Below are 115343 nucleotides of genomic sequence, written 5' to 3' on the forward strand. Positions count from 1 at the left end.
ATGGGTTTGAGCGAAGGAAAGCAGGGCGTGAGGAGTATGAATGGATAGCAGGTAAAAGCTCCTGAAAAATATTCGTGTACATACTATATATGAAGGTATGTTTTCAAAGGTGGGCAAAAAAAACATTCCGTAAGAATCCTAAGTATGAGACTCCTACGGAATGGGTATAAAACGAAGTTATATTTTCTAGTTCAGAACGTATGATGTTCCGTCTCTTCCGTCTTTTAATTCGATTCCTTCTGCAAGCAGTTTGTCTCTGATCTGATCTGAAAGGTCGAAATTCTTGGATTTTCTTGCCTGATTTCTCAATTCGATCAAAACTTTTAAAGTTTGGTCAAGCTTTTCATTATTATTTTCTTCTACAGTCTGTAATCCCAGAACGTCAAAGATAAACGCATTCAAGGTTGATTTCAAATCTTCAAGATCTTCTGTTGAGATTGTTTCTTTCTCATCGTTTAAAGCGAAGATATATTTCACGGCCTCAAATAGGTGTGCAATCAGGATTGGAGAATTGAAATCATCTGTTAAAGCTTCATATGCTTTATCTTTCCATTCTTTCAGAATGAAACCGGATTGTCTGGTATCATCAGGAGTGATTGAGTTCAACACTTTTACGGCTTCCATCAATCTGATGAATCCTTTTTCACTGGCCATCATGGCATCGTTTGAAATATCCAGAACACTTCTGTAATGTGCCTGCAGGAAGCAGAAACGTACAATTGAAGGATGGAAAGGTTTTTCAAAGAAGTCATTATCACCAGTAACCAGCTGCATTGGAAGGATATAATTTCCTGTAGATTTGCTCATACGCTGAGAATTCATCGTCAACATATTGGCGTGCATCCAGTAATTTACCGGTGCTGCATCATTGCAAGCTTTCCCTTGTGCAATTTCACATTCGTGGTGAGGGAATTTAAGATCCATTCCTCCTCCATGAATATCAAATGTTTCCCCTAAATACTTCGTACTCATTGCAGTACATTCAAGATGCCATCCCGGGAATCCTTCTCCCCAAGGAGAATTCCATCTCATGATGTGAGCTGGAGAAGCTTTTTTCCACAATGCAAAATCCTGTGGATTTTTCTTTTCGCCCTGTCCGTCAAGGTCTCTGGTATTAGCGAAAAGTTCTTCTATGTTACGTTTTGAAAGTTCGCCATAATTCAATCCTCTTTTATTGTATTCTAATACATCGAAGTAAACTGAACCGTTGCTTTCGTAAGCAAAGCCTCTTTCAATAAGTTTTTGAGTTAATTCGATCTGCTCTACGATATGTCCTGTAGCTGTAGGTTCGATATTGGGTGGCAAAAGATTGAACATCTCCAATACTTTGTGGAAATCTACTGTATATTTCTGTACAATTTCCATAGGCTCCAGTTTTTCAAGTCTGGTTTGCTTTACAAATCTGTCATTATCAACATTCCCATCATCGGTAAGGTGACCTGCGTCTGTAATATTTCTTACATATCTCACTTTATACCCTAAATGCGTTAGAGTACGGTAGATAAAATCGAAGGAAAGGAAAGTTCTTACGTTTCCTAAATGCACATTGCTGTAGACTGTAGGTCCGCAGACATACATGCCGACATTTCCGTCTAAAATAGGTTTGAATATTTCTTTTTCCGCTGTAAGGGAGTTATATATTTTTAATTGCATTTATTTTTAAGTTAAAAGATTTAATAGTTTTAAAGATTCAAAAATTAGTTAAAAAATAATTCTGTCACAACAAATAATTGTTGTGATAAAAATCTTATTTGAAACTTTTTTAAATTTTATCATATTAAATCGCTTTTAAATGATGCTGTAAATGATCTACATAATCATTGATAATAAACTCCAATGTAAAAACCTGAGGTTCCGTTTTGGTTGTATCGCAGGTTCTCTGTAATGCTTCATCAGGGATATTTTCCACTACATGAACAATCTGATAGTTCAAAGACTTCCACAGATCAATAAGTTCCGAAGTAGGAACAATCTGATAGTTCTGAGCTTTTACCCAGATATTCTGATCATATACGATATTTTCGTTCTCTTTATACTGAATGACAACAAATCTACGAATATTTGTAAAAGCGCTGTCACAAAGATGTCCTATAATTTCTTTTTTAGACCATTTTTCCGGAGAGCTTCTGTATGACCATTCTTCTTCAGGGATATTTTGAAATCTCTGAAGCTCGGCATCAATAATATTTTTAAGGATTTGGTAATTCATTGTTTAGTAATCCAGTTTTGCGTGGCTTCCTACGTAATGCAGGAATTCCTGTCTTGTAATAGGGTTTGTTCTGAAAATACCACTTAATTCTGCAGTAATGGTAGAACTTGCTGTATCTTTTATTCCTCTGCAGTTTACACAAAGGTGTTTTGCATCAATAATGCAGGCTACGTCTTTTGTTCCCAAAGCTTCTTTCAAAGCATCCACAATCTGCATTGTAAGTCTTTCCTGAACCTGTGGTCTTTTCGCGTAGTAATCTACAACCCTGTTAATTTTTGAAAGACCTATTACTTCCCCGTTAGAAATATAAGCAATATGGGCTCTTCCTATTATGGGTAAGAAGTGGTGTTCGCAGAAAGAATATACCGTAATATCTTTTTCCACCAACATCTGGCGGTATTTGTATTTATTGGAGAAAGTGGAAATTCCTGGTTTATTTTCAGGAAGAAGTCCTCCGAAAATCTCGTTCACATACATCTTGGCAACACGTTTGGGAGAATCTTTCAGAGAATCATCTGTCATGTCCATTCCCAATGTTTCCATAATTTCACCAAAAAGCTCAGTAATTTTTTCTATTTTTTCCTGTGGCGATTTATCAAAAGCATCTTTCCTTATAGGTGTATGTTCTTTTCCAGTGAAAATATCATCGTCGTTATCAGTAAAATCAACCATTTTTATTTAATTTGCAGCAAAAATACGGATAATATCTATTTCTCTATTTCAAATAAGATAAAAAACATTATCTTTTATAGCCATTTCTGATTAAAAAGCCTATGATTATTGTCGAAGAAGTACAAAACCAACTCCATAAAAGGGAATTTCTTGAATTTCCGACACAGCTTTATCAACGCGACAAAAATTACATCCGCCCTTTAGATAAGCATATTGAAGAGATTTTTGATCCTGAAAAGAATAAATTTTTTAAAAACGGAGAGTGTAAAAGATTTCTGTTTAAAAAAAATGATAAAACGGTTGGTAAAGTAGCTGTTTTTATCAACGATTGTTATGAACAAAAACAACCTACCGGAGGAATTGGTTTTTTCGATTGTATTAATGATCAGGAAACTGCCAATTTTATTTTTGACCATTGTAAAAACTGGCTTCAGGAAAAAGGAATGGAGGCAATGGACGGTCCTATCAATTTTGGGGAAAGGGACAAATTCTGGGGACTTCTAATTGAAGGTTTTATTGAGCCTTTATTTGGAATGAATTATAACTTTCCTTATTACAAAGATCTTTTTGAAAATTATGGGTTTCAGATTTATTTTGAACAGCTTTGTTTTACCAGACCTATCTTTGCGGAAGTTTCAAGGATCTTTAAAATTGCCCACGAAAAGAACAGAAGAAATCCTGCAATTTCTGCGCAACCCATGAAAAAGAACAATCTGGCCAAGTTTGCAAAGGATTTTACTGAGGTTTACAATAAAGCATGGGCTTGCCATGGGGAAGGAAAACATCTGGAAGAAGCCAAAGTTCTGAAAATGTTCAATACGATGAAACCTATCATCAATGAGCATATCTCCTGGTTTGTATACGAAAATGAACAACCGATTGCCATGTGGATCAATATTCCGGACCTCAACCAGTGGTTTAAATATTTGAATGGAAAATTTGGAGCTTTTGAAAAACTCAAGTTCTTGTTTTTAAAACGATTTAAGAAGAATGAGAAAATGATAGGGCTTGTTTTCGGTGTGGTTCCAGAATGGCAGAAGAAAGGAATTGATGGATATATGATCTGGGAAGGAACCCAGCATTTGAGAAAGCACACAGATTTTAAGATTACAGAACTACAGTGGATTGGTGATTTTAATCCTAAAATGATCAAGATTGCAGAAACGCTGGATACTGCAGTAACTCGAAAACTGGCTACTTACCGATATTTGTTTGATCGAGATAAAGAGTTTGAAAGACATCCCATCCTATAAAATAAACCCCTGCCTTTTAAAGCAGGGGTTCCTTCATTTTTGGTACTTTTATTAGAATAGCTCACCCGCTATTTTTTTTATGTTGTCACTCTTCCCCATTGAGTAAAAATGCAGAACAGGGACTCCAAAATCCAGCAGTTCTTTGCATTGAGCAATTGCCCATTCTACTCCGATCTGCTTCACAGCTTCATTATTCTTTGCATTTTCCACTTCATTGATCAGTTCTTCGGGAAGATCTATTTTGAATACCTGTGGCAGTATTTTCAAATGTTTCTTTGTAGCAATGGGTTTAATCCCTGGAATGATAGGAACTGTAATTCCCATTTCTCTTGCTTTCTGAACGAATTCTATGTACTTTTTATTGTCATAAAACATTTGAGTAACGATATAATCTGCTCCAGCATCTACTTTTTGTTTCAGCCACTTCAGATCATAATTCATGGAAGGAGCTTCCATATGTTTTTCCGGATATCCAGCAACACCAATGCAGAACTTATTAAGCTCATCACAAACCTGTTCCTCATTGTGAAGGTATCTTCCTCTTCCCAGATTATTGATCTGATCTACAAGATCCATAGCACTTGCATGTCCTCCCTGAGTAGGCTCAAAATACTGATGACCTTTCATAGCATCTCCTCTTAGCGCCATTACATTATCGATCCCGAGGTACATACAGTCTACCAGCAGATATTCTGTTTCTTCTTTGGTGAAACCACCGCAAAGAAGGTGTGGAACAGTATCTACATTGTATTTATGTTGAATAGCAGCACAAATTCCTAAAGTTCCCGGACGCATTCTTGTAATACGACGTTCCATCAATCCATTTCCTTTATCCAGATAGATGTATTCTTCTCTGGATGTTGTAACATCAATGAAAGGCGGTTTGAATTCCATCAACGGATCTATATTCGTATACAGGTCTTCAATCCCGATTCCTTTCTGTGGCGGAACAACTTCTAAGGAGAATAAAGTTTTTCCATTTGCATTTTTAATGTGTTCTGTTATCTTCATATCAATTTTAATCTGCTAAATTTGGTGACAACCATTTTCTCGCTTCCTGGATGCTACAACCTCTTCTTGCTGCATAATCTTTAAGCTGGTCTTCTGTAATTTTTCCTAATCCGAAATATTTGGCATGCGGGCTTCCGAAATAATATCCGGAAACAGATGCTGTTGGGAACATGGCAAGGCTTTCTGTAAGGAAAACGCCAGTATTTTCTTCTACTTTTAAAAGATCCCAGATTGTTTTCTTTTCCAAATGGTCAGGGCAAGCTGGATAACCTGGTGCCGGACGGACTCCTTTGTATTTTTCAGCAATAAGTTCTTCATTGCTTAAACTTTCCTGATTGGCGTAGCCCCAATATTCTGTTCTGACTTTTTTGTGTAAGAATTCGGCATAGGCTTCTGCAAAACGGTCTGCCAAAGCTTTCACCATGATGGAATTGTAGTCATCATTAGCCTTTTCATACTCGCTAGATAGTTCATCGGTACCAAATCCTGTTGTTACACAGAAAGCACCCACATAATCGGTCTTTCCTGAGCTTTGAGGAGCGATGAAATCACTTAGAGCTAAATAGTCTTTTCCTTTTGATCTCTGCGCCTGCTGTCTTAAGGTTAAAAACTTCGCCTGTTCTTTATTATTTTCATCAAAAATTAAGATATCATCAGATTCATTGGAATTGGCTTTAAAGATTCCGAAGATGGCTTTTGCTGTCAACAGTTTCTCATCCAGAATTCTCTTTAGAATAACCTGAGCATCTTTGAATAATTCTTTAGCCTGAGCCCCTACCACCTCATCTTCTAAGATATTCGGATATTTCCCGTGAAGATCCCAGCTTCTGAAAAATGGTGACCAGTCGATGAAAGGAAGAAGTTCATTCAGATCCTGATTTTCGATTACTTTTATTCCTATCGTATTCGGAGTGAAGATCTCTTCGTTTTCCCAATCGATTTTAAAATGATTTTCTCTTGCCTCTTCAATAGATACATAATCTTTATCTACCTGTCTGTTCAGAAACTTCTCTCTGAAATCGGAATAGTCATTCTTTAAATCCGAAACATATTCTTTATTTCTGTCACCCAATAATGAACTTACGACGTTTACAGCTCGTGAGGCATCGTTCACGTGAACTACAGCATTTTTATATTTTAAATCGATTTTCACTGCCGTATGTGCTTTTGAAGTTGTAGCACCTCCAATGAGCAGTGGGAAATCAAGATTTTGTCTTTCTAATTCTGAAGCGATATATACCATTTCATCCAAGCTTGGTGTAATCAATCCGCTTAATCCTATAACATCTACTTTTTCAGCAATAGCGGTCTGGATAATCTTTTCAGCCGGAACCATTACTCCAAGGTCAACAATTTCATAATTGTTACAGCCCAAAACGACACTCACAATATTTTTACCAATATCATGAACATCTCCTTTTACTGTCGCCATTAAGATTTTCCCATTAGCAGGTCTTGCCCCGTCTTTTTCTGCTTCAATGAAAGGCTGTAGATAAGCCACCGCTTTTTTCATTACCCTTGCAGACTTTACTACCTGCGGAAGGAACATTTTCCCACTTCCAAATAAATCTCCCACAACTCCCATCCCTGTCATCAGGTTAATTTCGATGACATGAAGTGGTCTTGCCGCTGATTGTCTTGCTTCTTCTACATCTTCTTCAATAAAGCGGTCAATACCTTTTACCAATGCATAGGTAATTCTTTCCTGTAATGGATTGTTTCTCCACTCTAAGTCTTCGGTCTTTTCTTTTTTTACCGATTTGTGTTTTTCTGAATAATCAAGAAGTCTTTCTGTAGCATCTTCTCTTTTATCAAGTATTACGTCTTCTACCAGCCCCAGAAGTTCTTTATTGATTTCATCATAAACCTCCAGCATTGCAGGGTTTACAATACCAATATTCATTCCTGCCTGAATGGCGTGGTAAAGAAAAACAGAGTGCATTGCTTCTCTCACGGTATCATTTCCGCGGAAAGAGAATGAAACATTGCTCACTCCTCCACTCACGGATGCATACGGAAGATTTTGTCTTACCCAGCGCGTTGCTTCAATAAAGTCGATGGCATTTCTTCTGTGTTCATCCATTCCTGTTGCCACCGGAAAGATATTTAAGTCGAAAATGATATCTTCTGCCGGAAAGCCAAGCTGGTTAACTAAAATATCATAAGAACGTTTTGAAATTTCAATTCTTCGGTCAAAACTATCAGCCTGCCCTACCTCATCAAATGCCATTACAATAACTGCGGCTCCGTATCTTTTAATGGCTTTAGCATGTTTAATAAATTCGTCCTCACCTTCTTTCAAACTGATAGAATTCACTACACATTTTCCCTGAGCCACCTGAAGACCTGCTTCCAGGATTTCCCATTTGGAAGAATCTACCATGATTGGGATTCTTGCAATATCCGGTTCGGAGGCAATTAAGTTCAGGAATTTGATCATGGATGCTTTTCCATCAATCAATCCATCATCAAAGTTAACATCCAGAATCTGGGCACCTCCTTCTACCTGATGGCGGGCAATATCCAATGCTTCAGAGAACTTTTCCTCTTTGATCAGTCTTAAAAATTTTTTGGAACCGGCAACATTAGTCCTTTCACCAACATTGATGAAATTACTCTCCGGGGTTATGATAAGAGGCTCAAGGCCTGATAATCTTAAATACTTCATCGATTTTATTCTTCTAAAATATAGTAGGCATTATTTGCATTCTGCCTCAATAAATCTCTATGCTTGCTTAAAGCAGTCAACAGTGGAAATCTTTTATAGGCAAGATGATATTCTCTGGCAAATTTTTCAATCTCCTCTGTGATCTCATTGTAATACATATAACTGTAATTTGGAAATAGGTGATGGGCCACATGAAAATTGAAATTTCCCAGCATATTTCTTACCAACCAGTTATTTTCTTTTAAATCGTTCGTCACTTCAAACTGGTGACGAAGCCAGCTGAATGGAAGACCATTCTCTTTATTTAATTTTGGAAAAGCATTATCAGGAAGCGGATGTAAAGGCAGTAAAACAAACAATGCAAAAATGCTTGCTGAAATCACCTGTAAAAACCACGCTCCCAAAGCCAACCCTATTGATACTTTAAAGAACACAACAGGGATCGCAATCTGATAAAAAAAGTAGAACAGTTTATAACTTATCATTTTTACTTTTTCTTTAACAGGTATTTGTCCCTGAGTTTTTAAAATCACCCTTTCATTATCAAAGAAATCCCTAAAGTCTCTTATAAACATCCAGTTGAACAAATACAACGGATATACTAAAAAGAAAAACTTATCCTGATATTTCTGTACTCCTCTTGCCTTCACCCACGGTACGATTAAAAGCAGTCCGCTCTGTTCGATATCCGTGTCCCATCCATCCACATTCGGATAGGCATGATGGCTTGCGATATGTCTTTTCTTCCAGATATAGGAGTTGGCTCCTATAAAATCAAAAATGTGCAGAACTAAGCTATTCAGCCTTTTACTTTTATAGATGTTGTTGTGGGCAGCTTCATGGATTAGGTTTAAATAAATTAAAACCAAAGAAATCCCCATTAAAACATAACTCAGAATATAGACCCACTGCTTTTCGGCATTAAAAAGAGCCCCAAAATATAATCCCACGTAGACCAGTGGCAGAATAACCGCTTTGATCTGAATATAGATATCCCTGTTTTCAGGAATGGCTTCTACCCTTTGGTTCACTTTCTTTCTCAGCTCGTTAAATAACCTGATGTCCTCTGAATCTTTTAAGTAAATCGGCTTTTCCATTATATTAAGCTTTGTGGTTTATCTAAAGTTAATACTTATAATTCAGCCTTCATTCTTGATTTTAATTAAAAAAATCTATCAAATCAGACAAATTCTCTCAATTTTCTGGGTGGATATTTTTCCACCAAATCTGCAATCGCCTTTATATGCTCAGGAGTTGTTCCACAACATCCTCCGATAATATTGATCAATCCTTTTTCAACATATTCTTTGATCTGCCTTGCCATATCTTCAGGAGTTTCATCATATTTTCCAAAAGCATTCGGTAAGCCGGCATTCGGATATGCTGAAACAAAGAATTCTGAATTGTGAGCCAATGTTTCAAGATAAGGAGTCAGCTGATCTGCTCCCAATGCACAGTTGAAACCTACACTCAATAAATTCAGGTGGGAAACGGAAATCAGAAAAGCTTCCGCAGTCTGTCCGCTCAAAGTTCTTCCCGAAGCATCAGTAATAGTTCCTGATACCATGATTGGAATTTTGATTCCTCTTTCATCCTGCAGTTCATCAATGGCAAACAAAGCGGCTTTTGCATTCAGTGTATCAAAGATGGTTTCTACCAAAAGGATATCTGAACCTCCATCCAGCAAAGCTTCACATTGCTGTTTGTAAGCTACTCTCAATTCTTCAAAAGTAATGGCTCTGTATCCGGGATCATTCACATCAGGACTTAAACTCGCCGTTCTGTTTGTTGGCCCAATAGATCCTGCTACAAATCTTGGTTTATTTGGATTTTTTGCAGTGTATTCATCACAGGCTTTTCTTGCAATCTTCGCAGATTCATAGTTCAGGTCATATACCAAGTCTTCCATATGATAATCTGCCATCGCAATGGTAGTTCCTGAAAAGGTATTGGTTTCTATGATATCAGCACCTGCTTCCAGGTATTTCTTGTGAACTTCTTCAATGGCCTGAGGCTGCGTCAGGGAAAGAAGGTCATTATTTCCTTTTACCGGATGTTCCCAGTCTTTGAAACGCTCTCCACGGTAATCTTCTTCTTCAAACTTGTATCTCTGAAGCATCGTTCCCATAGCACCGTCAAGAATTAAAATTCTTTCGGATAGAGCTTTATATAATTGTTCTGAATTATTCATTTTGATATGTTTTGGCTAAAGCCGTTGGATATTTTGGTCTTCTGAACGGGCTTTAGCCGTTCTTATTGAATTAATCTAGAGCCTGTTTAAGATCTGCAATAATATCTTCCACATTTTCCAAACCTACTGAGCAGCGAACCAATCCTGCAGTAATCCCAACTTCATTTCTTTCTTCATCTGACAGTTTGGAGTGTGTAGTGGATGCCGGGTGAGTAACGATCGTTCTTGTATCACCCAGGTTAGCAGAAAGCGAACACATTTGTATCTTATCTAAAAAGTTTCTTCCTCCTTCTATTCCTCCTTTGATTTCAAATGCTACGATATTTCCTCCAAGCTTCATCTGCTTTTTGGCTACTTCATAACTCGGATGGGATTTAAGGAATGGATATTTTACTAAGTCTACGTTCGGATGGTTTTCTAAAAATTCGGCTACCTTCAATGCATTCTCACAATGCTTTTCTACACGAATTGCTAATGTTTCAAGGCTTTTTGATAATACCCATGCATTAAAAGGAGACAATGCAGGACCTGTATTTCTTGCGAAAAGATAAATTTCTCTGATCAGGTCTTCTTTTCCTACTGCTATTCCCCCTAAAACTCTTCCCTGTCCGTCAATCAATTTCGTTGCTGAGTGTACAACAATATCTGCACCATATTTGATGGGCTGCTGAAGATAAGGTGTTGCAAAACAATTATCTACAATGAAAATAAGATTATGTTTTTTTGCAATCTGTCCGAAAAACTCCAGATCCAGAATTTCAATAGCCGGATTGGTAGGCGTTTCAAGATATAAGATCTTTGTATTGGGCTTAATGTATTGTTCTACATTTTCTGCATCTCCCGCTTTAAAATAAGAGGTTTCAATATTCCATTTCGGGAAGTATTTGGTAAATAGTGTATGTGTGGATCCGAAAACTGACTGGCAGCTTACGATATGATCTCCGGCATTCAACAAAGCTGCAAATGTAGAATAGATGGCTGCCATCCCTGTTGCAAAAGCATATCCGGCTTCTGCACCTTCCATCTTTGCAATTTTGTCAGTAAACTCTGTCACATTGGGATTAGAGAAACGGCTATATAAATTTTTAGGTTTTTCTTCTGCAAAACTAGCTCTCATATCTTCTGCATCCTGAAATATAAAGCTGGAGGTAAGATACAATGGGGTGGAATGCTCGTCAAACTGACTTCTTTCAGTCTGGGTTCTTATTGCTGATGTTTCAAAATTTTCCATATAGTTTTAATTGGTCAATTTCACAGTGTAACCATCAGATTCTTCGCTATGCTCAGAATGACAATTGTCGTTAGGGTTACACTGCCAAATTGGTAGATTGTTACATTAAATATTATTTAGTTTCACTTACTCTTAAAATATCTCCGAATACACCTCTGGCTGTTACCTGTGCGCCTGCTCCGGCTCCCATGATAACGATAGGATTTTCACCATAGCTTTCTGTGTAAATCTCAAAGATTGAATCTGAACCTTTTAATTGTCCTAATGCTGAAGTTGCCGGAACTGAAATCAATTTCACATCCAATTCTCCTTTGTCCTGCTGTAGGTCACCGTGCAGATCACCCACATATCTCAATACATGCCCAGGTTCCTGATTTTCTTTAATTTTCTGATATTCTTCGTTAAGCTCCTCAAGTCTTGAAAGGAATTCTGATTTTGAAACCTCAAGTAAGCTTTCAGGAACCAGATTTTGAATCTTGATATCTCCGAATTCGTTGATTAGGTCTAATTCTCTGGCCAAAATCAATAATTTTCTTGCAACATCATTTCCGGATAGGTCTTCTCTTGGATCTGGTTCTGTATATCCTTTCTCCAAAGCTTCGTTGATGATGGTTGAAAATTTATCGTCCCTCAAAGAAAAATTGTTGAACACATAGCTTAATGTTCCAGAGAATACTCCTTTAATTCTTGTAATATTTTCTCCTGAAAGGTGTAATAATTTGATGGTATCAATTAATGGCAAACCCGCTCCTACATTGGTTTCGTACAGATAACGTCTGTTGTTTTTGCTCAACGTATATCTTAGTTTTCTGTACTCTTCAATTGGAAGGGTATTAAAAATCTTGTTTGAAGAAACCAGATCGAATCCGTTTTCTGCCAAAGCATGGTAATTCTTCACAAAATCCTTACTTGCCGTGTTATCCACAACGATAAGGTTTTCCAACTGGTTTTCGTTAGAGAAATTAATAAGTTCCTGAACACTTGAAGGATGCTCTGCTGTCAAAACCTCATCACTCCAATTCGCATCAAATCCTTTTTTGTTGAAGGCTATTTTCTTTGAATTGGCTACTGCTACGACTTTAAGGTCTATTTTTTTACGTCTTTTAATCTCTTCAGAAGATTCCAGTACCTGTTGTATCAAGGTCTTTCCTACATTTCCGTGTCCGATGATCGCCAGATGAACGGTCTTTGGCTTCTTGAAAATTTCAGATTCTATAATATTTTTTGTTTTTTCATCCTGCGAAGAAGTTACTACGATGTTTACTCTGTTTTCTCCTGCTACCTGATTCAGCAATAATGGGAAAACATTATTTCTAGCCAGTTCAGCAAAAACTTTATTGAAATCTTCTGCTACAAAACCAATCACAGAAACATTATTGATACTGTAGATCTGGGAAACTTTTCCAGATTTTCTTTCTGCTTCAAATTCATCGATAAGACAAGCGACTGCTTTTTCAGCATCATTTTCCTGAACCAGAATAGAAATTCCGTTTTCTATCGCCTGTTGAGAGATTACCCCCACACTGATACGCGCTAAAGTAAGCGCTTTAAAAATTCGTCCGTCAATCCCGATTTCTCCCAGGAAATCTTCTCCTTCAAATTTGACGATTGATCTGTTCTTCAAAAATTTTATTTCGTTAGCATTTTTCATTACTTCTGTAAAATATTTTTAATGATATTATTTAATTGTTGATATTCCATTAGGAAGGCATCATGCCCGTGTATAGATTGGATCTCGTGATAAGAAACATTCTTATTTTTCTCTTTTAAGTTTTCAAAACACATTCGGATTTCAGAAGCTGGAAAGAATAAGTCTGTATCTACGGAGATCATGTGCATTCGTGCTTCTATTTTCTCCAGTGCTGACTCATCAGCATTAATTTTCATCAGGAGATGATTCATCAGTTTGTATGCTTTTAAACTAAACCTTTCGTTTAATGCATTACCATGATAAACTAACCAGTCTTCTGATTCCAGGCGTTGTTTGTCCTGATTATATTGGTTTTGAAATCTATCGTTGAGTGATTGTGGAGTTCTATAACACAGCATCGCATGAATTCTCGCTTTCTGTAATGGTTCATCTTTATCATTCAATAAAAATTTTTGAACCAGACACTGAGCATGAAGCCAGTCGCGTGTTCTGTAATCACAGGCTATGGGGATAAATATTTCTGCAAGATCCGGCTGCTTGGCAAGCATTTCCCATGCAATTCCCCCTCCAAGAGAGCCTCCAATAATGGCATATATATTTTTGATATGTAAAGCTTCAAGTCCCTTCAGAAATATCATTGCGATATCTGAAGGCGTGAAGTCGTCATAATCTTCAATTAAAAAATCGTCATAACCGTTTCCGGGTATATTGAAACACAGAACTGTATATTGATCGGTATCAACAATCTGATTTTCTCCCACCAATTGTTTCCACCAGCCTTTTTCTCCGGATACCTCTGAGTTTCCGGTAAGTGCATGATTGATTAAAATGATGGGTGCTGTAAACAGATCCTTCCCAAAAAGCTGATAGCTTAACGGGATATTGTATTCCTTGTGGGAATTGGTTTGATACGAAAGATTAATATAGTTTAGTTCTGTTTTCAATTCTATTATATTTTTATACAAATACAATTGAAAATGCCACAGGAAATGGCTGAAAAGAACTTCAGTAAGTTATCTGTCCAAAATACTTTGGTAGAACGTAGCACCTTCTTTGCTTGCGCAAAGGGTTGCTAAGGTTTCATAGGGTCTAATCCCTCAACCTTTCTTGATAACATTTTCAATATTTAAATGAACGAATGGTGCAAAGGTAGTGCTTTTCTTTTAATTTCAAAAAAAAATTATTTTAATATTTAAAAAAGCCATTAAATACAAGTGTTTCAAGGCCATATTAATAATTATTCAGATGAAAAAAATTGGAATTATTTTTCAAAAAAACTAACTTCGTATGGAAAAATGATGAGATATGACCGCTGAAAAAGAAAGATTACAAGATACCAAATGGAAAAACTGGGGCCCTTATGTAAGCAACCGGCAGTGGGGAAATGTACGTGAAGATTACAGTACAAACGGGAATGCCTGGGATTTTACCAATCATAATAACGCTGAAAGTTATACTTACCGCTGGGGCGAAGAAGGCATCGCTGGAATTTCTGATGTAAAACAGTTATTCTGCTTTGCTTTTTCATTTTGGAACAGGAAAGATAAAATGGTAAAAGAACGGTTCTTTGGATTGAGCAACCCTCAGGGAAATCATGGTGAAGACATTAAAGAAATCTTTTATTATCTGGATAATACACCTACTCACAGCTATATGAAAATGGTGTATAAATATCCGATCAACGAGTTTCCTTATGATGAACTTCTTGCTGAAAATGGAAGACGCAGTAAAAAGGAACCGGAATATGAGATTTTCGATACCGGAATTTTTGACAATGATGAATATTTTGATATTTTCATTGAATACTGTAAAGCTGATCACAACGATATTCTGGCCAGAGTAACGGTCTGCAACCGAAGTCAGCATGATGCACCCATTATAGTAGCGCCTACTGCCTGGTTCAGAAACAACTGGAAATGGGGTTACAATACCTATAAGGGAGAAATGCATGCTTCTCATGACGGAAGTATCAACATTGGGCATGACAGCATTTCGATCAAAAAATTCTATTCCCGAAATTCAAAAGCACAAAGTGTATTTTGTGACAATGAAACCAACACATCCCGACTTTACGGAACTCCTAAAACGGAGAGCACGTATTTCAAAGATGGTATTAATCATTTTATTATTGATCAGAGAGATACTGTAAATCCTGAAAAAAAGGGAACAAAAGCTTCTTTTCTGATTGATGAAGTTGTAGGAGCGGGAGAATCTAAAGTTTTTGAATTCAGATTATGTCCTGATGAGACGGATGAACCTTTTGAAAATTTTGATACTATTTTCAGTACACGACAAGCGGAAGCGGAAGAGTTTTATAACGATATTCAGAATGATACGGTAAATGAAGATGAGAGAAATGTTCAGCGACAGGCTTTTGCGGGACTTCTCTGGAATAAACAATTTTACCACTACAATATCGGAAAATGGCTGAAAGGTGATCCCAATTTTGAAGCTCCGAGAAATTTCAATGAGTATGTAAGAAATACGGAATGGAATCATCTTCACAATAAGGATATTATTTCTATGCCTGATAAATGGGAGTATCCATGGTATGCTACCTGGGATCTGGCATTTCACTGTGTCCCTTTTTCTATTATCGATGCAGAGTTTGCCAAAGGACAGCTTTTATTGCTTACGAAAGAATGGTATATGCATCCCAACGGGCAACTTCCTGCCTATGAATGGAATATGAGTGATGTGAATCCGCCTGTACATGCATGGTCTTGCTTCCGTGTTTTTAAAATTGATGAAAAAAATAATGGAAAACCGGATTTATTATTTTTAGAAAAAGTATTTCAAAAGCTGCTGCTGAATTTTACATGGTGGGTGAACAGAAAGGATAAAAACGGTAAAAATATTTTCGGAGGAGGCTTCCTGGGTCTCGATAACATCGGAGCTTTTGACCGGAATATGGTTTTAAAGGACGGTCAGCATCTTGAACAGGCAGATGGAACAAGCTGGATGGCCATGTATGCGTTGAATATGATGCGTATCGCCATGGAACTTGCCCAATATTATCAGGTGTATGAAGATATGGCGATCAAATTTTTTGAACATTATCTTTATATCGCCGAGGCTATGGAAAACCTGGGTGAGGGAACGAAAGGATTATGGAACGAGGAAGACGGTTTCTTCTATGATGTATTGCAGCTTGGAAACGGAGATAGTGTTTCTTTAAGATTAAGAAGCATTGTAGGTTTGATTCCTATGTTTGCTGTGGAGATCGTAGACCATCGTTTACTGGAAAAGATGCCGAATTTCAGAAGCAGAATGGAATGGATCTTAAAAAATAAGCCGGAACTGACCAAACTTGTCTCTCACTGGGATGAGGAAGGACACGGAAGAAAACACCTTATGAGTATTCTCCGCAAAAACAGACTGACAAAAGTTTTATCCAGAATGCTTGATGAAAATGAGTTTCTAAGTTCTTACGGAATCCGGGCAATGTCTAAAGTATATGAGGAAAATCCCTTTGTATTCTCCGTACATGGTAATGAAAATATGGTCTATTATACGCCTGCAGAAAGTGACAGCCGGATGTTTGGCGGAAACAGTAACTGGCGAGGACCGATCTGGTTTCCTATCAACTTCCTGATTGTGGAAAGCCTGCAGCGTTTTCATTATTATTATGGAAATAGTCTGAAAGTAGAACTTCCAACGGGAAGCGGCGATAAAAGAAACCTTGATGAAGTAGCTCAAAATATCAGCAAAAGACTTTGTTCTCTATTTTTAAAGGATGAACATGGGCAGCGGGCTTTCAATGGAGGTAATCCAAAATTTAATTATGATGAGCATTTCAGAGATTATATTACGTTCTTTGAATATTTCCATGGAGATAATGGCCGTGGTGTAGGCGCTTCCCATCAGACAGGATGGACTGCCACTGTGGCGAAACTAATAAAACCAAGACTTACCTTTTAATGAGTAATAGGTAATGAATAATACAAAAGCCGGATGAATCATCCGGCTTTTTCTATTTTTAAAATAAGAGATTAAATTTTTTCTCCGTTCACATAGACTTCGTATCCAATTTCTACATTCGGTTCTAAGGTCTTTGATACAGAGCAGTATTTTTCAAAAGAAAGTTCTGCTGCTTTCTGTGCTTTTTTAGGATCAATTTCTCCTTCTAAAAGGAACTTAACGTTAATTGATTTAAAAGGTTTTGCATCATCTACCTGTACTCTTTCTCCTTCAACCTCTGCCTGAAAGCCTGTAATGTTCTGACGCTGCTTCTTTAAAATAGAAACCACATCAATTCCGCTGCAACCAGCGACTGCCATCAGTACACTTTCCATTGGAGACACTCCTTTTGCTCCCGGCTGGGAAGTATTATCCAAAAGAATAGAATTTCCCTGAGCGTTTGTACATTCAAATAAAAAATCGTCGTTTATTCTGTTAAGTGTAATTTTCATTGCTTATTTGCTTATTGCTTCTGCAAAGTTATAAAATTCCTCTCGCTTTTATCTCCAGATATTTATTGATAACATCAATATTCAAATTTTCCGGAAGCGTATATACGGTATAGATTCCATATTTGCGGAGTTCCTGAATGATCAGTTTCTTTTCAAATTCAAATTTTTCAGCAATGATCTCATCATATATTTCCTGCATATTTTCAGGATTTTTGTTGATCAGCGTCTGCAGCTCTGAATTTTTAAAAAATACAACGACCAGCAAATGATTTTTAGCAATACCACGAAGATATTTCAGCTGTCGGTTGAGTCCGTCCAGTGTTTCAAAGTTCGTGAAAAGCAGAATTAAACTTCTTTGATTGATGGAATATTTCACATCCTGATACAAACGGTTGAAGTCACTTTCGAAGAAATCTGTTTTAATATTATAAAGTGCTTCAGATATTTTTTTCAGCTGGCCGGATTTGTTATCGGCAGCAATTTTATTTTCAGCTTTTTTAGAAAAAGTCATCATACCGGCCCTGTCTCCTTTTCTCAAAATAATATGAGACAGCGCCATTGTTGCATTGATCGAGTAATCCAGCAGACTTAATCCGTTGAAAGGCATTTTCATGGTTCTCCCTTTATCAATCAGCATAAAGATACGTTGTGACTTTTCATCCTGAAACTGGTTGACCATCAAACGGTTTGTCTTCGATGTCGCTTTCCAGTTGATCGTTCTGATATCATCTCCAGGTACATATTCTTTGATCTGCTCAAACTCCATGGTGTGTCCCAGCTTTCTTACTCTTTTGATTCCTCCTAATAAAAATTCACTCTGAATCGCCATCAGTTCATATTTTCTGAGATGGATAAAGGACGGATAAGAAGGCAGCATAGCATCTTTCTGGAAAGTGAACCTCTTTGAGATCAATCCCAGTGGTGAAGAGGCATAAATATTAAGTCCTCCGAAATGATACTCACCTCTTTCTTTAGGCTCTAATGAATATTGGAAGAATGTATTTGCTCCTGAAGCAATCTGTTTTTCAATCAGAAAATCTCTTTTCTGAAACTGGAACGGAATTTCATCAATAATCTTAGTGATGATGCTAAAGCTGTAATTATTCTTGATATCAATTTTCACAAAATTCTCATCTCCATTGGACAATTTTTCCGGTAAAATTCGCTGAACCTGTAACGCATTCTTTTGGTTAAAAATCAACAGAAAATCTACCATTGCAGTCAGAAAACAGATCAACAGTGCAATATGGGCTACCCACATCAGCACCGGAAAGAAAAATGCCAGAACATACAGAATCCCCACTCCGATGAGCGCAAAAAAGAAACGTGTATTGATGTATAAGTTTTTCATTATTTAGGTTGCAGGTTGCAGACTCTAGGTTTTAGTTTATGTGGGCGTTTATTAGTTTTTTCACAATCATTACTATTGCAGTGAATTAATTAATCCGTTTAACATTTTGGATATTTCTATAATTTCTTGATTTAATTTCGAATAATCATCTTCATTTAAAAAATTAAGATTTTTGGAAATTATTAATTGAGTTTCTACTTCTGCACAACTGCCTCTTGATATTTTTAAAAACTGCAGATAATCAGGTTTGCTTCTTCTCGAATTTCCCTCGGCAATATTGGATGGTATAGAAACAGCAGCTCTTATTATTTGTGATATTAATCCGTAGATTTCGGTTTTGGGAAAAGTTTCAGTAATCCTATATATTTCAGTAACAAAATCAATAGACTTTTGCCAAACTATAAGTTCTTTAAAATTTGCCATTTGTAATATTTTGTACTTTAATTAAATTAGAGCTCTTCATCAGCTACTACCTGCCACCTATTAACTACTACCTATCTTGGAATCTCTATTCCTTCTAAAATCTGACGGATAATTTCATCTGCGGTAAGACCTTCCATTTCTCTTTCGGGAGATACAATGACTCTGTGTCTTAAAACAGCATAACTTGCTTCTTTAATATCTTCCGGAGTTACAAAGTCTCTTCCTCTTAGAGCCGCAAATGCCTTTGAAGCTGTAAGAAGCGCCAATGAAGCTCTTGGTGAAGCGCCCAGATATAAGAATTGGTTTTCTCTTGTATTGATGATAATTTTAGCAATATATTCCATCAACTGGGCTTCCACAATGATTTCTTTTACCAGATGCTGGTAGCTTTTCAGCTGCTGTGCAGTGATCACACGGTTGATCCCTTCTGTTTTATCTTCTTTTTTACTTTCGTGCTGATTTTTAATAATCGCGATTTCCTGCTCAAGATTAGGATATCCTACATTGATTTTGAATAAGAAACGGTCCAGCTGAGCCTCCGGAAGCCTGTACGTGCCTTCATGTTCTATGGGGTTTTGTGTAGCAATAACAAGGAAGGGTTCTTCCAAAACATAACGCGTCCCATCCATGGTAATCTGTCTTTCTTCCATGACTTCAAATAATGCAGACTGTGTCTTTGCGGGTGATCTGTTGATCTCATCAATCAGGATGAAGTTGGAGAAAATAGGTCCTTTTTTAAATTCAAATTCTGAATTTTTCACATTGAATATGGATGTTCCCAAAATATCGGAAGGCATCAGATCTGGTGTAAACTGAATTCTGCTGAACCCTACGTCAATTGTCTTGGCCAGCAATTTTGCAGTAATTGTTTTGGCTACTCCGGGAACTCCTTCAATCAGGACGTGCCCGTTTGAAAGTAATGCAGCCAAAAGATGTTCAATCATTTTCTCCTGCCCTACAATTACTTTTCCGATCTCAGATTTTACTTTCTCTAAGCTTGCCCGAAGCTCAATCATATCTATTCTCGACTGAAACTGCTCTTCCTGTTTATTAAGATTTATAGAGCTTTGGTTTTCTATATTTGGGTTATCAAAGTTTTCCATAATAAATTTTAATTTATCAATCTAACAATGGGTGGCTATCTAATAATCATATCTCTTCCTGGGAAAAGTCGTTATCAGCATTGGTAACCTGTTACATTGTTGTATTATTATATTGTTGTATTATTTAAATATTTCATCAAGAAGCTTATTAATCCTCGTAAGATCTTCCTTCATTACACTGGCATAAGGATCCTGAGCTTTTTTGACAAGCGTTATTGCTTCATTGATCATCTCCATGGTTTTCCCGGTTTTCAGCTGTAATTTTTTTGCAAATTCTTCATCTAAATTCTGGGTGTCTATCAAAAGATCCATTCTCACTTTGTTAAGAAAATACTGGGCTTTCTTTGCCATCATATCATGAAAATCACCTTCCTGAAGATACAGATTTCCAATACTTTTCACAAAATCCAGGGAAGTATTCCTTAGTGGCTCTGTTACCGGTACTATTCTCTGTTTTCTTTTGGCATTAAAGAAAATAAAAAGGACAAGTCCACCCAAAAACACCCACCACGCATACTTTAAAGCCGGATTTGATAATATAAATCTCATGAAGAAGCGTGATGTTGAACTTTTGTTTGATACAAACCAAAGAGTTTCTCTATCCGGAAGATATGAAAATACATCCTGTGCATATTTTACGTTCCCAGGTTTCAGAAGATAATAATTGGTCAGAAAAAGAGGTTCAGTATGAGCATAGATATATCCTTTCCCAAACTTCACCTTGATAAAGTTGGCCTGATCGGTATTCTTTTTTTCCACCGTTTTCCCAAGGACTTCAACTTTAGGTTTAATAAATGAAAATCCTCTTCCTGACGGAAATTTATCTAATTTAATAAAATCATTCTGATATTTTTTATCGGTAAGCTTCAGCACATTTTCCTCTTCAAAAGAAATTTCGGAATCATAATATCCAATACTGTCTGAAATTTCTTTCGGCATTTGGACCACCATCAAAAATGCATCTGAACCATTAGAAACCTCAGTCAGGATTTTATTCCAGGACTCCTTGTCAAGATTATTTTCAATAACGACAATATTGTGAGGGTTCTTTTTATGCTGGCTATAATATTCATAGGGAACCTGCTCAATCTTCTTCAGATTATTTTTAAAAAGATTTTTAGCTTCATTATTAAAAACAAACAAACCGAACGGAGACTTTTCATTGATATCAAAATTCTTACGCCAGTCTGTAGTTTCTTTTTTGTTAACTTCAAGCAATGCCAGAATAATCATCACAATGATGAAAATTACAGCATATGTTTTGAAAGTTTTATTCATGGTTACTATTGTTATGGTTTAAATGCCTGATACTGATTTTTAAATTTCTGATAGTTCTGTTCTTCAATACTGAACTCTCCATACCAGACATAATCAAAAATATAAGACAGATTAGAGAATTCACTTTTCAGATGAGGAGCTTTCAGCTCTGTGGCATAATCTTTATTCGTCTTTTCCGGATTCCAGTTGATCAGTTTTTTATCGCTCAGTTTTTTAAGAATAAACAGGAACTGATAACGAACTGCCGAACGGTAATCTCCCGCATGTTCAAATTTTGCAATACTTTCAGGAAAATTGATTTCATGGATATTCTCATGAAGTTCCTGCACGTTGAGATCCAGCTTTTTATTCTTTTTGCCAAAAAGAAAGTTTCCGTCTTTTCCCATGACATATTTAATGATAAAATACAACAGAAAACCGACAAGAATAATCGCAAACAGACGGATAAGAATTGTTGTAAATTCTCCTGACTTACTCAATGTTGTTTCCCCAAAAAGGCTCTGTATAATCTGATTGAGTTTCCGCATCAGCTTTTGAAAGAAAGATTCTCTTGGTTTTGATACGGAATAGTCAAATTCGTTTCCTTTATATCTTGAGGGAATATTTTCTTTGAATGTTTTAGGATAAACCTCGTTCTCCGATACCGGATTTTTCATCAACACAGAATCTGCACGCAGCATATTTTTGTAATGTCCGGTTGTATACAGAGAATCTCCCAGATATTCATCAGCAGAATTATCATCCTGAGCCTGAACCAGCCCAAGGGAGAGAAAAAGCAGTATGAAAAGGAATAGTTTATTCATTGATTCCGATAGTGTCTATTTCTGCAAGTTCTACTTTCTGGTGAAGATCTGTTCTGCTGTCATAATACATCAATCCGGCATTCACATACATCAGGTTTGACAGAAAAAATGAAATCAGCATTGAAATTCCATAGAATACAAAAAACAGAATTCCTATAGTTCCGGTAAAAGGGTTTTGCTCAAAATTTCCGCTCGGTGTAGACGTAAGAAGCGATCCATAAAAAAATATCATCGGAATAAATGTGAATATAGATGTTATCATATAAATAATAATAAACATCACAAATGCCGATCCCCAATATTTCCAGTACGGAGATTTTTCACTCCCGTTCGGATATGAAAACTGTGAACGTAAAGCATAACTCAAACTTCCCCAGAAACCTCTTTCCGAATTAAAATAATCATACATCAGAAAGGTAGTAAAATTAAATATCGTTGGATAAAGAAGCAGTATCAGGAACAATCCAATAACAATAAAGATAAGGATATAAGAAAATCCTACCACAAATAAAATCGCTGGTGTGACGATAAAGATCATTCCAAGACACAGCTTAGCAATTCTACCTGCATTTCTTTTAAAATCATTCAGAATTTCATCAGCCTTTATCTTTTCTGCCCCTTCTGCAATTCTTTTTAAATAAAAAACAGGGTACAGGTAATTGACAATCATCAAAATCATGAAAAGTAGGAAAGTCAATAATCCTACTGTAATTAGCATTCCGGCATTATCCGAAAAGTACTGCTCAAAATAATACGTTTCTCCGCCAAGATTAGATCCGAATATCTGAGAAAAAAGTTCTTTATATCCGAAAATCAAAACAGTAACCATCAGGATCAATAGCAGTCCATTGATTAGAATATAGTTTTTAAAATAATTCTTCCCATATAATTTGAAGAAATTAAAACTATCGCTGATAAAGGTTCCAAAATCTCTTTTTTTATAAAATTGTATCATTGATCAGTTTATTAGTTTTTTTGTAGACAACAGACGGATATACAAAATAGTAAAATCCTATAATTGCCAGTGAGCCAAAAATAATGACCAGGTTCATAAACAAAGGCATCTTCAAAGCGTGTCTTGTAACATAACCTTCTATAATCCCTGCACAAACAGTGAAAGGTATTGTACTTAGAAATATTTTAAATGAATCTTTAAATCCTTTTTTAAAAGAATTAAATCTTGAAAACGTTCTCGGAAATAAAATAGAAGCTCCCAGGATCAGTCCGCACATCGCTTCCACCACCATCGCAAAAATCTCAAAAACTCCGTGAAGCCATATTCCTCTCGCACTATCTTTCAGTGCTCCGTAATCATAGAAAAAATATTGGAAAGCCCCCAGCATCACACTGTTGGAAAGCAATGCGAATAATGTTCCCACTCCTCCGGCAATTCCGTAAATATACAATTTCGCTCCTACCTGAATATTATTAAAAATAATCCCAATTGTACTTCCCCATGTGCTGCCACTCTGATAAACTCCTACAGCATTATTATTTTTAATATTTTCCATTGTTTCATTCACATAGCCCTCACCCAGAATAATATTAACAAAGTCTTTATCATAAATGGCAGAAAGTACTCCTATTGAAGTAAACAAAATGAAAAAGAGAAAAGCATACATCAGATATCTCCTGTACTGATACATCAGCAATGGAACTTCAGTTTTGAAAAAATAAACCAGCCTGTTCTCCTCTACCCTTTTTGTTTTATAGATCTTTTGAAAAATCTGGGCAGACAGATGGTTCAGGTAAACTGTGGTGTTACTTTTGGGATAATAAGTCTGGGCAAAAGAAAGATCATTGATCAGGTTAATATACAACGAAGACAGGTCATCAGGATTTTTTTTAATTTTCCCTTGAATAACCTGTTCTATTCCCAACCATTTTTCTTTATTTTGTTTAATGAAATAAACTTCTCTCATAATTGTTAAGGCTAAAATAATAAAAAATATGTCTCAAATTGCGATAAATACCTCACAAAATGTAAATATTAATTTTAATATTGCAGGCGTAGGAGAAAGGATGCTTGCCTTCATTATTGATCTTCTGATCAGGATAGCCTATGTGGTGATTATCCTGTATTTGTTCTTCAATATTTTCGACTTGGGATATTTATTAGATGGCCTCGATGAATGGTCTATAAGAGCTGTATATCTTATCCTTACTTTTCCTATTTATATTTATCCGCTTGTTTTGGAAAGCTTGATGGAAGGCCAGACACCCGGTAAAAAACTGATGAAAATCAAAGTGGTAAAGATTGACGGTTACCAGGCCAGTTTTGCGGACTATATGATCCGCTGGGTTTTCAGAATTGTTGATGTATCATTTGCCGGGGTGGTAGGACTTATCTCTATGATTATTTCTAAAAATAACCAGCGTTTAGGTGACATTGCTTCAGGAACTGCGGTCATTTCTTTAAAAAACAACATCAACATTTCTCACACCATTCTGGAGAATATCCACGAAGATTATATTCCTTCTTTTCCTCAGGTTATTGCGTTGAGTGATAATGACATGAGAATCATCAAAGACAATTACACCAAAGCGTTGAAAGTAGACGACCGCCAGATCATCAGTAAGCTGTCTGAGAAAATTAAAAGTATTCTGAAACTGGAAATTGATGCCACTAAAATGACAGAAAGACAGTTTATCAATGTTGTTATTAAAGATTACAACTACTATACGGGAAAAGACAATTAGTAATATCAATGGTCAATTTTGCTTCGCAAGTGAATTGACAGTATCGTAAATTGATCATTCCCGATTGCTTATTGCTTATTGCTTATTGCTTATTGCTTATTGCTTATTGCTTATTGCTTATTGCTTATGCAAAGGTCGGTGCAATTTTTGTATGTTTAATATTAAAGTGTAGAATCATGAAATTTGAAAACAATAAATCCGGAAACGGTGGAGTTCTTACCCTAAATAACGAAATAAAAGAAGTAGGCAGGCTTACCTATACCATTTTCCCTGAAGATCATAAATTCATTATCTCTTTTGTATTGGTACATCCCGAATTTGAAGGAAGAGGATTGGGGAAATTTTTAGTGGAAGAAGCCATTAAATTTGCAAGAGAAAACAATTGGAAAGTATATCCGCACTGTTCCTATGCAAGATCTGTGATGATGAGAATGAGTGATGTGGAGGATATATTTTTAAAGAATTAAAACTTCATTCAATAGAATATCTTCAATATCATCCGGGTAATCTACTTTGAGATGATGATCAGAAGCAACCCATTCCATAATTTCCTGAAGATTTAAAACCTTAGAATTGGGTATTCCCATTTTGTCAAGAGCGCATGCATTACATTCCTGTTCATATTGATTATGGATAGGAATCACGAATAATTTTTTATCCATAAACAGTGCTTCTGCAGGAGATTCAAAACCTGCATTGCATAAAATCCCGTCACAACCTTCAAAGTATTTCAGATACTGGCTTTCATCAATAGGAAATACTTCCACATTTTTTACTTTGACCTGTACTTTACTGTATTTTGAGAACACTTTCCATTCAACAGGAATTTTTCTTAAAACCTTGATGATATTTTCATCAGCAAAACTCGGAAGATACACAAGGTAATATCCCTGTTTGTAAGGATTAAGATTTCTGATTTTCTTTCTGATCACTGGCTTTTTGATCTGGGGATGGTAATTTTCAAAATGGAATCCTATTTTCCTTTCACTGGGAACATAGTATTTTAAAATCATTTCTCCCAAAAAGTCTTTATTCTTTGGTTTGGGGGTTTCCGCAAAACTCATGGAAGCCTGGTGGCTAAGTTCTATCATCGGAAGCTTCTTCAGTTTGGCCGCCCATCCCGTCAGAGGTTCATAATCATTAATGATTAAGTCATATTGTGAGAGCTCCAATTCTCTGATTGTTTTGGCCGCTTCTAGGAATTTATTTTCAGTAAACGTTTTTCGGTAGGATAAACCGCCTGTTTTGTTATAAAGAAGGGAAATACCCCTGTATTGGAAATTGATGTCAAAATCAGCCTTTAATTGCGATTGATGCCCACTGATCAATGTATCAACGGATGCATATTTTTTGAGAAGAGGAATAATTTCCTGTGCTCTGGCCATGTGACCGTTTCCAGTACCCTGGAATGCGTACAAAATTTTCATTTAGGAAAAGTTGGTTACGATTTTTAAAAGAGCAGAATTATCCATTTCCGGAATTTCTTCCACTTCATCATCTTTCAGCAAATGTTTATGCTCATCATAATAAAAAATTGTCCATTCTTTATTATTATATTCTAAGGCTGAGAGATTTTCAATCCAATCTCCCGAATTCAGATAAGTACAAGATCCTTTTTTATTGACTACCTCACGAATCTGTGGCTGGTGGATATGTCCGCAAACTACATAATCATAATTATTGTCAATAGCCAGCTCTGAAGCCGTAAGTTCAAAATCCCCGATGTATTTTACTGCTTTTTTCACATTGTTTTTGATTTTTTTTGAAAATGAGTATTTCTCTTTACCCATTTTTTCTAAGAACCAATTTACAACATTATTGATAACAATTAGGAGATCATACCCTTTTCCGCCTAGTTTGGCGATCCATTTTGAGTGCTGAACGGATGCATCGAAAACATCACCGTGAAATATCCAGGTTTTTTTCTGATCAATATTCAGGCAGATTTTATTACAGACTTTAAGTTTTCCCAATTCAAAATCGGTGAACTTTCGGAACATTTCGTCATGATTGCCTGTGATGTAATAGACATCTGTGTTCTTGGTGGCCAATGAAAGAATCTTTCTGATTACTTTCAAATGAGGTTTAGGGAAGTAAGACTTTTTAAACTGCCAGATATCAATAATATCACCGTTCAAAACTAAAGTTTTGGGTTGGATAGAATTGAGATATCTCAACAATTCTTTAGCCTTACATCCATAAGTTCCCAGATGAACATCCGATATAACAACTAATTCAACGTTTCTTTTCATAGTTTTGTACAAAGAAACTAATTGAAAGTTAACTGTATATGAATGCTATATTATTTTTTATAAAGAGTCCATCAGCTCTTCTGTGATTTCCATATTGTGGTAAACGTTCTGAACATCATCATCCTCTTCGAAACGTTCAAGCATTTTCATATTAGCTTTGAACTGTTCAGCATTTACTTCTTTTGTATTATTTGGAATTCTTTGAAGTTCTGCACTTTTTGCTTCAATTCCAAGATCATCCAATTTGTGAGATAAAGAACCGAAATCTTCAAAAGCTGTTGTAATCATTACTTCATCTTCATCTTTTTCTACATCTTCCGCTCCACCATCAATCATTTCCATTTCGAAATCATCCCAATCCATTTTGATCTGAGTCAAATCAAGGGTGAAAATTCCTTTTCTATCAAAGATAAATGCCAATTCACCATTCTTACCAAGGTTACCGTCAAACTTATTGAAAACAGCTCTTACGTTCGCTACAGTTCTTGTTGTGTTGTTTGTAGTACATTCTACAAAAAAAGCAACACCACCCTGTCCGTAACCTTCATAAGTGATTTCTTCATAGTTCTCTGCATCAGCACCACTTGCTTTTTTGATGGCACGTTCTACGTTATCCTTAGGCATGTTTGCCCCTTTTGCATTCTGGATACATCTTCTCAGCGCCGGATTGGCTTCCGGATCTGTTCCACCCGCTTTTACAGCCAGTGCAATGTCTTTACCTATTTTGGAGAATGTTTTGGCCATTTTATCCCATCTGGCCATTTTAGAAGCTTTTCTATATTCAAATGCTCTTCCCATTTTAATTTTTAAATTTCCAACAAAATTACTCAAAAGTCAACAAAAAAAAAATACCTCCAAAAAAATTGGAGGTATTCATTATTTAGAAAAATTAATTATTTTTTCTTTTTAGCTGGAGCTTTCTTAGCCGGAGCTTTTTTAGCACCTTTCTTAACAGCTTTTTTAGCTGGTTTAACTACAGTTAAGTCATTTTTCTTGTAAGTTTCCCACTCAGCACCTGAGATCGCTCTTACGATAACTTTTCTGTCTTTTAATCTTTCAGCATCAGATGCAGTTGCAGGAACAGTAGCTTCCTGAGAACCGATACCAATAGATTTCAATGTCGCAGGGTTTACACCTCTAGCTTCTAAAGCACCTACTACAGAAGCAGCTCTTTCTTTAGAAAGTTTCAAGTTGTAAGCAGCAGCACCTTTAGCATCTGTCATACCTACTACTACGAAGTTCTCAGCATCAGCTTCTTTAATGATCTTAGCAGCGCTATCTAATTTTTCGTTAGACTGAGGTCTGATTGTAGCTTTGTTGAAATCAAATAAGATATCTTTTAATTGTTCAGTTACTACTACAGCTGTTGGTTTCTTAGGAGCTGGACATCCGTTGTATTCAGGAAGACCTGGAACAGTAGGACAAGCATCATCTTTATCTAAGATACCGTCACCGTCTGTATCTGGCCAAGGACAACCGTTGTTTTCAGCAGGACCTGCTACTGTAGGACAAGCGTCATCTTTGTCGATTACACCATCACCGTCAGTATCTGGCCAAGGGCATCCGTTGTTTTCAACTGGACCAGCCACTTCTGGACATTGATCGTCTTTATCTGGAACTCCATCACCGTCAGTATCAGGACATCCTTGGAATTCTGGTAAACCTGGAGTATCTGGACAAAGGTCATCTTTATCTAGGATACCATCCTTATCTCTATCTCTGTTTCCAAATCTGAATAAGATAGAAGCAGAAGCTTGCCAGAAGTTAGCAACTGTAGAGTTGTCACCTGGAGTTGATACATAATCCCCCTGAACACCAAGACCAAAGTTTTTAGTTACCCAGAAGTTAGCACCAGCACCTGTAGCCACAGTAAAGTGGTTAGCTTTACCGTTTTCGTTACCATCCTTACCATTAACAACAGCTTCGATTGGATTACCGTTAGCGTCAACAGATGTTCTAGGGAAAGTAAGAGCTGTATAGTCATGTCTTAAGTAGTTAGCACCAACTCTTAAATATGGATCAAACCAAGATTCTTCGTTCCATAAAAGACCTGCAGCGTGAGCCTGGAAACCAAGACCTGTCATTAGGAAAAATTCTTTCCCCATGTTGAATCTTTTGTTTTCAACATTCCCAACAGAAGTCTGCCAGTCAATTACTAAACCTTTACCAACATTTCTAGCAACTGTTAACTTAGATAATGGAGGTGTAATAGAAAAGTTGTTCACATTGAACATACTCTTCGTCAAATTGTTAGCAGAGAACGTATTACTGAAGTTACCTCTTGCTGCTACATGGTTTTCAGCATGAGCACCAACTCCGATTAACCACGGATTGTTGGTAGTCTGTGCGAAAACAGTAGAGGCAACAGTAAGCGCCAATGCTGAAATTCCTAATTTTAGATTTTTCATAGAATTAAATGATTAAATAATTGATAATGCAAAATAAATATAATTTTTCTTTATATACAAAGTTTTTCAAATGATTTTTAACTTTTCTTTAATATTCTGTCCAGGTTCCGTTTATTTTCTCTATCTTTTATCGCCTCTCTTTTATCGAAAAGCTTTTTACCTCTACCCAGCGCTATCAGCACCTTTGCTTTACCTCGATCAGTGATATATAATTTTAAAGGTATTATGGTGTTCCCAGCATCCTTTAACTTTTTTTCAAGTTTTTGTAATTCTTTTTTGTGCAAGAGCAATTTCCGTTCCCTTTTTGTTTTATGATTGTAAAAAGTGCCCAATTTATACTCATCAATCATCATGTTAATGATGTATAATTCCCCATCAATAAACTGACAGAACGATTCTGTGATAGATGCTTTGGATGAACGTAAAGATTTTATTTCGGTACCCGTCAAAACCATTCCTGCTTCATATTCTTCAAGAATTTCATATTCAAAGCGGGCTCTTCTATTTAATATACTAACTGTTTTCTCAATCTTCATCATTTTAAAATTTCGTTATTGAAATATATAAAAAATACCATACAATTAAAAACTTGACTATTATATTATTACAAAATACCCAAATTCTTTTTGTATTTTTGCGCCAAATTTACAAAACTATATGTTAACAGTATCTAACTTATCTTTACAATTCGGGAAAAGAGTTCTTTTTGACGAGGTAAATATTATGTTTACCAAAGGAAACTGCTACGGAATCATCGGAGCAAACGGTGCGGGAAAGTCTACATTCCTTAAAATATTAACAGGAAAGCAAGATCCTACAACAGGACATGTATCTCTGGAACCAGGGAAAAGAATGTCAGTTTTGGAGCAGGATCACTTTGCTTTTGATCAGTATACTGTTCTTGAAGCAGTTTTAAGAGGTAATAAGAAATTATTTGAGATAAAAGAGGAAATGGATGCGTTATACGCAAAAGAAGATTTCTCTGACGAAGACGGAATTAAAGCTGGTGAACTAGGTGTAATCTATGATGAAATGGGAGGTTGGACTGCAGAATCAGATGCACAGACCATGCTTTCAAACGTTGGAGTCAAAGATGATATGCACTGGCAGATGATGAGCGAACTTGAGAATAAAGACAAGGTAAAGGTTCTTTTGGCTCAGGCGCTTTTCGGAAATCCGGATGTATTGATTCTGGATGAACCAACCAACGACCTTGACATTGATACCATCTCATGGTTGGAAGATTTCCTTGCAGATTATGAAAATACAGTAATCGTTGTATCTCACGACCGTCACTTCTTAGATACGGTTTGTACACACATCGGTGACTTGGATTATGCTAAACTTAACCTTTACACAGGTAACTACTCTTTCTGGTACCAGGCTTCTCAATTAGCAACGAGACAAAGAGCTCAGGCTAACAAAAAAGCTGAGGAGAAGAAAAAAGAACTTCAGGATTTCATCGCAAGATTTAGTTCAAACGTTGCAAAAGCTAAACAGGCAACTGCAAGAAAGAAAATGATCGATAAATTGAATATCGACGACATTAAGCCTTCTTCAAGAAGATATCCAGCAATTATTTTCGAAATGGAAAGAGAAGTGGGAGATCAGATTTTAGATGTAAAAGGTCTTGAAAAAACAAAAGACGGAGAATTATTATTCTCAAACATCGATTTAAACCTTAAAAAAGGTGATAAAGTTGCTGTTCTTTCAAAAAACTCTTTAGCTATCACAGAATTTTTCGAAATTTTAGCTGGAAATATTGAAGCAGACAAAGGAACTGTTGCTTGGGGAGTTACAACAAACCAATCTCAAATGCCTTTAGACAACACTAAATTCTTCCAGGAAGATATCAGCCTGGTTGATTGGTTGAGACAGTTTACAAAAAATGACGAAGAGCGTCACGAAGAATTTGTAAGAGGATTCCTTGGAAGAATGCTTTTCTCAGGTGACGAAGCTTTAAAATCTTGTAAAGTACTTTCAGGAGGTGAAAAAATGAGATGTATGTTCAGTAGAATGATGCTTCAGAAAGCAAACGTTCTTTTATTAGATGAACCTACCAACCACTTAGACCTTGAAAGTATCACGACATTGAACAACTCACTGTCTAACTTTAAAGGAAATCTTTTATTATCTTCTCATGACCACGAGATGCTTTCAACAGTCTGTAACAGAATCATTGAACTGACTCCTAACGGAATCATCGACAGAGAAATGACTTATGACGAATATCTTGCTGATAAAAAAATTAAAGAATTAAGAGAAAAAATGTATTCTTAATCTACACAGCATTATAATGTATAGAAAACCCCTCAAAGTATTGCTTTGAGGGGTTTTTATTGAAAAATAAATTAAATAATTATTTCGTTAGTTTTGCAGTGGGTAAAGAGACCGTTCCTGGATCTTTCCACATCCCATCTTTTTCTGCTTTCTTTTTAATAGACTCTGCCCTTTTATTACTGTCAGGGTGAGAATTGAACATTTTCTCAAAGTTAGTTTGTGTACTTCCTTCTGAAAGTAAAGCTAATTTTTTGAAAGCTGTATAAGCTCCCACAACATCATATTTATTAGCTTTCATAAAGTCGTATGAATAGGTATCTGCTTCAGATTCCTGTTTTTTACTGTGTGAAGCATCCAAAAATGCATTAGCCATCTTTCCTACCTGAGTTTCATTCAGAGTAGCGACAGCAGAAGAAGCTGATGATGCTGCATCTAGTGCCGCTGCCTTCAGATAAGCAGATTTCATTGCATCTTTTGTGTCCTGATTTTTCACGTGGCCGATTTCATGTCCAATAACAGCAAGCAATTCATTGTCTGTCATGATATCCATCAGAGAAGAGAACACACGTACACTTCCGTCTGCACAAGCAAACGCATTGATATCTTTTACTTTATAAACTTTATAATTCAAATTCAGACCGTCCTGAGATTTGTGTTTTCCAAACAGTTTGTTCAGTCTCACAGTGTACGGATCTTTAGGTCCTGCTACGGCATTATTTTTATCCATCCAGTCTACTGATTCTTTGGATAATTTAACCGCATCTTCGTTCGTAAATGTTAGTGCTTTTGCTCCATTTGAAACCATTCCGGCAGCTTTCCCGAGGTTAATTTTTTGTGCATTGATCGAATACATAGCCCCCAATAGCGTAAGGCATAGCGTAATTTTTTTCATAGTCATTTAAATTTGGAGGACGAAGATAACCATTTTTCAACAATAATAAAGCTAAAAAAATAAACTCTATTTTTTTAATTTTAAAGGAAAAAATGAAAGCCATTTACCTGTTTACTCTATTCATCTTTTCTTTATTCACAGGGCAGGAAAAAATAAAATACAACATGCCCGATTATGAAGATGTAATGATGACCTCCAATACTTACAATCTGCCCTTTAACGTCAACTTCACATCATCAACTTACCTCCAAAACTTAAAAAGACTTGAACAGAAAAGCAATGGAGAGTATCTTAATATTTTAGAGTATGATAAAAATGGAAATTTGATTTATAAATATTATCGACAATATGTAAGTGAAAACTGGAGCGGAAAATATCTGACCATTATTGAAAGAAATATTTACAATGATAAAAACCAGCCAGTCAAAACCCTCATTCTTCACTCTAATGTTGGCGCAAGTTTAAATGAATATCATTATGATGCTTTAGGAAATATAATCCTTGTCAATAACACAGGAATTCCAATAATCGGGGGCAATGAAAATTCCTGGAGATATATTGAAGGCTTATTAAAAACCGAAGATTTTGACAAGGATAAAAATATTCTGAAGCTTAATAATAAAAAGAATAAAAGTTCTTATGTTTTTGAATATGATTTTAATAAAAAACTAGTGAAAGCATTCTCTAAGGATCTGCCGTCAAATCATGATTTCCATATTGTGTATCAATTTAGTGATTCAAACCAATTAATGTCAAAGACTGTTTTAGATCAAGGTAAAATCTTTTATGACAATTCTTATTTCACTGATTATAAAGATGATAAAAAGATCACAAAAGAATATGATGAGGAAAAGAATTTAAAACAAACCACAACGGAATATCCTGAGAATAAATTTACTGTTATCGAAACGGTTAATACTGAATATAAATTTGACCAGAAAAGAAAATACTTTGGAAAAACACTGATTTTTGATGATAGCTTTACTCAGGATAACAATGAAAAGACACTTGAAAAATATGATCTAGACAAGTATAATATTCCTGTAAAGATGACTGTAGAAAAGAATGGAAAAATAGATTCAACCGTTATTTTCACAAATAAGTACGAGTTTTATTAGACTTATTTCTGTTATTTTTTTAAATCTAATTTGCTGATTTTTAAAGAGGCTTTTAGAACTTTTTTCCTTATTTTTGTGAAATGAGTCAAAAATGGATTTACAAGCCTGAACCCGATGAGGAAGTTGTGGACAGACTAAGTTCGTCACTTGGTTTTGGTACTTTTGAATCTAAAATCCTCGTTTTAAGAGGGATTGACAACTATCAAAAGGCCAGAGAATTCTTCAAACCAAACCTTACCGATATACATAATCCTTTTTTAATGGCAGATATGCAAAAAGCTGTAGAGCGTATTGCAACGGCCATTGAAAATGGTGAAAAAATATTGGTATATGGTGACTATGATGTAGACGGAACCACAGCAGTTGCTTTAATGTATCTTTATCTCAGCAAGATTGTTGAGAAAAAATACTTAGACTACTATATTCCGGACAGAAATTCTGAAGGATACGGAATTTCTACTGAAGGAATTGATTTTGCCAAAGCAAACGGATTTTCATTAATCATTGCTCTGGATTGCGGAATAAAGGCCCTTGACATGATCAGCTATGCCAGTAATCTGGATATCGATTTTATTATCTGTGACCATCACCTTCCGGGTGAAGAAATTCCAGATGCAGCGGCTGTACTTGACCCTAAAAGAAATGACTGCCGATATCCTTTCAAAGAACTTTCAGGATGTGGTGTTGGCTTTAAGCTTTGCCAGGGATTAAATACAATTTATAAATTACCGGAAGCTGAATTATTTGAACTGACTGATCTTCTTGCCATTTCTATTGCTGCAGATATTGTTTCCATGACCGGAGAAAACAGAGTATTGGCTAAAATGGGATTAAAAACCCTTAGAAAGACCAGAAATCTAGGATTAAGACTATTAATTCCTGAGGACAAACTTTCTCATTTTGAAATTTCCAATATTGTTTTTGAAATAGCTCCTAAAATTAATGCTGCTGGAAGAATATCTCAAGGTAAAGCAGCTGTGGAACTTATGGTTTCCGACAATCTGAAACATGCAAATCAAATTGTAAGTGACATCATGGACCTCAACGATGAAAGAAGAGAACTGGATATGAATTCTACCCTTTCAGCATTGAACCAAATTATAGAATCTCAACAAGAAACCAAGCATACAACAATCGTTTATCATCCTGAATGGAATAAAGGAGTGATTGGTATTGTAGCTTCCCGCCTTATTGAAACCTACTATAAACCCACTCTGGTATTTACCGATGGTAATAACGGGGAAATGGTAGCTTCTGCAAGATCTGTTTCCGATTTTGATGTGCATGAAGCTCTTGATATGTGTTCCGAATACTTCCTTAAGTTTGGAGGGCATCATGCGGCTGCCGGACTTTCTATGGAGAAAGACAAGTTTGACGCTTTCAAGGAAAGGTTTGAAAAAATTGTTTCTGAAAAAATCAAAGAGCATCAGAAAGAGCCTTCTATTGCCATTGATACTGAAATTACAGTGGATGAAATTAACAGAGAGTTTATCAATTTCCACAGAAAACTGGCTCCATTTGGACCTCACAATATGAAACCTATTTTTACATTGACAGATCAGAAACTGTCTGGCTATGTGAAAACAATGGGGAAAGATAACAACCACCTGAAGTTTTATATCAAGCAGGAATCTACAGGACGAAATATCGAATGTGTGGGATTCAAGCTAGGACCATTTGTTGAAGATTTTAAAAATAAAAATTTCGACCTTGCTTTTACCCTTGAAGAAAATCACTGGAAAGGCAATGTTACTCATTATCTAAATATTAAGGATGTGAAGTTTAGGGATTGATGAAAGATGCAGGATTAGGTTACAGAGGATAGAAATCAGAACAATATCAAAGCCCGTTAACCTTAAAAAAGAATCCTGAGTCTAATATTTATATTCTAAATACTCTCACCCGCTATCCGCTACAAAAAATGAAAAAAATCGGTTTATTTTTCGGGTCATTCAATCCTATTCATATCGGACATCTTATTCTGGCGAATTATATTCTGGAAAATTCTGATATGGATGAGCTTTGGTTTGTAGTGAGTCCACAAAATCCGTTTAAAGACAAAAAATCTTTACTGAAAGATCATAACAGACTTGATATGGTACAGCTTGCGGTAAAGCATTATCCGAATATGAGAGCTTCTAATGTAGAGTTTTCTCTTCCGATGCCAAGCTATACTATTGATACACTTACCTATCTCCATGAGAAATATCCTGAATATTCTTTCAGCCTGATCATGGGAGAAGATAATCTGAAGAGTCTTCATAAGTGGAAAAATTCTGATGTTCTGATCAAAAATCATCATATCATAGTTTATCCAAGAGTATTTGAAGGAGAAAAGGCTGATGCTGATTATTTACAGCATGAAAATATTTCTCTCATAAAGGCTCCGGTTATAGAACTTTCTGCTACTGAAATCCGTACTATGATTAAAGACGGAAAAAATGTAAGACCTATGTTGCCACCTGAAGTTTTTGAATATTTGGATGGTAGCAGTTTTTATAAGTAATTTTGCAAATCAGAAATGAGAAGTTAGAGAAAGACTCTTTACTATTAACTCTCAACTCATAATTAAAGGAATGGATTTCATCGAAAAATTTTTCTCAAAATATTCTCAGGAAAAAATCATTAAATGGTTTAAACAGGTTTGTCTTGCAGAAGCCTTTTCATGTCTTTTACTGTACTGTGTTGCAATGATTTGGATACGATATGATGAAAATTTATATTCTATTATCTTCATCAGCGTCATTGGCAGTTTACACGGATTATTTTTTACGCTTTACCTTCTACTCTGCCTTCCTGCAAGAAAAATTTATCATTGGGATGATGAAGATTTTGTTTTTGCCTTATTATCTGCATTCTTCCCTTTTGCAACAGTTTGGGTAGACAAAAAACTGGCCCGTTTTGACAGAGAATAAATAATAAATATACCGCATAAAAAAAGGACCTTTTCGGTCCTTTTTATTTTTACGATGATTACAAATCTCGTTTTACATGTCCTGTTGCGGTGAAGGTATGATTTCCTGAACTATTGGTAAAAGTTCCATTGACTTTAAAATCAATATAGTCTCCTACAGCTCCAAAAGAAGTTACATTTACAACGAGGTTTCCATTATTTGTTGTAATAGCACCTCCTGAAAATTCAAATCCATAATTTGAAGTAAAACTTGCAGCAACTCCCAACATATTATTCTGAGTCATAGAAAAAAATGGCCCTGCAGGATTCATTGAATTTATTCTCAATTGTTTAGACTGCATATTAGGTGATGCAGGTATAAGACCTGTCCATTGTGCATTGATCAATCCCAACACATAAACAACTGACTGATTATCAATTTTATAACTTATAAATTCATTTAAAGAATTACAAGCCATGATATTCCCTAGATTTATAGTATTAGAGGTTGCAGTGAAAGTAATTTCATTGGTTGTCTGAAAATTAGTGGTATCAAATCCTTCATAAGTAAACTGTGGATTTACTGTACATGAATAGGTGTTGAAGGTAAAACTTCCATTATTGTCTACCGGAACTGACATATACTGGAAATAGCTTGTAGCCCCTACTGGTTTTAGGACTACATAACCGTCACTCACATTAGCATTGGCGCAAGTTTTCAGGATTCCCTGGATGGTATAACTGGTAGATGTAGGTGGATTTACTGTAATATCTGCTATAGTTGTTGTCATTCCAACCGGAAAAGGTCCCACATTAGATGTATACATTACATTATTACAAATATCATACACTTTTAAAACAAGAACCTCACCTGCCGGAACAATTCCACTCACTATACCTGCGTTGTCTGTTATTCCAGAAGTTTCATAGGTTTGAGAGATTCTCCTTAAAGTTACTTTAATATTAGGTAAAACCTGCCCTGCCGCATTTTTTACGGTTACTTTCATTGTTGCCTGCTCAAACTGTGCATCATAATTCCACCAGGAAAAATGGCTTACGGTTCCTACATAGCTATTTCCAATCTTTGTGGCAGAACCTTCTTCTTTCCACATTCCCGTGTCTTCATTATATGACCATAGCGGTATTGTGGCTGGTGAACTGGAAGTTTGTGCAGCATCTACAGGAACAGTGATTTCTGCGGAATGACTGTTTGCAATCTGAAGGTTTTGTCCCGCACTTCCCGTCAACTGTACATGCAGCATTCCAAAAGTTTCCATTATTCTTGCATTACCTCCTGAATTGGTTGCCAAAAATGAACCTGGCATTAATTCATTAAGGTATTGGTTAGATGGTGCCAAGTGAAAAACTCCAACACTCACATTTCCTGAATAGGCATTCCCATTTGCATCTTTGAAACTTCCGTCAAATTTTACTTTTGTTCCGTTGGGTAATGAAACGGTAGATGTAGAACCAGCGGAGATTGTAGACGTCGTTGTTATAGGGATCATCATAATGTTCACCCTATTTATTCCGTTGGTAGGCACCAAAACACGTGATGCATTCACATAACCGGATTTTGTCACTTTAATATGGGCAAAATTTTCTTTTACTGAAGCATTTTTGAATGTGAAGAAACCTTTAAGATTGGTTGTAACCGTACTTGTTCCAATGGTAACCGTTGCTCCTGAAACGGGAAGTCCGTTCGTATCAAGAACTACACCCTGGAAGTTCTTTTGTGCAGTATTCCCAAAATTGTAATTGGATGGAGGATTTGTTGGATTGTCATCTGTTTCTGAGAAAGTTTCATTTTTACATGAAAACATTAACGCAAACAACAATAATAATAGGTAAAATTTTCTCATATGGCATTAATTTTTAGTTTTCACTAAATTAATAATAAAAAACATTCATTACCCTTTTTTCCTATTTCTTATCAAATATTTTTAAAAATTTTCATCAATTTCATTCTATCATGTAACAAAAATCAACTTTAAATTGTCTAATTAAGTAGCAAGTTATTTAAATTGAAAAATTGATGTGAAATTTTAGTCACTGAAAATCAATTGTTTAAATAATAATCAAAAACATTTTAAGTACTTTGCATTGCATGATACTAAATTTATTACATATCTTTGCAATGTAAAATAACAAACCATACAAGCTATTAATTAAAAAATAATATCATGAAAACTCAAATTCTTATTGCAGCACTATTTTTCGGTGGCCTTGTAACTGCCCAGCAGAAAAAAGACAGTTTGAAAGTAAATGCTATTGATGCAGTGAATATCAAGAAGCAGGTTTTCAAAAAACAAGGGGACAGATTGGTGTACGATGTAGCTTCTTCATCAATCGCTAAAGGAACCAACACCTTTAATCTCTTGAAACAAACTCCGATGATTTCCAGTATAGATGGAAAGACACTGAAGATTTTGGGAAAAAATGATGCGGTGATCTACATCAACAATAAGAAAACGAATATGGATTCTGAGGCATTGATTGAAATGCTGAAATCCACACCATCAGAGGATATCCAGAAAATTGAAGTCATTACAGTTCCGGGAAGTGAATTCCAGGTTGAATCTAAAGAAGGCGTAATTAATATTGTAATGAAAAAAAGCAAGAACAACGGTTACAACGGAACGTTGAAAATGCAGAATGAGCAAGGATATTACAACAACCCTAATGCAGGAGCTTCTTTTAACTTCAGACAAGGTAAGTGGTCTGGTAATTCAAACTTCAGAACGGGAAGCTGGACAGACAGACAAAGATATACACTCTCTAACGGAGATTCTACTTTCAAAAATGAATCATTCGGGTTTAATGATGATCCTAACAAAAATTTTGGTGGAGGCTTCAATGTTGATTATGAGATCAATAAAAAGCACAGTCTTGGTTTCTCCTACAACATGAGATATAATAAAAGTTTCAATTCTGTTCTGGATATTACCAACTGGCAAAATGGGGTTTTAAATAACAGAACAGTCAATAATGAAGATGCACAAACCAGAAATCATTCATTCAATTTAAATTATGAGATGAAAACCGATTCTCTGGGAAGCAAACTTACAGCAAACGCTTCTTATCTATGGTTCAACAGAGATAAAGTAAGTTTTAATGAAAGTTTTCCTTTAACTAATGATACCATCAACAAATATTCAGCACTTCATCAATCAGTACCTCAAATTATTAACAACTATGCGGCAAATATCGACTATCTGAAAAAAACAGCTAAGGGAGCAACATGGTTAATGGGAATCAGCTACAATCATACGAACACGGATAATGATACCAAACAAGACAAACTAATAGGTGGTGATTTTGTGATAGATCCTAAACAAACCAATCACTTTATTTATAAAGAAAATATACTTGGAATTTATCTGAACTATGAGCGTAAACTGACTGAGAAAATATCAGGAAAAATAGGAGCCCGATATGAAATGACCAGAAGTACCGGAGAAATTCTGGAAAAAACAGGGTTTGAAAGAAATTACAACAATCTTTTACCTTATCTGAATTTAAATTATGCCATCAATTCTGATCACAATCTGAGCTATACTTTCTCCAGCAGAATCCGAAGACCAAGATTCTGGGAACTCAACCCGTCCAGAACGTACTTCACTCCTACGAATTATACACAGAACAATCCGTTTGTTCTTGCTTCAAAATTTTATAATCAGGAGCTGAACTATATGTACAAAAATGCATTCTACGCCAATCTTAGCTTTAATATGGTGGAAGATGCATCTGCTTCTGACATGCTTCCGTTACAGGGAACTTTAACAACTCCAGAAAGGGATAAAAATGGAAATATAGTCTATGGTCCAGGCGGAAATATGATCATGCGAACAACTAGATTCCTAAGATATATAAGAACCAATTACGGTAAAAACAGAGAGCTCGCTCTTACGCTGGGAATGAACAAATCATGGTTCAAAGACATATGGACAACCAACTATTCTGTCAACTTGGGTTATGTTACCTACAAAGGCGGAGTATGGGAAGATCCAACTTCTCAGCTAGGTCAGTACGAATCCGAGTCACTTGATCCTTATATCATTGATGTAAAAAACTACAATATGTCTGCAACCATCAATAACACTATCAGACTTTCATCTAAAAAGGACTGGTTCTTAGGAGTTAATTACTTCTTTGCAAGCCAGACCGCTATGGAAGGAGGTATGATAGGAGCAAGACAAAGCTTTGATCTCAGTCTTAAAAAAATTGCAGGTGACTGGACCATTGTAGCGGAAGTAAGCGATTTATTTAACCAAAGCTTCTACAGCGTGAGAGGAGTACAGCCCAACGGAAAATATAATAATATTACCAACTTCAACTATCCAAGACTAATGAGCATCGGAGTTACTTACAACTTCGGGAATCAGAAACTGAAAAAGGCAAGGGAAATGAAATCAGCCAATGATGCTGTAAAATCAAGAACCTAATCTATAAAAACTTATATCACCCAACCACTCTCAAATAAAAACAACATGAAACGTATAATTTTGTCAATGGCCATCGTATTCGGTACTTGTGCATTTGCCCAGGAGAAGAAATCTGATACAGCAAAAACAAAAAATATAGAAGGAGTTACTATTACAAAACAGGTTTTCAAAAAACAAAGTGACCGTTTTGTATATGATGTAGCAGCATCTCCTGTAGCTAAAGGAAATACGACTTTTGATCTTCTGAAGCAAACTCCTCTATTATCTTCTACAGATGATAAAACATTGAAGATTGCCGGGAAAAATAATGCCCTGATCTATATCAACGGAAGAAAAAGCAATATGGATTCTGAGTCCCTGGCACAGTTCCTGAAAAATACTCCGGCAGAAAATATCCAGAAAATTGAAGTGATTACGGTTCCGGGAAGTGAATTCCAGGTTGAATCATCAGATGGGATCATCAATATCGTTTTAAAGAAAAAAATGAGTGACGGTCTCAACGGAAATATGAGAATGTCCAACACCACAAGTAAATACAACGGAAGCCAGGCGAGCTTCTCTGCCAACTACCGAAAAGGTAAACTGGGAGTGAGCGCCAATCTTAGCGGTGGTGAAAATATAGAGGCACAAACGTACACATTAAGAAACGGAACTGCCAAAACATCTAACGAATCCACAGGAGATATTAATGATCCGAATAAAAACATCGGAGGTTATCTGAATATTGATTATCAGCTGAATGACAAAAGCAATCTGGCTCTATCATGGAATACCTGGGCCAATAAAAGTTATAATTCAACCGTAGACTTATTTAATACCATAAAAAAAGAAAGCGCAGAAAAACCGGAATATACCTGGTCCAAAAACAAAGAAGATGCAAGATCTTATAATAATTCTGTGAATTTAAATTATGAATTAAAAACGGACTCATTAGGCAGCAAACTGAATGTAAATGCAGCTTATCTTAACTACAGAAGATTTCAGTATACAGATAACAAAACCTTCGCTTCAGATATTGACAGAGTTGTAGGATCAAGAACAAGACAAGTCATTCAGGACCTTCCCCAGATCATTAATAACTTCTCCGGAATGGTAGATTATAATCAAAAGTTTAAAAATGATCTGACTGTTTCTGTAGGAGGAAATTATAACAAAACCAAAACAGACAACGATTCTAAAAACATAACATATTCTTTTAATCCCATAGAAGCTCCGGATTCAAGACCCAACCATTTTATCTATGATGAAAACATCTATGGTATGTATGTGACGGTGGAGAAGAAGATCTCGGATAAAATTTCCGGAAAAGTAGGCGCAAGATATGAGATCACCAACAGTCTTGGAACTTCTGACAATGCTCCTACAGACGAGCTTAAAAGAATTGAAAGAAATTACAGCAATATCCTTCCTTATCTGAGTTTCAACTACGCAATCAATGATAAAAACAATATTTCTTATTCCTTTTCAAGCAGGATGAGAAGACCGAGCTTCTGGGAAATCAATCCGGTAAGAAACATTCTTACAGATGATAATTATACTCAAAATAATCCATTTGTCAAGGCTTCATCCACTTACAATCAGGAGCTGACTTATATGTACAAAAACTCATACTTCCTGATTTTAAATCATTCTTATATTCAGGATGCTATCACACAGGTTCCACTGCAGGGATATCCGGTATCACCTGAAGGTAAAATAGGAGAAAATCCTGTTCTTAGATATATAAGAACCAATTTCGGAAATAAGCAGGAAATGTCTGCCATGGTAGGTATTCAAAAGTCTTTCTTCAAGCAATACTGGACAACCAATTTCAATATCGGAGTTCAACATAACATCAATAATGGAAGTCTTGATACCGATCCTACTACAGGAGACCGTTTTAAAGATGACAAAGGACCAAACGGAAATTTTATTACCTATACCAACAATATCAGCTCTACCAGTCTTCTGATCCAGACTAACAACACCATCCGTCTTGATAAAAAGAAAACATGGTTCTTCGGACTTAATTACTTCTTTGTAGATAAGCAGCAGATTGAGCTCGGTTCATTGAAAAACTTAATGAGCTTAGACCTCAGCATCAAGAAAGTGTGGAACGACTGGACTTTTGCAGCAAATGTGAATGACATCCTTAATACCAACATCGTTAAAATTGAGGACTTCCAGGAGAACGGCAATTACAATTACATCCACCAAAATCGTTACAACAGAAACGTAATGATAAGCCTTACCTATAATTTCGGAAACCAGAAAGTGAAAAAAGTAAGAGACATCGAAAGTGCATCAGATGCTATCAAAAGCAGAACAAGATAAAAGATTATCATTCTTCATATTCAATTAATTATTCTTACAGTATCCGCTGATTCTTTTCAGCGGATTTTTTATTATAAATTTCGCAAAAAATAACACGTTCTGATATTTCAAAACGTGTTATTCTTTTATATTTAAATTATATCTATTCAGATTTTGCAACAGCTGTCCTTTCAGAAACGCCATTGGCATTGAAAGCCTCAATCTGGAAATAGTAAGCATCTGTTCTGTCTGCTCCTGTAAAGAAATATTCATTCTTTCCGTATACCATAATGCTTCCGTACAATTTATCCGGAGACTTTCCAAAATAGATTACATATCCGTCTGCTTCAGGATTCTGCTGCCATTTCATCCAGATACTTCTTCTTTCACCGTACTTCTTAGGATCAGCTCTTAAAGGTACAAAACCTTCCACTTTGGCAGGCTGTTTTCCAGCTCCTTTTCCAAATACCCTGAAACCGCTCAGTGCAAATTTTCCTGTAGGCATTTTCAGGTTTTCCATTTTCAGGAAACGGGCTTTTGCAGGCTGCTCCAGTTCTACATAATCATGAGGAACGTCTTTCGTATTTTTGCTTTTATCCACAATTACATTCCATTTTTTCCCGTCATTGGATCCATAGATTTTGTATTGATGCATTTTCCCAAAGGTTTTCCCCATAAACTCAGCATCCTGATCAGCGTAATTGATCTGAATAGCATTAATGGTAGAAACCTCCCCAAGATCTGTCTGGAACCATTCACCGGAATTTCCTGTTTTAGCACTCCAATACGTTTTGATATCTTCATCTACAGCATAATTCGGTTGATATCCACCTAAAGTAGATGAAACCTGAACTGGTTTGTTATAATTCAGCAGCATCCATCCGGCAAAAAGACCTTTTGTAAAATCTTTTCCCTGCGCATATTGCGGAAGGTAGGTAGGATAATCCCCATAAGCCGTATTACAGTACATCACATCATCTTTATCAAAACCTGCAGGCCAGATTCCCAGCCTTCTTTCAAAATTATTTTTAGTAGAAATAAAGATGGTTGAAATGTGCCACCAGTTTTTGTAATTGTCTTCAAAAGTAGCTCCGTGGCCTGCTCCTCTGGCAAAACCTCCCGGTTTATAGGAAAACGGATTATGCTGTTGGTATTCGAAGCCTTCCAAAGGATTTTTGCTGACGTAGACTCCATCAGAATATCCACTGAATTCTGTTGCCGGAGCACCATACTGCATATAATATTTTCCGTTATGCTTCGTCATCCACGCCCCTTCTACAAAAGGCTGAAGAAAAACATTATCATTGTATTCCCCGAAACGTTCCCAGCCGTGGTCTTCTGGTTTCAATTTAATAATTGGCTTTACGAAACCTTCGGACTGAAGATTTTTCACTTTCACTTCTGTTCCCAGCAATGGCCATTCGTTACTTGAGCCCCAGTACAGATACAGTTTGTTTTTATCTTCATCATAATGGAATGCCGGATCCCACGCTCCTACTTTCAAAGTATCTACTGCAATTTTCCAGTCATCTTTGGTAGGATTTGTACTTTTCCAGATCGGGAAATCCTGCTCCCAGGTAGAACCATAAACATACAAAGTATCTTTCATAGCCCAAACTGCCGGAGCATTAAGGTCATGGGTATATTTATTGTCTCTTAGAAATTTCCTTTTTACAAATTTCCAGTCCAGCATATCATCACTGTACCAGTATCCTTCCTGATTGGTAGAAAAAAGAAACAGTTTATTCTTAAAATTAACAATCACCGGATCTGCCGTAGCACGGTGTTTTCCCTGTTTTGAAAAAACTTCAAAAGGCGTATAACCATAATCAATATTGATGGGATTACAGAAAGTCTTCTGCTGTGCTCCTGCAATGATTCCGAGAAAAACTGCTAATAACAGAAAGTATTGTCTCATTTTTAGATTTTAAAGATTACCGCAAAGTTAGCTAACTTTTTTTGGTTTTCTCCAAATAAAGCCATCCAGCAGATAATGAGTAAGCTGAGGAACAACTAATAATGGAACAAGAAATTGAAACCATTTTTCTGAGAGCATCACATTCAGGGAAAAATGCTCGTTCCAAACTAGCGTTTCCCACAAAAATTCTTCTACAAAGGCAAATCCTAAAAGAATGCCTACAAATAAAAAGATTCCGGAAAAAGATTTAAAAATCTGCATTCTGTTAAGCTGATTGTTTTCCTTTTGATGTATTTCCCGGATATAGATCAATGCGATATAAGGAATCCCATGGGAAACCACATTCAGAAAAGTAAAAAGAAGATCATTGTTGAAGTACACGATTCCAAAATACCAGGAAAGGAAAGTTCCTGTGATCAGTGTTGTTTTGGGGATATTAATATTTTTTGTTTTAAAAGCTTCAATTATAGTTTTAATGATCCAAATAATCAGAATTGCAAAATAGATTACGGTAATCAAAGGGACGTAATCCGGAAGATTTTTAAGCCAGTCAAACTCATTATTGACAAACCAGGTAAAGGCTCGTGGTGTACTGAACCAGTATAGCATGGGATAGATCGTTGCGGAATAAACAGCTACCTCATCTATTTTCTTGCTCCAGTTATTCGGTTCAAAACGAGCATAGATTCTCATAAACCCGTATTGTTGTCGTATAAAATGAAAAACTGCAACCAATGCCAATACCGACCAGAATGTCAGACTTCCAAATTGAAACAGAATAATCCCCAAAATCCAGCTTACAACAGGAATACCAAGGTACAGCAATTTATTTTTCTGTACTTCTCCTTTTACAAAATAGGTTTTGAACAAGGTAGAATACACGTGAGCTACATCTACAAAAACAATCAGGAAAAGCCATGTATAAAAGGAATAATGATTTTCCAGTCCCTGAATCTGTTTCTGAAAGAGAAAAATAATGAGCAATACCAGAAAAGGTGGTGATAAAATAAACCACCAGTCTGTTTTTGCATTATGTATCCAAGGTTGTTTCATATAGCCATCTTATATCATTTTTTCTGCAGTCCGGATTCCCTGATAAAAAGCTTCTTCAAAAATAGAGATTCCTGAAAGATCAGAATGGGCAAAGAAAATTTTATCTTCAATAGGTTCTTTCGCTATTTTGGTTTTTTCTCCAAAAATCTGATCAGGAACCGGAGCAATCATGGCATGCCCGATTTTATGAAACTGCATTTCAAGAATAAAATCCTCTATCAAAGGGTGTGCTTCCTTCAGATCATCCAAAACTAAAGTTTTCAGTTTTGCATCTTTCATCGCATACAGCTTTTTCCTTGCTTTTCTACAGTCTCCGGTTGAAAAACTCTTATAATGGGTAATCACTTTTTCACCCATAATCTGGTTCAGATTCTGATGCTGATCAAAGATATAACCTAATCCTGAAGATCCATAAATCACATTATCCCAGGCCAGCTCTTCATCTCCTCCGAATTCATTCTTCAGGGTAATGGTTGTTAAAAGCCAGGGAACATAATTAAATGATGATGCTCTTTTTTGATTAAAAATCCTTTCGTTTACAAACTGCGGTGATGCAAACAGTACTTTATCAGCAATGATTTTTTTTGTTTTTTTCTCGGTATTATCAAAACTCAATACCTCAACTTTATCATTTATTTTCACATCAAAAACCAGATTCCCGGACATATGTTTTCCTTCTGTATATTTTGAGAAATGTTTTGCGAGTCTGGCATTACCTTCCGGCCATGTGAAGACCTGATCTTTATATTTTGTACTCCAATTGTTCTTTCTTCCTGCAAAATAATGAATTCCTGCCCATGCAGAAACGTAATCTATTCCTAATCCGAAATCGTCTCTGCAGGAATAATCCAGCAACCAAAGGAGTTCTTCGGAGTGATACTTATTTTCTTTGAGCCAGTCTTTAAAAATGATTTTTTCGAGTTTCAAAACCTCATCACCTTTGCTGGAATCATGCACAGGAATAGCAAACCAATATTTTCCCTCTGCATCTTTCTTTACACGAAATTCATCCATCAACTTAAAAAAACGGTTAAGTTCTTGCTGGGTTTCTGCTAAAATTCCTCTCTGCGGAACAATATCGTTCTGCCATGAGTTTTTATAGAACAGTCTTTCCTGTTGTGGAAAAGTCATTTGATACTCATCAAGAATGGGTTCTCCATTACCTTCCGTTCCTAAACAGATTCCACATTCTTTCAGAAAATCTATGATTTCTATATTCTCTTTGTTCGGCAACGGTAAATAATGGGCTCCTAAAGGGAATTTTGAAAATACATTCTGTCCGTTGGAAGAGTTTCCTCCAAGATGGTTTTCCATTTCAACGAGAAAATAGTCCTGTTCATGATGCTGACTGAAGAACCTGCACGCTGAAAGTCCGGAAATACCACCACCCACAATAAGATATCGGGTGTGGATAACTTCTGAAAATTGTGGAAAATCTTTTGCCCACAGCCGATGCCCGAGAACATGATTAGTTCCGGTGATCTTCAAAAGCAACGATTTTACTTTCTTTCCGCAATACTGCAAAAAGGGAAGCATAAGACTACCTAAAAATATAGTTTTAAGAAAATGCTTTCTACTGTACTTTTCCCCACTCTTCATCGAAATAACGAACTAGTATCTGGTTATCCAGACGGTTAACTTCTACTTCTTTCACCTTCATATCTTTATTGAAATAAGACATTTGTGAAAAGTTATAATCATAATATTTCAAACCGGGAAGTTTTCTGTAAATCCTGTTGTTGATGGGTTCATATGAAGCCATAGAAAATCCCCATTCTCCAAAAGACGGCACATAGGTATGGTATGCTGCTGTGAAGGGAATAATCTGATTGATCGTTTTTTCTATACACCAGAAAGATTTGGGCGCGAAATAGGGAGATGTGGTCTGCACCACAATTTTGGTATCAAGGGTAGTAAGTCTTTCCAATTCTTTATAAAACTGCAGGGAATAGAGTTTTCCTAAGCTGTAATTGGATGGATCCGGAAAATCTATGATGATGACATCAAACTTTTTTTTGTTCTCTTTTACCCAAATATAGGCGTCTTTATTGACGACTTCTACTTTCGGATTGGAAAAAGAATTTTGGTTCAGCCTGCGCATGGTTTCATTAGTCTTAAAAAACTGTGTCATTTCCCCGTCAAGATCTACAAGCGTTATTTTTTTAACGTCTTTGTATTTTAATACTTCTCTGGCAGCAAAACCGTCACCTCCTCCCAGAATCAGAACGTTATCAATATTTTTTGCCATAGACATTGCGGGATGTACTAAAGCTTCATGATAACGGTATTCGTCAGTAGATGAAAACTGTAAGTTATTATTCAGATATAAGCGGAATTCGTGGGTATTTCTGGTGAGAACAATTCTTTGGTAAGGAGAACTTTTGGTATAGACTACATTTTCACCATATAGTTTTTCCTCAGAATAAGACAAAATAGTATCAGAAAAAATAAAAAGTCCTACTAATACAATAAATGCTGCAATAGATTTTACTTTTAATGAAAATGGTTTTGACAATTCTCTTTTAAGGTAATAGCATAAGAATATAGCGATCGAAATATTAATGAGACCGAAAAACAAAGGCGTTTTTACAATTCCCAGTTTCGGAATCAAAACCAGTGGAAATAGAATAGATGCCAGCAAAGCCCCGATATAATCGAATGCAAAGACATTTGAAACTAAATCTTTAAACTGTACTCTATCTTTCAGAATGTTCATTAAAAGTGGAATTTCCACTCCAACGAGGCATCCTGTAAAAAAGACAAAAAGGTAGAGAACACTTTCAAAATGTGCCAGTGTATTAAACAAAGTAAAGAGCACAACAGAGCTGATTCCGCCTACGATTCCCACCAGGACCTCAATCTCAATAAATTTATCGATCAGATTTCCTTTGATGAATTTCGCAAAATAGGAACCTACTCCCATTGAAAATAAATAAACCCCGATAATGAAAGAAAACTGCTTTACAGAGTCTCCTAAAAGATAGCTCGCCAAGGCTCCGGCCACCAATTCATAAATCAATCCACATGTAGCAATGACGAATACTGAAAACAATAAAAGCAGCTCAAGAGGAATCCTCTTCTTATCCATGAATTGCGGCACTTATAATCATTGAAATTCCGATGATAAATGCTCCGAAGACAATAGCCAGCGCTATATTTTTGTTCTGAGCGATCTCATGCCATGTTTTTTCTGGAGTAAGCTTTTCAATGATGAAATAGCATACTAAAAGAATCGCGATTCCTAAAAATGAGTAAAGAACCGAATTGAATATTGGTAATAGATTGATGTTGTCCATAGTTTTATATTTTTATTTGTGATAGTATCTGTAAAATCCTACTCTGGAATGACTTCTTGTAGTTCCGTCACGGTATGTTTCCGTCTTGGCGCAGTCGCAGACCTGATTTCCTCCGTAGGTAAGATATACAAACCATGTCAGGAAAAATCCTCCGAGCAAGCAGAGTATCCAGTTTTGTCTTATATAGTTTAAAATAGTAGTCATTATGATGTGGGATATGGGGTGTTTGAACTATTTTTCCATTTATTCACATTAAAGAAATGCTTTCCTATCCACATAGCTAAAAACAGAGCGACCATTATGAATATAATAAATCCGAAGTTCCAGAATGAAACGGGAAGCCAGGTTGCTTTGAGCTGCACATAGGTATTGCTTGAAATAGGATCTGTGGTGAGTTGAGGTGCTTCAGCATTAATCAGAGAATCCAGCTTTTGAGTTCCGAAAGATTCTTTAGTAAGTCTGGCAACTTCTGATGTATCTTTTTCCAGTGCCTTTCCATCTGTAAAGATTGTGGTCTGCCCCTTAAGCATATCATTAATTTCGACAGCTCCTGATTTATCCCGTGATATTATCACCTTTGAATCCGGAGACTGAAGGTTGGAAAAGGTAGGTAAAGCGCCATCTTTCTCTGCAGAAATAAGAAAGTGATACTGCCCGGAACTTACTCCACAAAGATTAAAATCTTCAGACTGACTTCCTTCTGACCAGCTTTCCCCATCTTCGTAACCATGATACTGCTCGATATCTTTGGAAGTATAGATAACTTCATTGGTTTTTTCATTCACAAGACTCAGCTGGATATTCGCCCAGGAATTATCAACTCCTGAAAATGCATTCACCTTTAATGGTGCTGAGCCTCCTGAAAGGGTAAAACTGCTGCTCACCATTTCTTTATCCTGTACATCTGTAAAATTGATGGTCTGCGCAAAAACAGTTTCGTTCGTTCGTGATGTGTAAACATACAGTTGGAACAGACATATCAATAATGCTGCTATACAAAAAATGTTTACCGTCTGCCTGATATCAAAATAATACGGCTGTACGATTCCTACTCCTGTATAATAGGGCATATGAGCTATTTTAAAAGCTGTTTTGACCTCATATTTTGAAATGTGAACTCCGTAGAAGTATTGATTTTTTTTACCCACCGTCTCCTGTGAGATCATACGGGTTCCGTTGACATATTCTTTGTAAGTAGCAAGATTGAAATCCAGGTGTTCATCAAAAAATCCGGCAGCAGCGTAAATACTGCAGGGAGAGTTTTCATACCAGCGGTAATTTCTTCCTTGATAAGTTCTTACGGTTGAACTTTTACCTTTAAAATCATCGGGGTGGATGGTCACCAGGAAAACCCAATGGCCATCACTTTCACTCAGGAAAGCATCACCTCCTTTGCTGTCTTTTAAATAGTATTCGCGCCAGAAAATATTAGTGCCGTATCTTTTGACAATAATAGCAGCAACGGTATATTCTTCACCTCCGATTTTTCCTTTTTGTCCGACCTCTAAAACAACGTTTTCCGTGGGGACTTTCAAATGTTTGATCTGTTTGTTTCCGGCTACATCAATGAGATGAGAACAGGTATTACAAACATATTCTTCAACAGGAAAAGTGAGATCTATTTTATTTTCTGATTCGCATGCTGGGCAGACATAGTGCATTTTTATCTGTAAATTTTGTGTTTTTGAATGGTATTAGCTTTAAAATACTGAACCACTTCATCTGCAATCTTCTCTACTTTTGTGGTATTGTCCTGGGTGTAATTACAAAGGAAAACATCAAAAGTAAGCTGTTTAAATTCCGGCCACGTGTGGATACAAAGGTGAGACTCTTTAAGGATCACTGCAGAAGTAAAGCTGTCATTCTCAAAAATATGATTGGTCACTCCTACAATTTCTACCTCTTTGGTTTTCAGAATTTCTTCTGTAAACTCCAGAAAACTTTTGCTGTCTAATAACAAATCTTCTGACTCTGTTTCCAAAGTCAGAAGAATATGTAAACCTTTACTTGATAATGGGTTCAATTAATTTTTTCGTAAATATATTATTTTTTTGGAAGAAAAACCTCAGCAAGCATACATCTTGCACTTCCTCCTCCATTTACTTCAATGGTATTCAGGTCTGAATAGATAATTTCGCAGTATTTTTCAATAGCTGCCACCTGTTCTTTAGTTAAAGACTGGTAAGCTGTCTGGCTCATCACCAGGAATTTTTCACCCTCTTTGTTCTGAACCTGAAGCATGTTTCCTGCAAACTGCTGCATCTGCTCTTCTGAAATTTCGATGATTTCTTTTCCGGAACCTTTAATAGTTTCAACTACTTTTTCTCTTTCCAGCTCATCGTCAATACAATCAAGACAGATTACTACAAATTGATCTGCCACACACATCATTACGTTGGTATGATAGATAGGAAGTCTTTCTGTTCCTACTGTCTGAAATGAATGGAAAACAACCGGAGTGAATCCGAATTTTGCACAGAAATCTCTGAACAGTTTTTCATCCAGTCTCAAAGAAACAGAACCGTAAGCAATTTTATTATCGTGATCGAAAATCATACTTCCCGTTCCTTCCAGGAAATGCCCCTGAGTTTCAGGAAAAGACCAGTCATCAATTTCAGCAACTTCAAAGCCCTGATCTTTGATGCTTTCTATAATATCGTCTCTTCTTTCTACTCTTCTGTTGGAAGCGAACATCGGATATAAAACCACTTTCCCATCTTTATGAAAACTCACCCAGTTATTCGGGAAAATAGAATCCGGGGTATGAGGATCTAGTGTATCTTTTATTGTGATCACATTAATTCCTTTCCCTCTCAGCTTTCCGACAAAGGTATTGAACTCAGCCAAAGCTTTTGACTGAATGTCAGAACCCGTCTGTTCTACCTGAAAGTAATTGTTTTTCGCTGTTTCAGCGTTGTAACCGAATGCAATCGGCTCTATCATTAATACTGTATCTGTTGTCTGCATTTTTTATAAGTTTGAGGGTGTTAGTGCATGAGAGTTTGAGAGTTTTGCAACGGCTCACAAATTATTTCCTTCTTTAGTAATCGGAGAAAATGAACACCATTTTTCAGACTGACTCATCATATTAACTAACATTCCTATTATTTGGTTATATTGTTTGTGCAAATGTTCATATTGCTCTTCATTTATATAATTACAAGCAATAGAAAACTGAAGCCATGTTTGGGTTTCTCTTGCTTCTCCTTCTGAGTCTGTAAGTTTAGCGATGAAGGATTTTTCATATTTCCTTTTCCCCCAGGCCTCGCTAATATTTGCTGTTACAGATCTCGATGATCTCCTTATCTGGTCTGTAAGAGAATAAAGTTCTTCTTTCGGAAAAGATTTTGAGAGTTCAAAAATTAGTTGTGCTGTTTCAAATGATTTTTGATAAACTTTCAGATCCTGATGAAATCTAATCGTTGACATATGCTAATATTTATTTAAAGTTAAAAAAATATTCAAACCCATCAACGTTCTCACTTTCAAACTCTAAAACTCTCAAACACTCTTACTCAATTATTCTCTCACAAGCGGCATTGTAGAGCATCTCAACAAACCACCCATTTTAGAAATTTCTCTGTATGGGATTTCTTCAACGGTCATTCCCCACTCGTTTCTCAAATGCTCATTCATTCTTGTGAATGCTTTGTCTGAAACGACTACATCCGGAGAAATGGAGAAAATATTCGGGAACATATCAAACATTTCTTCGTCATTGATATGGAAACAGTTTTCTTCTCCAAAAATGTCAATGATCAAACGGTAGTCACTTTCATCTACGAATCCGTTTTTATAAATGATACATTTGTCTTCACCCACCGGGTTGAATGTACAGTCCAAATGCAGAATCCCTTCAAAAGGAACTTTATCGTTTTTCTTCAGTTCAAGATCAATGATTCTTTTCTTTGGAAAATATTCTTTTAAAATTTCGATGGCATATTCATTGGTTCTCGCCGTCTTATAGTTTCTGTAATCTTCGCTGAAGCAGGTTCCAATAAAAATAAAATCATTCCATACAATAACATCTCCTCCTTCAATATGTGCTGTTTCCGGAAGGTTAATGATCTTTCTCCATGCTACTTTCTCAAAAACGCTTTTGTATGCCCCCTGCTCGTCCGCTCTGTCCGCGATCACATTGGAAATGATCATCTTGTCATCAATTACAAAGGCTACATCTCTTGAAAAAACCTGATTGTAGTCTTGGATGATACTTGGACGCAGTACTTCAACGTCATACTTTTTTAAAACTGCTTCAAAAGCGTTCATTTCATTGATAATATCCTCTTCTTTAGGATACATGTTGTGTTCGATTGAGTAATATGACTTTGCGTCATAACTTTCCTCTAGTGTGGGAACTGCTCCCAGTGAATTAGGCTGGCCTAGAACTACTGACTTCAGCCTGCCCGTTTCGTTTTTAATGTTTAGTCTCATAAAGATTTATGCAATACTACAAATATAAGTAAAGGTCTCTACCTATAAAACTTTTGGATTATTTTATGTATTAAATTTGATTTCCAAAATCACCACCCTTCAACAAAATTTCCTTGTATGTTTAGCTAACTGTAGTGAATAGCTCCAAAAACATCTACAACTTACTATTTTCCATCTACATAAGAACAAAAAAACAGATAATTATATTATTTAATTTCCTATATTAGTGATATAATTTTCGCGAAATTATATATCAAAAAACTTAACTATTAACACCAAAAATCAAAGTCATGAACAAAAACAATTCAGTGCTGAAAAACGCACAAAAATTAGGAAGAGAACAACAAAAATCTCTATTAGGAGGAGCTCCAATTTCAACAGCCAGAAGATGTTGTGAATGGGATGACACAGGAAAATGCTATATCTGGACATGCGACAGATGCCAATGCCCATAATAAAAAACGAAAACCTGCTTTTTCAAGCAGGTTTTCTTATCTCGCTCTGTTTTCTTCTTCTGTTCTCTGGTTTTCTTTTACCTGATATTTTGAACTTCCTATACTATAAACGAGTGAAAAAACCAACCGGCTGCTATCCCACCAATGGGTAAAACGGTTATCCATAATCTGTTTGTGCCGAAATTCTAATCGTTGCTCGTAGGAATCCAGGAGATTATTAAAACCTATTTTAGTGTTCAGTTTATTATCAAACCATGACTTTTGAACTGATACATCTACGGTATATCTTGGTTTAATAATATAAAGACTGTTCCCCGTTTTTGACTCATAATTGGCAAATACATTTACAGTAAATCCTTTTGGAAGGGAAAACACCTGGTTTAGCCTCACTTCATAGTTGTAGATTTTCAATGCAAAAACCTCATCCAGATAGGGTCTGAATTCGTAATTATAATATCCTGTAAACTGGCTGGTAACATTCCACCATTTTGTAATTCTGATTGGAAAGCTGGTTTCCAGAACAGCAAAGTTCCGATACGGAAGATTGGTTCCCAGATATTCCAATACGTTCGTTTCCGGATTGTAAAGCGGATAACGGGTCATAACGTCTTCTTCTTTTCCAACTGTAAAGCTTGTCATCCAGTTTTTATAGCGGTAGGTTGCTTTAATCTGGCTTGTAAAGGATGGAAGCAGGTAAGGATTACCTATCCAGTAATTTAGCGGACTGAAATAAAACCGGAAAGGGTTAAGTTGAGAGAAAACCGGTCTCGTTATTTTTCTGCTATAAGAAAGGGAAAGTTCACTGGATTTATTAAAAGTATAATTTGCACTTAAAGATGGCAGCCATTTCGGATAATTTCTTGAAACAATGGAATCTACGGTAATTGCATTGGAAATACTGTTTGTATTTTCAAATCTTAATCCTGCATTGATCTGTAAGTTTCCAAACTTCTGTCTGTATGCCAGATAACCTGCCCAAATTTTTTCTTTATATGAAAACACATTACTTCTCGCAGGATCGAAAACAAACTGATTTCCGGCAGATAATGTATCATACCTGATATTGTTATGGGTGTCTGAACTGCTGTATTTAATTCCTGCTTCAAAATCTGCATTATCAATTTTCTGTGAAACATCTATCTGAGCAGTATAAATATTAATTTTATTAATCAAATCAGATTTCCAGTAAGACAGAAGATCTGCTGTTGTCTGATCTTTATTGATAAAATCATCATTCTGTTTATTTTTAACTGAAAGAAAGTTTCCTAAAAAACTGATTTTAAATCCTTTGTTTTGAAAAGAATAATCGGTGGTAATTCCATAATTATCCTGTAAATAGTCTGTGGGACTTTCATTGGCGGTATTCAGTACCGTTTGGGTTTCACTTTTATTGGTAGTAAAAAGTGATCCGCTTCGTGTACGTTCATTAGTTCTGAAATTACCTCTCAGACTGATCCCCAGTCTGTTTTTATCATTCAGCCTGAAATCTGCTCCTGTCTGAATATTATACACCTTCCAAAAATCTTCCTGATAGGTATGAGTACGCATGATATTGGTATTTGCCAACCGTTGCAAAGCCTGATAACGATAGGTCGAGATACCTTCATTATAACCTGCCTGAAGGTTATACGTCACTTTTCCCGTATGGTAAGACGTATTGAATGCGTTTTCCCTGTAGTTGAATTTATTAATATACACATTGCCATTATAGCTTGCTTTCCAACCGAGGCTGGTATTCTTTTTTAGTTTAATATCAATAATCCCTTTAAATTCGGCATCATATTTTGAAGACGGATTGGTATTCACTTCTACAGATTCTACCATATCCGGAGATAAAGACCGCAAATAGGCCTGCAGCTCCTGATTACTCATGACAACAGGTTTTCCGTCAATAAAAACGGCTGGAGCAATCCTTCCTCCAATAAAAATTCCGTCTTCCTGATCTACTGTAACGCCTGGTGTTTTTCTTAAAACATCAAGAAGATGGGTAGAGGTTTTAAAGTCTTTGTTTCCGGCAACAGACATGACCATGTTTCCGTCATTTAATTTCATTTTTCGCGGAACTGACTGAAGAATGACTTCTGAAATAGCCGTGGTGGAAGATGTTGCTCGGGGCAGAGAATCTGATACTTTTCCTGTTACAATTTGTTGTGCTTTTCCAAAAAAAGAGACAAATAGCAGGAATAGGAAAAGCCATAATTTGATGATCATAGATTTTAAATTTTATGACATCAAAAGTATCGGCTTGTTCTAAAAAAGTGGTTTTGAAATTGAAATTCCGCAGTACTGAATTATAAATTTGAACTCTGAAACCTAGGCTCTGTGAGCGTTTGAGTCTGTTTATACAAAAGAGGTGTTGTATTTTTTATTTTTTTGAATGTTGAAAAGAAAGTTGATTTAGAATTGAATCCTACTTCATACCCAATCTCTTCAATTTTCAGATAAGAACCATTTTCAATTTTCTCACAGGCTTCATTGATCCTGTATTCATTGATACAAGTGGCAAAACTTTTACCCAAATTATCATTCAGCAGCTGGGAAAGCTGATGAGAGGGCATGTTCATCCTTGTGGCAAGATCACTCAATTTTAGATTTGGATTTTTATAGAGCTCTTCTGTATCCATCAGTCTTTCCAATCTTGATACAAAATTATCAGCCTGTTCTTCGGAAATCTTTTTATTGGAATATTTTTCGGTTTCTTTTATCGGAAGCTGCTGATATTTTTTATTAAATAAAATCAAAAAGTTGGCATACAGTACGAACGAAAACACAAGGCTTCCTCCTGCGCAATAGATTTGTACCCAGCCTGTCGAAAGCAGCTGATAGCTCAAAAATATAATCACATTGCTGGCCAGAATCGGAAGTACAAAGTTGTTTGGATTTTTATCGTTCTGCTTAAGCAAAATATAATACTGATAGACGGTAAGGAATATGAATACAGTCCAAACGCCATAGATAAACGTAGCAAAATAGTTATCCCAAGTAATAGGAAACACCAGATATAATACACCAACAACTCCTAAAATAAGGGTTAGTATCCCGAACCATTTCTGACAGTTCTTCCAATCAAACTGATCCTGCTGGAAGGAAGATTTCACATAATAATATAAGGCTGGTCCTGCAAAAAATAAGGCTGACAGTCCTAAATGCGCAATAATTCTGGGTAAATCAGGATAAAAATAAAAACATACAGAAATCGCTACTCTTGAGCTTAGCATTAAGAGAAGAATTCCAAGGAAAAAATCCGGAGGGTATTTCAGTTTTTTAACAAACAGCAGATAAATGCCAAGCAGAAGCCCGTTGAATGCTCCTACTGCACTGAAGAAAAATAACATCTGTTCTCCGAAAGTCATTGGGTATTAATTTTTTACAGTAGTAAATTTAATCAAATTATTATATTCGATTCTGCAAAATATCAAAATTTAATAATGAAGCTTATTCTATCTCGGTTTGAGATCTGTTTTCCAAAATTTTCAGGATCAGTGTCCTTAGAAGTTCTTCATGATCATCGTTCCATTTTCCCAATGCAGCAATAACTGAAATCACTCCTGAACTTTTATTTCAGAATGGAGGACAATCTTATTACAGCTTTAGTCATTACTGGATAGGTTCTAAAAATAAAAAATCCCAAAGCAAGCTTTGGGATTTTTTATTATGATAAAAGCAAATATTATCTGCTTGCAATATCGATGTAGTTTCTTTCCTGAGCACCTTGGTAAACCTGTCTTGGTCTTCCGATTGGGTCTCCTTTCATTCTCATTTCTTTCCACTGAGAAATCCATCCTGGAAGTCTTCCTAATGCAAACATTACTGTAAACATTTCTGTAGGAATTCCTAATGCTCTGTAGATGATACCTGAATAGAAGTCTACGTTTGGATATAGTTTTCTTTCGATGAAGTATTCATCTTCAAGAGCTACTCTTTCTAACTGCATTGCAATGTCAAGGGCTTTATCCTGGATTCCTAATGATTTAAGGATATCATCAGCAGCTTTCTTGATAATTTTCGCTCTTGGGTCGAAGTTTTTGTAAACTCTGTGTCCGAATCCCATTAGACGGAAGCTATCATTTTTATCTTTCGCTTTAGCAACATATTTAGATACATCACCACCATCTTTCTCGATAAGCTCAAGCATTTCGATTACAGCCTGGTTTGCACCACCGTGAAGTGGTCCCCAAAGTGCAGACACTCCAGCAGAGATAGAAGCGAAAAGACCTGTGTGAGCAGAACCTACCATTCTTACTGTAGAAGTAGAACAGTTTTGTTCGTGGTCTGCGTGAAGGATTAATAATTTATCTAAAGCATTTACAACTACCGGATCCATTTCGAAATCAGCGTTTGGTAATCTGAATGCCATTTTGTAGAAGTTTTCTACGTAGCTTAGGTTGTTATCTCCGTGGTTTAATGGTAAACCTTGAGTTTTTCTGTAAGTCCAAGCACAAAGGTGAGAGAACTTAGCGATCATCAGCTCAGCAGCATGATCCATTTCTTCTTTAGAGTTTACATTCACTGCTTTCGGGTTGAAAGCTGTCAATGCAGATGTCATAGAAGATAAAACTCCCATAGGGTGAGCAGAACGAGGAAAAACATCAATGATTTTTTTCATTTCGTCTGCGATGAAGTTATATTTTTTAATATTATTGTCGAATGAACTGAACTGATCCTGAGTAGGTAATTCTCCATGTAATAAAAGATACATTACTTCAGTGAAGTTAGATTTTTCAGCAATCTGCTCGATTGGATAACCTCTGTAGAGTAATTCTCCCTGATCTCCATCTAAGTAAGTGATATCGCTAATAGTAGCTCCTGTATTTTTGTAACCTAAATCCAGAGTGATCAAACCTGTCTGGTCTCTTAATTTCGAAATATCAATCCCTCTGTCTCCGATAGTACTATCCACGATAGGATATTCATATGAATTACCGTCGTAATTCAATATTACTTTGTTGTCTGACATTATTTATTTTTTTTTAAATATACTACTTTCCATAAAATACGGCAAACAAAAAATATCGCTTGCCGTTATTTATAAATTCAATTATCTTTTTATTTTAAATGCTTCTAAACCTGGGAAAATTGCTGTCTCACCAAGAGCTTCTTCAATTCTCAACAACTGGTTGTATTTTGCCATTCTGTCTGATCTTGAAGCTGACCCTGTTTTGATCTGTCCGCAGTTCATTGCTACCGCTAAATCAGCGATGGTAGAATCTTCAGTTTCTCCTGATCTGTGAGACATTACTGAAGTGAATTTGTTATTCTGAGCCATTTGTACTGCTGCCATTGTTTCAGAAAGGGAACCAATTTGGTTTACTTTTACAAGGATAGAGTTTGCAATGTTTTCTTTTACTCCTCTTGATAATCTGTCTACGTTAGTCACGAACAAATCATCCCCTACCAACTGTACTCTGTCACCAATTTTATCAGTTAACATTTTCCAACCTTCCCAGTCATTTTCCTGCATACCGTCTTCGATAGAAATAATTGGATATTTAGCAGCCAATTCAGCAAGGTAAGAAACCTGCTCGCTGCTTGAAAACTGAGCAGCATCTGGAGTCTGGAATTTTCTGTAATCATAAACTCCGTCTTTGTAAAATTCTGAAGCAGCACAGTCTAATGCCAACATGATGTCATCACCAGGCTTGTATCCTGCTTTTTCGATCGCTTGAAGTAAGGTATCCAAAGCATCTTCAGTTCCTTTGAAAGTAGGAGCAAAACCACCTTCGTCACCTACCGCAGTAGATAAACCTCTTGAATGAAGAATAGATTTAAGATTGTGGAAAATCTCAGTTCCTTTTCTCAACGCATGAGAGAAAGAATCTGCTTTTACCGGCATAACCATAAATTCCTGGAATGCGATAGGAGCATCTGAGTGAGATCCACCATTAATTACATTCATCATTGGAACAGGAAGTGTGTTTGCATTCACTCCTCCTACATATTTATAAAGTGGCATTCCCAATTCTGCAGCTGCAGCTCTTGCTACGGCTAAAGAAACACCAAGAATAGCATTAGCACCAAGATTTCCTTTGTTAGCCGTTCCGTCAAGATCAATCATAATCTGATCGATATAGTTTTGTTCAAAAACCGGCTGTCCAACTAAATTCTCTGCAATTACTTCTTTTACATTTTCAACAGCTTTCAGAACTCCTTTCCCCTGATATTCTGAACCACCGTCGCGTAATTCTACCGCTTCGTGTTCTCCTGTAGACGCTCCTGAAGGTACAGCAGCACGGCCCATTGCCCCGCTTTCTGTAAATACGTCTACTTCGATGGTAGGGTTACCTCTGGAATCTAAAATCTGTCTTGCTTCTATATAAGAAATTGCACTCATTTTTTATTTTTTTTAGTTTAGACAAATTTAATCAAAATTTAACTTTTAGGGGTATTTCGAGGGATTTTTTTGAGATAAATCCAAGTTAAATTTTAGTTAATTTATATTATGATAATTCCACAATTTCTTTGTGAAGAGCTGGAGATTTAAAATGGGGAAATAATGATAAAAAAACTCCAGATATAATAAAATACTGGAGTTACAAAAATCACTATTACTTAACTTTTCGTTTTGTACCGATACCACTAAAGAAAGACAGCCCAGCAATAACATTACCTTTTTTAATGAAACTATTGTCAAAATCTTTGCCTAGAGATAATGTCAAGTGCTGGTTAGGAAATATTGCATAATCTAAATTCAAAACGCATTTCCAGGTAGGCTTCAAATCGGAGCCTGAAATAAAACTTCTGTAAAGCCCCTCAAAACTACCTGTAAATTTTGAATCCTTTGGTGAATACTCATATTTCATGCCCGCATCAAATGTTGAGAAGTTACCTTGTGGTTTAAAGTCATCCACAGTCATCCAATCATTTTTAGGATTATACATATAACGCAAAAGGAAAAGAGGTGTTCCTGCTTTTTCAGTTGCATATCCTAAAACGGTCCATAAACCTGCATTGTAAACTCTTGAATTATCAAATTGTTTTTCTTTAAACTGAATACTTGTTCCCCCCGCGAAGTCCCAAAGGAAACCAGTCCTTGTAAAAGATAGATCTGTTACTAGCTTTTTAATATTTTCTTCATGATTGACTATTACATCATTGTCGCCCACTGTAAGGTTTTCAATCTTTAGTTTATTCAATCTTTCTTCTAGTTCTGTATACTCAGGCGTTCCTTTACTTCCCTTTTTATACATTATTTCTAACTGTTTTTCAAGTTTTTGTATTTCCTGGTCTCTAATCACAGAGTTATTTCTGGTTCTTAAATCGTCTATCATTTGTCCCTGTATTTCTTTAATCAACAAATAATTTCTTTTTGTTTTCTCAGAAACATCACCTCTGAAAAGAGAAAACTTAAATCCAAATGAAGTAAATACTGAATTGACCGGAAGTTTGCTTGAACTACTGTCTGTATTTTTAACAGCTACAGAAAAAACAAGAGTCTGATTTAAAACATTTAAAGGTTTAGTATCATTAATAATATTGTCTAAGCTTTTTGTCTTACTTCCAAATAACCAATACGGTGAAAAATCCAAGGCAAATCCCGCTTGATTATTAAATAGAGAGGTAAAATCCTGTAAATTTAGCATTAGATTTGCAACATCCGTAGGTTTATTAATCTCGCTGCTTGCAATTCCTAATAAGTTAGAAGCAGGAGAAGCCGGAGCTTTAAGTAGGTCTACATTTACAGAAAGTGTATCTTGCGCATACAAACTGCATATGGAAAAAATGCATATTATAAGTTGAGAAATCCTGGTTTTCATTTTAAATAAAATTTATTTGTTGAATTATTTCACCTGTTTCACCCTTATTCAAAATCATTGAAGCTGAAAATAATTTGCTTACATTTCCAGTTTTCAAAGTTACATTAAGAGCATAAGCTGTATTGTCCTTTATAGATGACGCAACTGAATATATAAAAATCCGATTTCCTTTTAAAGCATTGCTTGCTCCTATTCTGGTTGGGCAATCTATAACCTCAATTTCATTGGTATTATTCAAATAAACTGCATTTGTTACAATTAAGTCTTGTGAAATTACGGAAACACAAATCCCTACATTATTATCATTATCGAGACATTCGTAAAAATCTGTCTCATACTTGATCTTTGTTACTTTTTTATCATTAAATATTTCATTCCCTTTTAATAGATCAAGTCTTTCATTAATGCTTTTTTTGATTTTGTTTTTTTCTTGTGCTTTCATGATATAGTTTTTTAAGTAATTTATTTTCTCGGTGTAGGAGATAAAAGGCCAGCCAAAGCTCCAATAGCTCCTGATGAAATAGTTGCAAAGATTGTTACAAGCTGATTATTCTTACTTTCTCCATCATTCCAGTAAGCAATAAGAATAAGTCCTGCTATAATGGTAATTACTGCCAGCCCAAGCATAATTACGATAATTCTGTAGATCCAATAGTCTGTCTCTTTCGGGTTCTTTATTTCTACATTTTTAATAGCTTCTATAGGATTTGTTCTGAACTTCTCCTGAAGATCGCTGTTGTTTTTTAAAGCAGCTTCCAAATCTCCAATACTGTCATTAATAAGAGTTTTCATGGCTTTTAGTTTTATATATCAAATTTCCTTCTAAAAACCACACCAGTCAATTACACAAAGGGGTAATTTTTATACTGTTATTTTAAAAATCAGGCAGGTTGCAGAGTTTTCAGATACAATATGACATTCACCGGACAGTTCATTCATTCTTCTTTTCATATTTCTGAGGCCATTTCCCTTTGGTTGCTCATCCGGAATACCGATTCCGTTATCTGATATTTTCATAGAAAAGTTATTTTTTTCCTGTGAAAATGAAAGTTTCAATGTATCTGCATGGCTGTGTTTGTATACATTATTCACAGCTTCTTTTAAACAGAGAAAAAGATTACGTCTCATTTCGGTGGAAATGGGAGTTTCGGCAGTGATATCTTCACATTCTGAGTACACCACTATTTTTGTTTTCTTTAGAAAATTTCCGGTATATGATATCGCATAATCGATGAAACTGCCTAGCGTATCATTTCCTGAGTTCAGACTCCAGAGCATTTCCCGCATGGAAATATTCATTTCTTCTGAAGTTTTCAGAAGTTCATCAATATCGCTCTGCAGATCATCATCTTCTGATTTCTGCTTTAGAAATTCTGCCTGAAGTTTCAATGCAGAAATTCCTGCTCCCAGGTCATCATGCATATCGTGGGAAATACGTTCACGTTCCTGCTCAAGAACTTTTTGTTTTTCAAGCTCTTTCTGAAGGAGCTGATTCTGATGTTCGGCTTCTTTGAGCTGTTGTTCTTTCAGATATAGAAGCTGCTTTCTATTGTACATTAATACAACAAAAATTGTAAAAGCAACCAAAAGCACCACTAAAAGTAATGCGATTAAAAAAATAAGTTTTATTTCTGAAGGTAAAGACTTCATTTTTTTTCCATTGAGTTATATTTATGTAAGGCAATATAAAATAGACCACCACATACAATATTGATTATATTTAATATTTGTTTCAGCAGTTTTAGGAATGGTTTGTCAATTTCATTCAGCAGATACATGGGAATAATTCTGAAAAGAAAAAAACAGCTCCATAAAAGTATCGATGTTGAAACCCAAAAGATAGGATCGTCTGTAATTTTCGATTTATTAATATTGTTTAATTTATAACTGCACCAATACAATACCTGCAGTATATTGATAACACAATACATAATCGCAAGATTCAAATTATATTTATCAACATAAAAAAGTTCAATATTCAATATTATTACTATTAATACAATTGTAGATAATAGAACAACTGCCTTCTTGTTTTTAATATGCCGGAAATAAAAGATGATAAAATAAAAACTATTGAAAAGATTCAGATAATTATACTGAATTGATTTAGTTGAAATAAGATTAATTTCTGAAAAGAAATCTACAGCAAAATTGACAATTAAATACAACAAAAAATAGTCTTGAGAGGATAATTTTCTTCCTCTCAAAACTATGCTGCCTTTTATTAAAACAATAAAAGAAATTATATAGTAAATTGTAATAAGCATCTTATGGCTCTAAACTTCCCTGATCATAATATGGAAACTCTGCGCTAAGTAATTGTTTATTATTATCTGAAGGCATTGTTGCAAGATATATTGACTCTTTTAAACTTCCATCCTTCACTGTTATTTTTTTGCCAATACATGGTATAAAATCAAGCCTATCCACATTTTTTTTAAGACAGCCCTCCAAATACATATGTATTCTGTCAATATATTGTTTTACGAGAATCAAATCATAACGTATACAGTTTGCCACATAAGCATCACTTGATGCATTAATAAGAGTTCTGCCTAAACTTGTTCCATTAAAGTTTCCAAATTGATTAACGTTAAACTCATAATAGGTATCCAGGTTAAAGACAAAATAATGCTTGGCGGGTATTGTCTCTGGTTCAGTGTGGAAGGAAAGAGTTGCGTATAAATATTCTTTCATACTTTTCAACAACAATTGATTTTCTTCGGGCATCATTCTCGAAAATTCACTAACCGTACTATCAGTAATTTCTCTAAACGAGATCTTCATTATTGTATAGCCATCATTCAAATGGTTTCTAACAAGGGTTTCAAATAAGCGGAAGTTTATATATAGCTCCTGTGCAAGGTTAGGAACTCTTTGCTGAAATACTCCACTGTTTACTCTAAATTCATCATCACCTATAGGATGTGTCACAAAAAATTTCACACCATTCTTTGTAATATAATCCTTTATCCATTGTTCACGCTCTGTAAACTCCTTCATTTCATAGAAGTCTTTAATAGTTCCTTCCTTTTGCATCGCAACGATGGTTGCTTCCAGGGCACATTTAAAATCGTACAGTTCTTTTTCCATTGTTTCTTAGTTTTTTGATTGGTTAAATTTATTAATAGCCTCCACTTTATTGTTGACGTGAAGTTTTCTGTAGATATTTCCGACGTGTTTTTTTACCGTATCAATGCTGATGCATTTTTGATCTGCAATTTCTTTGTAAAGGAGTCCTTCTGAAAGAAGTTCAAGAATTTCCTTTTCACGCTCTGTAAGTTCATCGAAACCTTTAATTTCCGGAAGCTTTCTTTCAAAATGTTTGAGTACTTTTCGGGCAATGGAAAAACTCATAGGAGCCCCGCCCTGGTATACATCCCGGATAGAAGAAAGGATTTTATCCATACTTTCTCCTTTTACAAGATAACCCATCGCACCAGCTTTTAAAGAGTTAAAGATCTTTTCTTCATCATCAAAGCTGGTACACATAATAAATTGTGTATCGGGCATCTCTTTTCGCAGCTTTTCTATGATTTCTATTCCGAGCATATCCTGTAACTGGATATCCATCATTACAACATCCGGGGAAATAGCGGGAAGATTTTGCATGGCATCATTGCCGTCAAAGAACTGAGCAATTACTTTCATATCCTGTTGGTAATTGATAACTTTCTTCAACGCATTGTTGTAGTTTTTTTCGTCTTCTACTATGGCGATGGAAATGCTCATGACTTATTTTGTTTGTAGCAAATTTCAACAGAAAACAAATTGAAAACAATTACACCTTTGGGTAATATTGACATTTGAGTTGATCGTGGTGGTTTAGTCTTTTTAGTTTTACTAAATTTAATCAATTTTTCATTCCAAAACCAACATTAATTTAAATTAATACCAACATAATAAAACAAACAATAAACAAATGATAACCTAATGTTTGAAAACCAGATTTTAATCCAAAAAAAAAAATCATTTATTTGGATTGGATGCTGAATGAATATTTACTTATAAGAAAAGCCCCATCTTCATTCTTAAAATTATCAGTTGGAAAATCACGTTATAGAAAGAGAAAAAGAAGAGAATTATATTTCAAAATCAACAGAAATTCCTCATATTGTCAGGCATGATTTTTGTAAAATTTAAATAATAAAAATCATCGTAACTATCAAATAATATAATCATGAAAAAAAGTCTTTTAGTACTAGGTGCTGTACTTACATTAACTGTAATCAGCTGTAAAAAAAGTGAAAGCGGAAACAAAAGCGTTATCAAAACAGACAGCTCGGAAACTGTAGTTACAGACAACAACGGAAAAATAGATTCGGTAACACAAAGTTCTTCAACGGTAGATGTAAACGGAAAGAAAATTGAAAAAACAGATTTTGTTTATAAAGCTACAGACGGAACATTGGTGAAAGTAGTATTCAAAAATGATCCGAAAGAAAGTACAGTAGCCATTACCAGCAACAAGAAAACTTTTACATTACCTAAGACAGAATCCAAAGGTGATGAAACGGTTTACAAGAAAGATGATATGACCGCAAGGGTAAAAGGAGATAGTCTTCATCTTGAACAGGGTAATAATATTATTCAATTGAAAAGAACAAAGATCTAAAATAAAATGTCCTTCAATATTGAGGGACATTTTTTATTTTGTAATTACATTAAAGGAAATAAAAAAACCATCCGGAGTCCGGATGGTTTTTTTATATATCTGAATGAATATTATTCTTCAGTTTTTTCTTCAGTAGTATCAGCTTTAGCTTCTTCTACTTTTTCTTCTACTGCTGGAGCATCAGCAACAACTGCTGCTTTAGCTGGCGTAGATCTTCTGCTTCTTCTTGTAGCTTTTTTCTCTTCAGCATTAGGGTTGTAAAGCTCGTTGAAATCTACTAATTCGATAAGAGCCATATCAGCAGCATCACCTGGTCTGAAACCTGTCTTAATGATTCTTGTATAACCACCGTTTCTTTCAGCGATTTTAGGAGCTACAGTTCTGAATAATTCAGCAACCGCAAATTTATTTTGAAGGTAAGAGAATACTACTCTTCTGTTATGTGTAGTATCTTCTTTTGCTTTTGTTAATAGAGGCTCAACATATACTCTTAAAGCCTTAGCTTTAGCTACAGTAGTGTTGATTCTTTTATGCTCAATTAGAGAACAAGCCATATTAGAAAGTAAAGCACTTCTGTGAGAAGCTGTTCTTCCTAAGTGATTGAATTTTTTACCGTGTCTCATTATTAATTATTTATCAGCGTCTAACTTATATTTTGCAACGTCGAAACCGAAGTTAAGACCTTTTGAATGCACTAATTCTTCTAGTTCTGTCAAAGATTTTTTACCAAAATTTCTGAATTTCATCAAATCAGACTTACTATAAGAAACCAATTCTCCAAGAGTTTCTACTTCAGCTGCTTTTAGACAGTTAAGGGCTCTTACAGAAAGATCCATATCTGCTAATTTAGACTTAAGAAGTTGTCTTGTGTGAAGAGTTTCTTCGTCATATTGGATAGATGCTTTTACGGCTTCAGTTTCAAGGGTTATTCTCTCATCAGAGAATAACATGAAGTGATAAATTAATATCTTAGAAGCTTCTGTTAAAGCATTCTGAGGGCTGATAGACCCATCAGTTTCTATATCTAATACAAGTTTTTCGTAGTCTGTTTTTTGCTCTACACGATAATTTTCAATGCTATATTGTACTTTCTTGATCGGCGTAAAAATAGAGTCGATAGCAATAGTTCCTACAGGAGCATTGTTTGACTTATTTTGTTCAGAAGGCACATACCCTCTACCTTTTTCAATATTGAAAGTAATTTCGAAAGTTACATCACTGTTTAGGTTGCAAATCACTAAATCTGGGTTTAAAACCTCAAATCCGTTGATAGACTTTCCTAAATCACCAGCAGTAATAACCGTCTGACCTGAAACTTTAGCAATAACCTGCTCGTTAGCCTGGCCTTCTGCTGCAGCTTTTAATCTTACCTGCTTAAGGTTAAGAATAATTTCGGTAACATCTTCGATTACTCCTGGAATAGTTGAAAATTCGTGCTCTACACCTTCTATTTTGATAGATGAAATAGCGTATCCTTCCAGAGAAGAAAGCAACACTCTTCTCAAAGCATTACCGATTGTAAGCCCGAAACCTGGTTCTAAAGGTCTGAATTCGAATTGACCTTTAAATTCATCAGAGTTAAGTAAAATTACTTTATCGGGTTTTATGAATTGTAAAATTGCCATATTATTGGGTTGAGCAAAAATTTGATTAAAAAATTATTTAGAGTAAAGTTCCACGATAAGGTTCTCCTTGATATCCTCCGGAATTTGGATTCTTTCAGGAGCAGAAATGAAAGTACCTTCTTTCTTCTCATCGTTGAATTGTAACCACTCATAGTTTGACTTAGAAGCCAATGAATTGGTAACAACTTCAAGAGACTTAGACTTTTCTCTTACAGTGATTACATCACCAGCTTTTACCAAGTAAGAAGGGATATTAAGAATTTCTCCGTTCACAGTGATGTGTCTGTGAGAAACTAATTGTCTTGCACCAGATCTAGTTTTAGCAAAACCTAATCTGTACACTACATTATCCAATCTTGATTCACAAAGCTGTAATAGAACTTCACCTGTTACTCCTTTGCTTCTGTGTGCTTTTTCAAATAAGTTAGCAAACTGTCTTTCTAAAATACCGTAAGTATATTTAGCTTTTTGTTTTTCAGCTAACTGAACTGCATATTCTGATTTTTTAGCACCTCTTCTTTTATTAGGACCGTGTTGTCCTGGCGGTTGGTTTTTTCTTTTTTCGAAGTTTTTATCATCTCCGTAGATTGCAGCACCAAACTTTCTAGCAATCTTAGTTTTAGGTCCAATATATCTTGCCATAATGGGTAAATTCTAAAAATTAAACTCTTCTTCTTTTTGGTGGTCTACATCCATTGTGTGGCATTGGAGTCACATCAATGATTTCGCTAACTTCAATTCCTGAATTGTGAATAGTTCTGATAGCAGATTCTCTACCTGCACCAGGACCTTTCACAAACACCTTTACTCTTCTTAATCCAGCTTCATGAGCTACAGCAGAGCAATTTTCAGCTGCCATTTGAGCAGCAAAAGGAGTGTTCTTTTTAGAACCTCTGAATCCCATTTTACCGGCAGATGCCCAAGAGATAACCTCTCCACTTTTATTTGTTAAAGAAATGATGATGTTATTGAAAGAAGCTTGAATATGTGCTTCACCAATAGCTTCAACTTTTACTTTTCTTTTTTTAACTACTTTACTTTGTTTTGCCATAATTCCTAACGATTATTTACTTGCCTTTTTCTTGTTAGCAACTGTTTTTCTCTTTCCTTTACGGGTTCTAGAGTTGTTTTTCGTTCTCTGGCCTCTTAAAGGTAGTCCTAGTCTGTGACGTATTCCTCGTTGGCATCCTATGTCCATCAATCTCTTGATGTTCAATTGCACTTCAGATCTTAATTCTCCTTCTACTTTAACGTTTTCGGAGATATATGTTCTGATTGCAGCCAATTCATCGTCATTCCATTCGTTGACTTTCTTGTCTTCGCTGATACCGGCAGCTTTAAGGATTTCAGAAGAAGTATTTCTTCCGACTCCATAGATGTAAGTTAAACCGATAACACCTCTTTTGTTTTTTGGTAAATCAATACCTGCAATTCTCGCCATAATTTAATGTTAGCCTTGTCTTTGTTTAAATTTTGGGTTCTTCTTGTTGATTACGAATAGTACACCTTTTCTGCGTACGATTTTGCAATCAGCGCTTCTTTTTTTAATTGATGCTCTTACTTTCATTTTGATAGTATTTATTTTTTACAAATGCCAAATGGAAAGTGTATTCCATTTGGCTAATTGTTTTAATATCTAAATGTGATCCTCCCTTTCGTTAAATCATAGGGAGACATTTCTAGTTTTACCTTATCACCAGGTAAAAGTTTAATATAGTGCATTCGCATTTTCCCTGAAATATGAGCGATAAGAATATGCCCATTTTCAAGTTCTACACGGAACTGAGCGTTCGAAAGTGCTTCCGTTATAACGCCGTCTTGTTCAATATGTTTTTGTTTTGCCATAAATTAATATCCAGTCGTTCTAGACAGTTTAGACTGCATTAAGCCATCATAATGATGATTCAGCAGATATGTATTAATCTGTTGAACGGTATCTAAAATTACACCTACCATAATTAATAGTGACGTTCCCCCGAAAAATAGGGCAAACGCATCTGTCTGAACAAAGCTTCCATGCACAATTGCTGGAAGGACTGCAAAGATAGATAAAAAAATTGCACCTGGCAAGGTAATTTTTGATAAAATATCATCTAAGTAATCTGCTGTCTCTTTCCCTGGTCTTACTTTCGGTACTAAACCTCCATTTCTCTTCAAATCATCAGCCATCTGGTTCACCGGAATTGTAATTGCAGTATAGAAAAACGAGAAGATAATAATTAATAGCGCAAACAATACATTGTATTGCCAGCTAAAAACATTCTTGAAACCTGCAAGAAAAGTGTTAGACTCATCGAATTTTGTTAATAATCCTGGTACGAACATCAATGCCTGAGCAAAGATAATCGGCATTACACCAGCAGCATTTACTTTCAACGGAATCCATTGTCTTGCGCCCTGCATAAGATTTTTGTTTACACCTCCTCTTGCTTGAGCTCTGCTTACATACTGAATTGGAATTTTTCTAACAGCCACAGATAAAATCACGGCTAAAAGAACAACCACCATCCAGAATAATACTTCGATAAGGATCATGATAGATCCCATTCCTCCTTTTCCGTTCTGCACGGCCATCTCCTGTACGAATGCTTCAGGTAATCTTGAAAGAATCCCAACCATAATAAGGATGGAAATACCATTTCCGATTCCTTTGTCGGTAATCTTTTCACCTAACCACATTGCGAATACTGAACCAGCAACCAAGATTACAATACTTGGCAACCAGAACATGATAGAATTTGGCTCTACAAAATATGCAGATTGGAACTGAGCATACGGTAAGAATAATTGAGTAATAGAAGTTAAATAAGAAGGTGCCTGTACCAGACAAACTCCAATTGTTAACCATCTTGTAATTTGGTTCAATGTATTTCTACCTGACTCTCCATCTTTCTGAAGCTTCTGAAGATAAGGAATAGCCATTCCCATCAACTGAACAATAATAGAAGCAGAAATATAAGGCATGATACCCAACGCCATTACGGAAGCGTGGCTGAAAGCTCCCCCCGTAAACGACGAAAGCAAGCCAAGGAGACCTGCTCCTTGCTTGTTACCGCCTTGATTTTTATAATGCTCTAAGAGATCTCCCACCTCTGCAAGGTTAATTGCAGGAAGCGAGATATAAGATGCGAATCTATACACAAGGATAATACCTAACGTAAAGAGAATTTTATCTCTTAATTCCTTTAGGCTCCATATATTTTTAAGTGTTTGTATAAATTCTTTCATTAGTAAGTATTATAAGGTAATTGCTTTTCCACCTGCTTTAGCAATAAGCTCTTCAGCAGACTTAGTGAATTTATCAGCAGAGATTGAAACCGCAGATTTCAATTCTCCTCTACCCATAATTTTCACTAATTCGTTTTTAGTAACTATCCCGTTTGCTACTAAAACTTCTTTCGTGATATCTCCAGTGATGGATTTATTCTCGATTAAAGTTTGGATAGTATCAAGGTTAACTCCTACAAACTCTTTTCTATTTACGTTTTTGAATCCGAATTTAGGTAATCTTCTTTGTAAAGGCATCTGTCCACCTTCGAAACCGATTTTCTGAGAATAACCAGCTCTAGCTTTCTGACCTTTGTGTCCTTTTGTTGAAGTACCTCCTTTTCCTGTACCCTGACCTCTACCAATTCTCTTCGAGTTGAAAGTAGATCCTGCAGCAGGTTGTATATTGTTTAAATTCATTTTAATTCTCTTTTATAAAATTATTTTTGAACTTCAAGTAAGTGACTTACAGCCGCTACCATTCCTAAGATAGAAGGAGTAGCTTCATGTTCTACAACTTGGTGAAGTTTTTTTAATCCTAATGCTTCAAGCGTTCTCTTTTGGGTTTTTGTTCTACCAATAGCGCTTCTTACTTGTTTTACTTTAATTGTTGCCATTGTTTTAATATTAACCGTTAAACACTTTACTTAGAGAAACTCCTCTCATTCTAGCGATCTCTTCAGGTCTTCTGATATCTAATAACGCTTTGAAAGTAGCTTTCACTACGTTGTGAGGGTTAGAAGATCCTTTAGATTTTGAAAGGATATCGTGAATACCAGCAGATTCCAATACCGCTCTTACCGCACCACCAGCGATAAGTCCTGTACCGTGAGAAGCAGGTCTTAAGAAGATATCTGCACCACCGTATCTAGCAGTAGTTTGGTGAGGAATAGTATGGTTCATTACAGGAACTTTAACAAGGTTTTTCTTAGCGTCTTCAACCGCTTTAGCAATTGCAGAAGCAACCTCTTTAGATTTTCCTAAACCGAAACCAATGATCCCTTCTTCATTACCTACTACAACAATAGCAGAAAATCCGAAAGCTCTACCCCCTTTAGTTACTTTTGTTACTCTGTTAACAGCTACGAGACGATCTTTTAATTCTAATCCTCCCGGTTTTACTCTTTCTATATTATCTAGTCCTAACATATTTTCCGAAATTTAATGATTAGAATTTAAGTCCACCTTCTCTCGCACCATCAGCTAGAGCTTTTACTCTACCGTGATATACGAAACCGTTTCTGTCAAATACAATACTTCCGATTCCTGCAGCGATAGCTTTAGCAGCGATAGCTTTACCAACAGCAGCAGAAATTTCAGTCTTAGTACCTTTAGCGTCTACACCTTTTTCTCTAGAAGAAGCTGATGCTAAAGTTTTACCATTTTTATCGTCGATTAACTGAGCGTAAATTTCCTTATTACTTTTGTATACAGATAATCTTGGCAATTCAGAAGATCCAGAGATTTTCCCTCTTACTCTTCTTTTGATTCTTATTCTTTTTTCTAATTTACTTAATGCCATAATACTTATAATTTATTAAGCAGATTTACCAGCTTTACGTCTAACAATTTCTCCTACGAATCTTACACCTTTTCCTTTGTATGGTTCAGGCTTTCTGAAAGAACGGATCTTTGCAGCTACCATTCCTAGAAGTTGGTTGTCGTGAGACGTTAAAGTAATAATTGGGTTTTTACCTTTTTCAGTCAATGTATCAACTTTTACTTCACCTGGAAGTTCTAATACGATACCGTGAGAGAATCCTAAAGCTAACTCAAGTTTTTGACCTGCGTGTGAAGCTCTATATCCTACCCCTACTAGTTCTAGTTTCTTTTCGAAACCTGTATTTACACCAACAATCATGTTGTTGATTAACGCTCTGTATAAACCGTGAAGCGCTTTGTGTTGCTTAGAATCAGATGGTCTGTTTACATTAAGCTCACCATCTTTTTGTTCTAAAGTAATTCCTGCTGTAAGCTCTTGAGAAAGTTCTCCTTTTGCTCCTTTTACAGTTACTACACCGTTGTTTTCAGTGACTGTAACTCCAGCTGGAATTGTTATAATTGCTTTACCAATTCTTGACATTTTCCTCTGATTAAAAATTAATAAACATAGCAGATTACTTCACCGCCTACTTTCTCTTCTCTAGCTTTCTTGTCAGTCATTACTCCTTTAGAAGTAGAGATGATAGAAATACCCAAACCGTTTAGTACTCTTGGAAGTTCAGTAGAACCTTTGTACTGTCTCAAACCTGGTCTAGAAGCTCTTTGAATAGACTTAATAGCAGGTTTGCTAGTTTGCTTATCGTACTTTAAAGCGATTTTGATCACTCCTTGAACAGCGTTATCTTCAAACTTGAAGTTTAAGATATACCCTTGATCAAATAGGATCTTAGTAATCTCCTTTTTGATTTTCGATGCAGGAATTTCCACCACTTTGTGGCCTGCGCTTTGTGCGTTCCTTACTCTTGTTAGGAAATCTGAAATTGGATCTGTTACCATTTTTCTTTTATAAATTATTGGTTAAAGACAATCAGTATTGAAAAGACTTGAAGAGAAAAATATCAGACTTCAGAAAACTTCGGTCTGATATTATTGTTCTTTAGTATCCTGACAACTTAATTGTCTCGATTTTAATTAGTAATTATTACCAACTAGCTTTTCTTACACCTGGGATAAGACCGTTGTTTGCCATTTCTCTGAAAGTTACTCTGGAAATACCAAACGTTCTCATGTATCCTCTTGGTCTACCTGTTAGTTTACATCTGTTGTGTAATCTTACAGGAGAAGCATTTTTAGGTAATTTTTGAAGTCCTTCATAATCACCAGCTTCTTTTAAAGCTTTTCTTTTGTCAGCGTATTTAGCAACAAGTGCTTCTCTTTTGCGCTCACGCGCTTTCATTGATTCTTTAGCCATTTCTTAGTTCTTTTTAAATGGTAAACCGAAGTGAGTTAATAATGCTTTAGCTTCTTTATCTGTCTTCGCAGTTGTAACGAAAGTGATGTCCATCCCTTGGATTTTTTTCACTTTGTCAATTACGATTTCAGGGAAGATAATTTGCTCAGTAATACCTAAGTTGTAGTTACCTCTACCATCGAAACCATCTGCTTTGATACCAGAGAAATCTCTGATACGTGGTAAAGCAGAAGAAGTAAGTCTGTCTAAGAACTCATACATTCTGTGAGCTCTCAATGTTACTTTTGCTCCTACAGGCATTCCTTTTCTTAGTTTGAATGCAGCTTCATCTTTCTTAGAGATTGTACCTACTGCTTTCTGACCTGTAATGTTTGTAAGTTCTTCTACAGCATAATCGATAATTTTCTTATCTGCAGTAGCGTCTCCTAAACCTTGTGATACAACGATTTTCTCTAATCTAGGTACTTGCATAATTGACTTGTACCCAAATTCTTCCATCATTGCAGGAACAATTTGCTCTTTGTATATTTTTTTGGGTCTTGCTATAAATTCCATGTTAATTCAAATTATAAAGTTTCACCCGTTTTTTTGTTAACTCTCACTTTCTTATCTCCTTCGATTTTGTAACCGATTTTGATAGCTTTTCCGTCTTTACCAACTAAAGCTACGTTTGAGATATGAATAGAAGCTTCCTTTTCAGTAATTCCTCCTTGAGGATTAGAAGCTGAAGGCTTAACGTGTTTTTTAATGATGTTAAGTCCTGCAACGATTACTCTAGGGTCTTTTCCTTCTTTCTTGATCACTTCAATAACTTCACCAGTCTTACCTTTGATATCTTTCTTACCAGTAGTAATGATTACGTTATCTCCTCTTTTTATTTTTAACTTTGACATTTCTTTTAAAAATTTTTAAAATTAAAGTACTTCAGGAGCTAATGAAATGATTTTCATATATTCTTTGTCTCTCAACTCACGAGCAACTGGTCCGAAAACACGCGTTCCTCTCATTTCTCCCGCTGCGTTTAGTAATACACAAGCATTGTCGTCGAATTTGATGTATGAACCATCTTTTCTTCTTACTGCTTTTTTAGTTCTTACTACTACAGCTTTAGATACCTGACCTTTTTTAGCGTTTCCTGATGGTGTAGAATCCTTGATAGTAACAACGATTTTATCACCAACTGAAGCATATCTTCTTCTGGTTCCTCCCAGAACTCTGATAACTAGTACTTCTTTCGCACCTGTGTTATCAGCAACTTTTAATCTTGATTCTGTTTGTAACATTATTACTTAGCTTTTTCAATGATTCTTACTAATCTCCATCTCTTGCTCTTGCTCATAGGTCTAGTTTCTTGGATCAAAACTGTATCACCTTCTGTGCATTCGTTGTTCTCGTCGTGTGCAGTATATTTTTTCGTTTTCAAAACGAATTTACCATACATCGGGTGCTTTACTCTTGTAGTTTCACTAACAACAATAGTTTTTTCCATTTTATTGCTGGAAACCACTCCGATTCTTTCTTTTCTTAAATTTCTATCCATTGTAAAATGAAATTATTGTTTGTTAGTTAACTCAGTGTTTAGTCTTGCGATTGCTTTTCTCAAATCTCTGATTTGAATCGGGTTTTCAATTGGGCTGATTGCATGAGCTAATTTCAATTTAGAATATTGAGCTTTTGCTTCAGTTAATTGAGTTTGAATATCACCCGCGCTTAAATTTTTAATATCAGCATTTTTCATTGTATTCAAAGATTATAGAGGTTTAACAAAATCGTTAGCAACGATGAATTTAGTAACTACTGGTAATTTTTGTGCAGCAAGTCTTAAAGCTTCCTTAGCGATATCGTAAGGTACACCTCCGATTTCGAACATAATTTTACCTGGTTTTACTACAGCTACCCAATATTCTACAGCACCTTTACCTTTACCCATACGTACTTCCGCTGGTTTCTTAGTAATTGGCTTATCTGGGAAGATTTTGATCCATAGTTGACCTTCTCTCTTCATATATCTTGTCGCAGCAATACGAGCTGCTTCAATCTGTCTTGCAGTGATCCAAGCTCCTTCCGTTGCTTTGATCCCAAAAGTTCCGTAAGCAAGTTGACTACCTCTTTGGGCATTCCCCTTCATCTTCATCTTGTGAACTCTACGGAATTTGGTTCTTTTTGGTTGTAACATAATTTCTAAATTTTAGATTTTAGATTTTAGATTTTAGATTTTTTTTAATTTTAAAAAAGTAACGGTAATTTAAAATTCAAAATTTCTAATCTAAAATTTTAATTATTATTGTTATTGTTGTTGTTTTTTCTAGGTCTTCTGTTGTCTCTGTCTCCACCTCTGTTTCCTCTGTCTGACTGACCTCCTTTTTTCTGTTGTCCCACTAGTGGAGAAAGTTCTCTTTTACCGTAAACTTCACCTTTCATGATCCATACTTTTACACCTAATCTACCGTAAGTAGTGTGAGCTTCTGCCCAGTGGTAATCAATATCTGCTCTGAAAGTAGACAATGGAATTCTTCCGTCTTTGAAAGATTCTGATCTTGCCATTTCAGCACCGTTCAATCTACCAGAGATTTGAACTTTGATACCTTCAGCACCCATTCTCATAGTACTTGCCATTGCCATTTTAACAGCTCTTCTGTAAGAAATTCTGTTTTCAATTTGCTTAGAAATACTATCAGCAACTAGTACAGCATCTAATTCAGGTCTTTTGATTTCGAAAATATTGATTTGAATATCCTTACCTGTAAGTTTCTTCAATTCTTCTTTCAATTTATCAACTTCCTGACCTCCTTTACCGATGATAAGTCCCGGTCTAGCAGTAGTGATTGTAACTGTTACTAATTTAAGTGTTCTTTCAATATAAATTTTTGAAATTCCACCTTTAGATAATCTAGCCTCAAGGTATCTTCTGATTTTGTAGTCTTCAGCGATTCTGTCTCCATAATCTTTACCACCAAACCAGTTAGAATCCCATCCTCTGATGATACCTAATCTATTACCAATTGGATTTGTCTTCTGTCCCATACCTTGATTAATTTTCTTTTGTACCTAAGATTAGTGTAATGTGGTTTGATCTTTTTCTGATTCTGTACCCTCTACCTTGTGGAGCTGGTCTTAGTCTCTTCAATTGTCTTGCACTGTCTACAAAAATTTCTTTAACGATAAGATTTGCTTCTTCAATATCCGCACCTTCGTTTTTAGTTTGCCAGTTAGCCATTGCTGAAAGCAATACTTTCTCTAACTTGTTAGATGCGTCTTTTTTAGAATATTTTAGAATGTATAAAGCTTTGTCTACCTGCTCTCCTCTAATGATATCAGCTACTAATCTCATTTTTCTTGGAGAAGATGGGCAATCATTGTGTATTGCTTTTACTACATCTTGGTTTGTCAATTTACGTGCTAATGCACTTTCTCTTTTTCTTGATCCCATGATTATCTGCTTCCTTTGTTTTTGTTACCACCATGACCTCTGAAAGATCTTGTTGGAGAAAATTCGCCTAGCTTGTGACCAACCATGTTTTCTGTAACATAAACAGGGATAAAAGATTTCCCGTTGTGTACTGCAATAGTTTGTCCTACGAAGTCTGGAGAGATCATTGATGCTCTAGACCAAGTTTTGATAACTGTCTTCTTACCAGACTCTATATTTGTCTGAACCTTCTTATCTAAAGTATGATGAATGAATGGTCCTTTTTTAAGTGATCTTGCCATAATTATTTACGTTTAGATATGATATGACGGTTAGACGCTTTATTTTTCTTTCTGGTTTTGTAACCTTTAGCAGGCATACCATTTCTAGATCTTGGGTGACCTCCTGAAGAACGACCTTCACCACCTCCCATTGGGTGATCAACCGGGTTCATTACAACAGCTCTTGTTCTTGGTCTTCTACCTAACCATCTGCTTCTACCAGCCTTACCTGATACAGTTAACTGGTGGTCAGAGTTAGAAACAGATCCAATCATTGCATAACATTCAGTAAGGATCATTCTAGATTCTCCTGAAGGCAACTTGATGATTGCATATTTCCCGTCTCTTGAAGTCAATTGAGCTGAAGAACCAGCACTTCTTGCTAAAATTGCACCTTGACCAGGCTTCATTTCAACACAAGAAATAACAGTACCCAAAGGAATGTTTTTCAACTTCATTGCGTTTCCTACATTTGGCTCTACGCTGTCACCAGAAATTACTTTCTGATCAACTTTGATACCGTTTGGAGCGATGATATATCTCTTCTCTCCGTCAGCATATTCTAATAAAGCGATAAATGCAGTTCTGTTTGGATCATACTCTACAGTTTTTACAGTTGCTTCAACGTTTGCTTTGTTTCTTTTGAAGTCAATAATTCTGTATTTCTTTTTGTGTCCACCTCCGGTGTAACGCATGGTCATTTTACCAGTTTGGTTACGTCCACCTGACTTACTAATACCAACTGTTAGAGATTTCTCTGGTTTGTTGGTAGTAATTTCTTCAAAATTGTTTACAATTCTGAATCTCTGTCCCGGGGTGATAGGTTTTAATTTTCTAACAGACATTACTATTATTTATAATTAATAATTAATTTACAGCAAAAATATCGATAACCTCACCTTCAGCAAGTTTGATTACCGCTTTTTTCAATTTGTTTGTCTTTCCTACTTGAAGACCTTTTTTAGTGTACTTTGAAGAAACCTTCGGAGCATAAATCATTGTATTAACGTCTGCTACTTTTACACCGTAAGCTGCTTCAACAGCTTTTTTAATCTGGATTTTATTCGCCTTAGGGTTAACTAAGAAAGAATAAGAACCTCTTAAATCCGTAAGGTAGTTAGCCTTTTCTGAAATAACTGGTTTAATAATAATAGACATGACTTATTTCTTTAAATTTTCCTGGAATTTTTCAACTGCACCTTCTAAGAAAATAATCTCACCTGCATTTACTAAATCGTAAGAACTGATCTCGTTGAAGTTCATTACTTTAGTTTTAGGTAAGTTTCTTGAAGACAAATACACATTCTTGTTAGCTTCAGGAAGAACGAATAAAGATTTTTTACCGTTAAGTTCCAATGCATTTAATACATTGATAAAATCTTTAGTCTTAGGAGCACCAAAGCTCAAATCTTCTAAAACTTTAATGCTGTTGTCTCTCATTTTCTGAGATAAAACAGATTTCTTAGCTAATCTCTTAAGAGCTTTGTTCAATTTGAATCTGTAGTCTCTTGGCTTAGGTCCGAATACTCTACCTCCACCTCTGAAAGTTGGAGATTTAATATCACCATATCTAGCAGATCCTGATCCTTTTTGCTTCTTAAGCTTTTTAGTAGAAGCAGTAATTTCGCTTCTTTCTTTTGATTTATGAGTCCCTTGTCTTTGTGCAGCAAGGTACTGTTTAACTTCTAAGTAAACCGCGTGCTGATTTGGCTCAATTCCGAATACTGTTTCGTCTAGAGTTACTTTTCTTCCGGTCTCCTTTCCTGATGTATTTAATACTACTAGTTCCATTTTCTGATAATTACATAAGAATTTTTAGCTCCCGGAACAGCACCTTTTACTACTAAAAGATTTTGTTCTTGATCAACTTTTAACACTTGAAGGTTTTGAACAGTTACCTGCTCACCTCCCATTCTTCCAGCCATTCTCATCCCTTTGAATACTCTTGAAGGGTCTGAACCAGCACCGATAGAACCTGGAGCTCTAAGTCTGTTGTGCTGACCATGAGTTGCCTGCATTACACCTCCAAATCCGTGTCTTTTAACAACACCCTGGAAGCCTTTACCTTTTGAAGTTCCTGTTACGTCAACATATTCACCTTCGATGAATAAATCAACTTTTACTTCTTCTCCTACTTTCACATCAGCGAATCCGTGGTTGAATTCTACCAATTTAGCTTTAGGAGCAGAACCAGCCTTTTTAAAATGGCCAGCTAACGCTTTACCAACGTTCTTCTCACTCTTGTCATCGAAACCCAATTGAACAGCTGTATAGCCGTCCTTTTCCAAGGTTCTGACCTGTAAAATCGAGCATGGACCTGCTTGAATAACGGTACAAGGCATGTTTTTGCCGTTCTCGTCAAACAGAGATGTCATCCCGATTTTTTTTCCAATAATACCTGACATTGTTTATATTATAATAAAATTTATCCTTTATTCCTTATCATTTTTCCGAGTCTGAGGTAATTTCTACTTTTGATATAGGCATACCACGCCCGTAAAATGAGTGTGCAAATGTATGAATAATTTTACAACTGACAAATATTTCGGGTAAAATATTTTGATTTTTAATCAATTAGATGATTTTGAAAAAATTCAGAACAACTTTTCCAAAGATTTATTTTGATTTTAAAAAAGAAATTAAGATGAAGGCATTATTGGGCAATAACATTTACCCCAACTTCTTCCAATCCAGCTCTGTCTTCAGGACAAATACCACTGTCGGTAATCAGATAATCCACCTGATCTAATCCTGCAATCTTACCGAATCCCTTTTTATTCAGTTTTGAAGAATCTGCAAGAATCACTGTTTGATCTGCACATTCCATCATAATCTGGTTCAGATGAGCTTCCGCAGCATTGGAAGTACTGATTCCGAATTCAGGATCAATACCATCAACTCCCAGAAAAAGTTTATTGCATGAAAACTGCTTCAGAATAGCTTCGGAAATAGAACCTACTATAGAAGTAGAACTTTTCCGCACTTCACCTCCTAATTGTATAATATTAATATTAGGGTTATTGCAAAGCTCAATTGCCACCCTCAAAGAAGACGTCAATACAGTAAGCGGACCAAAATTCATCAGCATCCTGGCAAGATAATGCATCGTAGTTCCGGATGCCAAAATAATACAGTCATTTTCCTGAATCAATGACAAAGCAGCTCTTGCAATAGCCTGTTTCGCTTCCACATTGATACTTTCTTTTTCTACTACATTTTTTTCATAAGCATATCTTACCTGCTTACTCGCCCCTCCATGATTTCTGAAAAGAAGCCCCAGACTTTCAAGATAGTTCAGATCCTTTCGGATCGTAACTGAAGAAACGTTGAGTTTTTCGCACAGATCCTGAACAAGAACATGTCCTTTCTCATCAAGCTCTTTCAATATTTCATCCTGTCTTGGTATTAGCTTTTCCATTTTATTCGTTTCATCAAAAATACCGCTTTTTTTTCACTTCTTAAAATTTCATTTATTTTCTTTTTGCTTTCATTTTTAATTTATATATTTGAAAACGAAACATAAACGAAACATTTATGAAACGAAACGAAGAACTAAGTAAGTTAACCAATGTAAAAGAATGGGACTTTATTGTCATAGGAGGGGGAGCCAGTGGTTTAGGTTCAGCATTAGACGCAGTAAGCAGAGGATTCAAAACTTTATTGATTGAATCACATGACTTTGCAAAAGCAACATCCAGCAGAAGTACCAAATTGGTACACGGCGGAGTAAGATATCTCGCACAGGGAGATGTCGGATTGGTAAAAGAAGCATTAAAAGAAAGAGGACTTTTAGCAAAAAATGCCGCACATATCGTAAAAAATCAGTCTTTCATTATTCCAAACTACACATGGTGGGGAGGAATCTACTATAAAATAGGACTGTCCGTTTATGACTTCCTTGCGGGAAAACTGAGTCTGGGAAAAACAAGATACATCAGCAAATCAAAAACTGTTGAAAAGCTTCCTACTATTGAACAAAATCACTTAATGAGTGGAGTTGTTTACCAGGATGGACAATTTGACGATGCCAGACTTGCGATTAACCTTACCCAGACCATTATTGAAAAAGGCGGAAGTGCTGTTAATTATGTAAAAGTAATCAACCTTCTAAAAGATGCTTTTGATAAAGTAATTGGTGTTGTTGCAGAAGACCAGTTTTCTAAACAGCAATATCAGATTCATGGTAAAGTAGTCATCAACGCAACCGGTGTCTTTACGAATGACATTCTTAATATGAATAATCCTAAGCATGGTAAACTGGTAGTACCAAGCCAGGGAATTCACCTGGTACTGGATAAATCCTTCCTGAAAAGTGATGATGCCATCATGATTCCGAAAACTTCAGACGGCAGGGTTTTATTTGTTGTTCCATGGCATGACAGAGCTTTAGTAGGAACTACAGACACTCTTTTAAAGGATGAAAGCTTCGAACCACGTGCCTTGGAAGAGGAAATCAATTTTGTTTTAAATACTGCGAGACAATATTTAGCCAAAAAACCGACCCGTGAAGATGTAAAATCTGTTTTCGCAGGACTTCGTCCTCTTGCTGCACCTAAAGACGGAAGCAAAAGCACAAAAGAAGTTTCCCGAAGCCATAAAGTTATCACTTCGGAAACAGGACTGGTTTCTATTATTGGAGGAAAATGGACTACCTACCGTAAAATGGCAGAAGATACTGTAGACGAAGCTATGAAAGTTCACAGGTTGGGAAATAGCCCATCTAAAACGGAACACCTTTCCATTCATGGAAATGTAAAACCAGAACAGGTAGACAGAACCAATCACCTGTATGTTTACGGATCTGATATCCCTTCTATCAAAGCACTACAGGAAAGCAATCCTCGTTATGCTCAAAAAATTCATCCGGACCATCCTTTTACTGTAGCAGAAATCGTTTGGGCTGTAAGAACGGAGATGGCAGAAACTATTGAGGATATCCTGGCAAGAAGGGTACGTCTATTGTTTCTTGATGCAAGAGCCGCTATAGACAGCGCTCACAATGTAGCAAGAATTATTGCTGAAGAAAAAGGATATTCTGAAGAATGGGCTCAGCAGCAGGAAAATGAATTCATTGAATTGGCAAGAGGGTATTTATTAACTTCTTATTCACCTAAAGTTATCAACCTAAATTAGCATTATATACATGAATGAAAGACTAATTCTCGCTCTAGATCAGGGAACAACTTCCTCCAGAGCGATTCTCTTCGACCACAGTGGAGAAATAAAATATGTATCTCAGAAAGACTTCAGACAGATATTCCCTACCCCAGGCTGGGTAGAACACGACCCGAATGAAATATGGTCTTCACAGATCTCCGTAGCAGCAGAAATTATTGCTAAAGCAGGAATCTCCGGATTGGAAGTTGCCGCTATCGGTATTACGAACCAACGTGAAACAACTATTGTCTGGGATAAAGAAACCGGTGAACCCATCTACAATGCTATTGTATGGCAGGACCGAAGAACGTCAAAATACTGCGATGAACTGAAAGAACAAGGACACGCAGAAATCATCAAAGAAAAAACAGGACTTGTTCTGGATGCTTACTTTTCAGCAACCAAGCTTAAATGGATTCTTGATAATGTAGAAGGAGCAAGACAAAAGGCGGAAGAAGGGAAATTATGTTTCGGAACCGTTGATACCTGGCTAGTATGGAAACTTACCCGCGGAAAAATGTTTATCACCGACGTTTCCAATGCCAGCAGAACAATGCTTCTTAATATTCATACTTTAGAATGGGATAATGATCTATTAGAGTTATTCAATATTCCAAAAGCGATTCTTCCTACGGTAAAACAAAGCAGTGAGGTATATGGTGAGACTGCTACTACTCTATTCTCTACCAAAATTCCGATTGCGGGAATCGCCGGAGATCAGCAGGCTGCCTTATTTGGCCAGATGTGTACTACTCCCGGAATGGTAAAAAACACTTACGGAACAGGATGTTTCCTGTTAATGAATACCGGAACGGAAGCTGTTACTTCTAAAAACAATCTTCTTACAACAGTAGCCTGGAAAATAAATGGAGAAGTAAACTACGCACTGGAAGGAAGTGTATTTGTAGGAGGTGCTGCCATTCAATGGTTAAGAGACGGCCTTAAACTTATTCATTCTTCTGATCAGGTGAACGAACTTGCTGCTTCTGTAGAAGATAATGGCGGCGTTTATTTCGTTCCTGCATTAACGGGGCTTGGTGCTCCTTATTGGGATCAGTACGCCCGTGGAACGATTGTAGGAATCACCCGTGGTACCACAGATGCTCATATTGCAAGAGCAACACTGGAAGGAATAGCATTTCAGGTTTATGATATTGTAAAAGCAATGGAAGCTGATTCTGGAAGAGCAAGCCTTGAATTAAGAGTAGACGGTGGTGCCTCTGCAAGTGATCTTCTGATGCAGATACAATCTGATCTTTTCGGTTTCAAAATAACAAGACCTCAAACCCTTGAAACAACAGCATTAGGAGCCGCTTATCTTGCCGGTCTTGCTGTAGGATACTGGAAAGACATCGCTGAAATTCAGTCTCAATGGATTGTTGATAAAGATTTCCATCCTCAGTTGGAAAAAGAACATGTTGATAAAATGGTACACTCATGGAGAAGAGCTGTATCACGTTCTCAAAGCTGGATAGAAGATTAATTCACTTATCAAAAAAACTTATATGACCCCATTTATCGCAGAAGTTATCGGGACGATGCTTCTAATATTGTTAGGCAACGGTGTTGTAGCCAATGTTGTCTTAAAAGATACGAAAGGAAATAATTCCGGATGGATCGTTATTACTACCGCATGGGCATTGGCCGTTTTTGTGGGAGTAACCGTTGCAGGCCCAATAAGTGGTGCCCATCTGAATCCAGCTGTAACCATTGGACTGGCTGTTGCAGGGAAATTTTCCTGGGATCTCGTTCCGTCTTATATCGCCGCTCAAATGATCGGAGGAATGCTGGGTGCATTTTTGGTGTGGCTGTTCCACAAAGATCATTTTGCCATCACAGAAGATGAAGGAGCTAAACTGGCCTGCTTCAGTACTGGTCCGGCTATCAGAAAGACATCCTCTAACCTGATTAGTGAGATTATCGGAACATTTGTATTGGTATTCTGTGTTTTCTATTTTGCAGGACCCAGCATTTCTTTACAGGCAGATCCAACCGCTAAAGTAGGATTAGGCTCTATCGGGGCTATTCCTGTGACCTTTGTGGTGTGGGCAATTGGTTTATCGTTGGGAGGAACAACAGGATACGCTATCAACCCCGCCAGAGACCTTGCCCCAAGAATCATGCATGCCATCTTACCTGTAAAAGGGAGCAGTGACTGGGGATATGCCTGGATTCCTGTTGTAGGCCCAATCACAGGTGCTATAATCGCAGCAGTTATATATGGATTTTTAAAATAAACAAATGATGAAAAAAATCTTAAAGGGAATCTTCCTTCTCGCTTTGGGCACAGGAAAGCTATTTTCACAGGAAACAGGTGAAACCAAGGAAACTAAAGAAGGCAGGCTTGATTTTACAGCCAACATTCAGAATAATCACTTATGGAGAGGGCTTATTATTACAGATAAACCTGTTGTGATGGGAAATCTTTCCTATGCTTTGGATGCGGAGAAAAAATGGAAAGTGGGAATTTGGGGTGCTTCTGCATTAGCAGATGATAAAGACAATACTCATTATAAGGAAATCAATTACTATGTTCAGTATTCTAACGGACGTTTTTATATCGGATTATGGGATCTTTATAACTCAAGAAACATCAATACTGCAGTAGCCGCTGACGATATCTTCAGCTATTCACAGAGAAGAACAGCTCACATTATTGATTTAAGAACAAATTATACTTTTGGACCTTCTTTCCCGATCAACATTGAAGCTGACATTATGCTGTATGGAGGAGCCAATGCAGGAGAAGTCATTCTGGAAGCTGACGGAAGTTATAAGAAAAACAGATACTCCACTTACGTTCAGGCAAGCTACCCTGTCATCAGTGGACAGAAAGTAAACCTGGATGCTTTTGTAGGAGCCGGATTTGCCCTCAATGACAAAACCTTTTTGTATGGTAATGGCAAAAACAGCTTCGACATTGTAAATATAGGTGTAAAAGCAGGTAAGGTAGTTAAGATCACAGATCACTACAGCCTTCCCGTATCTATGATGGCCATGTGGAATCCTTCTAATAAGTATGCAAGAATTCAGCTTGCGGCAACCGTTTTTTAATCAGACTTTAACTAAATTATAGAAAAGCCACTCCTTTGGGGTGGCTTTGTTACTAAGCGGAGAAGCACACCGCCAAACTATAGAAACCTAAATAATAATCTTGAAATCTCTTATTCAATCACCGTGTTTTTACGGTGTCAGTTTTGGTTAAATATATTTACTTTTGAAAAAAAATAGGTATGAAAAAGTTTTTCAGTGTATTCATTCTGTGTATCAGTGTTTTTACATGGGCTCAGCAAGCAAAGCTACCTTTTACAGGACACAGAAGTTTTGATATCATGAAAGGATATAGCGGCACCGGTACTCCTCACTACTATTTGGATATAAAGAAGAATGGTGATGTCCATTTTGGATATGTTCAGGTGAATCAGGCTGATGGAAAAGAAACAAAGGAAGAAGTAAATGCCGGAAAATATGCTCCAAATAAAGTTATGAAAGTCGTTTTCAAAGAATATGATGAGACGTATTTGGTGAAATTTGACAAAGACAAAATCTACCTTACTGATGAAAAAGGCAACGTTCAAAACCTTGAAGGCTGCTGCTCTTCCAGTGAGAGTATTGATAAAGAGACCTGCAGATGCGAAAGTGAACTTTACAAGTAGTAAAATAATATATAGAGAAAGCCGCTCCATCTGGAGTGGTTTTCTTGTTGTGAAAAGCCATTCCATTAAATTAATCACCGAGATTTTACGGTTTATATTTTGCTTAAATATCTTTATTTTTGAAAAAACATATAGCTACAAGGAATTGTGGCTTCAAGAGTGATTTGTATCAATGAGACATTTTAAAATTTTATTTCTATTTCTTCTTTTCCTTGTTGTATCATGCAGCAGGAAAGAGAATCATCCATACACATTTTATTACTGGAAAACCAATCTGAAGCTGGATCATGAAGAAAAGAAAGCATTAGATCAGGCAACTGTTCCTTATTTGTACACCAGGTTCTTTGATGTAGATAAAGTGAACGGAAAATTTCAGCCAGTAGCCGTTATCACAAAAGACAAGAGTTTTCAGACAGATAAACAGATTGTTCCCACCGTTTTTATTACGAATCAGACTTTGCTGGGCATTTCTGCAGAAGAGATCAAATTTCTTGCGGAAAGTATCCATCTTTTAATTCAAAAGAAAACAGAAGAGTATCATCTGAAAACCAATAATGAAATTCAGATCGACTGTGACTGGACCGCAGGAAGCCGGAATGATTATTTTAAATTTCTCAAAGAGCTGAAAAAGATCTCCAGAAAGGAAATTACGTGCACTCTTCGCCTTCATCAGGTGAAGGATAAAAAGCAGACCGGAATTCCCCCTGTAGAAAAAGTATATCTGATGTGCTACTCCACTTCATCACCCCTGGAAAAATCTGACAAGAACTCGATTCTGGATGTCAGCATTCTAAAAAGCTATCTTTCAAAAATGGAAGATTACCCCATCAAAAAAATTGAAGTTGCTCTTCCTATTTATTCCTGGGGAATTGTCACCAATCATCTGGGCAAGCACAAACTGATCAATGCTTTATCCAAAAGAGACCTGGAAAACCCCAATTTTAAGAAAATATCTGATCATGAAAGTGAAGTTTTGAAAGATGGATTCTACTTTGGAAGTTATTTAAACAAGGGCTTCAAAATAAAGGCAGAAGAAATCTCTAAAGAACAGCTTGAAGAGGTTATCACTTTTTTACAGAAAAAAATACCGCATTTTAATATTATTTATTATCAATTAGATAGTAAATTTGTGTTAGATCGGAAATTTTAATCTCCCAGAGATAGAGGCACACCACCTGTCAAGACCAAACCATAAACTATTATAAAAATTAAAAAAACACTACGAACCCTATGAAAAAGTATATTCTTTCACTTGCGGTTGTATCACTTTTCTATACAAAATCTGACGCCTGTGCGTGGTCAGATCCTGATTATGATTACTTCAACCTTTTTACGCAAAGCATTATCAAAGATAAAGCTTACCTCCCTTTTCTGCACAACTATTCAAGCAGATTCTACGGAGGATACAATGCATCATTGATTCCTGATGACAATGTTGAAACCTGGAAAAAGTTCTTTAACAATCAGCTTAGCTATACTGAGACACAGAATCTGGTGTATAAGATAAGCATGAATGACCTGAATGCTTTAAAGAATGGAAGCCCAACAAATCCTCTTCTACAAAAGCTGGGTTCCGGGTTCTACCAAAAATACAAGGAAGGCCTTGATTATTTAATCGAAGCCAAGTATCTGGAGCCTTATATGAGCATCAATTATGTTGAAAATGAGAATTCATTTTATTACGACAGAGATGCCAACAGAAAAAATGCTACGGCTCTTGATTACAATAAAACCATTGCGGCTTTAACGTCTTTGTACAATGCGGCAAGAAACCCTGAAATCAAACAGCGTTACGGATATCAGCTGGTACGTCTGAATCATTATACAAGAAACTATGATTCTGCAATGCAGGCTTTCAAAACTTATGTTGCCCCCATCAAATTGAAGGGAACTGTTTACTTCATGTCTCTGGATCAATTGGCCGGAGCACAAAGAGGATTGGAAATGAACAGCGATGCCAACTGGAATTTCTTTCAGGTATTCATGAACAGCAAAGACCGCAAGGAATCTGCCTTTGTTTCTATGAAGCTTTCTGACACAGCATCTTTCAGCAATATCATGAAGAGAGCCAATACGAACGAAGAAAAGAATATGGCGTATTTCCTTTTAGGGTATGAAGACTTCAACAATCCGATTCCTACCATGGAAAAGATGTACGAGATCAATCCGGACTCTGAGATCCTGAAGGTAATGGCTGCAAGAAGCATCAATGAACTGGAAAGAAGTTATCTTCCTACTTATTACTACACTTCAGACGCTGCCAATAGTCCGTATATACAAAGAGGAAATGCCGATACCAATACTTCTTCAAAGGATACCAAAGCTACTGCTGCTACACCTGAAGTAAAAGAAGAAAAACTTTCTTTCTGGCAAAAAATTGTAAGATTCTTTAAAAACCTGTTCGGAGGTTCAAAATCTAAAGAATCTGCTGATGGAAAGAAAACGGATCAAAGTGATGATGAATTACTTGACAATCCAAACAGAATTCCATTCTACACAACTTCGGGCTATGGATATGATGATAAGATGAAGGACTATCTTGATGACCTTCAAAAGTTCACTGATAAAACGAAAGAAAAGTCTAAGGATGAATACTGGCAGATTGCAGATGCATATCTTAAATTCCTGAAAAAAGATTACAAAGGAAGTACAGAAATCCTGGAAGATATTAAAACAACAAATCCTGAATATCTGGAAGAGATTAAAAGAATGAAAGTTCTGAATGACATTGTTTCTCAGCCGAGAATTGATGCCGAGTATGAAGATCATCTGATGAAGGATTATACTGAATATTTCGTAGAGAAAAAGGTAGTAAAAGATACAGCCACTACAGATAATTTTGACTATTATGGTGAAGTACCGTCTACCGCCGATTTCCTTAAAGATGTTATGGCAAACCGTTATTTTCTTCAGGGTGAAGATGGAAAATCATTCCTGATGAATAATAAGCTTTCGGATCTTCAATACAATCCGAACTCTGGTCTTGTGAAAAGCGTGGAAGAGTTCTACAGAAAACCTAACAAAACCCAGTTTGAACAGCAGATCATTGCTAAAAACATGGACAGCGTGGGCAATATTGATGCTTTCTTCAGCACCATTTACGGCGACAGAGCAATGAGACTTGCCGATTTTGAAAAGGCAAAATCTTATTATGAAAAAGCAAAAAGCTTCGCTGGTATTCCAAGACAGAATTACGAATGGACTGAAAAAAATGGACAGACCATTACAACCAAACAATATACTCCTGCTGAATACAACGGATTTAAAAATATTTCAAACCTTGTATTCGGGCATAATGTCTGGGAAAGTTTCGGAAGCCCTGATGCAGAAAGTATGAAAGCTGAAAGCTACACTGATTTCCCTTTCATTAAAACCAGCATGGACAAACTTGAGCTGGCAGATGTGTTGATTCAGCTTAAAAAGATCGGAAACGGAACGGGTGAAAAAGCAGCAAAAGCCAATCAGCTTATCGGAAACCTCTTGTACAATACTTCTATTTTAGGATATTACCGTCAATTGTTTGTGATGGATATTGACAACAGCAATGGAGGTAAATATAATTTCTGGAATACTGACAGAAAGAATCCTTACAAGTATTATTATAAGAACTTCCTGGACACTTCTTATATTGAACCTGATAATTTTGATCTATCAATTAACTATTATCAAAAAGCTCTTAAGCTTTCAAACAATAAGGAAGAAAAATCAAGGATTTTATTCCAGATGGCAAGTGCTGAACAGGGTAAATATTACCAGTACGAAGCAAAAGCACCAAAAGATTTTGATTACTCTGATCCGAAGTGGTCTGAAAAAGAAGATGCCCGCCAAAAAGAAATGGACCATCTTAAAAACCAAAAATACAGAACCTATTTTGCTCAGTTGAAAGCTCAGTATTCCGATACTGAAACAACCAAAAACTTAATGGGAAGTTGTAGTTATTTCAGCTATTTCATGAAATAATATCATTCATAAAAAAACCTCTGATCGCTCAGAGGTTTTTTATTTTTATCTTTTATTGAACTATTTTTTAACAAACTTAGTTGTGCTGTTTTCGTCTTTATTATTAATCGTAATAAAGTAGATTCCTTTTACAAGAGCACTAACATTAATTTTACCTTCTCCTATAGTTCCTTTTGAAATCAACTGTCCTGGAGCATTGAAGATCTCATACGATGCGTTTGAAGAGACATTTAGAACATTCAATACATCTTCTACAGGGTTTGGATAGATCTTAACTGATTTTGCCTCATTTCTTGCTTCAGAAACAGCCATTGTACCGGATACTATAGCTTGTTTCACTGCATAAAATACATTTCCAATAGCTGACACTCTCAAATGAATGGTCTTACCCGCCAATGATGCAGGAATGAATACACTGGCTGATCCGTTATTCGGAACTGATGCTGCAAGGTTATTCCAGGTTAGTCCACCATCTTCTGTATAATCAATCTTAACATTGGCTGCATTGTATGGAGAAACTGCAGTTCCGGAAACCGTCCATGCAATAGTAGAATTTACATTAGGGTTAAGTGATGTTGTATTGACAGTAAATGCGGCTGCGGATCCTACTACAATAGTTTGTGTGGCATAAGCAGTCTGCGCCTGTCCTCCAGGTTTGTTATCTCTTACTGTCACTCTGAAATCTGTGGTTCTAGCCACCGTACTTGCTGCTTCAAACTCCGCCGTATTTTTTACAGCTCCTCCCAAAACAGTTGCAAGCTTAGGGAAGTATCTTGTAGGGCTGGCAGTAGGTGCCCATGATCTGAAATTGGCTCCTGTGGTTGTATTTCCGATATTGGATTTAGATACTCCATTACCTAATTTACTTGGATTCACCTGCTCCCAGCAGTACGTCAAAGCATCTCCATCTGGATCTGTGGCTGATGCTGTCAATACAAATGCGGTAGATTTGGGAATGGTATATGTTGTATTCATTGCTGTTACAACAGGTGTATTATTCACAATAGGTGTTTCTACGTCAGCAGTTACTGTTACAAGATTCGTCTGCACCTGATCAATACTCACACTATGAAAATAAACATCAGAATGTTTTTGAACATCTGTACTTGGGCCGGTAATTCCTGCATACCCCATAATTGTAGATCCTGAGCCTGGTTCAACTTCCTGATTTAAAAAGTTCTCGTAGAAGCTGTATGTGTGGGAATCCCCCAACTGGTGCCCCATCTCATGAGCTACAAAGTCAATATCAAAAGCGTCTCCACTTGGTGGTAATTGAGCTGTGCTGTTTTGGTCCCACGTTCCACTAACGTAATAATTAATTCCCGGAGAGGTATATCCACTACCCTTATAATTACCTGGAGATGGTGAATTTACACAATTAGGGTCAATACTTGTAGATATATCATTACTTCCTATGCATCCAATACAGCCGGCACTTCCACCACCTCCCGTTGCACCAAACAAATGCCCAATATCAAAATCTGCATCTGTTACACCATACGTTCCTCCATGCAATGTATTCATGAGCTCATAATTCCACTTACACATAAGATCCGATGTACTATAAGGATCATTAGCAGCGTCAGTAAATATAAGTCCTGGGGCACTGATTGCGTTGACGTGCACATTAAATTCTTTTTCAAATACACCATTTACTCTTGATAAAGTAGCGTTTATTTGTGTAAGAGCACCTGCTACTCCACCGAAGAAAGCAGTATATTCTCCTGTTACAGACATAGCCAGTCTAAGGGTATGGAATGTTTTGTTACTTGATTTTGCTGCAACTCCAGAATTCATAAGCTTCTGTATTCTATCAATAGCTTCTTTATCCTCTTTCGTGTTACATACAAATGCATGGCCGCTCTTATTAGTTTTTCCGTGTACAGAATAATAAGATTTGTCAGCAGTTGCAGGTTCTATAAATTCATATTTACCATCAGTACCAATGATCATCGATTGGAAATCATTGGGAGCGATACTGAAACGGATATATTTGGTAGGATCATCAGTTCCGATCCCTACATACGACCCCAGCTGATATTTGTTAGCCAAAGTCTCATCCATTACCGGAAAGCTGTTTACTGTAAATTTCTCAATTTTTCCTTCAAGAGTAGGAATACTGATCGTAATGGGAGCACCTTCACCTAATTTGGGAGCTCTCAGAAGTTGAGTTCTAATCTGATCAATATCGAGTTTATAATAAACCGAGTGATCACTTTTCTTGATGACTTTTTGTTCTGGCAGTCCTCTGCTCCATTGTGCGTTTGCTGATATTGCTAAAAACAATACCGGCAAACAAAATAATTTTGCTTTCATATATAATATTTGTTCAACAAATTTAAATATTTGTCAAAAAAAACACTAAAAAACAAACAAAAAATTAAAATTATACACAAAAACACAAATTACAATACTATAATCTTAAAAAAAATATCATAATAATTAAATTTTAAAGAATTTTTTCAATCAAAAGCTTATTTATTTTTTTGTTCCTGCTTTTGTATCCATTCTTCATGTTTTCTTTTGAAGAATTCGTATTTATAATCCTGATTTCTCTGTGCTGCGTCAATGGAATGAGAGGTATGAATATCCGCATCTTTTTTAGCAAGCTGAGCCAGTTTTTCATAATAGTGATGAAGCTGGTCAAGTTCCGCTTCGGTAAGGTCTTCAATATCTACAATTCTATTGCTGGCTTTTTCGTGGGCAGCTATAATTTCGTTCAGTTTGATCTGTATTGCTTTGGAATCTTTATTCTGCGCTTTCTGAATGAGGAATACCATCAGAAAAGTAATGATTGTAGTTCCGGTATTGATCACCAGCTGCCAGGTTTCTGAGTAATCAAAAAAAGGACCTGTAACTGCCCATATCACTACGATAAGAAAAGCTCCGATAAAAGCAATTGGGCTTCCCGTAAATCTTACAGCCCAGTTTGAAAATTTTTCAAAAAAATGATGACCTTTATGACCCATAACTTCTGTTTTTTACATAATAAATGTATAAAAATTAATCTGAAATCATGAAAAGGTTAAGAATATGAGGTATCTAAATACTTTGGATTGTTTCTATTTCATTTTTTTGAATCTATGCCACCATATCAAAAGCCCGGTCACCGGCAATGAACAACCGATAAGAGAAATAATAAAGTAGAGAATAATACTTGGCAGCCCCATAATCTCTCCTGTATGCAATGGTTTTGCTAAAGCTGTGAACTGTTTGTTTAAAGGTTTGTCCGAAAAAAGCTCTTTCGTTTTGAAAACTCCGGTTTTATCAAATGTCACTTCATCCGGAACCATCATTCCCAGGAAGTTTTGTCTATTGGCTTTGATAACAACATATCGCGGATTTTCTTTATTGGGAAGTTCTATACTTGTAACAGCAGTATAGGGAAGGTGATGGTCTGCCAGTTTTACAATCTTATCCACAGAAGCGGAAGTAACGTCTTTCAGATTTTTCTTTTCGTCCTGTTTCTGAAGCATATCTTCCAGAAGCCCGCCAAAGGCATCATCCTCATTGTCTTTTTCTTTTGAAATATGATCAATTGACGTTCCTCCCAAACTTATGATAATAGCATTCTTCATCCACGGATAGGTCACATACAATCCTGTAACGGCAATAAAGAAAAGCATCAGAAAAGTATAAAACCCCAGTGTATTGTGCAGATCATAGTTAACCCTTTGAAATTTTGCTTTGAACATGACAGTAAGCCCCTGTTTCAAAAACTTCAGTTTCTTCGGAAGCCAAAGAATAAATCCTGAAATCAGCAGAATACAAAACATAAGAACTGAAGCTCCAACAATTTGCCTTCCTGCATTTCCCATCATCAGATTCCTATGAAGATCAAGAACTGTTTCAAAGAATCTGCTGGAGCTAACATCCGGTTGTCCCAGAACTTCTCCAGTATACTGATTATAGTAGGTACTTTTGTCCAAATTATTTTCGCGGTATCCAATCACATAGCTTTTCCCTTTCTCATCCGGAATCATCAGGGAAGTAAGTTCTTTATTATGTTTTAATAACTCTGACTGGATCAGGTCAGCGTTCATCGCTTTTCCTGAACCCGGGTTGATATATATTTTATCCCTGTTGCTAAAATCACTAATCTGATTTTTGAAGGCATAGAGGCATCCGGTAAGACACATTACAAAAACAATACTACCTGATAAAAGTCCCAGCCAGAGATGAATAATCCACATCAGATATTTGGTAACTGATTCGTTTTTTCTTCTTTTCCTGTAAAGGCTTTTAAGTAATACTCTCATTGTTTAACAGCAAAAACATTAAGACAGTAATACCGCCTTAATGTTTTAAAATTAAAATTGATATGAATAAATTAAAAAAAGTTAATACAAATTCGGGCCGGGAAGCATGAAGCTTTTGATGGAAATATCTTAGTTCAAAAGATTACCACTTAACTTTAATCTACATTCACCAAATTGAATATGTTTTCTTAAAAGCAGTAAGAACTTTTAGCCAATCTCCTATCCAGCCTCCACTTCCTGCTTCCAGCCCTTATTGTATCAATGTTGTTATTTTCTTCCTTTGAACTGAACGTCTTTTACTATTGTTTCAAACTTCGTATAGTGTTCAGGACTTAGTACTTTCTGAATAGCAGCTTTTCTCTGGGTATCAAATTTCTCCCAGTATTCTTTGGCCAGATCATTATTCCCGTGATAGACATCATGTGCATCATTGAATGCTTTTTCAAAGGCATCATTGGCTGCATTCACTACTTTAAATTCATCATCAGAAAGCTGAGCTTCCGTTTTGATTTTTTCTAACAGTCTGTTGTCATATCTTGGTCTTTTTCTGGAATTTTCATCAACAAACTTATTGAACTTTTCCATCTGTGGATCGTCTAAAATAGTGGCCATTTCAATAGACTGCTGTGCTCTCAGTTCTTCATTTTTGATTCCTAAAGATACACGGTCCATATTTCCTCCCTGAGCTTTTGCTGCCTGAAAGTTCTGCTCCTGAAGCTGCTGATATTTCGCAGTGATTTCATTAAAGTTCTTTTCCTGTTCAGCAGTAAGTTTCACTTCAGTTTTGAACTGGTTGTAATCTATTCCTTTCTTTTTGTCTCCGGAGCACGAGACAGCCGCTGCACCAAGTGCCAATGCGAAGAATATTGTTTTAATACTTTTCATAATGAATGATTTTGTTGATTAGAATTTATAGTTTACCTGTACAGCAAAGTTTCTAGGCTGAATCTGATCGATATATCCTCCTCTGAAATAAGAGCTGTATCCTACACTATCAAAAATATTATTAAAGAACACTCTTATTCCCATTCCATTTTTCAAAGTATATCCTGCCTGGGCATCTACTGTAGTATATTCCGGCATATCGAAAGGTTTGTCTCCAGGCTTCACACTGTTCAGGTGACCTGCTGTAAATGTTTTCTGAGTCCATTCGTCAACCGGTCTTTTTCCAACATAATAAATTCCCGCCCCTACATCAAGTCCTGATAAAGTACCGTTATTAAATTTATAATTCAGCCATCCGTTTGCAGTATGTTTTGGAGCGTTCATTGGCGCAGATCCATTCATGTAAGCAGGACTGTCCTGATACTGAGCATCCAGATATGCCCATCCGGACATTACCTGAAGGTTCGGCAAAATTCTTCCAATAAGCTCTACTTCCACTCCCTTTCTTCTAAGGTTTCCTGCAAGGCCATACATTGTTTGCTTATCTATTACAACAGGGTTATAATTTTCGTCAAGAATCGTGAAAGAAAGATGATCTGTTTTAATATCAAATACCGTTACATTAAATCTTAAACGCTCATTAAACCAGTCTGATTTAATACCAGCTTCCCATTGTTTAGTCATTGACGGGCCTACTCTTCCACCATCTAAAAGGAAATTATTAGAAGATCTTAAAGATGTTGTTGTTGTATATGATCCAAATACATTAACATTTGGAAGTGGAGAAACAATCAATCCGAAATTAGGATTCCATGTATCTACAGATTCATTGGCGGAACCATTGAGTCTGCTATAACGAAGTCCCAAATGAGCTTTTACATATTTCCCTATCGTCATCACATCCTGAGCCATTGCACCGATACTTGGTGTCAATACAGCGTTTGATCTTCCCAGATTTTTATAGATAACATTTACCGGAAGTTGATTAGGAATAGTTCCGTTCACTACATCAACAATATCAAGTGGATTAGCCGCATAGGTTGTAGTTCCGATTTTTGTAGCACGTGCAGTAATTAAATTCCCTGGTGCAATTGAGTTTTTATATGCTTCAAAGGTTGTAGAAGATGTTTCTGTTTCTCTCCAGTCAAAACCAACCTGAAATGTGTGGTTAATAAATCCTGTCTTTATTTGCTCACCAATGAAGTCTAACTGTAATACTTTGTTGATATCTTCTCCCTGTGATTTTCCTATAGTACGCTGTCTGACATTGTAATTGGTTTCACCAGCCGGCAATGACACAGATGAAGCTTCAGAATCTGTATTACTTACGGAATTTACGAAAGCTGCTCTCACTTTTAATTTATCTGTAAGGTTACGTACAATTGTAGTCGCAAAGTTGTATGCTTCAGTTTTTGAATAATCAGATGTATATCCTAAAAACTTTCCTTTTGGCATGTGGTATAATGCTTCAACAGTTCCCGGTGCAAGGTTTATTGTTCCTCTGTCCGGCGTTCTTTTATCATGAAGATAATCCATTTCCACATTGATTAATGTTTTATCATCCGGACGGAAAGCGACAGATGGGTTTACATAAATCCTTTCCCCCTGTACATGACTTCTGAATGAATTATTGTTTTGGTACGCTCCATTAAATCTCACAGCTACTTTTCCCTGAGGGTCCAATACTCTCTGGAAGTCTACGGTAGGTCTATAAAAATCCCAGCTTCCGTAACGGAATCCTACATTAGTCTGATCAATAAACTGAGGTCTTTTTGTAACAACATTGATAACACCTCCTGCAGATCCCAAACCATTTCCTATTCCCTGACCAATAGCAGCAGATCCTTTGATAACCTGAATACTTTCTACTCCCTGCATATCAGTGATCATTCCTGCGGTACGAAAATCTGAATCCAGCTGAACTCCATTTTTCAGTACAGGAACTCCACGATAACCTCTGATGGACATACTTTCGTTTCCACCTCCATAGCTTGAAAACAGGGTTACTCCAGGAACGTTTTTGGCAACATCAGTGACTGTAAGTGCTCCTAATTCTTCAATTGCTTTATGGGAAATGATAGAAATACTCTGAATCTGATCTCTGGTTTTCAAAGGCAATCTTGTAATTGCGTCCAAGCCTTGCGGCTGTTTCTTTTTTTCACCAAACAGTTCTACTTCTTCAATTTTCTTGTGTTTAACTGAATCATTTACTTTCTGTGCATTGGCCAGAACTCCACCCAATAACAGCAGAGAAAAGGATACTACTTTATTCATCTGATAATTTTTAGCAAAATTATTATTTTTATTCATTCTAAATAAATAAACAAGAGTGACATATGTCACCTGAAAAAGAAGTATTAATATCAGATCATTAATCTCTGCTAAAGACTCTTTTCAATCCCTAAACAGATGTACACTATCATTAATAGTAATTCCCTGAAGGGTTTTTATGGTTGTAGAAAGTTCAATTCAAAAAAAATCAGATTTGATGATGTATCAAATCTGATTTTCAAATAATATAAAAAAACCGTCCCTTAAAAAGGAACGGTTTCTATAATCATTGCAAAGTATGCAGTTATCACACTTTAATTTCAACGTCTACTCCTGAAGGAAGTTCTAATTTCATTAGAGCATCAACAGTTTTAGAAGAAGAAGAGTAGATATCCATTAGTCTCTTGTGAGCTGATAATTGGAACTGCTCTCTTGCTTTTTTGTTTACGTGCGGAGATCTCAACACTGTGAAGATTCTCTTATTCGTTGGCAATGGAATAGGACCGTTTACAACAGCACCAGTAGCCTTTACCGTTTTTACGATTTTCTCAGCAGACTTGTCTACCAAGTTGTAATCGTAAGATTTTAGTTTTATTCTGATTCTTTGTGACATTTCTTTAATTTAAAAATTAACCTTTTGCTTTAGCTATGATATCTTCAGCAACGTTTTGTGGAGTAGCTTGATACTTCTCTAATTCCATAGAAGAAGTAGCTCTTCCTGATGAAAGTGTTCTTAGAGTAGTTACATATCCAAACATTTCAGAAAGTGGAACAGAACCTTTGATTACAACAGCTCCATTTTTCTCTTCCTGACCACTGATAGTACCTCTTCTTTTGTTAAGGTCACCAATGATGTTACCCATATATTCTTCCGGAGTTACAACTTCCAGTTTCATAATAGGCTCCATAATTACTGGCTTAGCAGCACGTCCCGCTTCTTTAAATCCTAATTTAGCAGCCATTTCAAATGAAAGAGCATCAGAATCCACCGCGTGGAAAGATCCGTCTTTAAGAACAACTTTAATACCTTCAACTTCGAAACCAGCCAAAGGACCGTTTTTCATTGCAGCTTTAAAGCCTTTTTCAATTGCAGGAACAAATTCTCTAGGAACGTTACCACCTTTGATCTCATTGATGAATTCTAAACCAATTTTACCTTCGTCAGCAGGTCCTAATTCAAATACAATATCAGCAAATTTACCTTTACCACCAGATTGTTTTTTGTAAACTTCTCTGTGTTGAGCAACTCTTGTAAGATTTTCTTTGTATTCTACCTGAGGTTGTCCTTGGTTAACTTCAACTTTGAATTCTCTTCTCATACGATCTACGATGATATCTAAGTGAAGCTCACCCATACCAGAGATAATCGTTTGTCCAGAAGCTTCGTCAGTTCTAACCGTAAACGTAGGATCTTCTTCAGCCAATTTAGCTAAAGCGTTACCCATTTTATCCTGGTCAGCTTTAGTTTTAGGCTCAACAGCGATACCAATTACCGGATCAGGGAAAACCATCGATTCAAGAACGATTGGATTTTTCTCATCACACATAGTATCACCAGTTTTGATAGACTTGAATCCTACCGCTGCACCAATATCACCAGCTTCAATATATTCTACTGGGTTTTGCTTGTTAGCGTGCATCTGATAGATTCTAGAGATTCTTTCTTTATCTCCTGAACGAGTGTTCAAGATATAAGAACCTGCATCTAATCTTCCAGAGTATGCTCTGAAGAATGCTAATCTTCCCACGAATGGGTCAGTAGCAATCTTAAATGCTAAAGCCGCGAAAGGCTCGTTTACGTCTGGTTTTCTTGTAATTTCAGCGTCAGTTCTTGGATCAGTACCTTTGATATCATCTTTATCCAATGGAGAAGGCAAGTATTTACATACTGCATCCAACATAAACTGTACTCCTTTATTCTTAAATGAAGAACCACAAGTCATTGGGATAATAGATAAATCGATAGTAGCTTTTCTAAGAGCTTCGTTGATTTCTTCTTCAGAGATTGAATCTGGATCTTCGAAGAATTTCTCCATCAAAGTATCATCGTAGTCAGCCACAGCTTCTACTAATTTCTCTCTATATTCAAGAACTTCATCTTTCATGTCTTCAGGAATTGGAACTACTTCGAAAGTAGCACCTTGTCCAGCTTCATCCCAGATGATCGCTCTGTTTTTAATTAAGTCAACAACACCTTTGAAATCTTCTTCAGCACCGATTGGTAAAACGATTGGAACTGCATTAGATCCTAACATATCTTTAACCTGGTTTACCACGTTAAGGAAGTCAGCACCTTGTCTGTCCATTTTGTTTACGAATCCCATTCTTGCTACTTTGTAGTTGTCAGCAAGTCTCCAGTTTGTTTCAGACTGAGGCTCTACTCCATCTACTGCAGAGAAAAGGAATACCAATCCATCTAATACTCTCAAAGATCTGTTTACTTCTACAGTGAAGTCAACGTGTCCTGGTGTATCAATGATGTTGAAGTGGTAAGGCTTAGTATCTGCAAGAGGTTTTCCCTGGTCTGTTGGAAAGTTCCAAGAACAAGTAGTTGCAGCAGAAGTAATTGTAATACCTCTTTCTGCCTCCTGCTCCATCCAGTCCATTGTAGAAGCACCATCGTGAACTTCTCCAATCTTATGGTTAACTCCTGTATAGAATAAGATTCTTTCTGTAGTGGTAGTTTTACCAGCATCAATGTGAGCGGCAATACCAATATTTCTTGTAAATTTAAGATCTCTACTCATTTCTAAATTAGAATTTAAAGTGTGAGAAAGCTTTGTTAGCTTCCGCCATTTTGTGAGTATCAGATTTCTTTTTGAAAGCAGCACCTTCTTCTCTTGAAGCAGCTACTACTTCATTAGCTAATTTCAAAGCCATAGACTTATCATTTCTCTTTTTAGAATAGCTAATTAACCATTTCATTGCCATAGAAATTTTTCTATCAGCTCTGATTGGCATAGGAATTTGGAAGTTAGCTCCACCTACTCTTCTAGAACGTACTTCTACATGAGGCATTACATTTGTAAGTGCATCTTTCCAGATTTCAAGTGCAGTTTTCTCTGTTTCTCCTTTTTTAGTTTCTACGATTTCTAATGCATCATAGAAAATTTTGAATGCGATTGACTTCTTACCGTCAAGCATTAAGTTGTTTACGAATCTCGTTACCAATTGATCATTAAACTTCGGATCTGGTAACAACGGTCTTTTTTTCGCTTTTGTCTTTCTCATTGCTTCTGTACCTTATTTAATGATTATTTTTTCTTTCCTTTTGCAGGAGCAGCAGCTGCTTGTCCTGGTTTAGGTCTCTTAGCTCCGTACTTAGATCTTCTCTGAGTTCTTCCATTTACACCAGCGGTGTCTAATGCACCTCTTACGATGTGGTAACGTACTCCCGGTAGGTCTTTCACCCTTCCGCCTCTAACCAATACTATCGAGTGCTCCTGTAGATTATGTCCTTCGCCCGGGATATAGGCATTCACTTCTTTACCGTTAGAAAGTCTTACCCTTGCAACTTTTCTAAGTGCAGAGTTAGGTTTCTTAGGTGTAGTTGTATATACTCTCGTACATACACCACGTCTTTGTGGACAAGAATCAAGGGCAGCCGATTTGCTCTTCTTGGCAAGCGTGGCTCTTCCTTTTCTTACTAATTGTTGAATAGTAGGCATTTAATTGCTTTTTATTTTAGGGTGCAAAAATACTAATATTTTTTTAATTGACAAGCAGTTATATATATTATTTCTTTCGATAATCTTTCCATTTGTTCTCTATACCTCTCCAAAACCCGCATCATTTATATATTATTGAATCAATTTCAAATCAGAAGATTATGTGAAAAAAATTATTTAAAAATATCTTTAATTACTTTTCCTTTTGTATACTGCATAGGAACTCTTAAAAGCTCCGCTATTGTGCTGGCAATATCAATCTGTTCATAATTTCCAGTATTAATAGTGACATTCTTTTTAAAATCCGGTCCCATTGCAAAGAATTCAATGTGCCTGCACCCAGCGCAATCATCACCATGTTCAGCAAAACCACCGTTGGCATCCAAATGTCTTCCGTGGTCATTGGATACAATTAAAGTTGTTTTATCCTTATAAGCGGGAAGTGATTGAATATAGTTCCAGATTTCTTTAATAGTAGCGTCTGTAGTTTTGATGGCTTTAATGTACTCATTCCAGTTGTTTGCATGTCCGTAAGAATCTACATCTTTAAGATTGATCACCATAACATTCGGGCTGTATTTTGCCATTACTTCTTTGGTCTTCGTCATTGTTACAAGGTCATCACGATATCCTGATCCGTTTCCACTCACTCCACAATCTACACTCGGCTGAAATTTTCCTTTCCAGTCTGCCAGTTTACAATCGTTTAAAACCTCCAGTTTATCTTTAGAAGCAACAACCCAAGCCTTTGTTTTATCAGCTCCTGTAAACTTCAGCCATTGCTGCATCACAGATGGAAACCCAGGTAATTCTGTTCCGTTATTTTTAATATTCTCATAAACTCCTGAACACATAGCACTATGTCCCGGATTGGTATTCGTAGTGCCATTATTTTTAAAATTACTGATGAAAACACCCTGGCTCAATAAACTTACTCTGTTGGGTATATTTTCTTTATTGGCCGCTTCCCACGTTTCTGAAATACGGGCTCCGTCAACAACAAGGAGAATCACATTTTTAGTCTGGTATTTACTTTCAGTCTTTGGATCCGTTATAATCTGTGCATCGGTATCATTACTACTGCATGAAAACAAGAGGAATGATAAAACGAAATACAAGAAGGGTTTTTTCATAATTTTTATATTATTTTTTTATGTGAATTTCGAATGCAAAGCTAGAGAAACCAACTACGGAGAATATTAACAAATTATTATCTATTCCTTAATTATTCAACAATACGGGAATAATAAGTGATCATTATTTGATATCAACATTTTTAATACATCCAAACTATTTTAAAAAACTTTCGTATAGTTATCATCTATTAATAATCAGGGGATTTCGGCACGATATTTCGTAAATTTGGGGTATACAAAATGATAAACAACAATCACCATGATGGAGGTTCACAGTATACTTAACTGACCCCGGTGATTGTATCTGATCTTAAAAAAATAAATATATACATATGAAAAATGCTAGTATCATTGGCCTTAAAGAAGCTGATTGCAAAAAGATCTCAGAAAAATTAAATGCACTGTTAGCCAACTATTCTGTATTTTATCAGAATACAAGAGGTTCTCATTGGAATATCAAAGGAGAACAATTCTTTACCCTTCATCCGAAGTTTGAGGAATTGTATAACAGTCTTGTTTTAAAGATTGATGAAATTGCAGAAAGAATCCTGACATTAGGAGCTATTCCTGCGCACAATTACTCAGACTATTTAAAGATAGCGACCATTAAAGAAAGTAAGGAAGTAACTGACGGCACCAAAAGTGTAGAGCAAATTCTAAGTTCGTTCAAAGTAGTCATTGATCTGCAGAGGGAACTTTTAGATATTACAGATGAAGCAGGAGATGAAGGTACCAATTCGCAAATGAGCGATTATATTACCGAACAAGAGAAGGAAGTTTGGATGTACAATTCTTATCTTGGAAAATAACTCCATTAAAAGCATTAAAATATTTCAAAAAAATCGCCTTACATTTAGGCGATTTTATTTTTTATATTTATATTTGCGTTAAAATTACACATATTATGAACGACGTAAGACTAAACTCTATCCTAGATAATGATTTTTATAAAATAACCATGCAGAATGCAGTGGTAAAACTATTCCCAAGTTCTATTGTAAAATATGAATTTATCAACAGGGGGAAGCACCACTTTCCGGAAGGATTTGACGTTGCTTTAAGAGAAGCCGTTAATAAAATGGCTGAACTTAAACTTACAAAAGACGAGAAAAAGTTCATGGCAAGAACATGTCCTTATATTGATCTTCCCTATCTGGATTTTTTAGAAGGGTATCATTATGATCCGTCTGAAGTAAAAATACACCAGGAAGGAGGCGACCTTTCCGTAACTGTGGAAGGGCTTTGGTACAGAACAATTCTTTGGGAAGTTCCATTGCTGGCCCTGATCAGTGAACTGCATTATGAAATGAACCACATGGAAAGAGATTCTAATGAAGTGGTAATGAACAAAACCCTTGAAAAAGCAGACTCATTAGGCAGACTTGGAGTAACTTTTGCAGAATTTGGAACGAGAAGAAGACATTCTTATAAGGTACAGAATTTGGTGATGGAAGCTTTGACTCAAAAAAGAGAATCAACTTTTATCGGAAGTTCTAATGTTCATTTTGCAATGAAATATGGTGTAAAACCTATCGGAACACACGCTCACGAATGGTTTATGTTCCACGCTGCTGAATACGGATTCAAAATGGCCAATGAAATGGCTTTGGAACATTGGGTAGATGTATACAGAGGTGATCTTGGAGTGGCTTTGTCTGATACCTATACCACAGATGTTTTCTTCCAGCAGTTTGACAAAAAATTTGCAAAACTATTTGATGGTGTTCGCCATGACAGCGGGGATGCTCTACAATTTGCGGATAAAACAATTGCCCACTATCAAAACAACGGCATCAATCCTATGTTTAAGTATATTATTTTTTCCGATGCCTTAAATCTTGAAAAAGTAGAAGAAATCACCAATTACTGTAGAGGAAAAATTGGTATTTCATTCGGAATTGGGACCAATCTCACCAATGATGTAGGAGTAAAACCAATGAATATTGTAATGAAACTCATCGGTGTACAGGCTCCTAATAAAGAATGGATTCCTACGGTAAAGCTTTCTGATGAACATGGTAAATATACAGGAGATCCAAAAATGATCGAACTGGCGAAAGAATTTTTAAGAATAAAAGATTAAAATAAACTTATCTGTACAATTAGATATAACCTCGTAACCATCGAGGTTTTTTTGTATCCTATCATTTTTTGAAATTCAATGCTCAGAAATCTTTAAGGTTTTTATTATATTTATCAAAATAAAACAAGATGAAATCAAAACCATTACTAGCCGCATACCTCCTCATATCAGCATTGTCCTTTGCGCAGGAAAAGAAAGCAGAAAAACCTAAATATAATCAGGAACTGGCAACTTCATTAGGAGCTGATCAATATGGAATGAAGGCATATACTATTGTCATGCTGACTACAGGTTCCGTTAAGATTGAAGACAAATCCAAAATGAGCGAACTCATGAAAGGTCATATGGCCAATATTGGCAAACTGGCTGATGAAGGGAAAATAGTTGTAGCCGGGCCTTTCCTTGAAAAGAATAAAGAAAACTACCGCGGAATGTTTATTTTCAACACCAATTCTAAGGAAGAAGCTGAACAATGGGTAAAAACAGATCCTGCTGTTCAAGCCGGAGTCTTTAGTTATGAGATCTTCCCATGGTATGGATCTGCAGCTTTACCATTGTACCTTAAACATCATGATGAAGTTTCAAAAGAAAATCCTTAAGAAAAATAAAGTACGAATTTTATTTGTGCTTTTCTCTTTATTATTAATGACAAGCTGTACAAAACAGCCATCCCTTTTTGAATTTACAACAGAGAAGGTCGACAGAGATGTTATTAATGATTTAAAAAAATTAAAAGACTTACCCCCTCAGGGGCTACTTTATAATGATACAATATATGAAGTATGGAAAACCTGTTCAGGAGAATGGGGAGGAACAATTTATTTTAAAAATAAACAATCCGGAAAAATATACTACGCAAAAGCAGACTGTCCAGTTTCTGTGAGTAAAATTAATAATAGATATTATATCTCCAATTCAATGTCACATGGTTTTGGCAGTTCGGATATTTTAGAAATTACTGATCCCGAAAAAATGGAGCAGGTCGATAAAATCCCGATTTATCACCCTAACATTATTACAAGAGAATATGAATCTCATTCTTCAAAAGGAACAAAAAAAATGGTTGATTCCAGCGGAGTGCTTATTATGTCAAGTTTTGTATATAAACAAAAACTATATTCAATCTTATCAGACTATCACAATGCAAAAGCTACAATTTCAGAGCTCAGAAACAATAAATTCTATACCATTCAGGAAATTGACAAAGATCTCTTTTCCGACAACCCCTACATTATAAAGGAATCAGAACCCATCAGAAGATTTATCTACAGCATCCCAAGCCGGGGATTCTTGAAATTAAGGAAAATAAAATCAAGTTTATTTCTTATACAAAAAGTAAAAAATAAAGAGACTGCCTTCAAGGCAGCCTCACATATTTCTTTTTAATCAATACAGATATATGGTTTTCTTGGTGGATAACAGCAATAAGGATTGCTGCAGAAAATATATCCTGCCTGTCAGCCTCCATCAACAGGTATTTCACAGGGTAATGCTGCACTCATGTGAGGAACCTGTTAACCGGCAGCCATGCGCAAACCATTGGTTCTTGCACCTTTTCCAGATTCGATTATAATCATCCATAATCTGATAAAAAAATAAATAAAGTGAGCTTCTGGCTAACATTTTATTATCTTTAAATAAACAAAATTAACCATGAAAATAAGACTATTCGTTATACTGTTTTTAGCATCAGCAAAACTGTTCTTCGGACAAACTGTTCCCAAAGAATACACTGATAAAGTAAAAGCGGCTGAATCATTTTACCAATCCAAGGATTTCAAAAACTCTGCGAGCAACTATTCAGAAGCATTTAAATCTAACGGCTGGAAAGCATCTCTAAATGACAGGTATAACGCAGCATGCTCTTGGGCAATGGCATCAGGGCCAGACAGTGCGTTTTCCCAACTTGACAGGATTGCAGTAAAATTCAGTAATTATAACCATATCACTACGGATACAGACCTTAGCTCTTTACATAGTGATAAACGATGGAAACCTCTCATCGAAAAAATCAAACAGAATCAGGAGAAAGCAGAAGCAAATTTGAATAAACCCTTGGTCGCAAAGCTTGGTGACATTTATAATGAAGACCAAAAGTACAGACAACAAATCGGTGATATTGAAAAAAAATATGGTGGGAACTCAAAAGAAATGAATGAGCACTGGCAGCTTATCAATAAAAAAGATTCAATAAATCTTATTGAGGTAAAAGCCATTCTTGATAAATATGGCTGGGTGGGTCCTGACGTTGTGGGTGGACAGGGAAGCGTTACATTATTTCTTGTTATCCAACATGCAGATCAGGCAACACAGGAAAAATATTTACCCATGATGAGAGATGCTGTAAAAAATGGTAAAGCACAAAGCAGCAGCCTGGCCCTTCTCGAAGACAGGATGGCTTTGAGACAAGGTAAAAGACAAATTTACGGCAGCCAGATAGGACGTGATCCTGAAACACAAATATATTATGTATCCCCATTAGAAGATCCTGAAAATGTAGATAAAAGACGCGCAGATGTTGGGCTTCCTCCATTGTCAGAGTACGTAAAGAATTGGCAAATGAAATGGGATGCTGAACAATATAAAAAAGACTTGCCTAAACTGGAGGCAAAAATAAAACACAAATAAACAGCAATCACATCACTATACTATTCATCGATTTCAAATCTAATTGACATTCTTCTATTTTAAACTTGGCATTTAAAAAAAATCTAACCTTCATTTTAAAATTTATCATCAATTAATTCAATCATCATAGAATAATTTACTATTTTAGTTCAATCTTTTTAAACCTACTTATCTAATTATAAGAGAATTAAGAATAAATCAAATTACTAAACAAAAAATTAAACCATGAAAAAGAACTTAACAAAACTTTCAAGAACAAATTTAAAAGATGTATTTGGAGGAACACTGTATCCTGCACAATGCCCAGGAGGATGCCATGGTGAAGGCATGATCAGATGTCCTGACGGCACTACCACGATGACTAATTTTATATGCATGGGAGGAACCTGCCAACCGGCAGCCATGTGTAAACCATTGGTTCTTGAACCTTTTCCAGATCCGATTATCATTACCCCATAATCTGAATGAATAAAAATAAAAAGAGACTGTCTTTGTGACAGTCTCTTTTTTTACAATTATACTTTTAAATTAAAAAATATCGCTCCCGATTATATAACCGTTTGTTCCATTTATTTTTTTAACCGCATTATTATTAAATCTATATTTATTATAAATACCAATATTTGGAATATATCTTAAAGTATTACCTTCTCTCATGTATATCTTATTGGTAAAATTATCCTGTTTAAGATCATTATCAGGTGTTAAGTCAGCCCCACGTTCTACTGTTGACAAATTACTTGGACTAATAGTCGCGATTTCACCACTGGTAATATTAAATAATCCGTAAAGTGTCATAGGACTTTGGATATATCTCAGTTTGTTTTCAAACATAAAAAAGATCTGGTTGGTAGCAGGATTTCTAACAAAATTACCATTCACAAGATTTGCCGTATTTGTATAATCCAGCCTCACCTGATTGTCAATTAAATATTGATCTATATAAGCTTTTAACTGAGCTTTCTTCACAGGATCTTTAACAAGTTCATAAAGTGGTATCAAACCATTACTCCCAAATTCTACCAATACAGCATTAGTAGGTGTTGAACTGTTCTGCCAGGTGGAAATATTAATTTTAGGATTCGTTTGATCAAGGTTTAGCTCTCCCACTAAGCCCTTAGATGGATCTCCTCCTCTGGTTTTAAAGGATAATTTTCTAGAAAAGTTCTTATTTGATTCCGAAGTATCTACGTCATTATCAACATTTGCATCAAAAATACTTTTCACTCCTACTTTAACACCAATTCTGGCTGCCTTTTCACGACTTTGATTCGTTGTTTCAGATTGGAACATAACATCTAACTTCGCTCCGGTATAAATATCTACTGCAACGTGAGTACCATAATCGTTGACAATCTGCGCAGGGCTATTGGACTGTAAATCGCTAGAGAACTCAGGAGTCAAATAATCAGACAATAAGACAGGAGTAGCATTAAACCTGAATCTTCTTTGTTTAATTAAAAGATTATAGCTACCATAAATATATTTAGCGTCAAATTTATTGGTAGTCGTGTTACTAACCGAAGAACTAAAACTAACTGAAATAAGCTTTTTAAATAAAGAGAATCCAGCTGTCGCTCCTACCTTCGTAGATACCATTTTTGAATAGGCTTCTGCACTTTCACCATATTCTTCAAGATATTCCTGAGAAAATACATTATCAGTAATCAATCTTCCGGTCTGTTCGTTTTTGAACCTTTCAACATCAATTACCTGATATCCGGAGGAGTTAGAATTAGCATATTCTCCTGTTGCATTATAACCGTACCCCAAGACGTCATAAATTCCATCCCCGGCACTTTTAGCAAAACTTCTCCCTGAATTTTTTTTTGAGTTTTCATTTAGGTTAGGATTTTCAAGCTCTTCAGTAGAGCAAGAAGTTGCAAGCAGTAAAATAATACTTGCAAAAAAGAAACTTAGTTTTTTCATATTTTATTTTAAGTCTACAAACTTAATTCTTTGCGTACAAAGCTAAAATGACATAAATCATAAACAAGGGAATTAATTAAAATACAGGTACATTATAGTGTGATAATCTATTTCTCGATATCTTTAAACAAAAAACCATCATGAAAACCATTGAAGAAGTTCTTAAAAAACTGGATGAAATTATTATCTGGTGCAAAGAAAACAAGAGTCCGGCAGGATATTTTGCCTGTACTTACAGAATCATGACCGCACAGGTTCTGAAAGGCATTCAACAGAAAAAATTTGAAGACAATCTAAGAATGACTTTACTTGATCTTGCTTTTGCACAAAGATACCTGCAGGCATGGGAAAGTTATAGCAAAGGAGAAAAATGCACAAATTCATGGTATATCGCCTTTGAAGCCACTAAGAATAAAAACCTGTTGATCCTACAGCATATATTTTTGGGCATGAACGCTCATATCAATTTGGATCTCGGTATTTCTGCAGCTTCAATCATGCCTTACCGGAAAATAAATCCGTTGAAAAAAGATTTTGAAAACATTAATACTGTCATTGCTTCCATTAATCAGAACGTCCAGAATTCTTTAAACAAAATCTGTTATCCCGTGGATCTTATTGACAAACTCTCTAATGGACAAGATAATGCTGTACTTGATTTTGCGATTTCCAAAGCAAGAGATACTTCCTGGGCAACCGCAGTCATTGCATCCAACACTCCGAATTTTTTAAGAGAATCAGTAATCGGTATTGTAGATTATGCGGCCGCAAAAGTTGCTACACAAATACTAAATCCAAAAATACTCACTCCTGCCCTTTTAAAAGAATTAAAAAAATGTGAAAGCAATGATGTAGTGAAAAATATTGAGATTTTAGAATCTACAAAAAACTCATAAAAAAGCCGGGATCTTCCTCAAGAATCCCGGCTCATAATGAACAAAATAAAAGAAACTATATTGCTTCCTTATGCTTTTTTACGATAGGCATAATGGAAAATAATTGGTAATACAGTAAATGACAGCAGCATACAGATAATTAATCCTCCAACGATCATAATGGCTAAAGGTTTCTGAATTTCGGAACCCATTCCATTGGACATTGCTGCCGGAAGAAGTCCCATAGATCCCATCAGGGCAATCATAACCACCGGACGAATTCTACTCTTCACTCCCTGTGCAATGGATTCTTTAAGAGATAGCCTGTTTTGTAGATTTTCTTTCATGACTCCAATCAGAACGATACCGTCTATAGTTGCTACTCCGAAAAGGATGATGAAACCGATTCCTGCTGAAATTCCAAAAATGGTTCCCGTAAACCAAAGGGATAAAAATCCTCCGATAAATGCAAATGCAAGGGTAATAGAAGAGATCAGCGTATCTTTTACGTTCCCAAAGTTGAAATACAACAGCATCAGAATTAGAACTAAAGAGATCGGAACTACCATTGCCAGCTGTTTTGCGGCTCTTTCTTTGCTCTCAAATTCTCCTGCCCATGTCATTTTATGATTTTTTGGAAGTTTTACTTCTTTATCTACTTTAGCTTTGGCTTCTTTAATAGTACTTCCAAGGTCACGCCCTTCAATATTAAATCCAACTCCAATGTACCTGCTGTTTCCTTCACGGTAAATAAATGACGGTCCGGTGTGATAATCTATGGTGGCTATTTCTTTCAATGGCACTTTTTTATTATCCTGAGTTGGGATAAGAATATTTCCCATTTTTTCCGGCGTGTCACGGTATTGTTTTTCAAACCTAAGCATTACGTCAAACATTCTTTCTTCTTCGTAAAATTTCGTAGCAGCCTGTCCTCCGATCGTCATTTCAATCACGGCTTGTGCATCTGCTGTGGAAACACCATATTTTGCCATTTTAGAATCGTGAAGCTGTATTCTCAATTCCGGAAGTCCGATATTTTTGAAAACATTGACATCTGAAATCCCAGGAACTGTTCTGATAGAATTGGCTACTTTATTGGCATAATTTTCAAGCTCAAAGAGATCATTTCCAAAAATTTTAATAACCAGCGGAGCTTTTACCCCTGCTACATATTCTTCCACATTATCCTGTATCGGCTGGCTGAATCCAAAGTTGATTCCCGGATATTTTTCAAGGGAAACTCTCATTTCTTCGAGAAGTTCGTCTTTGGATATTTTTTTCTTCCATTCATTTTCCGGTTTCAGCTGAATATTAAATTCGATATTAAAGAAACCTGTAGGGTCGGTACCATCATTCGGGCGGCCTGTCTGGGTCATGACAAATTTCACTTCATCATATTTCATGAGAATCTCCTTCATTTCTTTGGTCAGCCTTACAGATTCATCCAGATTAACACTATTCGGAAGGGTTGCTCTTACATAGATGGCACCTTCATTCAGCTTGGGTAAAAATTCGGAGCCGTAATTGGAGAATCTCCATCCGCAAAGAGCAAGCAAAGCAATAAATCCAATGATGAATCCTTTTTTATAACGGTTACTAAATTCATAGATTCTATAGATATTTACTCTGAAAAATCTTGAAATAAAGTTTTCTTTCTCTTCAATATTTTTAGTCAATAAAAGCTTACACATTGCCGGAACATAAGTCAAACTTAAGATCAGTGATCCTAATAATGCATACCCCAGCGTAAATGCCAAAGGAGAGAACATTTTACCTTCTACTTTCTGGAAAGAGAAAATAGGCATCAAGGCAACAATAAGAATCAATAGGGCAAAGAAAATATAACTGGCTACGCTTCCCGCACTTTTCTTGATGATCCCCAGTTTTGAGATTTTATTGAATCTCTGCAATCCTATTTTCCTGGCTTTAAGTTCGAGAGCGACAAAGACATGTTCTACAATGACCAGTGTTCCTTCAAGAAGCAGCCCGAAATCCAGCGCTCCCATAGAAATAAGATTAGCGGGTAATCCCTGAATTTTCAGCATAATTATAGCAAAAAGAAATGCTAAAGGAATGACTGATGCTACAATAAAGGTTGTTCTCCAGTTGTACAGGAATATAAATACAATAATGGAAACAAGAATGACTCCTTCAATAAGGTTTTTGGAAACGGTATGAACAGTGGTGTTCACCAGTTCTGTACGGTCAATGATCGGAACAATCTGAACATCTCCCGGCAGTTCTCCTCCGTTCAGTTCTTCTATCCTGTCTTTCAGTCTTGCTATTACTTCACTAGGGTTTTCGCCACGAAGCATGATCACAATTCCTTCTACAACATCATTTTCTTTGTTGTATCCTACCTGTCCTAATCTTGGTTTTGCAGAAACTTTCACTTCAGCAACGTGTTTTACCAGAATAGGCGTAGATCCTTTTACCTCGATCTGAATATTCTCAATATCTTCTTTTTTCTCCAAAAGACCAATCCCCCGCACTACATAAGCCTGATCTCCTTTTGCCACTACATCTCCTCCTACATTGATATTACTCTTCGAAACTGCTTCATACACATCCAGGGGGGAAAGGTCGTAATTGTGTAATTCCGTAGGATTAATTTTTATTTCATAGGTTTTTTCTTCTCCACCAAAACTTACTACATCCGCCACACCGGGAACAGCCAGTAATTCTCTTTCCACTACCCAATCCTGAATGGATGTAACTTCTTTGATCGGAAGTTTACTTTTAATAATATATCTGTAAATTTCACCCGTAGCCCCGGAAGGAGGTTCAATACTGTATTCTGCTCCTGCGGGAAGGTTTACATTTCCTAATTTATTGGATGCATATTGCTGAGCATAGAAATCATTGACATGATCATCAAAAATCACGGTGACCACAGATAATCCAAACAGGGAAATAGAACGCACCGATGTTTTATTCGGAATGGCATTCATTTCCTTCGAAATGGGTAATGTGACAAATTTTTCTATTTCTTCAGCACTTCTTCCCGGCCATTGAGTGATTACCCTTACTCTTGTGTTGGTAACATCCGGAAATGCTTCAATAGGAGTATGTATGTAGGAATAGATTCCTCCGGCAAGCAATAGAAAAGTTCCCAAAAGAACAATCAATGAGTTTTTTAAAGAGAAGGAAACTATATTCTGTACAAATTTTCGCATTACTTCGTGGAATTATTTAATTGGTTTTTCAGGTTTTCATAGATCAGCAGTCCGTTGGAAGCGATGATATTTTCACCTGATTTTAAATTACCTTCTACATAGATATACTGGCTGTTGGAAGCTATTTCCGTCACCGGTCTTATCTCAAGCTCACAGTCTTTTTTGTAGACCACAACATAACTTTGATTATTATCGAAGATTAACGCTTTGGCAGGAATAGCCAGCGCACTTTTATTTTGTGAATTAATTGGTAACACTACATCAGCAGACATGCCCGGTCTTAGCTTCATTCCATTATTATCCATAATGATTTTCGCTTTAAGTACTCTTTCATTTTCATTGAAAACCTGGGAAATATTATCAATCTTTCCGGAGAAGCTGTCATCCGGATAAGCAAGAGTCTTCACCATTACCGGCTGATCTACATAAACGTGTCTCATATTGGTTGCATATACATTCGCCATTACCCACACTTTATCCAGATTGGAAATGGTAAAAAGCTGATCTCCGCCTGCTGTTACCGGCATTCCTTTGGAAATATTCTTTGAAATAACATATCCGTCCGCAGGTGCTTTGATCTGAATGGTGCTCCCACCTGCTGAATACAGCTGCATATTTTTCTGTGTCTTGGAAATGTTAGACTGCAAAATGGCAACTTCAGATTTTGCTTCCTGCAAATCTTTCTGAGAAGCAATATCATCTTTATACATCGCTTCTACTGAAGACAGCTTTCTTTTTGCTACTGCCAGCTGTGCCTGTAAAGTTTGGGTATCATCCTGCATTTCGTTAACAGCTGTACTTTTTACACTCGCCAGCGTTTGCCCTTTTTTCACATAATCTCCTAAAGAGAAATAAGTATCCGTAACCACTCCATCCACAAGACTTACAAAAGGAACTGTTTTATCTGAGTTACTTTCTACTTCTCCGGTGAGCGTGATACTTTCTTCTATAGGAAGCATTTCAACTTTAGCAAATTTGATATCTTTTTTAAGTTCTTTACTGATGCAGTATTTTTTTTCGGCTTCGGTATTTTCCTTTTTTTCTGCACAGCCCGCAAGGATCACCAGCGCAGACATATAAATGGCAGCAATATATTTGGTAGT

General features: G+C 36.1%; 115 protein-coding genes and 1 riboswitch (1 of these 116 running past the window's edge). Of the genes, 27 read left to right on the forward strand and 88 right to left on the reverse strand.

Going from position 1 to position 115343, the window contains the following annotated elements:
* Window positions 1–186: 186 nt before the first annotated feature.
* From cysS to folE, 3 genes are all read right to left on the reverse strand, one after another.
* Window positions 187–1653: a cysteine--tRNA ligase gene (gene cysS, locus GFU89_RS10925; protein ID WP_318847171.1), complete on the reverse strand. Its 1467-nt coding sequence runs from the start codon at window positions 1651–1653 to the stop codon at window positions 187–189.
* A 124-nt stretch (window positions 1654–1777) separates the two neighbouring features.
* On the reverse strand, window positions 1778–2209 hold the full coding sequence (locus tag GFU89_RS10930; protein WP_318847172.1) for a DinB family protein: 432 nt from the start codon (window positions 2207–2209) through the stop codon (window positions 1778–1780).
* Window positions 2210–2212: 3 nt separating this feature from the next.
* Window positions 2213–2881: a GTP cyclohydrolase I FolE gene (gene folE, locus GFU89_RS10935; RefSeq protein ID WP_318847173.1), complete on the reverse strand. Its 669-nt coding sequence runs from the start codon at window positions 2879–2881 to the stop codon at window positions 2213–2215.
* Window positions 2882–2982: 101 nt separating this feature from the next.
* Between folE and GFU89_RS10940 the strand changes: the two genes are divergently transcribed.
* Window positions 2983–4134, forward strand: coding sequence for a hypothetical protein (locus GFU89_RS10940; protein WP_318847174.1), 1152 nt, complete (start codon window positions 2983–2985; stop codon window positions 4132–4134).
* A 51-nt stretch (window positions 4135–4185) separates the two neighbouring features.
* Here the strand turns inward: GFU89_RS10940 and metF are convergent, their stop codons facing one another.
* The 7 genes from metF to GFU89_RS10975 all read right to left on the reverse strand — a co-directional run bounded on the left by metF (window position 4186) and on the right by GFU89_RS10975 (window position 13830).
* A complete protein-coding gene (gene metF / locus GFU89_RS10945; protein ID WP_318847175.1) occupies window positions 4186–5145 on the reverse strand; it encodes a methylenetetrahydrofolate reductase [NAD(P)H] in 960 nt (319 codons plus the stop codon).
* 7 nt (window positions 5146–5152) lie between these two features.
* On the reverse strand, window positions 5153–7813 hold the full coding sequence (gene metH / locus GFU89_RS10950; RefSeq protein WP_318847176.1) for a methionine synthase: 2661 nt from the start codon (window positions 7811–7813) through the stop codon (window positions 5153–5155).
* Between the two features lie 5 nt (window positions 7814–7818).
* On the reverse strand, window positions 7819–8910 hold the full coding sequence (locus tag GFU89_RS10955; RefSeq protein ID WP_318847177.1) for a fatty acid desaturase family protein: 1092 nt from the start codon (window positions 8908–8910) through the stop codon (window positions 7819–7821).
* Window positions 8911–8993: 83 nt separating this feature from the next.
* Window positions 8994–10004, reverse strand: a complete 1011-nt coding sequence (locus GFU89_RS10960; RefSeq protein ID WP_318847178.1) for a homocysteine S-methyltransferase family protein — start codon at window positions 10002–10004, stop codon at window positions 8994–8996.
* 70 nt (window positions 10005–10074) lie between these two features.
* Window positions 10075–11235 carry an O-succinylhomoserine sulfhydrylase gene (locus tag GFU89_RS10965; protein ID WP_318847179.1) on the reverse strand — a complete coding sequence of 387 codons (1161 nt, stop codon included), beginning with the start codon at window positions 11233–11235 and terminating at the stop codon, window positions 10075–10077.
* Window positions 11236–11347: 112 nt separating this feature from the next.
* Entirely contained in the window at window positions 11348–12886 is a 1539-nt protein-coding gene (locus GFU89_RS10970) for an ACT domain-containing protein (RefSeq protein WP_318847180.1), read from the reverse strand.
* Entirely contained in the window at window positions 12886–13830 is a 945-nt protein-coding gene (locus GFU89_RS10975; protein WP_318847181.1) for an alpha/beta fold hydrolase, read from the reverse strand. Before GFU89_RS10975 ends, GFU89_RS10970 begins: the two co-directional genes overlap by 1 nt.
* 66 nt (window positions 13831–13896) lie before the next feature.
* A riboswitch (SAM riboswitch) is annotated at window positions 13897–14003 on the reverse strand.
* 188 nt (window positions 14004–14191) lie between these two features.
* On the opposite strand from GFU89_RS10975, the gene GFU89_RS10980 reads away from it, so the two are divergent.
* Entirely contained in the window at window positions 14192–16807 is a 2616-nt protein-coding gene (locus GFU89_RS10980) for an MGH1-like glycoside hydrolase domain-containing protein (protein ID WP_318847182.1), read from the forward strand.
* Window positions 16808–16878: 71 nt separating this feature from the next.
* Here GFU89_RS10980 and GFU89_RS10985 read toward each other — a convergent pair whose 3' ends face one another.
* The 8 genes from GFU89_RS10985 to GFU89_RS11020 all read right to left on the reverse strand — a co-directional run bounded on the left by GFU89_RS10985 (window position 16879) and on the right by GFU89_RS11020 (window position 24178).
* A complete protein-coding gene (locus GFU89_RS10985; protein ID WP_047376627.1) occupies window positions 16879–17298 on the reverse strand; it encodes an OsmC family protein in 420 nt (139 codons plus the stop codon).
* Window positions 17299–17326: 28 nt separating this feature from the next.
* The gene (locus GFU89_RS10990; protein ID WP_318847183.1) at window positions 17327–18649 is read right to left on the reverse strand and encodes a DUF58 domain-containing protein; all 1323 of its coding nucleotides are present in this window, start codon (window positions 18647–18649) and stop codon (window positions 17327–17329) included.
* 72 nt (window positions 18650–18721) lie between these two features.
* On the reverse strand, window positions 18722–19072 hold the full coding sequence (locus GFU89_RS10995; RefSeq protein ID WP_318847184.1) for a four helix bundle protein: 351 nt from the start codon (window positions 19070–19072) through the stop codon (window positions 18722–18724).
* Between the two features lie 71 nt (window positions 19073–19143).
* Window positions 19144–20175 carry a MoxR family ATPase gene (locus GFU89_RS11000; RefSeq protein WP_318847185.1) on the reverse strand — a complete coding sequence of 344 codons (1032 nt, stop codon included), beginning with the start codon at window positions 20173–20175 and terminating at the stop codon, window positions 19144–19146.
* Window positions 20176–20295: 120 nt separating this feature from the next.
* Entirely contained in the window at window positions 20296–21453 is a 1158-nt protein-coding gene (locus GFU89_RS11005) for a hypothetical protein (RefSeq protein WP_318847186.1), read from the reverse strand.
* An 11-nt stretch (window positions 21454–21464) separates the two neighbouring features.
* Window positions 21465–22256: a DUF4129 domain-containing protein gene (locus GFU89_RS11010; protein ID WP_318847187.1), complete on the reverse strand. Its 792-nt coding sequence runs from the start codon at window positions 22254–22256 to the stop codon at window positions 21465–21467.
* The gene (locus tag GFU89_RS11015; protein WP_318847188.1) at window positions 22249–23211 is read right to left on the reverse strand and encodes a DUF4013 domain-containing protein; all 963 of its coding nucleotides are present in this window, start codon (window positions 23209–23211) and stop codon (window positions 22249–22251) included. Before GFU89_RS11015 ends, GFU89_RS11010 begins: the two co-directional genes overlap by 8 nt.
* Complete coding sequence (locus GFU89_RS11020; RefSeq protein WP_318847189.1) at window positions 23195–24178, reverse strand: stage II sporulation protein M; 984 nt, start codon at window positions 24176–24178, stop codon at window positions 23195–23197. The genes GFU89_RS11015 and GFU89_RS11020 overlap by 17 nt, the downstream gene beginning before the upstream one ends.
* A 28-nt stretch (window positions 24179–24206) precedes the next feature.
* On the opposite strand from GFU89_RS11020, the gene GFU89_RS11025 reads away from it, so the two are divergent.
* On the forward strand, window positions 24207–24956 hold the full coding sequence (locus tag GFU89_RS11025; RefSeq protein ID WP_318847190.1) for an RDD family protein: 750 nt from the start codon (window positions 24207–24209) through the stop codon (window positions 24954–24956).
* 176 nt (window positions 24957–25132) lie between these two features.
* Window positions 25133–25423 carry a GNAT family N-acetyltransferase gene (locus GFU89_RS11030; RefSeq protein WP_318847191.1) on the forward strand — a complete coding sequence of 97 codons (291 nt, stop codon included), beginning with the start codon at window positions 25133–25135 and terminating at the stop codon, window positions 25421–25423.
* Here GFU89_RS11030 and GFU89_RS11035 read toward each other — a convergent pair.
* The 5 genes from GFU89_RS11035 to smpB form a co-directional block, all read right to left on the reverse strand.
* Window positions 25412–26383 carry a glycosyltransferase family protein gene (locus tag GFU89_RS11035; RefSeq protein WP_318847192.1) on the reverse strand — a complete coding sequence of 324 codons (972 nt, stop codon included), beginning with the start codon at window positions 26381–26383 and terminating at the stop codon, window positions 25412–25414. The genes GFU89_RS11030 and GFU89_RS11035 overlap by 12 nt on opposite strands.
* Complete coding sequence (locus GFU89_RS11040) at window positions 26384–27208, reverse strand: UDP-2,3-diacylglucosamine diphosphatase (protein WP_318847193.1); 825 nt, start codon at window positions 27206–27208, stop codon at window positions 26384–26386.
* Between the two features lie 57 nt (window positions 27209–27265).
* Window positions 27266–28006, reverse strand: a complete 741-nt coding sequence (locus tag GFU89_RS11045) for a YebC/PmpR family DNA-binding transcriptional regulator (protein ID WP_318847194.1) — start codon at window positions 28004–28006, stop codon at window positions 27266–27268.
* 95 nt (window positions 28007–28101) lie between these two features.
* Complete coding sequence (locus GFU89_RS11050; RefSeq protein ID WP_318847195.1) at window positions 28102–29616, reverse strand: OmpA family protein; 1515 nt, start codon at window positions 29614–29616, stop codon at window positions 28102–28104.
* Window positions 29617–29693: 77 nt separating this feature from the next.
* Window positions 29694–30152 carry an SsrA-binding protein SmpB gene (gene smpB, locus GFU89_RS11055; protein ID WP_045501613.1) on the reverse strand — a complete coding sequence of 153 codons (459 nt, stop codon included), beginning with the start codon at window positions 30150–30152 and terminating at the stop codon, window positions 29694–29696.
* A gap of 121 nt (window positions 30153–30273) precedes the next feature.
* Here smpB and GFU89_RS11060 point away from each other — a divergent pair, with 121 nt between their 5' ends.
* Window positions 30274–31896 (forward strand): ABC-F family ATP-binding cassette domain-containing protein, encoded by a 1623-nt coding sequence (locus tag GFU89_RS11060; protein ID WP_318847196.1) that lies wholly within the window; start codon window positions 30274–30276, stop codon window positions 31894–31896.
* Between the two features lie 79 nt (window positions 31897–31975).
* On the opposite strand, the gene GFU89_RS11065 is transcribed toward GFU89_RS11060, so the two are convergent.
* Window positions 31976–32788, reverse strand: a complete 813-nt coding sequence (locus tag GFU89_RS11065; RefSeq protein WP_318847197.1) for a M48 family metalloprotease — start codon at window positions 32786–32788, stop codon at window positions 31976–31978.
* A gap of 92 nt (window positions 32789–32880) precedes the next feature.
* On the opposite strand from GFU89_RS11065, the gene GFU89_RS11070 reads away from it, so the two are divergent.
* The 4 genes from GFU89_RS11070 to GFU89_RS11085 all read left to right on the forward strand — a co-directional run bounded on the left by GFU89_RS11070 (window position 32881) and on the right by GFU89_RS11085 (window position 36821).
* Window positions 32881–33906 (forward strand): hypothetical protein, encoded by a 1026-nt coding sequence (locus tag GFU89_RS11070; protein WP_318847198.1) that lies wholly within the window; start codon window positions 32881–32883, stop codon window positions 33904–33906.
* Between the two features lie 80 nt (window positions 33907–33986).
* On the forward strand, window positions 33987–35699 hold the full coding sequence (recJ, locus tag GFU89_RS11075) for a single-stranded-DNA-specific exonuclease RecJ (RefSeq protein ID WP_318847199.1): 1713 nt from the start codon (window positions 33987–33989) through the stop codon (window positions 35697–35699).
* 128 nt (window positions 35700–35827) lie between these two features.
* Window positions 35828–36412, forward strand: a complete 585-nt coding sequence (gene nadD / locus GFU89_RS11080) for a nicotinate (nicotinamide) nucleotide adenylyltransferase (protein WP_318847200.1) — start codon at window positions 35828–35830, stop codon at window positions 36410–36412.
* Between the two features lie 70 nt (window positions 36413–36482).
* Window positions 36483–36821: a DUF3817 domain-containing protein gene (locus GFU89_RS11085; protein ID WP_318847201.1), complete on the forward strand. Its 339-nt coding sequence runs from the start codon at window positions 36483–36485 to the stop codon at window positions 36819–36821.
* Between the two features lie 58 nt (window positions 36822–36879).
* Here GFU89_RS11085 and GFU89_RS11090 read toward each other — a convergent pair whose 3' ends face one another.
* The gene (locus tag GFU89_RS11090; RefSeq protein WP_318847202.1) at window positions 36880–38661 is read right to left on the reverse strand and encodes a carboxypeptidase-like regulatory domain-containing protein; all 1782 of its coding nucleotides are present in this window, start codon (window positions 38659–38661) and stop codon (window positions 36880–36882) included.
* 321 nt (window positions 38662–38982) lie between these two features.
* On the opposite strand from GFU89_RS11090, the gene GFU89_RS11095 reads away from it, so the two are divergent.
* The gene (locus tag GFU89_RS11095) at window positions 38983–41244 is read left to right on the forward strand and encodes an outer membrane beta-barrel family protein (protein ID WP_318847203.1); all 2262 of its coding nucleotides are present in this window, start codon (window positions 38983–38985) and stop codon (window positions 41242–41244) included.
* A 45-nt stretch (window positions 41245–41289) separates the two neighbouring features.
* Window positions 41290–43557, forward strand: a complete 2268-nt coding sequence (locus GFU89_RS11100) for a TonB-dependent receptor domain-containing protein (RefSeq protein ID WP_318847204.1) — start codon at window positions 41290–41292, stop codon at window positions 43555–43557.
* Between the two features lie 142 nt (window positions 43558–43699).
* Here GFU89_RS11100 and GFU89_RS11105 read toward each other — a convergent pair whose 3' ends face one another.
* The 11 genes from GFU89_RS11105 to GFU89_RS11155 all read right to left on the reverse strand — a co-directional run bounded on the left by GFU89_RS11105 (window position 43700) and on the right by GFU89_RS11155 (window position 54237).
* Complete coding sequence (locus tag GFU89_RS11105) at window positions 43700–45454, reverse strand: discoidin domain-containing protein (protein ID WP_318847205.1); 1755 nt, start codon at window positions 45452–45454, stop codon at window positions 43700–43702.
* 27 nt (window positions 45455–45481) lie between these two features.
* On the reverse strand, window positions 45482–46507 hold the full coding sequence (locus GFU89_RS11110) for a hypothetical protein (protein ID WP_318847206.1): 1026 nt from the start codon (window positions 46505–46507) through the stop codon (window positions 45482–45484).
* 9 nt (window positions 46508–46516) lie between these two features.
* The gene (locus tag GFU89_RS11115) at window positions 46517–48043 is read right to left on the reverse strand and encodes an FAD/NAD(P)-binding protein (RefSeq protein ID WP_318847207.1); all 1527 of its coding nucleotides are present in this window, start codon (window positions 48041–48043) and stop codon (window positions 46517–46519) included.
* 37 nt (window positions 48044–48080) lie between these two features.
* Entirely contained in the window at window positions 48081–49595 is a 1515-nt protein-coding gene (locus tag GFU89_RS11120) for a polyamine aminopropyltransferase (protein WP_318847208.1), read from the reverse strand.
* Window positions 49588–49803, reverse strand: coding sequence for a DUF350 domain-containing protein (locus GFU89_RS11125; RefSeq protein ID WP_077413617.1), 216 nt, complete (start codon window positions 49801–49803; stop codon window positions 49588–49590). Before GFU89_RS11125 ends, GFU89_RS11120 begins: the two co-directional genes overlap by 8 nt.
* A gap of 12 nt (window positions 49804–49815) precedes the next feature.
* The gene (locus tag GFU89_RS11130) at window positions 49816–50007 is read right to left on the reverse strand and encodes a hypothetical protein (RefSeq protein WP_318847209.1); all 192 of its coding nucleotides are present in this window, start codon (window positions 50005–50007) and stop codon (window positions 49816–49818) included.
* Window positions 50007–51464 carry a DUF4178 domain-containing protein gene (locus GFU89_RS11135; protein WP_318847210.1) on the reverse strand — a complete coding sequence of 486 codons (1458 nt, stop codon included), beginning with the start codon at window positions 51462–51464 and terminating at the stop codon, window positions 50007–50009. The genes GFU89_RS11130 and GFU89_RS11135 overlap by 1 nt, the downstream gene beginning before the upstream one ends.
* A gap of 2 nt (window positions 51465–51466) precedes the next feature.
* The gene (locus GFU89_RS11140; RefSeq protein WP_318847211.1) at window positions 51467–51826 is read right to left on the reverse strand and encodes an S-adenosylmethionine decarboxylase; all 360 of its coding nucleotides are present in this window, start codon (window positions 51824–51826) and stop codon (window positions 51467–51469) included.
* A gap of 20 nt (window positions 51827–51846) precedes the next feature.
* A complete protein-coding gene (ctlX, locus tag GFU89_RS11145) occupies window positions 51847–52770 on the reverse strand; it encodes a citrulline utilization hydrolase CtlX (protein WP_318847212.1) in 924 nt (307 codons plus the stop codon).
* Between the two features lie 54 nt (window positions 52771–52824).
* A complete protein-coding gene (locus tag GFU89_RS11150) occupies window positions 52825–53232 on the reverse strand; it encodes a four helix bundle protein (RefSeq protein WP_318847213.1) in 408 nt (135 codons plus the stop codon).
* Window positions 53233–53322: 90 nt separating this feature from the next.
* Complete coding sequence (locus tag GFU89_RS11155) at window positions 53323–54237, reverse strand: dimethylarginine dimethylaminohydrolase family protein (RefSeq protein WP_318847214.1); 915 nt, start codon at window positions 54235–54237, stop codon at window positions 53323–53325.
* A 290-nt stretch (window positions 54238–54527) separates the two neighbouring features.
* Between GFU89_RS11155 and GFU89_RS11160 the strand changes: the two genes are divergently transcribed.
* Window positions 54528–54692, forward strand: coding sequence for a hypothetical protein (locus GFU89_RS11160; protein WP_318847215.1), 165 nt, complete (start codon window positions 54528–54530; stop codon window positions 54690–54692).
* A gap of 36 nt (window positions 54693–54728) precedes the next feature.
* Here the strand turns inward: GFU89_RS11160 and GFU89_RS11165 are convergent, their stop codons facing one another.
* From GFU89_RS11165 to GFU89_RS11210, 10 genes are all read right to left on the reverse strand, one after another.
* Window positions 54729–56903, reverse strand: a complete 2175-nt coding sequence (locus tag GFU89_RS11165; RefSeq protein WP_318847216.1) for a TonB-dependent receptor domain-containing protein — start codon at window positions 56901–56903, stop codon at window positions 54729–54731.
* Window positions 56904–56983: 80 nt separating this feature from the next.
* Complete coding sequence (locus tag GFU89_RS11170) at window positions 56984–58045, reverse strand: helix-turn-helix domain-containing protein (RefSeq protein WP_318847217.1); 1062 nt, start codon at window positions 58043–58045, stop codon at window positions 56984–56986.
* 317 nt (window positions 58046–58362) lie between these two features.
* Window positions 58363–59649 carry a citrate synthase gene (locus GFU89_RS11175; RefSeq protein ID WP_318847218.1) on the reverse strand — a complete coding sequence of 429 codons (1287 nt, stop codon included), beginning with the start codon at window positions 59647–59649 and terminating at the stop codon, window positions 58363–58365.
* Between the two features lie 81 nt (window positions 59650–59730).
* Window positions 59731–61023 carry a phosphopyruvate hydratase gene (eno, locus tag GFU89_RS11180; protein WP_318847219.1) on the reverse strand — a complete coding sequence of 431 codons (1293 nt, stop codon included), beginning with the start codon at window positions 61021–61023 and terminating at the stop codon, window positions 59731–59733.
* Between the two features lie 214 nt (window positions 61024–61237).
* A complete protein-coding gene (locus GFU89_RS11185; protein WP_318847220.1) occupies window positions 61238–62446 on the reverse strand; it encodes a hypothetical protein in 1209 nt (402 codons plus the stop codon).
* A gap of 1 nt (window position 62447) precedes the next feature.
* Window positions 62448–62888 carry a hypothetical protein gene (locus tag GFU89_RS11190; protein WP_318847221.1) on the reverse strand — a complete coding sequence of 147 codons (441 nt, stop codon included), beginning with the start codon at window positions 62886–62888 and terminating at the stop codon, window positions 62448–62450.
* A gap of 20 nt (window positions 62889–62908) precedes the next feature.
* On the reverse strand, window positions 62909–63238 hold the full coding sequence (locus tag GFU89_RS11195) for a hypothetical protein (RefSeq protein ID WP_318847222.1): 330 nt from the start codon (window positions 63236–63238) through the stop codon (window positions 62909–62911).
* Between the two features lie 69 nt (window positions 63239–63307).
* Entirely contained in the window at window positions 63308–64096 is a 789-nt protein-coding gene (locus GFU89_RS11200) for a sensor histidine kinase (RefSeq protein WP_318847223.1), read from the reverse strand.
* Between the two features lie 618 nt (window positions 64097–64714).
* Entirely contained in the window at window positions 64715–65539 is an 825-nt protein-coding gene (locus GFU89_RS11205) for a hypothetical protein (RefSeq protein ID WP_318847224.1), read from the reverse strand.
* A gap of 6 nt (window positions 65540–65545) precedes the next feature.
* Window positions 65546–66178, reverse strand: coding sequence for a response regulator transcription factor (locus GFU89_RS11210; protein WP_318847225.1), 633 nt, complete (start codon window positions 66176–66178; stop codon window positions 65546–65548).
* Window positions 66179–66626: 448 nt separating this feature from the next.
* On the opposite strand from GFU89_RS11210, the gene GFU89_RS11215 reads away from it, so the two are divergent.
* On the forward strand, window positions 66627–67061 hold the full coding sequence (locus GFU89_RS11215) for a hypothetical protein (RefSeq protein ID WP_318847226.1): 435 nt from the start codon (window positions 66627–66629) through the stop codon (window positions 67059–67061).
* Between the two features lie 110 nt (window positions 67062–67171).
* On the opposite strand, the gene rplQ is transcribed toward GFU89_RS11215, so the two are convergent.
* From rplQ to GFU89_RS11360, 29 genes are all read right to left on the reverse strand, one after another.
* Entirely contained in the window at window positions 67172–67684 is a 513-nt protein-coding gene (gene rplQ / locus GFU89_RS11220) for a 50S ribosomal protein L17 (protein ID WP_318847227.1), read from the reverse strand.
* Window positions 67685–67690: 6 nt separating this feature from the next.
* Window positions 67691–68686, reverse strand: coding sequence for a DNA-directed RNA polymerase subunit alpha (locus GFU89_RS11225; RefSeq protein WP_255813661.1), 996 nt, complete (start codon window positions 68684–68686; stop codon window positions 67691–67693).
* A 33-nt stretch (window positions 68687–68719) separates the two neighbouring features.
* Window positions 68720–69328, reverse strand: coding sequence for a 30S ribosomal protein S4 (gene rpsD, locus GFU89_RS11230; RefSeq protein WP_103231545.1), 609 nt, complete (start codon window positions 69326–69328; stop codon window positions 68720–68722).
* A gap of 19 nt (window positions 69329–69347) precedes the next feature.
* Window positions 69348–69737, reverse strand: a complete 390-nt coding sequence (gene rpsK / locus GFU89_RS11235) for a 30S ribosomal protein S11 (protein ID WP_318847228.1) — start codon at window positions 69735–69737, stop codon at window positions 69348–69350.
* A gap of 12 nt (window positions 69738–69749) precedes the next feature.
* The gene (gene rpsM, locus GFU89_RS11240; protein ID WP_034738759.1) at window positions 69750–70127 is read right to left on the reverse strand and encodes a 30S ribosomal protein S13; all 378 of its coding nucleotides are present in this window, start codon (window positions 70125–70127) and stop codon (window positions 69750–69752) included.
* Between the two features lie 9 nt (window positions 70128–70136).
* On the reverse strand, window positions 70137–70253 hold the full coding sequence (gene rpmJ, locus GFU89_RS11245) for a 50S ribosomal protein L36 (protein WP_007839480.1): 117 nt from the start codon (window positions 70251–70253) through the stop codon (window positions 70137–70139).
* Between the two features lie 62 nt (window positions 70254–70315).
* The gene (infA, locus tag GFU89_RS11250) at window positions 70316–70531 is read right to left on the reverse strand and encodes a translation initiation factor IF-1 (protein ID WP_034684855.1); all 216 of its coding nucleotides are present in this window, start codon (window positions 70529–70531) and stop codon (window positions 70316–70318) included.
* Between the two features lie 3 nt (window positions 70532–70534).
* Complete coding sequence (gene secY / locus GFU89_RS11255; protein WP_047376580.1) at window positions 70535–71914, reverse strand: preprotein translocase subunit SecY; 1380 nt, start codon at window positions 71912–71914, stop codon at window positions 70535–70537.
* 9 nt (window positions 71915–71923) lie between these two features.
* Window positions 71924–72373, reverse strand: a complete 450-nt coding sequence (gene rplO, locus GFU89_RS11260) for a 50S ribosomal protein L15 (RefSeq protein WP_318847229.1) — start codon at window positions 72371–72373, stop codon at window positions 71924–71926.
* 20 nt (window positions 72374–72393) lie between these two features.
* Entirely contained in the window at window positions 72394–72570 is a 177-nt protein-coding gene (gene rpmD / locus GFU89_RS11265; RefSeq protein WP_047376578.1) for a 50S ribosomal protein L30, read from the reverse strand.
* Between the two features lie 10 nt (window positions 72571–72580).
* On the reverse strand, window positions 72581–73102 hold the full coding sequence (rpsE, locus tag GFU89_RS11270) for a 30S ribosomal protein S5 (RefSeq protein WP_045491132.1): 522 nt from the start codon (window positions 73100–73102) through the stop codon (window positions 72581–72583).
* A gap of 19 nt (window positions 73103–73121) precedes the next feature.
* Complete coding sequence (gene rplR, locus GFU89_RS11275) at window positions 73122–73475, reverse strand: 50S ribosomal protein L18 (RefSeq protein WP_103231548.1); 354 nt, start codon at window positions 73473–73475, stop codon at window positions 73122–73124.
* Window positions 73476–73490: 15 nt separating this feature from the next.
* On the reverse strand, window positions 73491–74036 hold the full coding sequence (gene rplF / locus GFU89_RS11280; RefSeq protein WP_318847230.1) for a 50S ribosomal protein L6: 546 nt from the start codon (window positions 74034–74036) through the stop codon (window positions 73491–73493).
* Between the two features lie 17 nt (window positions 74037–74053).
* A complete protein-coding gene (rpsH, locus tag GFU89_RS11285) occupies window positions 74054–74452 on the reverse strand; it encodes a 30S ribosomal protein S8 (protein ID WP_103231550.1) in 399 nt (132 codons plus the stop codon).
* A gap of 145 nt (window positions 74453–74597) precedes the next feature.
* Window positions 74598–74867 (reverse strand): 30S ribosomal protein S14, encoded by a 270-nt coding sequence (rpsN, locus tag GFU89_RS11290; RefSeq protein WP_047376574.1) that lies wholly within the window; start codon window positions 74865–74867, stop codon window positions 74598–74600.
* Window positions 74868–74870: 3 nt separating this feature from the next.
* Entirely contained in the window at window positions 74871–75422 is a 552-nt protein-coding gene (gene rplE / locus GFU89_RS11295) for a 50S ribosomal protein L5 (RefSeq protein WP_047376573.1), read from the reverse strand.
* A gap of 11 nt (window positions 75423–75433) precedes the next feature.
* Window positions 75434–75760 carry a 50S ribosomal protein L24 gene (gene rplX, locus GFU89_RS11300; RefSeq protein ID WP_318847231.1) on the reverse strand — a complete coding sequence of 109 codons (327 nt, stop codon included), beginning with the start codon at window positions 75758–75760 and terminating at the stop codon, window positions 75434–75436.
* Between the two features lie 21 nt (window positions 75761–75781).
* A complete protein-coding gene (gene rplN / locus GFU89_RS11305) occupies window positions 75782–76150 on the reverse strand; it encodes a 50S ribosomal protein L14 (RefSeq protein ID WP_002983226.1) in 369 nt (122 codons plus the stop codon).
* Window positions 76151–76152: 2 nt separating this feature from the next.
* Entirely contained in the window at window positions 76153–76407 is a 255-nt protein-coding gene (rpsQ, locus tag GFU89_RS11310; protein ID WP_027387210.1) for a 30S ribosomal protein S17, read from the reverse strand.
* A gap of 12 nt (window positions 76408–76419) precedes the next feature.
* Window positions 76420–76605 carry a 50S ribosomal protein L29 gene (rpmC, locus tag GFU89_RS11315; RefSeq protein ID WP_318847232.1) on the reverse strand — a complete coding sequence of 62 codons (186 nt, stop codon included), beginning with the start codon at window positions 76603–76605 and terminating at the stop codon, window positions 76420–76422.
* A gap of 12 nt (window positions 76606–76617) precedes the next feature.
* Window positions 76618–77043 carry a 50S ribosomal protein L16 gene (gene rplP, locus GFU89_RS11320; RefSeq protein WP_029297776.1) on the reverse strand — a complete coding sequence of 142 codons (426 nt, stop codon included), beginning with the start codon at window positions 77041–77043 and terminating at the stop codon, window positions 76618–76620.
* A gap of 98 nt (window positions 77044–77141) precedes the next feature.
* The gene (gene rpsC, locus GFU89_RS11325; protein WP_077413595.1) at window positions 77142–77891 is read right to left on the reverse strand and encodes a 30S ribosomal protein S3; all 750 of its coding nucleotides are present in this window, start codon (window positions 77889–77891) and stop codon (window positions 77142–77144) included.
* A gap of 7 nt (window positions 77892–77898) precedes the next feature.
* Window positions 77899–78297 (reverse strand): 50S ribosomal protein L22, encoded by a 399-nt coding sequence (gene rplV, locus GFU89_RS11330; protein ID WP_318847233.1) that lies wholly within the window; start codon window positions 78295–78297, stop codon window positions 77899–77901.
* 2 nt (window positions 78298–78299) lie between these two features.
* Window positions 78300–78578, reverse strand: a complete 279-nt coding sequence (gene rpsS, locus GFU89_RS11335) for a 30S ribosomal protein S19 (RefSeq protein WP_034702850.1) — start codon at window positions 78576–78578, stop codon at window positions 78300–78302.
* 2 nt (window positions 78579–78580) lie between these two features.
* A complete protein-coding gene (gene rplB / locus GFU89_RS11340) occupies window positions 78581–79402 on the reverse strand; it encodes a 50S ribosomal protein L2 (RefSeq protein ID WP_103289181.1) in 822 nt (273 codons plus the stop codon).
* Between the two features lie 22 nt (window positions 79403–79424).
* The gene (gene rplW / locus GFU89_RS11345; RefSeq protein ID WP_103289180.1) at window positions 79425–79715 is read right to left on the reverse strand and encodes a 50S ribosomal protein L23; all 291 of its coding nucleotides are present in this window, start codon (window positions 79713–79715) and stop codon (window positions 79425–79427) included.
* A gap of 3 nt (window positions 79716–79718) precedes the next feature.
* Window positions 79719–80348, reverse strand: a complete 630-nt coding sequence (gene rplD, locus GFU89_RS11350) for a 50S ribosomal protein L4 (protein ID WP_318847234.1) — start codon at window positions 80346–80348, stop codon at window positions 79719–79721.
* Entirely contained in the window at window positions 80339–80962 is a 624-nt protein-coding gene (rplC, locus tag GFU89_RS11355) for a 50S ribosomal protein L3 (RefSeq protein WP_109621624.1), read from the reverse strand. The genes rplD and rplC overlap by 10 nt, the downstream gene beginning before the upstream one ends.
* A gap of 248 nt (window positions 80963–81210) precedes the next feature.
* On the reverse strand, window positions 81211–81975 hold the full coding sequence (locus tag GFU89_RS11360) for a DeoR/GlpR family DNA-binding transcription regulator (RefSeq protein ID WP_318847235.1): 765 nt from the start codon (window positions 81973–81975) through the stop codon (window positions 81211–81213).
* A 116-nt stretch (window positions 81976–82091) separates the two neighbouring features.
* On the opposite strand from GFU89_RS11360, the gene GFU89_RS11365 reads away from it, so the two are divergent.
* From GFU89_RS11365 to GFU89_RS11395, 7 genes are all read left to right on the forward strand, one after another.
* Entirely contained in the window at window positions 82092–83690 is a 1599-nt protein-coding gene (locus tag GFU89_RS11365) for a glycerol-3-phosphate dehydrogenase/oxidase (RefSeq protein WP_318847236.1), read from the forward strand.
* A gap of 10 nt (window positions 83691–83700) precedes the next feature.
* Window positions 83701–85197 carry a glycerol kinase GlpK gene (glpK, locus tag GFU89_RS11370; RefSeq protein WP_318847237.1) on the forward strand — a complete coding sequence of 499 codons (1497 nt, stop codon included), beginning with the start codon at window positions 83701–83703 and terminating at the stop codon, window positions 85195–85197.
* Window positions 85198–85219: 22 nt separating this feature from the next.
* Entirely contained in the window at window positions 85220–85951 is a 732-nt protein-coding gene (locus GFU89_RS11375) for an MIP/aquaporin family protein (RefSeq protein WP_318847238.1), read from the forward strand.
* A gap of 4 nt (window positions 85952–85955) precedes the next feature.
* Window positions 85956–86768, forward strand: a complete 813-nt coding sequence (locus GFU89_RS11380) for a hypothetical protein (RefSeq protein ID WP_413228592.1) — start codon at window positions 85956–85958, stop codon at window positions 86766–86768.
* A 179-nt stretch (window positions 86769–86947) separates the two neighbouring features.
* Window positions 86948–87370, forward strand: a complete 423-nt coding sequence (locus GFU89_RS11385) for a hypothetical protein (protein WP_318847239.1) — start codon at window positions 86948–86950, stop codon at window positions 87368–87370.
* Window positions 87371–87542: 172 nt separating this feature from the next.
* Window positions 87543–88520 carry a hypothetical protein gene (locus GFU89_RS11390; RefSeq protein WP_318847240.1) on the forward strand — a complete coding sequence of 326 codons (978 nt, stop codon included), beginning with the start codon at window positions 87543–87545 and terminating at the stop codon, window positions 88518–88520.
* A gap of 80 nt (window positions 88521–88600) precedes the next feature.
* Window positions 88601–91330, forward strand: coding sequence for a hypothetical protein (locus tag GFU89_RS11395; protein ID WP_318847241.1), 2730 nt, complete (start codon window positions 88601–88603; stop codon window positions 91328–91330).
* Window positions 91331–91390: 60 nt separating this feature from the next.
* Here the strand turns inward: GFU89_RS11395 and GFU89_RS11400 are convergent, their stop codons facing one another.
* The 10 genes from GFU89_RS11400 to GFU89_RS11445 form a co-directional block, all read right to left on the reverse strand.
* The gene (locus GFU89_RS11400) at window positions 91391–93646 is read right to left on the reverse strand and encodes a zinc-dependent metalloprotease (protein ID WP_318847242.1); all 2256 of its coding nucleotides are present in this window, start codon (window positions 93644–93646) and stop codon (window positions 91391–91393) included.
* A 158-nt stretch (window positions 93647–93804) separates the two neighbouring features.
* Entirely contained in the window at window positions 93805–94299 is a 495-nt protein-coding gene (locus GFU89_RS11405; RefSeq protein ID WP_318847243.1) for a low affinity iron permease family protein, read from the reverse strand.
* A gap of 93 nt (window positions 94300–94392) precedes the next feature.
* Window positions 94393–95589, reverse strand: a complete 1197-nt coding sequence (locus GFU89_RS11410) for a PepSY-associated TM helix domain-containing protein (RefSeq protein ID WP_318847244.1) — start codon at window positions 95587–95589, stop codon at window positions 94393–94395.
* Between the two features lie 267 nt (window positions 95590–95856).
* Window positions 95857–96474 (reverse strand): hypothetical protein, encoded by a 618-nt coding sequence (locus tag GFU89_RS11415; protein WP_318847245.1) that lies wholly within the window; start codon window positions 96472–96474, stop codon window positions 95857–95859.
* A gap of 18 nt (window positions 96475–96492) precedes the next feature.
* Entirely contained in the window at window positions 96493–98748 is a 2256-nt protein-coding gene (locus tag GFU89_RS11420) for a TonB-dependent receptor (protein ID WP_318847246.1), read from the reverse strand.
* A 304-nt stretch (window positions 98749–99052) separates the two neighbouring features.
* On the reverse strand, window positions 99053–99358 hold the full coding sequence (rpsJ, locus tag GFU89_RS11425; protein WP_002661363.1) for a 30S ribosomal protein S10: 306 nt from the start codon (window positions 99356–99358) through the stop codon (window positions 99053–99055).
* Between the two features lie 16 nt (window positions 99359–99374).
* Window positions 99375–101492, reverse strand: a complete 2118-nt coding sequence (gene fusA, locus GFU89_RS11430; RefSeq protein ID WP_124532212.1) for an elongation factor G — start codon at window positions 101490–101492, stop codon at window positions 99375–99377.
* A 7-nt stretch (window positions 101493–101499) separates the two neighbouring features.
* On the reverse strand, window positions 101500–101976 hold the full coding sequence (rpsG, locus tag GFU89_RS11435) for a 30S ribosomal protein S7 (RefSeq protein ID WP_089734635.1): 477 nt from the start codon (window positions 101974–101976) through the stop codon (window positions 101500–101502).
* A gap of 23 nt (window positions 101977–101999) precedes the next feature.
* The gene (gene rpsL, locus GFU89_RS11440; protein ID WP_002983146.1) at window positions 102000–102413 is read right to left on the reverse strand and encodes a 30S ribosomal protein S12; all 414 of its coding nucleotides are present in this window, start codon (window positions 102411–102413) and stop codon (window positions 102000–102002) included.
* Window positions 102414–102586: 173 nt separating this feature from the next.
* Window positions 102587–103546, reverse strand: coding sequence for an alkaline phosphatase family protein (locus GFU89_RS11445; RefSeq protein WP_318847247.1), 960 nt, complete (start codon window positions 103544–103546; stop codon window positions 102587–102589).
* Between the two features lie 335 nt (window positions 103547–103881).
* Here GFU89_RS11445 and GFU89_RS11450 point away from each other — a divergent pair, with 335 nt between their 5' ends.
* From GFU89_RS11450 to GFU89_RS11475, 6 genes are all read left to right on the forward strand, one after another.
* Entirely contained in the window at window positions 103882–104358 is a 477-nt protein-coding gene (locus GFU89_RS11450) for a Dps family protein (protein ID WP_318847248.1), read from the forward strand.
* A gap of 95 nt (window positions 104359–104453) precedes the next feature.
* Window positions 104454–105632, forward strand: a complete 1179-nt coding sequence (gene pncB / locus GFU89_RS11455; protein WP_318847249.1) for a nicotinate phosphoribosyltransferase — start codon at window positions 104454–104456, stop codon at window positions 105630–105632.
* Window positions 105633–105760: 128 nt separating this feature from the next.
* Window positions 105761–106231 (forward strand): YciI family protein, encoded by a 471-nt coding sequence (locus GFU89_RS11460; RefSeq protein ID WP_318847250.1) that lies wholly within the window; start codon window positions 105761–105763, stop codon window positions 106229–106231.
* Window positions 106203–107018: a hypothetical protein gene (locus tag GFU89_RS11465; RefSeq protein ID WP_318847251.1), complete on the forward strand. Its 816-nt coding sequence runs from the start codon at window positions 106203–106205 to the stop codon at window positions 107016–107018. The genes GFU89_RS11460 and GFU89_RS11465 overlap by 29 nt, the downstream gene beginning before the upstream one ends.
* 267 nt (window positions 107019–107285) lie before the next feature.
* The gene (locus GFU89_RS11470) at window positions 107286–108260 is read left to right on the forward strand and encodes a DUF6624 domain-containing protein (protein ID WP_318847252.1); all 975 of its coding nucleotides are present in this window, start codon (window positions 107286–107288) and stop codon (window positions 108258–108260) included.
* 225 nt (window positions 108261–108485) lie between these two features.
* Window positions 108486–108719, forward strand: a complete 234-nt coding sequence (locus GFU89_RS11475) for a hypothetical protein (RefSeq protein ID WP_318847253.1) — start codon at window positions 108486–108488, stop codon at window positions 108717–108719.
* Window positions 108720–108788: 69 nt separating this feature from the next.
* Here the strand turns inward: GFU89_RS11475 and GFU89_RS11480 are convergent, their stop codons facing one another.
* Complete coding sequence (locus GFU89_RS11480) at window positions 108789–110189, reverse strand: MAC/perforin domain-containing protein (protein WP_318847254.1); 1401 nt, start codon at window positions 110187–110189, stop codon at window positions 108789–108791.
* Window positions 110190–110329: 140 nt separating this feature from the next.
* On the opposite strand from GFU89_RS11480, the gene GFU89_RS11485 reads away from it, so the two are divergent.
* Window positions 110330–111085 (forward strand): DUF5995 family protein, encoded by a 756-nt coding sequence (locus tag GFU89_RS11485; protein ID WP_318847255.1) that lies wholly within the window; start codon window positions 110330–110332, stop codon window positions 111083–111085.
* A 68-nt stretch (window positions 111086–111153) separates the two neighbouring features.
* Here GFU89_RS11485 and GFU89_RS11490 read toward each other — a convergent pair whose 3' ends face one another.
* Complete coding sequence (locus GFU89_RS11490) at window positions 111154–114240, reverse strand: CusA/CzcA family heavy metal efflux RND transporter (RefSeq protein WP_318847256.1); 3087 nt, start codon at window positions 114238–114240, stop codon at window positions 111154–111156.
* Window positions 114240–115343, reverse strand: the 3' portion of a protein-coding gene (locus GFU89_RS11495) for an efflux RND transporter periplasmic adaptor subunit (RefSeq protein WP_318847257.1). It continues 12 nt past the right edge of the window; 1104 of the gene's 1116 nt are visible here — the last part of the coding sequence; its start codon lies off the right edge, out of view; it ends in the stop codon at window positions 114240–114242. Before GFU89_RS11495 ends, GFU89_RS11490 begins: the two co-directional genes overlap by 1 nt.

The sequence above is a fragment of the Chryseobacterium sp. JV558 genome (assembly GCF_033712365.1).
GTDB lineage: Bacteria > Bacteroidota > Bacteroidia > Flavobacteriales > Weeksellaceae > Chryseobacterium.

Bases quoted from the DNA above. Each gene is read 5' to 3' on its own strand.
- rpsQ (WP_027387210.1), bottom strand. From the start codon at position 76,407: ATGGATAGAAATTTAAGAAAAGAAAGAATCGGAGTGGTTTCCAGCAAT.
- GFU89_RS11395 (WP_318847241.1), top strand. From the start codon at position 88,601: ATGAAAAAGTATATTCTTTCACTTGCGGTTGTATCACTTTTCTATACA.
- GFU89_RS11120 (WP_318847208.1), bottom strand. From the start codon at position 49,595: ATGGATAAGAAGAGGATTCCTCTTGAGCTGCTTTTATTGTTTTCAGTA.
- rpmD (WP_047376578.1), bottom strand. From the start codon at position 72,570: ATGGCAACAATTAAAGTAAAACAAGTAAGAAGCGCTATTGGTAGAACA.
- GFU89_RS11415 (WP_318847245.1), bottom strand. From the start codon at position 96,474: ATGAAAAGTATTAAAACAATATTCTTCGCATTGGCACTTGGTGCAGCG.
- GFU89_RS10960 (WP_318847178.1), bottom strand. From the start codon at position 10,004: ATGAATAATTCAGAACAATTATATAAAGCTCTATCCGAAAGAATTTTA.
- GFU89_RS10970 (WP_318847180.1), bottom strand. From the start codon at position 12,886: ATGAAAAATGCTAACGAAATAAAATTTTTGAAGAACAGATCAATCGTC.
- GFU89_RS11090 (WP_318847202.1), bottom strand. From the start codon at position 38,661: ATGAGAAAATTTTACCTATTATTATTGTTGTTTGCGTTAATGTTTTCA.
- rpsH (WP_103231550.1), bottom strand. From the start codon at position 74,452: ATGGTAACAGATCCAATTTCAGATTTCCTAACAAGAGTAAGGAACGCA.
- GFU89_RS11155 (WP_318847214.1), bottom strand. From the start codon at position 54,237: ATGAGACTAAACATTAAAAACGAAACGGGCAGGCTGAAGTCAGTAGTT.
- fusA (WP_124532212.1), bottom strand. From the start codon at position 101,492: ATGAGTAGAGATCTTAAATTTACAAGAAATATTGGTATTGCCGCTCAC.
- GFU89_RS11165 (WP_318847216.1), bottom strand. From the start codon at position 56,903: ATGATCATCAAATTATGGCTTTTCCTATTCCTGCTATTTGTCTCTTTT.
- ctlX (WP_318847212.1), bottom strand. From the start codon at position 52,770: ATGCAGACAACAGATACAGTATTAATGATAGAGCCGATTGCATTCGGT.
- GFU89_RS11225 (WP_255813661.1), bottom strand. From the start codon at position 68,686: ATGGCAATTTTACAATTCATAAAACCCGATAAAGTAATTTTACTTAAC.
- rpsG (WP_089734635.1), bottom strand. From the start codon at position 101,976: ATGAGAAAGACAAAAGCGAAAAAAAGACCGTTGTTACCAGATCCGAAG.
- GFU89_RS11460 (WP_318847250.1), top strand. From the start codon at position 105,761: ATGAAATCAAAACCATTACTAGCCGCATACCTCCTCATATCAGCATTG.
- rpsE (WP_045491132.1), bottom strand. From the start codon at position 73,102: ATGTTAGGACTAGATAATATAGAAAGAGTAAAACCGGGAGGATTAGAA.
- GFU89_RS11400 (WP_318847242.1), bottom strand. From the start codon at position 93,646: ATGAAAGCAAAATTATTTTGTTTGCCGGTATTGTTTTTAGCAATATCA.
- GFU89_RS10980 (WP_318847182.1), top strand. From the start codon at position 14,192: ATGACCGCTGAAAAAGAAAGATTACAAGATACCAAATGGAAAAACTGG.
- GFU89_RS11010 (WP_318847187.1), bottom strand. From the start codon at position 22,256: ATGAATAAACTATTCCTTTTCATACTGCTTTTTCTCTCCCTTGGGCTG.
- GFU89_RS11185 (WP_318847220.1), bottom strand. From the start codon at position 62,446: ATGAAAACCAGGATTTCTCAACTTATAATATGCATTTTTTCCATATGC.
- GFU89_RS11100 (WP_318847204.1), top strand. From the start codon at position 41,290: ATGAAACGTATAATTTTGTCAATGGCCATCGTATTCGGTACTTGTGCA.
- GFU89_RS11215 (WP_318847226.1), top strand. From the start codon at position 66,627: ATGAAAAAAAGTCTTTTAGTACTAGGTGCTGTACTTACATTAACTGTA.
- rpsK (WP_318847228.1), bottom strand. From the start codon at position 69,737: ATGGCAAAACAAAGTAAAGTAGTTAAAAAAAGAAAAGTAAAAGTTGAA.
- GFU89_RS11005 (WP_318847186.1), bottom strand. From the start codon at position 21,453: ATGAATAAAACTTTCAAAACATATGCTGTAATTTTCATCATTGTGATG.
- GFU89_RS11410 (WP_318847244.1), bottom strand. From the start codon at position 95,589: ATGAGAGTATTACTTAAAAGCCTTTACAGGAAAAGAAGAAAAAACGAA.
- GFU89_RS11420 (WP_318847246.1), bottom strand. From the start codon at position 98,748: ATGAATAAAGTAGTATCCTTTTCTCTGCTGTTATTGGGTGGAGTTCTG.
- rplO (WP_318847229.1), bottom strand. From the start codon at position 72,373: ATGAATTTAAACAATATACAACCTGCTGCAGGATCTACTTTCAACTCG.
- glpK (WP_318847237.1), top strand. From the start codon at position 83,701: ATGAATGAAAGACTAATTCTCGCTCTAGATCAGGGAACAACTTCCTCC.
- rplR (WP_103231548.1), bottom strand. From the start codon at position 73,475: ATGGCATTAAGTAAATTAGAAAAAAGAATAAGAATCAAAAGAAGAGTA.
- secY (WP_047376580.1), bottom strand. From the start codon at position 71,914: ATGAAAGAATTTATACAAACACTTAAAAATATATGGAGCCTAAAGGAA.
- rplD (WP_318847234.1), bottom strand. From the start codon at position 80,348: ATGGAACTAGTAGTATTAAATACATCAGGAAAGGAGACCGGAAGAAAA.
- rpsS (WP_034702850.1), bottom strand. From the start codon at position 78,578: ATGGCAAGATCACTTAAAAAAGGACCATTCATTCATCATACTTTAGAT.
- rpsL (WP_002983146.1), bottom strand. From the start codon at position 102,413: ATGCCTACTATTCAACAATTAGTAAGAAAAGGAAGAGCCACGCTTGCC.
- rpsJ (WP_002661363.1), bottom strand. From the start codon at position 99,358: ATGTCACAAAGAATCAGAATAAAACTAAAATCTTACGATTACAACTTG.
- GFU89_RS11175 (WP_318847218.1), bottom strand. From the start codon at position 59,649: ATGTCAGACAACAAAGTAATATTGAATTACGACGGTAATTCATATGAA.
- GFU89_RS10955 (WP_318847177.1), bottom strand. From the start codon at position 8,910: ATGGAAAAGCCGATTTACTTAAAAGATTCAGAGGACATCAGGTTATTT.
- cysS (WP_318847171.1), bottom strand. From the start codon at position 1,653: ATGCAATTAAAAATATATAACTCCCTTACAGCGGAAAAAGAAATATTC.
- rplE (WP_047376573.1), bottom strand. From the start codon at position 75,422: ATGGAATTTATAGCAAGACCCAAAAAAATATACAAAGAGCAAATTGTT.
- GFU89_RS11030 (WP_318847191.1), top strand. From the start codon at position 25,133: ATGAAATTTGAAAACAATAAATCCGGAAACGGTGGAGTTCTTACCCTA.
- GFU89_RS11465 (WP_318847251.1), top strand. From the start codon at position 106,203: ATGATGAAGTTTCAAAAGAAAATCCTTAAGAAAAATAAAGTACGAATT.
- GFU89_RS11130 (WP_318847209.1), bottom strand. From the start codon at position 50,007: ATGACTACTATTTTAAACTATATAAGACAAAACTGGATACTCTGCTTG.
- GFU89_RS11085 (WP_318847201.1), top strand. From the start codon at position 36,483: ATGGATTTCATCGAAAAATTTTTCTCAAAATATTCTCAGGAAAAAATC.
- rpmJ (WP_007839480.1), bottom strand. From the start codon at position 70,253: ATGAAAGTAAGAGCATCAATTAAAAAAAGAAGCGCTGATTGCAAAATC.
- recJ (WP_318847199.1), top strand. From the start codon at position 33,987: ATGAGTCAAAAATGGATTTACAAGCCTGAACCCGATGAGGAAGTTGTG.
- GFU89_RS11065 (WP_318847197.1), bottom strand. From the start codon at position 32,788: ATGAAAAAAATTACGCTATGCCTTACGCTATTGGGGGCTATGTATTCG.
- nadD (WP_318847200.1), top strand. From the start codon at position 35,828: ATGAAAAAAATCGGTTTATTTTTCGGGTCATTCAATCCTATTCATATC.
- infA (WP_034684855.1), bottom strand. From the start codon at position 70,531: ATGGCAAAACAAAAACATATTGAACAAGACGGCGTTATAACGGAAGCA.
- rplQ (WP_318847227.1), bottom strand. From the start codon at position 67,684: ATGAGACACGGTAAAAAATTCAATCACTTAGGAAGAACAGCTTCTCAC.
- GFU89_RS11015 (WP_318847188.1), bottom strand. From the start codon at position 23,211: ATGATACAATTTTATAAAAAAAGAGATTTTGGAACCTTTATCAGCGAT.
- GFU89_RS11110 (WP_318847206.1), bottom strand. From the start codon at position 46,507: ATGAAACAACCTTGGATACATAATGCAAAAACAGACTGGTGGTTTATT.
- GFU89_RS11060 (WP_318847196.1), top strand. From the start codon at position 30,274: ATGTTAACAGTATCTAACTTATCTTTACAATTCGGGAAAAGAGTTCTT.
- GFU89_RS10940 (WP_318847174.1), top strand. From the start codon at position 2,983: ATGATTATTGTCGAAGAAGTACAAAACCAACTCCATAAAAGGGAATTT.
- GFU89_RS10930 (WP_318847172.1), bottom strand. From the start codon at position 2,209: ATGAATTACCAAATCCTTAAAAATATTATTGATGCCGAGCTTCAGAGA.
- GFU89_RS11025 (WP_318847190.1), top strand. From the start codon at position 24,207: ATGTCTCAAATTGCGATAAATACCTCACAAAATGTAAATATTAATTTT.
- GFU89_RS11450 (WP_318847248.1), top strand. From the start codon at position 103,882: ATGAAAAATGCTAGTATCATTGGCCTTAAAGAAGCTGATTGCAAAAAG.
- GFU89_RS11000 (WP_318847185.1), bottom strand. From the start codon at position 20,175: ATGGAAAACTTTGATAACCCAAATATAGAAAACCAAAGCTCTATAAAT.
- GFU89_RS11195 (WP_318847222.1), bottom strand. From the start codon at position 63,238: ATGAAAACTCTTATTAATGACAGTATTGGAGATTTGGAAGCTGCTTTA.
- metF (WP_318847175.1), bottom strand. From the start codon at position 5,145: ATGAAGATAACAGAACACATTAAAAATGCAAATGGAAAAACTTTATTC.
- GFU89_RS11070 (WP_318847198.1), top strand. From the start codon at position 32,881: ATGAAAGCCATTTACCTGTTTACTCTATTCATCTTTTCTTTATTCACA.
- GFU89_RS11040 (WP_318847193.1), bottom strand. From the start codon at position 27,208: ATGAAAAGAAACGTTGAATTAGTTGTTATATCGGATGTTCATCTGGGA.
- rpsD (WP_103231545.1), bottom strand. From the start codon at position 69,328: ATGGCAAGATATATTGGACCTAAAACTAAGATTGCTAGAAAGTTTGGT.
- GFU89_RS11170 (WP_318847217.1), bottom strand. From the start codon at position 58,045: ATGACTTTCGGAGAACAGATGTTATTTTTCTTCAGTGCAGTAGGAGCA.
- GFU89_RS11490 (WP_318847256.1), bottom strand. From the start codon at position 114,240: ATGCGAAAATTTGTACAGAATATAGTTTCCTTCTCTTTAAAAAACTCA.
- smpB (WP_045501613.1), bottom strand. From the start codon at position 30,152: ATGAAGATTGAGAAAACAGTTAGTATATTAAATAGAAGAGCCCGCTTT.
- GFU89_RS10985 (WP_047376627.1), bottom strand. From the start codon at position 17,298: ATGAAAATTACACTTAACAGAATAAACGACGATTTTTTATTTGAATGT.
- GFU89_RS11200 (WP_318847223.1), bottom strand. From the start codon at position 64,096: ATGAAGTCTTTACCTTCAGAAATAAAACTTATTTTTTTAATCGCATTA.
- metH (WP_318847176.1), bottom strand. From the start codon at position 7,813: ATGAAGTATTTAAGATTATCAGGCCTTGAGCCTCTTATCATAACCCCG.
- GFU89_RS11160 (WP_318847215.1), top strand. From the start codon at position 54,528: ATGAACAAAAACAATTCAGTGCTGAAAAACGCACAAAAATTAGGAAGA.
- GFU89_RS11205 (WP_318847224.1), bottom strand. From the start codon at position 65,539: ATGGAAAAAGAACTGTACGATTTTAAATGTGCCCTGGAAGCAACCATC.
- rplC (WP_109621624.1), bottom strand. From the start codon at position 80,962: ATGTCAGGTATTATTGGAAAAAAAATCGGGATGACATCTCTGTTTGAC.
- GFU89_RS11035 (WP_318847192.1), bottom strand. From the start codon at position 26,383: ATGAAAATTTTGTACGCATTCCAGGGTACTGGAAACGGTCACATGGCC.
- GFU89_RS11480 (WP_318847254.1), bottom strand. From the start codon at position 110,189: ATGAAAAAACTAAGTTTCTTTTTTGCAAGTATTATTTTACTGCTTGCA.
- GFU89_RS11445 (WP_318847247.1), bottom strand. From the start codon at position 103,546: ATGAAAAAACCCTTCTTGTATTTCGTTTTATCATTCCTCTTGTTTTCA.
- rplB (WP_103289181.1), bottom strand. From the start codon at position 79,402: ATGTCTGTTAGAAAATTAAAACCTATCACCCCGGGACAGAGATTCAGA.
- GFU89_RS10965 (WP_318847179.1), bottom strand. From the start codon at position 11,235: ATGGAAAATTTTGAAACATCAGCAATAAGAACCCAGACTGAAAGAAGT.
- GFU89_RS11190 (WP_318847221.1), bottom strand. From the start codon at position 62,888: ATGAAAGCACAAGAAAAAAACAAAATCAAAAAAAGCATTAATGAAAGA.
- GFU89_RS11125 (WP_077413617.1), bottom strand. From the start codon at position 49,803: ATGGACAACATCAATCTATTACCAATATTCAATTCGGTTCTTTACTCA.
- GFU89_RS10990 (WP_318847183.1), bottom strand. From the start codon at position 18,649: ATGAAAAACTTATACATCAATACACGTTTCTTTTTTGCGCTCATCGGA.
- GFU89_RS11020 (WP_318847189.1), bottom strand. From the start codon at position 24,178: ATGAGAGAAGTTTATTTCATTAAACAAAATAAAGAAAAATGGTTGGGA.
- rplN (WP_002983226.1), bottom strand. From the start codon at position 76,150: ATGTTACAAACAGAATCAAGATTAAAAGTTGCTGATAACACAGGTGCG.
- GFU89_RS11375 (WP_318847238.1), top strand. From the start codon at position 85,220: ATGACCCCATTTATCGCAGAAGTTATCGGGACGATGCTTCTAATATTG.
- rplX (WP_318847231.1), bottom strand. From the start codon at position 75,760: ATGTCAAAGTTAAAAATAAAAAGAGGAGATAACGTAATCATTACTACT.
- rpsC (WP_077413595.1), bottom strand. From the start codon at position 77,891: ATGGGACAGAAGACAAATCCAATTGGTAATAGATTAGGTATCATCAGA.
- GFU89_RS11095 (WP_318847203.1), top strand. From the start codon at position 38,983: ATGAAAACTCAAATTCTTATTGCAGCACTATTTTTCGGTGGCCTTGTA.
- GFU89_RS11380 (WP_413228592.1), top strand. From the start codon at position 85,956: ATGATGAAAAAAATCTTAAAGGGAATCTTCCTTCTCGCTTTGGGCACA.
- pncB (WP_318847249.1), top strand. From the start codon at position 104,454: ATGAACGACGTAAGACTAAACTCTATCCTAGATAATGATTTTTATAAA.
- GFU89_RS11045 (WP_318847194.1), bottom strand. From the start codon at position 28,006: ATGGGAAGAGCATTTGAATATAGAAAAGCTTCTAAAATGGCCAGATGG.
- GFU89_RS11470 (WP_318847252.1), top strand. From the start codon at position 107,286: ATGAAAATAAGACTATTCGTTATACTGTTTTTAGCATCAGCAAAACTG.
- GFU89_RS11210 (WP_318847225.1), bottom strand. From the start codon at position 66,178: ATGAGCATTTCCATCGCCATAGTAGAAGACGAAAAAAACTACAACAAT.
- eno (WP_318847219.1), bottom strand. From the start codon at position 61,023: ATGAGTGCAATTTCTTATATAGAAGCAAGACAGATTTTAGATTCCAGA.
- GFU89_RS11105 (WP_318847205.1), bottom strand. From the start codon at position 45,454: ATGAGACAATACTTTCTGTTATTAGCAGTTTTTCTCGGAATCATTGCA.
- GFU89_RS11475 (WP_318847253.1), top strand. From the start codon at position 108,486: ATGAAAAAGAACTTAACAAAACTTTCAAGAACAAATTTAAAAGATGTA.
- GFU89_RS11150 (WP_318847213.1), bottom strand. From the start codon at position 53,232: ATGTCAACGATTAGATTTCATCAGGATCTGAAAGTTTATCAAAAATCA.
- folE (WP_318847173.1), bottom strand. From the start codon at position 2,881: ATGGTTGATTTTACTGATAACGACGATGATATTTTCACTGGAAAAGAA.
- GFU89_RS11135 (WP_318847210.1), bottom strand. From the start codon at position 51,464: ATGCACTATGTCTGCCCAGCATGCGAATCAGAAAATAAAATAGATCTC.
- GFU89_RS10995 (WP_318847184.1), bottom strand. From the start codon at position 19,072: ATGGCAAATTTTAAAGAACTTATAGTTTGGCAAAAGTCTATTGATTTT.
- GFU89_RS11385 (WP_318847239.1), top strand. From the start codon at position 86,948: ATGAAAAAGTTTTTCAGTGTATTCATTCTGTGTATCAGTGTTTTTACA.
- GFU89_RS11360 (WP_318847235.1), bottom strand. From the start codon at position 81,975: ATGGAAAAGCTAATACCAAGACAGGATGAAATATTGAAAGAGCTTGAT.
- GFU89_RS11390 (WP_318847240.1), top strand. From the start codon at position 87,543: ATGAGACATTTTAAAATTTTATTTCTATTTCTTCTTTTCCTTGTTGTA.
- rplP (WP_029297776.1), bottom strand. From the start codon at position 77,043: ATGTTACAACCAAAAAGAACCAAATTCCGTAGAGTTCACAAGATGAAG.
- GFU89_RS11050 (WP_318847195.1), bottom strand. From the start codon at position 29,616: ATGAAAAATCTAAAATTAGGAATTTCAGCATTGGCGCTTACTGTTGCC.
- rplV (WP_318847233.1), bottom strand. From the start codon at position 78,297: ATGGGATCAAGAAAAAGAGAAAGTGCATTAGCACGTAAATTGACAAAC.
- GFU89_RS11365 (WP_318847236.1), top strand. From the start codon at position 82,092: ATGAAACGAAACGAAGAACTAAGTAAGTTAACCAATGTAAAAGAATGG.
- rpmC (WP_318847232.1), bottom strand. From the start codon at position 76,605: ATGAAAAATGCTGATATTAAAAATTTAAGCGCGGGTGATATTCAAACT.
- GFU89_RS11485 (WP_318847255.1), top strand. From the start codon at position 110,330: ATGAAAACCATTGAAGAAGTTCTTAAAAAACTGGATGAAATTATTATC.
- GFU89_RS11405 (WP_318847243.1), bottom strand. From the start codon at position 94,299: ATGGGTCATAAAGGTCATCATTTTTTTGAAAAATTTTCAAACTGGGCT.
- rplF (WP_318847230.1), bottom strand. From the start codon at position 74,036: ATGTCAAGAATTGGTAAAGCAATTATAACAATTCCAGCTGGAGTTACA.
- rpsM (WP_034738759.1), bottom strand. From the start codon at position 70,127: ATGGCGAGAATTGCAGGTATTGATTTACCAAAAAACAAAAGAGGTGTT.
- rplW (WP_103289180.1), bottom strand. From the start codon at position 79,715: ATGTCTATTATTATTAAACCAGTTATTTCAGAAAAGGCTAACTACCTT.
- GFU89_RS11115 (WP_318847207.1), bottom strand. From the start codon at position 48,043: ATGCTTCCCTTTTTGCAGTATTGCGGAAAGAAAGTAAAATCGTTGCTT.
- rpsN (WP_047376574.1), bottom strand. From the start codon at position 74,867: ATGGCTAAAGAATCAATGAAAGCGCGTGAGCGCAAAAGAGAAGCACTT.